The following is a 115,343-nucleotide window of genomic DNA, read 5'->3' on the forward strand; positions in this document are numbered from 1 at the left end:
TCATCAACACCGCAAACCTGCGCAGCTTCGAGGGCATGCCTGCAACGAGTATCCGCTCTTCGATTCCTTTCCTGTCACCTCCATGACCCCTCTAGTATTCGCTTCGTGGTTCAACCGAAAGTTCCATCCTTGGCCCGCACGACGCCTCCCTATGCGCGACCACGTCCGTCAATGCCTTTCTTGTCGGTGAGCCTTCATGCTCGCTGCGACCCGTCGAATGAAGGCTCCTCGGGTCGCCATTATTTTTTGGAAATAAGGTCCTAGACAACACAAGCCCGTCGCCGCTTTTGTCGACCGTACCGGGTCTCGCCCTAAAACCAGTCCCACAAGACCCGTATGAGAGGGTCTCGTGCGAACCGGTCATCGCATTGAATTGTAGCAGGGGCTTTTTTGCAAAAACCCCAACCTATGTTCGCCAACAAGCCACTAAACGCTCGTGGAACTTGCCCGCGCTTGGCGGCCGGTTGGCCACAATCACTTCAAACTTCCTCGTCTTTACTGACGAGAGCCCACGGGGTTTCTTTCTTGGATGAAGGCACGTTGGATTCATTGATCTCAAACACTAGAGAATTCAACCAGTGCAAAAAGAAACTATCGCACTGGCCGTTGCCACGCCGGTCCTCGGTGCCGCTGCTGTTTTTGCCCTACCCACTCGTCACCGGGGGGGGGGTCTTACGGTGTTGGCTTGGACGCCGGCCTACGTTTATAGCTCTTGGCAGGCGACGGGCAAGGACGACTCCAGAACGGCGACCAGACGGCGGCAACTAACACCTTCAGCGGCATCCATCCGCCGTGCTGATGCGGTTCGCGTATTGGCTTCAAGTCAAGGCGAGGAGCCCTCGTCAACGGCCTCAATGGCGGTCGTGGTTGGGTCGGGGCCCTTCGGAATACTCCTCGGGCGGGAATCGACGGCAAACGGTGTGTTATCGTGCCGCCTGTTACCTGGGAGCTTCTTTGATTCCCGTCAGCATTTCGTCGGCCCAAAGGCGACAGAGCGCTGTAGGGGAGGCTGGGGGGGGTTGGGCGCATCGCTGGTCCCGTCAATATGCTCCCGGTCTACAGCCACGGTCAATACCGCCCCTTGTTGGCTGGCCCCCTTCGCGCCGACTGCTTTCCTGACCACTAACGCCGCACAACACCATCAACGCCGTGCAGCTTGCCCGCTGGAATAAACGCTGCCACCTACACCTTACGCCGAACTGGAGCGCTTCCCCCCAAGGCCAACTCCAGTTTTGGTTGTGAACCGCTCCCCGTCAAATGGATAAAATGTTCAACAGCAAGGACAAAACAACACACCACCCGACAAAAAACGGCAATGTTCGCTTTGGGGCAACTATTCCAATGGGCCACTGAACAGCGCCCTGGTCTTGTTACCAACGCATCAGAAAGTCTATGACTATAACGGTTCCTTTTTCCAGCTTTGGTGCGAACTTCTCCGGCACCGGTGACGGAAAAATACATTACGAGGTATACACCGTCGGCTCCTATGCGCCTTTAAGGTCGTCGGTCATGGTTTCGTGGCATGGCAATCAGAATGACAGAACCCGCTCACCAATACCACGCTGGCAATCTCACAACAGCGATCTGACATTTTTGAGCGCAGGTCGTCACCGGTCATGGCCGCGATCAACATCCGTCGATAGAATGTCTCGCTAGGCAATCTGGGCTGGTATATGGGGCCGCGCTCCCCGAAAAATGGGCGCGAAAGCTGTTTAAGGACAACAACAGGCCAATCTGGGCGCGCACCTGGGTTGGACGACAGCCATGTCCAGCGCACCACCCTGTACGCTTTACTTCTGACCTCCACGACACGCAAGCAGCGTCAAGCGCGCCAGTGGCCGGCGTCGGTGTTGTGCGGTGAACTAAGACAACAACACCTTCCTGTCTGGTGTGCGCAGCACCTTGGATTCCACCGGGATCAGCTAGTAAGGTCAGACGGGGCGCTATACTGCGGCCCGTTTTTTTTTTGCGTTCATCACCCATGTGCGGGTAGCCCTGCGTAGGGGCGTATAGAGCCCGCGCCACTGGTATCGCGGCCTCGGGGGGAGGGTCGGGCGGTGGGGGTGTTTTTTCTGCCGTGGGGAGAGGTGGAGCGCGCGACACCCACTCGGCCCACCCACTCCCCCGGGTTGTAATATTCCCAATGGCATCGCCATGCCCGCCCGCAAAGGGGCTGTTGGCAGGAAACACAACAAGTACTCCTTTCGCACCAATCGAACGCTTGTCGCGCTGCCCACCTCCCTAACATTTGCCAACTCTGTCCAGCATTTCTCAGCGCTCCGTCAGTCACAGCAGTCATAGTTCGAGTGCAGCAAAGCGGAACAGTCCAATTGATGAAACACACCGGAGATTACTGATATGCAAAAGAAACTCTCGCGCTGGCCCGTTGCCAGCCGGGCTTCCAGCTGCTTGCGCTTTGCCCAGACCAACGTCCCATCTAACGGCTGTCGGTCTATGCCGGCGGTTACGGTGCTTTACGTTCGGGTATCGCCGTTCCCTGCTGGGGTACGAATCCTTCGCGGCATCGCCCTCGGGAATCGCCGCCTTTCCGCGTCCTCGCTTCAAGGGACGAAGAAGCGCTATGTACGGCTCAAGTGCGTATTCACGCTGGAGTACGGCGCTGAACAAATGCGACGTTAACTACGGCATCTGTAACCACGGCGTCCGACGGTTCTCGTCAACGCCCGTCCGCAGGTTCGTCGTCCTCTCCTGCGACAAGCTCGGTTACCTGCGCCCTTGTGCCGCCAGTACTCGCCTGCTTCACAAAAGCAGACCTTCCCGCAACGACGCTCTCGACCGCAACCGACATGGCCATTACAATCCAGCCTCAAGCGCCCTGTCCGGAATGACGATCACGCCGAACAGCCCGGCCCGCTTCGACAACTCGGTCACTATACCAGCAACAGCTACTCGGGCTTCACCGTTAGCGCCATCTACGGCTTCGGAGAGAGCAATCTCGGCGGCTACAACAACGCCAGCACCTCGGACAACGGCAAGGCTGGCCTCGGCGTCAACTACGCCAACGGCCGGTGAACGTCGACTTGGTCTACCAGTCGCGCACCAATGTCGTCCTGCCAATCCCGCCCCCGCCTCCGGTTGAGGCACCGGGTAGCGGCAAGAGCATAAACGAATGGTACGTTGGCGGTAGCTACGACTTCAAGGTTGTCAAAGCTTTTGCCAGCTATCAGTCACTCGACAACAATGCTGGTTTCCTGGTCAATGGCATCGACGACAGCAAGCTCTGGACCCTCGGCGTAAATGCGCCCGTTGGTCCCGGCACGCTGGCTTTCAGCTACGGCAAACTGTCACTTGACAAGAAGAACGCCCCCGACGGCGATAGCTGGGGCGCAGGCACCATGTACACCTACCCGCTCTCGAAGCGCACCGCGGTGTACGCAGCGTACAGCTACTTTAACAACGACAATCACTCCATTCCCGGGCAGGCGATCATCACCCCGGGCCTGATTGGCGCGCCAGGCGAAAGCAACTACACGGTCGGTGGCGGCCTCGTGCATAGCTTCTGAGTTGCCGTCTCTTGATGGCAGAAAAAACGGGCGCCTGGCGCCCGTTTTTTTTCTCGCCCGCCGGATTCCCGATTATCGCGACGAGCAAAAAAGCCACACCCCGACCGACGGGCGCTTGCTTCCCTTGGCCTGCCCCTGTACAATCCTCGCCTTTCGCTGCAACCAACCGCTTTCATAGGAACGAATATTCATGGCCAATAGCGCACAAGCTCGCAAACGAGCCCGCCAAGGCGTCAAGCAACGCATCCACAACGCCGGCCTGCGCTCGACGCTGCGGACCGCCGTGAAGCGCGTTCAGAAGGCGATCGTGGCAGGCGACAAAGCTGCTGCCCAAAGCATTTTTCAGGAATCAGTCGCGGTGATTGATCGTATCGCCGACAAGAACATCATTCACAAGAACAAGGCCGCTCGCCAGAAGAGCCGCCTCTCGGCCCAGATCAAGGTTCTCGGCGCCTAAGCCCGGACAGGGCTCGATAAGCAGCGACAGCGGCACCTCAGGGTGCCGCTTTTTTTTTCGCCCTGCGACCAACGGTGAGCACTTCGGCACGGCCTGCAGGAGCGCCGAACCGCGCCACGGCAGCCGAGGCAAGACCCTGGTCAGATAGCAGGGTATAATTTCGCTGAAGATCGCATATTAGATCGTGCTAATATGGCTATATTGATGAGGAATGCCATGACAGCGGTGAAGATGGATATGGAACAGGCTCGCTTCAACATGATCGAGCAGCAAATCCGCCCTTGGGAGGTGCTCGATCCGGAAGTGCTGGCGGTTCTTGACGCGGTGAAGCGCGAACAGTTCGTACCGGCCGCCTACCAGATGCTGGCCTTTGCCGACATCGAGCTGCCGATCGGCAATGGCCAGACCATGCTGCAACCCAAGATCGAGGCGCGCATTCTCCAGGAAGTGGCCGTCAAGAACGCCGACATCGTGCTCGAGGTCGGTACCGGCAGCGGCCATATGGCCGCCCTTCTGGCGACCAAGGCCGAGTATGTCTATAGCGTCGAGATCGATCCGCTGCTCGCCGAAACCGCCAGGGCCAACCTGGAGCAGGCGGGAGTGGCCAACGTCAGCGTTGAAACCGGCGACGCGTCCGAGGCGTGGCCGACGCAGGGACCCTACGACGTGATCGTCGTCTCCGGCTCGTTGCCCGAGTTGCCCGAAGCCTTCCTGCAGCAGTTGAAGATCGGTGGCCGTCTGGCAGCGTTCATCGGTGAGCGACCGGTGATGCAGGCCCGCCTGACGACGCGCACCGACGAGAAGGCCTTCAACACGATCAATCTTTTCGAAACCATCGTCGCGCCGCTGCGCACGGCAAAGCCGCGCCAGCGCTTCGTTTTCTGACGCTTCCGAGACCAGATGCAGCAGCTCTCGGCGACCCAGCTGAAGGAATGGTTGACGGCAAGCACCTCGGCGGGCGGCAGTGGCGGGTCGCCAGCACGCCGGCGACCACTGCTGCTCGATGTCCGCGAGCCCTGGGAGTTCGAGCTTTGCCACCTTGCCGACCTCACTCCTCCTGCCCATGCATAGCGTACCGGTCGCGCATTGACGAGCTCGAGCGCGATGCCGACATCGTCGTCATCTGCCATCACGGCTTGCGTAGCCGGCAGGTTGGCGGCCCTTGTCTCGAGCGGCAGGGGCTTCACTTCGATCTACAACCTCAGCGGCGGGTGTCGACGCGTGGGCGAATGACGTCGATCCGGCGATGCACAAATATTGAAAGCGAGTTCGAAAAAACATGTCCGTGAAACCCGGCGCCCGGAAGTTTGGCCCCCAGGAAGTTTGGCCTCCTCCTGGCCGCACTTTTTCTCTGCAGCTCCCGCGTTCGCCGCCGACCTCCTGCAGGTCTATCGTGATGCCCTGACCTACGATGCGCAGTACGCTGCCGCGCGCGCCAGCGCTGCTGCCGGGGCGCGAAAAGGAGCCGCAAGCGCTGGCCGGATTGTTGCCGACGATTGCGGCGACCGGCAACACCCTTCTGGAACGACACCACCTACAAGGTCCAAGGTTAACCACCCTCAGCGACTCGTATCGGAACAAGTACAACAGCAACAGTTACGGGGTCAACCTGACGCAGCCGCTGTTCCGCTGGCAGAATTTCGTTCAATACGACCAGTCGAAGCTGCTGGTCATGCAGAGCGAAGCCACTTTCGCCCAGGCGGGCCAGGATCTGGTCCTGCGTGTCGCGCAGGCCTACTTCGACGTCCCTCTTCGCGGTCGAGAACCTGCGCGCCGTGCAGGCCAATCAAGACAGCGATCGCGCAGCAACTTGCGCAGGCGAAAGAAGAACTTCGAGGTCGGCATCGCACGGTGACCGACACCTACGAATCACAGTCGCGCTACGACTGGCCACCGCGCAGGAGGTTGCTGCCGACAGCGAACTGCGCGGTAAAGCGCTATGCGCTGAGCGTGCTCACCGGCAAGGACGTCGGCGAGCTGAATCGGCTCAAGCCGAAAGCCGTCATGCAGCCGCCACAACCGGCAAAACATGGAACAATGGGTCAGCGCTGCCGAGAACGATAGCTTTGTCGTCCAGGCGCAGCAGGCGGCCAGCGAAGCGGCGGCCAAGGCTGTCGAGGTGAGCAAGGCGGGGCACTACCCGACGCTGGACATGGTCGCCAACGTCAACCAGAACAACGGTCCCGGCCAGTTTGGTGTCGGCTCGATCGACAACACCACCCGCCAGGTGGGTCTGCAGCTCAATATCCCCATATTCAGGGTGGCTCGGTCAACTCGAAGGACCCGCGAAGCGATCGCCAGGCGCGACGCCGAACAGGCTGCGCTCGACAATGCCAGACGCAGCTCGACGCTCAACGCACGTCAATCCTACCTGGGGGTGGTCAACGGCCTCGCCGGCGTCCAGGCGCTGGAAGCCGCGCTGGTTTCCGGCCTCAGCTCGCTGGAATCGAACCGGCTTGGTTACGAGGTCGGCGTACGCATCAACATCGACTGTCCCTCAACGCCGAGAATCAGGTCTATGTCACCCGCCGCGACCTGGCCAAGGCGCGTTTTCGACACCCTGCTCGCCCAGCTCCGCCTGAAAGCCGCCGTCGGCGCGCTCGGCGAAGCCGACCTGGAGAAGATCAACAGCCTTTTCGAGGCCCCGTAAGCGTCTCGATCAGCGCCACGGTACGCGCCGTGGCGCCGCGATGCGCCTGACTGAACGCCGTCGCCGCAGCGCGCATGGTCAGCAGTTCCGCCGGCTGGGCAAACAGTTCGCCGGCCACCAGCGCCGCCTGGCCGGCGTCGACGATTCGCCGCGCAGCGCCACAGGCCACGGCATCGTCACTGGCCTGGGCGAAGTTGAAGCTGTGCGGACCCAAGAGCAGCGGACAGCCACAGGCCGCGGCCTCGATCAGGTTCTGTCCGCCAAACGGCAGCACCGTGCCCCCCATCAAGGCCAGATCCGCCAAGGCGTAGTAGGCGGCCATTTCACCCATGCTGTCGCCCAGCCAGACGCGGGTCTCGCTGCCTGGCAGTTGCGCTGAGCTTCGCTGGCGGAAAGCCAACTTGCGGGCGGCAAGCAGCGCGGCGACCTCGGCAAAACGCTGCGGGTGGCGAGGGACGAGGACCAGCAGGAGGTCGGCAACGCCCACCGCTGCCAGGGCGTCGAGCAGCAGCGCCTCCTCCCCTTCCCGGCTGCTGGCCAACAACCACACCGGCCGCTGGCCAACGGCTTGCCGCCAGTGCGCGCCAAGCTGCAGCTTGTCCGCCGGCGGCGTGACGTCGAATTTCAGATTGCCGCAGACGCTCGGCTGGCGAGCACCCAGGTGCTGCAGGCGTTCGCCGTCGGCCTTCGTTTGCGCGGCGACCGCACTCAGCGACGCCAGCGTCGGTCGGATCAGGCGGCTCAGCCGCTGGTAGCCGCGCAAGGAGCGCGCCGACAGGCGCGCGTTGATCAGCGCCATCGGCACGCGCCGCCGGCGCGCCACGTCGATCAGGTTTGGCCACAGCTCGGTTTCCATCAGCAATCCGACGCGCGGCCGAAAATGATCGAGAAACCGCCCGCAGGCGTCCGGCAAGTCGTACGGCAGGTAGGCCTGTTGCAGCCGCCCGGGATGTGTCGCCAGCAACTCGCTGCCGGTTTCCCGGCCGGTCGGCGTCATATGGGTGAGCAGCAGGTCATGGTCCGGATAGGCAGCCAGCAGCGCGTCGATCAGCGGTGCGGCGGCGCGCGTCTCACCCACCGAAACGGCGTGCAGCCAGAGCAGCGGCCGCTGCCGGGCCGCCAGCGGCGGATAGAAACCATGGCGCTCGCCAAGATGTTGCACATACGCCGGCTGGCGGCGGGCGCGCCAGAGCAGCCGCAGCCAGACCAGCGGCAGCGCCAGGTAGAAGAGCAGCGAATAGGCGAGAAGGGCCAGACGCGCCATCAACGCAGCGCCTGCTCGGCAACCCTCAGCACCTCGCCGGTCGACGGCGGCGCGCCGCTACGACCGAGGTTGCGCACGAAACCGCTGCCGTAGACGCCGGTCAAGGCCGGATCGGTAGCGACGTAGAGGGCAATCACCGGCACGCGCAAGGCAGCCGCAAGGTGCGCCAGGCCGGTATCGACACGATCGTCAGGTCTGCCCGCGCGATCAGGACGGCGACCTGCGGCAGCGACAGGGGTGGCGGCACGATGGCCCCGTCCAGGGCGGCGGCGATACGCTCGGCCCGCTGCCGCTCGAGCGCACTGCCAGCCGGAAGAACCGGCGTCAGCCCACGCTCCAGCAAGGCGCGACCAAGCACGCACCAGTTCGCCTCGTCCCACAGCTTGTCGTCGCGACTGGTCGCCGTCAGCAGGATGACCGACCGACCCCGCGCAGGACCAGCGCCATCGATGGCCGGTGCCGAAATACCGTAGTCGAGCACCAGGTCGACCGGATAGTCGAAAGCCGCGGCGGCCAGCCAGCGGTTGCGTTCGACCGCGTGCACGTTGCGCGGGATGACAAAGGTTTCATCGTAGAAGCGCGCTGCAAGCGGCTCACGCGCCGATTCGGCGGCGTAGCCGTAGCGCCTGCCGCTTGCCTGGCGGGCAATCAGCGCGCTTTTCAGCAAGCCTTGGGTGTCGAGTACGGCGTCGTAAGTCCGGGAAACGATGCGGGCGCGAAAAGCGCGCACTTCGCGCCAGGTCACCAGCCGCGAGAGATTCTTTCGCCAGCGCCTGATGGCCACCGGGATGACCTCGTCGACCGCCGGATGCAGCCGCGCAATGTCGGCGAACGATTCTTCGACGCACCAGTCGATCGACGCTTCGGGGAAGCTATGGCGCAGATCACTGACGACTGGCAAGTTGTGGATTACGTCACCGAGCGACGAGGTTTTTACCAGTAGGATGCGCATCGGTGGGCCAGTTCAGGGGAAAAGGGGCGGCAAGCGGGAAGAGTGCATTATAGAAGATGGCGCGCGCCGCCAGCCGCCTTGCCGGCCGCCCCTGTCGGCCAGCGCTTGCCGGCACTCGCCTACACTCCTCGCCGCCGCCCGCGAGGGGCAAAACGCGGCAGCGCTATAATGCTGCCTCCCAAATCCCTTGGCGGCAAGCCTGCAGCAACTGGAGACGCTGAAAATGAACACCTCTGTGATCCGCCCGGTAATCCTCTGTGGAGGCTCGGGCACCCGTCTGTGGCCGCTGTCACGAACGCACTACCCGAAGCAGTTTCTCCGCCTGGTCGACGACTTCTCGCTGCTGCAGAACACCGTGCGCCGCCTCGACGGTATCGCCGGACTCGGCGGCGCGATTGCCGTCGCCAACGAGAACCATCGCTTCCTGGTCGCCGAGCAGTTCTTCGAGATCGGCCAGAAAGCCGACATTCTCCTCGAACCGGCCACACGCAACACCGCACCGGCAGTCGCCGCGGCCGCGGTGCACGCCATCGGTACCGGCACGCAGCAGGACCCGCCACTGCTCCTGGTGCTGCCCTCGGACCATGTCATCGCCAACGTGGCCGCTTTCCAGGACGCGGTCAGGGCAGCGATTCCACACGCCGACGCCGGCGCCCTGGTCACTTTTGGCGTCGTCCCTGACCGTCCCGAAACAGGTTACGGCTACATCCGTCGCGGCGAGGCCGTGGCCGGCGGTTATGCGCTCGATCGCTTCGTCGAGAAGCCCGACGGCGAAACCGCGCAGCGCTACCTCGATTCCGGCGACTACTTCTGGAACAGCGGCATGTTCCTCTTCCGCGCCGACAGCTACCTCGACGCCCTCGAGCGCTACGCGCCGGAAATCCGCGAGTGTGTCACGGCGGCTGTCGCCAGCGACCGCTGCGACCTCGACTTCGTACGCCTCGATCACGCCGCTTTCGTCGCCAGCCCCTCGAAGTCGATCGACTACGCGGTGATGGAAAAGACCGACCGTGGCGTGGTCATTCCACTCGATGTCGGCTGGAACGACATCGGCGCCTGGGACGCGATGGCGGCGCTGGGCCAGGCCGACGGCAACGGCAACACACAACGCGGTGACGTGCTGAGTATCGACACCCGCAATTCGATTCTCCTCTCCGAAGGGCAATTGCTGGCCACCGTCGGGGTCAGCGAACTGATCGTCGTCGCCACTCCCGACGCCGTACTTGTCGCCGACAAGTCAAAAGCGCAGGAAGTCAAGGCGGTGGTCGAGGAGCTGAAGCGCTCGGCGCGCAGTGAAACCGAACTCAGGCACATCGTTCATCGCCCCTGGGGCAGCTACGAAGGGCTGGCGCATGCGCCGCGCTATCAGGTCAAGCGTATCCTGGTGAAAGCTGGCGCCAGCCTCAGTCTGCAGAAGCATCATCACCGTGCCGAGCACTGGGTGGTCGTCAAGGGAACGGCGCTTATCGTGCGCGGCGACGAAACCCTGTTGCTGTCCGAAAACCAATCGACCTATATCCCGCTCGGCGTCGTCCATCGTCTGGAAAACCCCGGCAAGATCGACCTCGAGATGATCGAGGTCCAGTCCGGCAGCTATCTTGGCGAGGACGATATCGTCCGTCTGCAGGACAGCTACGGTCGCTGACTCGAAAGCGGTAGGCCGCGCGTCCCGGCTGGCGGGCTGTACCCGATGCCTGCGCCTGACTGCGCCGACACCGCTTCTCCCGTTTACCCTCCCTCTGAAAGGACCTGTACATGATTCTGGTCACCGGCGGCGCCGGCTTCATCGGCGCAAACTTCGTCCTCGACTGGCTGGCACAAAGCGACGAGGCGCTGATCAACCTCGACAAGCTCACCTACGCCGGCAATCGCGAGAACCTCGCGACGCTGGCCGGCGACCCGCGGCACATCTTCGTGCACGGTGACATCGGCGACAGCCAGCTCACCGCCAGCCTCCTGGCGCAATACCAGCCGCGCGCGATCGTGAACTTTGCCGCCGAGTCACACGTCGATCGCTCGATCCATGGCCCCGAGGACTTCATCCAGACCAACATCGTCGGCAGCTTCCATCTCCTCGAAGCGACGCGCGCCTATTGGGGCACACTGGCGGACCCGGCCAGGCAGGGCTTCCGCTTCCTGCACGTGTCGACCGACGAAGTGTATGGCTCATTGCGCAGCGACGAAGCGGCTTTCAGCGAGACGCACGCCTACGAGCCGAACAGCCCGTACTCGGCAAGCAAGGCGGCCAGCGACCATCTCGTGCGCGCCTACCACCACACCTACGGGCTGCCGGTGCTGACCACCAACTGCTCGAACAACTACGGTCCCTACCATTTCCCGGAAAAGCTGATCCCGCTGATGATCGTCAACGCCCTCGCCGGAAAAGCCCTGCCGGTCTATGGCGACGGCCAGCAGATCCGCGACTGGCTGTACGTCAAGGATCACTGCACGGCCATCCGCCGCGTGCTCGAAGCCGGTCGCCCGGGCGAAACCTACAACGTCGGCGGCTGGAACGAGCAACCCAACCTCGACATCGTGCACACCGTCTGCCAACTGCTCGACGAACTTCGTCCGCGCGCCGACGGCCAGCCCTATCGCGAGCAGATCACCACCGTCGCCGACCGGCCGGGTCACGACCGCCGCTACGCCATCGACGCGCGCAAGATCGAGAACGAGCTCGGCTGGAAACCGGCAGAAACCTTCGCCACCGGCATTCGCAAGACCGTGCTCTGGTACCTCGAAAACCAGCAATGGGTGCACAACGTACAGTCCGGAAGCTACCGCGACTGGGTCGAAAAGAACTACGGCGAACGCGAGAAATGAGGATCCTGCTCTTCGGCAAGCGCGGACAGGTCGGCTGGGAATTGCAGCGCAGCCTGGCGCCGCTCGGGACTATCGTCGCCCTCGATCGCGAAGGCGATGGTCAGCTGTGCGGCGATTTCACCAAGCTCGACGGCCTGGCGGCCTGCGTGCGCGCAGTCGCTCCCGACGTCATCGTCAATGCGGCCGCGCACACGGCGGTGGACAAGGCCGAAGCGGAACCCGCGCTGGCCAGAACGCTCAACGCGCTGGCGCCCGGCGTGCTGGCCGAGGAAGCCAGCCGCCTCGGCGCCTGGCTGGTGCACTACTCGACCGACTACGTCTTTGACGGCAGCGGCGAGAGGCCCTGGCAGGAAAACGACGCGACCGCCCCACTGAGCGTCTACGGACAAAGCAAACTCGCGGGCGAACAGGCGGTCGCCGCTTGCGACAAACACCTGATCTTTCGCACCAGTTGGGTCTACGCCGCGCGTGGCAACAACTTTGCCCGCACCATGCTGCGCCTGGCCGGCGAGCGCGACCGGCTGCAGGTCATCGCCGACCAGATAGGTGCGCCAACCGGCGCCGAACTGCTCGCCGACGTCACCGCACTGGCGCTGCGCAGCGTTCGGCCACAGCCGCAGCTGGCGGGACTCTATCATCTGGCAGCCGGTGGCGAGACCAGCTGGCACGGCTACGCGCGACACGTCGTCGAGTTCGCCGGCCAGGCCGGCGAGAGCCTCCGCGTCGCCCCGTCGGCCATCGAGGCGGTGCCGAGCAGCGCCTACCCCCTGCCCGCGCCGCGACCGCTGAACTCGCGCCTGGAGACGCGCAAGCTGCAGACGACGTTCGATCTATGCCTGCCCGATTGGCGGGTCGGCGTCGACCGCATGCTGGCCGAAATCCTCGAAAAGTAGGAGCGCATCACCGCCATCGCCCGCGGGCAGACGCGGTGCGGCACCCGATTCGTGGGATGATAGGTCGTCTTGGCACAGTCGGTTGTTGACCTGAAGGGAGTCTGCCTTGCTCTGGTGGCTCGCATACATCGCGCTCGGATTGTTCACCGGCTTCTTCGCCGGCATGCTCGGCATCGGCGGCGGACTGGTGATGGTCCCGACACTGACCATGATGTTCGCCGCGCAGGCTGGATTTCCGGCCAACGAGGTCCTCCATCTGGCGCTCGGCACGTCGATGGCCACGATCCTGTTTACCTCGCTGGCCAGCCTGCGCGCCCACCATCAGCATGGCGCCGTGCTCTGGAAAATCGTCTTCCAGATCACCCCGGGGATTCTGCTCGGCACCCTGCTTGGCACCTTCTTCGCCGGCAGCGTACCGTCGAGGCCGCTGGCCCTCTTCTTCACCGTTTTCGTCTGCCTGGTCGCTGCGCAGATGATCCTCAACCTGAAGCCGAAAGCGGCGCGCGAGCTGCCCGGCTTCGGCGGTGTCTTCGCCGTCGGCAGCGGCATCGGCGCGGTCTCGGCGCTGGTCGCCATCGGCGGCGGATCGCTCACCGTCCCTTTCCTGACCTGGTGCAATGTCCGTGTTCAGCATGCCATCGGGACATCCGCGGCAATCGGCTTTCCGATCGCCTTTGGCGGTTCTCTGGGTTACATTTTCAACGGCTGGGGACAGACCGATCTGCCGCCGTGGAGCCTCGGCTACGTCCACCTGCCGGCTTTCGTCTGGCTGGTGCCGTCGAGCATGCTGATTGCGCCACTCGGCGCGAGACTCGCCCACCGCCTGCCGGTGGCCACCCTGAAGCGTCTTTTCGCCGGCATCCTGATCGTCCTTGCCGGGAAGATGATGTGGGGTCTGTTCGCCTGATGGCGGCGATCAGCGGCCGGTGAATTGCGGCTTGCGCTTTTCCATGAATGCCGCCAGGCCTTCACGATAATCGTCGCTATCGAGAAAAGCGAACGAGGCGCGCAGTTCCTCGTCGCTGAGCGGACCACCCTGCTGCAACCGGCGTAGCCACTGCTTGTGCCAACGGGCAACCAGCGGTGCACCGGCGCAAATTCGACCGGCGCTGGCGTAGGCCTCGTCGACGACGTCGGCATCGGCAACGACGCGGGTGACGAGGCCTTTGCTCAGCGCTTCCGCGGCGCCGAGGATACGCCCTTCGAGCAGGATTTCGAGCAGGCATGCCGGCCCAGCCAGACGAAGAAGACTCGCCATTTCGGCGGGATACATGGAAAAACCGAGCCTGTTGATCGGTGCGCCGAAACGCGACGACTGCGCGCAGATGCGCAGGTCGCACTGCGCGGCAATCTCCAGCCCGCCACCGATACACGCCCCCTGCAGCAACGCGATCGTCGGCTGACGACAGTCGGCCAAAGCCTGCAAGGCGGCTCCCGCTTGCGCGTGGTAGGCCATCGCCCGGTCCACCGTGTCTCGCCGGCTGAGAAACTCTTCGATGTCGCCACCGGCGGCGAAAGCCTGATCACCATCGCCGCGGACGATGACGCAGCGCAGCTGATCGTCGCCCGACAGTTCGGCGACGATCTCGGCCAGGCTCTGCCACATGGCGAAGTCGATGGCGTTGAGCTTGCCCGGATTGGAGAGGGTGACCGTGGCCACATTTTCCGCGCGCGTGCACAGAACACGCCCGCTCATGTCGCCAGTTCTTGAGCGACGTGGCTCCTGGCCAGTGCCTGGCGTCCGGCCAGAATGTGATCGTGCATCGCCGCTTGCGCGCCCGCCGCGTCGCCGGCCTTGATCGCCGCCAGGATGGCCGCGTGTTCGACGAGCGACTGCTGCAGGCGGCCGTCAATGCTCAGTGAAAACAGGCGCGTCAGTTTGAGCACCTTGCGCAGGTCCTGGATCACCTGGCGCAATCTGCGGTTGCCGGACATTTCCTGGATCTGGTAGTGAAACGCCTGATTGGCCTCGAAGAAACGCGCGATCTCGTTGCTCTCGGCGAACTGTTCCAGTTGCCCGTGCAGCGCATCGAGCCTGGCCAGGTCTTCGGGCTGGGCCCGCGTCGTCGCTTCGAGGGCGCAACGCCCTTCGAGCATGGCCATCAAGGGGAAGATGTCATCGAGATCCTGCTCGGAGACCTCGGTAACAAAGCAGCCACGGCGTGGCCGCAGTGTCACCAGGCCTTCGGAGGCCAGCACCTTCAGCGCCTCGCGCAGCGGCGTCCGGCTGATCCCGTAATCGAGCGCCAGCGCCTGCTCGTCGATTCTTGCGCCCGGGAGCAACTCATGCGCAAAGATTCTCTGCCGTAGTCGTTCAGCGACTTCCTGATAGAGGGCAGTCTGGGCGATTTGACTCGGATCCATCGATCTCTTTATTGCCGATTCGTTCAGGGTCTCAGGCGAGACCTTGCTTTCATAATTATGGATACAGTATTATTCGTCGGGCGGGGTGTCAAGCGTTACAGTCATCTGTCCGCCGTTGTGGCTCTCCTGGTCGGTATAATTCCTAGAGTCGTCGGGGGCGAGAGCCCCACCCCATTCCTCTGATTCCGTGAAAGGTTCCGTCATGTCCAACGCGAACAATCCTGCACCCGCTGATTCGTCAAACCTCGATGCCTGGAAAAAGGCAGCCGCCAAAGCGCTGCGCGGTGCCGAGCTTGACACACTGAACTGGGTCACTCCTGAAGGAGTGGTCGTCAAGCCGCTGTATACCAGCAAGGATCTGGAAGGCCTGCCCTACACCGACACGCTGCCCGGCCTCGCCCCCTTCGTTCGCGGCCCGCAGGCCACCATGTATACCGGCCGGCCATGGACCATTCGCCAGTACGCCGGCTTCTCCACCGCTGAAGCGTCGAATGCCTTCTACCGCAAGGCGCTGGCCGGCGGCGGCCAGGGCGTCTCGGTGGCCTTCGACCTGGCCACCCACCGTGGCTACGACTCCGACCATCCGCGCGTCACCGGTGACGTCGGCAAGGCTGGCGTGGCAATCGACTCGGTCGAAGACATGAAGATTCTCTTCGACGGCATCCCGCTCGAGAAGATCTCGGTATCGATGACCATGAACGGTGCCGTCCTGCCGATTCTTGCCGGCTACATCGTCGCCGCCGAAGAACAGGGCGTGCCGCAGGACAAGCTCTCGGGGACCATCCAGAACGACATCCTCAAGGAGTTCATGGTCCGCAACACCTACATTTACCCGCCGCAGCCGTCGATGAAGATCATCTCCGACATCATCGGCTACACCGCACAGCACATGCCGAAGTTCAACTCGATCTCCATTTCGGGTTATCACATGCAGGAAGCCGGTGCGACGCAGGCGCTCGAACTGGCGTTCACCATTGCCGACGGGCGCGACTACGTGCGCACGGCGATCGCTTCCGGCCTGGACGTCGACGCCTTTGCCGGCCGGCTTTCGTTCTTCTTTGCCATCGGCATGAACTTCTACCTGGAAGTGGCCAAGCTGCGCGCCGCGCGCCTGCTGTGGTGGAAAGCCATGCAGGAGTTCGAACCGAAGAATCCCAAGTCGAGCATGTTGCGTACGCACTGCCAGACCTCCGGCTGGTCGCTGACCGAACAGGACCCCTACAACAACGTCGTACGCACGACCATCGAGGCCATGGCCGCCGTTTTTGGCGGCACGCAGTCGCTGCACACCAACGCCCTTGACGAGGCGATCGCCCTGCCCACCGAGTTCTCGTCACGCATTGCCCGCAACACGCAGCTGGTCATCCAGGAAGAGACGCACATCACCAACGTCATCGACCCCTGGGCCGGCTCGTACATGATGGAGAAACTGACCCAGGATCTCGCCGACGAGGCCTGGAAAATCATCGAAGAAGTCGACAGCATGGGCGGCATGACGCACGCCGTCGAATCCGGCTGGGCGAAGATGAAGATCGAGGGCTGCGCAGCCGACAAGCAGGCGCGTATCGACTCCGGCAAGGACGTCATCGTCGGCGTCAACAAGTACAAGCTAGCCAAGCAGGACGACCTCGAAATCCGCGACATCGACAACAACGCCGTCCGCGACTCGCAGATCGCCCGCCTGAAGAGCGTCCGCGCCGGTCGGGATAGCGACAAGGTCAACGCCGCACTTGCCGACCTCACGCGCTGCGCCGAGACCAAGGAAGGCAACCTGCTCGACCTCGCCGTCAAGGCGATGCGCCTGCGCGCTTCGGTCGGCGAGGTTTCCGACGCCCTGGAAAAGATCTACGGGCGTTTCCGTGCCACCCAACAGACCGTTTCCGGAGTCTACGGCGCGGTCGTCGAAGGCATCGCGAGCTGGGAAGCGCTGAAGGCCGAGATCGCCAAGTTCAATGACGACGAAGGCCGGCGGCCGCGCATCATGGTCGCCAAACTCGGTCAGGATGGCCACGACCGAGGCGCCAAGGTGGTGGCTACCGCCTTTGCCGACCTCGGCTTCGACATCGACGTCGGCCCGCTCTTCCAGACCCCGGAAGAAGCGGCGCGGCTGGCCATCGAAAACGACGTGCATGCGGTCGGTGTATCGTCGCTCGCCGCCGGCCACAAGACGCTGTTGCCGGCGCTGGTCAAGGCGCTCAAGGATCAGGGCGCCGACGACATCATCGTCTTCGCCGGCGGGGTGATCCCGGCGCAGGACTATGACTTCCTGTACAAGTCGGGCGCCAAGGCCATCTTCGGACCGGGAACGCGTATCGAAGATTCGGCGATGACCATCCTCAGCGAGATCCGCAAAGCCCGCGCTTCTGCCTGAACCGGCCCACCGACTGCTGTCAGCCATGGATATGACCCACTCTTCAACCGCTGGTATGGCCACGGCTGACCAGCATCTCGTCGACGGCGTCCTAGCGCGCCGTCGGCGAGCGTTGGCGAAAGCCATCACGCTCGTCGAGTCGACGCGCAATGATCATCAGCGTCGTGCCCGACAGGTGCTCACGGCGCTGCTCCCGCATACCGGACGAACCATCCGCGTCGGCATCTCGGGCGCACCGGGCGCCGGCAAGTCCACTTTTATCGAATCGCTCGGCCTGTACCTGATCGACGCCGGCAAGCGCGTCGCCGTGCTCGCCGTCGACCCGTCGTCGTCGGTCTCCGGCGGCTCGATTCTCGGCGACAAGACGCGCATGGAGTTGCTCTGCCAGCGCGACGAAGCGTTCATCCGCCCCAGCCCCTCCTCGGGTTCGCTGGGCGGGGTTGCCGACAAGACGCGCGAAGCGATGCTCCTCTGCGAAGCCGGCGGCTTCGACGTGATCATCGTCGAGACCGTCGGTGTCGGCCAATCCGAAACAACGGTCGCCGGCATGGTCGATGCGTTCGTCCTGCTGCAGCTGCCGAGTCAGGGCGATGACCTGCAGGCAATCAAGAAGGGAATTGTCGAGATTGCCGACCTGATCGTCTTCAACAAGGCCGATATCGACGAACGCGCTGCCGCCGCTGCGCGCAGTCAGATGCGCGCGGCGCTGACCATGCTGCGCAGCGCCAGCCCCAACTGGCGGCCGCCGGTGCTGACCTGCAGCGCGCTGGGCAAGCGCGGCATCGCCGAGTTCTGGGCCGAAATCGAGCGCTACCAGCGCCTGATGAGCGACAGCGGCGAATTCGAACAAAAGCGCCGCCGACAGGCGGTGGACTGGATGTGGAGCCTGATCGATTCCGGTCTGCGCCGCTACTTTCGCTCCCACCCGGCAGTCCGCGCGGCGCTGCCCGATCTTTTGCGCGACGTCGCCGAGGGGCGGACGACGCCCGGTGCGGCAGCGTCACGGCTGCTGACGCAGATGAAGGAATGAATTTTCGAGTCGGATCAGGATAGTCCGACTTGCACGCGTAGTTCTGATGTTTGAGTAGTTCTGATTGACCCGACCGTTAGGGAGTAAACCTTATGCACGACATTATTCGCCAGCTTGCAGAAAAGCGTGCGGCGGCGCGCCTGGGTGGTGGCCAGAAACGCATCGACAGCCAGCACAGCAAGGGCAAGCTGTCCGCCCGCGAGCGCATCGAGCTGTTGCTCGACAGTGGCTCTTTCGAAGAATGGGACATGTTCAAGGAGCACCGATGTCACGACTTCGGCATGGCCGACCAGTCGGTTCCCGGCGACGGTGTAGTGATTGGCTGCGGGACGATCAACGGTCGTCTGATGTTCGTGTTTTCGCAGGACTTCACGGTCTTCGGTGGCTCGCTGTCCGAAGCGCACGCCGAAAAGATCTGCAAGGTGATGGACCACGCGATCAAGGTCGGAGCGCCGGTCATCGGTCTCAACGACTCGGGTGGGGCGCGCATTCAGGAAGGGGTCGCTTCGCTGGCCGGCTACGCCGACGTCTTTCAGCGTAACGTTCTCGCCTCCGGCGTCGTTCCGCAGATTTCCTTGATCATGGGGCCCTGTGCCGGCGGTGCCGTTTATAGCCCGTCGATGACCGACTTCATTTTCATGGTCAAGGACTCGTCGTACATGTTCGTCACCGGCCCCGAAGTGGTCAAGACGGTGACCCATGAGGACGTCACCGCTGAAGAACTGGGCGGCGCCGTCACCCATACCAGCAAGTCCGGCGTCGCCGATCTGGCTTTCGAAAACGACGTCGAAGCGTTGATGATGATGCGCCGCTTCATCAGTTTCCTGCCGTCGAACAACCGCGAGAAGCCGCCGCGCCTGCCCTCGCAGGACTCCGCCGAGCGCCTCGACTACTCGCTCGACACGCTGGTCCCGGACAACACCAACAAGCCGTACAACATCAAGGAACTGATCATCAAGGTCGCTGATGACGGTGACTTCTTCGAGTTGCAGCGTGAGTACGCCAAGAACATCGTCATCGGCTTCGCGCGCATGGACGGCTCGACGGTGGGTATCGTCGCCAACCAGCCACTGATCCTGGCCGGCTGCCTGGACATCAAGAGCTCGATCAAGGCAGCACGCTTCGTGCGCTATTGCGACGCTTTCAACATCCCGGTGGTGACCTTCGTCGACGTCCCCGGCTTCATGCCCGGCACCGCCCAGGAATACGGCGGCATCATCAAGCACGGCGCCAAGCTGCTCTACGCCTACGCCGAGTGCACGGTGCCGAAAATCACCGTGATCACCCGCAAGGCCTACGGCGGCGCCTACGACGTGATGGCTTCCAAGCACCTGCGCGGCGACGTCAACTTCGCCTGGCCGTCGGCCGAGATCGCGGTCATGGGCCCGAAGGGCGCGGTCGAGATCATTTTCCGCGAGGAGAAGAACGACCCCGCCAAGCTGGCCGCGCGCGAAGCCGAATACAAGGAAAAGTTCGCCAACCCCTTCGTCGCCGGAGCGCGCGGCTTCATCGACGACGTGATCATGCCGCACGAAACCCGCAAGCGCATTTGCCGCTCGCTGGCCATGCTGCGCGACAAGAAACTGGAAAACCCGTGGCGCAAGCACGGCAACATTCCGCTTTGATCCACGGGGAGAAATAGAGATGTTCAAGAAAATACTGATCGCCAACCGCGGCGAAATTGCCTGCCGGGTCATGAAGACCGCCAAGCAGATGGGTATCCAGACAGTCGCCGTGTATTCCGAAGCCGACAAGGACTCGATGCACGTGCTGATGGCCGACGAAGCAGTGTGTATCGGCCCGGCGCCTTCCAAGGAGTCGTACCTGGTCATCGACAAGATCATCGACGCCTGCAAGCAGACGGGCGCCGAGGCCGTGCATCCCGGCTATGGCTTCCTCTCCGAGAACGAGGAATTCTCACGCCGCCTCGAAGACAACGGCATCACCTTCATCGGCCCGAAGCACTACTCGGTGGCCGCGATGGGCGACAAGATCGCCTCGAAAAAGCTGGCGCTGGAAGCCAAGGTCAACACCATTCCCGGTCACAATGCGGCCATCGAGGACGCCGCCGAAGCCGTTGGCATCGCCCAGAAGATCGGTTACCCGGTAATGATCAAGGCCTCGGCTGGCGGTGGTGGCAAGGGCCTGCGCGTTGCCTACAACGACAAGGAGGCCTCGGAAGGCTTCGAGGCCTGCCGCAACGAAGCGCGCAACAGCTTCGGCGACGATCGCGTGTTCATCGAGAAGTTTGTCGACGGACCGCACCATATCGAAATCCAGATCATCGCCGACTCTTTCGGCAACACCGTCTACCTGCTCGAACGCGAGTGCTCGATTCAGCGGCGGCACCAGAAAGTCATTGAGGAAGCACCGTCGCCGTTCATCGACGACAGCATCCGCAAGGCCATGGGCGAGCAGGCCGTGGCACTGGCCAAAGCGGTGAACTATCAGAGCGCGGGTACCGTCGAGTTCGTCGTCGGCTCCGACAAGTCGTTCTACTTCCTGGAAATGAACACCCGCCTGCAGGTCGAGCATCCGGTCACCGAAATGATCACCGGTGTCGATCTTGTCGAGTTGATGATCCGCGTTGCCGCCGGCGAGAAGCTGCCTTTCGTGCAGGAAGACATCAAGCCCAACGGCTGGGCGGTCGAGTGCCGGATCAACGCCGAGGACCCCTTCCGCGGCTTCCTGCCATCGATCGGTCGCCTGGTCAAGTATCGGCCGCCGGAGAGCGTCGACGGACAGGTCCGTGTCGATACGGGTGTCTTCGAGGGCGGCGAGATATCGATGTACTACGACTCGATGATCGCCAAGCTGATCTGCCACGGGGCAAGCCGCGAGCAGGCCATCGGGCGCATGCGCGACGCGCTGAACGCCTTCGTGATTCGCGGCATTGGCTCGAACATCCCGTTCCAGGCGGCGCTGATGCAGAATCCGCGTTTTCTTTCGGGGATCTTCACCACCGCGTTCATCAGCGAAGAGTTTCCGAACGGCTTCGTCGCCGCCGACGTGGTGCACGACGATCCGGGCCTGCTCGCCGCCGTCGCCGCCTTCGGCCGTCGCCGCTACATCGACCGGGCAGTTCAGGTCAGCGGCCAGATGCCGGGGCACGAGCGCAAGGTTGGCAGTGGCTGGGTGGTGCAGATGGACGGCAAGGACTACCCGGTGGTGGTCACCTCCATTCCTGGCGGCTACTCGGTGACCTATGGCGCGGATCGCTACGACCTCGTTTCCGACTGGAAATTCGGCGAACTGGTTTTCCGCGGCACCTGTAACGGCACGCCACTGTGCCTGCAACTCGAACGTATCGGCCTGCTCTACCGCGTCGTCCACTTCGGCAAGCAGGTCAAGGCGACGGTGATGACCGCCAATGCCGCCCGCATGCTGGCGCTGATGCCCAAGAAAGTGCCGCCGGATCTCTCCAAGTTCCTGCTCTCACCAATGCCCGGCCTGCTGCGCGAAGTCTCGGTCAAGGCAGGCGAGCAGGTCGCTGCCGGCGAAAAACTCGCTGTCATCGAAGCGATGAAGATGGAGAACGTTCTCAAGGCCGAACGCGATTGCAAGGTCAAGAAGATCGTTGCCACCGCCGGCGAAAGCCTGTCGGTCGATCAGGTGATCATCGAGTTCGAATAGGCTCGTCGTAACACCCCCTGGCTCCCATGGAAGCCCGCCGTCAGGCGGGCTTCCTGCGTCTGGCGCACGTGCTCCTACGGCGCCGACCCCGGAGCGGCGCCCACCTCGCCTGTCCAACGGCTTGTACGGACCGCTGACGCCGTGAAATGCGTGGACAAAGGACGACGACGCGGGCTTGAGCCTGTCGAGAACTTTTACAGCCCACCCTCGTCCGTGCTGTGCTGGTCGTCCGCATCTGACTCCCTTGCAAAGCGTATTCAATCACTTCCCGACCAGCACGCGAACATGGCGCGATTTGTGCTACGTCCTGTTTGCTGCGCGGTCGTCTGCTCGCCTTTGCAGCCCCGCCCGACGATGTTCACATCGCACCGGCTGTTCGCCCCTTGTCAGAATGATTGGAAAAACAATGAGCGTCGCGCGCTTTTTCTTGACCGGATTGTGCGTGGCGTTCGCCAGCGCGCACGCAAGCTCCGTTTCGACCGGCATCACCGGCGGCGGCCAGCCCCTCGACAACACGCAGCCGTCACTGGCGGTCACCCAGGTAATGACCCTCAACGGCCTCTTCCCGCCCCGCGATCCGGGCGGCACTGCCTACGGTGACACGCTCGGATTCGTCTATAACTTTGCCGGCAACTACGCACCTGGCAACAGCGTGGCGACGCAGGGGCAGTCGCTGCTCATCGGTCAGAACAGTGCGCTGTTCAGCCTGCTTGGCACCACCTACGGTGGTAATGGCACGACCAACTTCGTGCTGCCGAATCTGGTCGGTCGAGCCGTTGTCGGAACGGGAACCGGCCCGGGGCTCGGCGCGCAGCCACTCGGTGTCCCCACCGGCTCGGCGACCGTGTCTCTCACCGCCGCGCAGCTACCGGCCCATGACCACACGCTATCGGGCGGTGGGGTCACCGGCGCGATCGGCGGCAACCAGCCGTTCGACAATCTGCAGCCGTCGCTGCCTCTGCACCGCCTGATCGCGTCCACCGGCGCCACACCCGTGCCAGGCGGCAGCGGCGTCGGTGCGGCCTTCGTCGGCCAGGTCGCCACCTTTGCCGGCACATTCACGCCCAGTGGCTGGCTCGAGGCCGACGGCAGCCTGCTTTCGATTGCCGGCAACAGCGCGCTGTTCTCGATCCTGGGGACTACCTACGGCGGCAACGGCAGCACCAACTTCGCATTGCCCGACCTGCGCGGGCGGGTTTCGGTCGGCGCCGACGCTAGTCATCCGCTGGGGACTGCATTCGGGGCCGAGTCGACGACCCTGAGCAGCGCGCAAATGCCGGCACACGATCACACCGTCGCCGGCGATCCGGACACCGGCAGCGCGGGCGCTGGCGCGGCGGTCAATAACGACCAGCCTTCGCTGGCCTTGAACTATCTCATCGCCCTCCAGGGTATCTTTCCAGGCAACGGCGGGAACAACGACTTCGATAGCTTCACCCCGGTGCTGAGTCAGATCGTCGAGTTCGCCGGCGACTTCGCGCCGCGCGGCTGGGCGTTGGCCAACGGCCAACTGCTGCCGATCAACCAGAACCAGGCGCTTTTCTCCCTGCTCGGCACCAACTACGGAGGCAACGGGACAACCAACTTCGCCCTTCCGGACCTGCGCGGACGAACCCTCGTCGGTTCCGGAACTGCTTACTCGGTCGGCCAGACCTTCGGCAGTGACTCGAACACGCTGACCGAGGCCAATCTGCCCGTCCATCAACATAGCCTTTCGCCCGCCACCAACGCCGTTCCGGAACCAGCCAGTCTCGCGCTTCTCAGCCTGAGCCTGGCCGGACTCGGCCTCGGCCGACGCAAGAAGCCGCAGCACGCCTGAGCACCTTTCACCACCTCCGCCCGGCACGCACCACCGGGGAGGCTGCGGCCTGTCCAGACGGGCGCTGCGCCGCTCGCCGAACTTGGGCTTGTGTTCAGCGCGCAATGATCCTGGGCCGCGCTGACCCAAGCTGTCGCAAGCGCGACGCGGCCACGGCGACGCGTCTCAGGCGCGCGTTCGATAGGGCTCCTCGAAGTCCAGGAAGTCGTGCTCGGCGAGCGCGCCCTCGCTCCAGGCAAGCACCCCCGGCAGCACCTGGACACGCTCGACGTAGGCCGCGATGGCGGCCGGAACGGGAACGGCGTAGCTCACCAGGCGCTTGACCACTGGCGCGAAAAAGGCATCAGCGATGGAGAACGCGCCGAACAACATCGGCCCGCCGTGTGCGGTCAGCAACTCGCTCCACATGTGTACCAGCCGATCGACGTCGGCACGCAGCGGCGGATGCTCGCGCAGGGCGCGCTGCCCCACCTCGGGCAGGCTGGCCTCGATATTCATCGGGAAGTGGCTGCGCAAGGCGCCGAAACCGGCGTGCATCTCGGCACAGACACTGCGGGCGCGGGCGCGTGCCTGCCGATCGGCGGGCCATAGCTGCCGATCGGGATACTTCTCGGCGACGTACTCGGCGATCGCCAGCGTGTCCCAGACGGCAAAACCGTCGTCCACCAGCACCGGCACGCGTCCGGCCGGACTGTGACGGGCGAGTTCGGTCTTGAAGCGGGAGTCGGGCGTGAAGGAATCGAAGCGAAGCATCACTTCTTCGAACGGAATCTCCGCCTGGCGCAGCAGCACCCACGGGCGCATCGACCAGGACGAGTAGTTCTTGTTGCCGATAAAGAGCTGCATGGACATGGGTAAGATCCTTTCAATGACGGGACAATCATGAACGGCAGACGACGCCGGGGGCGAAGCGCGCCTTTCTCAGTGATGAAATCCCGACGCCTCGGCGGCGCTCATTGGCGTCGGCAGCCGGTGTTTGCCGAAGTAATCGATGGCCCGCTGGATGTCCTCGACCAGCAGCGTCGCCAGATCGCGGCTGACGCCGTGGCGAACAAGGATGCGCTGGATCACCAGATCCTGACGATTGGCCGGCAGCGCGTACGCGGGCACCTGCCAGCCACGACTGCGCAGGCGATCGGCGAGGTCATAAAGACTGAAGCCCGGATCGACGCCTTCCTTCATCTTCCAGCACAGGGCCGGGATTCCTGCGCCGCGGTCGCCGCCGTAGATGACCTCGAACGGCCCAAGCCTGGCGATCCTGGCCGCCAGATAGGCCGCCGTTTCGTAGCAGGCGTTGTGAACCTTGCCGTAGCCCTCCCGGCCGAGACGGAGAAAATTATAGTACTGGCAAACGACCTGCCCGCCCGGCCGCGAGAAATTCAGGGCGATATCGCGCATGTTGCCACCCAGGTAGTTCACCCAGAAAACCATTTCCTCGGGCAGGTCCGTGGCTTCGCGCCAGATGATCCAGCCGACACCGAGCGGCGACAGACCGAACTTGTGACCCGAGGTGTTGATCGACCTGACGCGGGGAAGGCGGAAGTCCCAGACCAGATCCGGCGCGCAGAAGGGCGCGAGAAAACCACCGCTGGCTGCGTCCACGTGCATGGGGATGTCCAGACCCTGCTCCTTCTCCAGCTCATCGAGCGCGTCGGCAACCGCCTTCACCGGCTCGTACTGGCAGGTAAAGGTCACCCCCAGGGTGGGCACGACGCCGATGGTGTTCTCGTCACAGCGCGCGAGTACTTCGTCGGCAGTCATCAGCAGGCGGTCGCCGTCCAGGGGAATCTCGCGCAGCTCGATGTCCCAGTAGCGAGCGAACTTGTGCCAGCAGATCTGGACCGGACCGGTGATCAGATTCGGCTTGTCGATCGGCTTGCCGGCCGCTCTGCGTTTGGCCTCCCAGCGCCGCTTCATGGCCATTCCGCCAAGCATCGCCGCTTCGCTCGAACCGGTCGTCGAGCAGCCGACGGTGTTCGCCGCCGCCGGCGAGTTCCAGAGGTCGGCGAGCATGTGCACGCAGCGCGCCTCGATTTCGGCGGTCTGCGGATACTCGTCCTTGTCGACCATGTTCTTGTCCATGCACTCGTCCATCAGCTGATGGACTTCGGGCTCTGCCCAGGTCTGGCAGAAGGTCGCCAGATTCTGCCGCGCGTTGCCGTCGAGCATCAGCTCGTCATGGACCACCGAGTAGGCATGGCGGGGATCGTGTTCCACCGCCGGGAAGCGGTATTTCGGCATGCTGACCGACAGGTCGGCCGAGGCGTACACCTCGTCTTCGAGTTTCTCGCGAACGCTTTCTTTCTCGTGTAGGGGCATGCTTTCCTGCCTTTCGCGGTTGGTGAAACGGGTTGTCAAGAGACGAAAAAGCGGTCGTTCTCCGCGGCCATCGCTGGCCAGCGGCAGACAGGGCGTTGCCGCGACCGCCTGCCCGGATTCAGTGCGCCTGGTCCCAGTTCGCGCCGACGCCGACGTCGACCAGCAGCGGCACGCGCAGTTTCGCCCAGTCGGTCATCAACCGCGGCAGCTCGCCGCGCACGCGCGCCAGTTCGCCGTCGGGCACTTCGAGAACCAGCTCGTCATGCACCTGCATCAGCAGGCGCGTGTGCAGCCGCTCGGCGTCGAGCCAGCCCTGGACGACGATCATCGCCGACTTGATCAGATCCGCCGCCGATCCCTGCATGGGGGCGTTGATCGCCGCCCGCTCGGCACCCTGGCGCCGAGCGGCCTGACTGGAACGAATTTCCGGAAGCCACAGCCGGCGCCCGAAAACGGTGTCCACGTAGCCCTGCGTCCTGGCCATCTCGCGCGTTCTCGCCATGTAGCCGGCGACCCCCGGGTAACGCGCGAAATAGCGCTCGATGTACGCTTGCGCGGCGCTGCGTTCGAGGTCCAGCTGGCGCGCCAGTCCGAAGGCGCTCATGCCGTAGATCAGGCCGAAGTTGATGACCTTGGCGACGCGCCGCTGATCGGGGCCGACGTCGCTCGAGGCAACGCCGAAAATCTCGGCGGCGGTTGCCCGGTGCACGTCTTCCCCCTGCGCAAAGGCTTCCAGCAGGCGCGGGTCCTGCGAGAGATGAGCCATGATGCGCAGCTCGATTTGCGAATAGTCCGCCGAGACGATCGAACTGCCCGCCGGGGCAATGAACGCCGCGCGGATACGCCTTCCTTCGGGAGTGCGCACGGGAATGTTCTGCAGGTTGGGATCGCTCGACGCCAGCCGACCGGTGACCGCCACCGCCTGCGCGTAACTGGTATGCACGCGCCCGGTCTGGCCATTGACCATTTTCGGCAACTTGTCGGTATAGGTGCCCTTGAGCTTGGCCAGCTGTCGCGACTCGAGAAGGATCTTGGGCAGCGGATAGTCGAGCGCCAGCTCCGAGAGCACTTCTTCGTCGGTCGACGGCGTTCCCGACGGCGTTTTCTTCTTCACTGGCAGTCCCAGCGTACCGAAGAGGATTTCAGCCAGCTGCTTCGGCGAGTTCACATTGAACGGCTGCCCGGCCGCCGCGTGCGCCTGCGCTTCCAGCTCGAGCAGGCGCCTGCCGATCTCGCCACTCTGCGCGGCGAGCAATTGCGCATCGATCAGCACGCCAGTGCGCTCCATGCGGAACAGGATGTCGCGCACCGGCATTTCGATCGTCGCGTAGACGCGCGCCAGGCCGGCATCGGCGGTGATCTGCGGATGCAGCCGCGCGTGCAGGCGCAGGCACAGATCGGCGTCCTCGGCAGCGTATTCGGCGGCCTGCTCGATGGCCACCTGGGCAAAGCTGATCTGCCTGGCGCCCTTGCCGCACAGCTCCTCGTAGGGAATCGTCGCCAGCCCGAGATGGCGCGTCGCCAGGCGACCGAGGTCGTGGCCGCGGGCGCCGTCCTTGCCCGACTCGAGGACGTAGGATTGCAGCAGCGTATCGTGCGCGACGCCGGCCAGCGCGATGCCGTGGTTGGCCAGGACGTGCTGGTCGTACTTGAGATTCTGGCCGATCTTGGCGTGCGCAGCCGATTCCAGCCACGGCTTCAGGCGCGCCAGGGTCGCCTCGCAGGGCAACTGGTCCGGCCCGCCGGGATAGTGATGGGCAAGCGGCAGGTACGCCGCCTCGCCTTCGGCGACGGCCAGCGAGACGCCGACGATGCGTGCTGCGAAAGGGTCCAGGCTGGTCGTTTCGGTATCCAGGGCGGTCAACGGGCTGGCGCTGATCTTCTCCAGCCAGCGTTCGAAGGCCGCCTCGTCGAGGATCGTTTCGTAGCCTGCACGGTGCGCGTCGTCGGCCAGCAGGTCCGGCTGCGCCGGCGGGGTCAGCGCTGGTGGCGGCGCCCTGCCCGCCGCCGCGCCGCCATCCGGCCCCTCCTGCACCTCACGCAACCAGGAGCGCATTTCGTAGCGGGCAAACAGCTCGGCCAGACGTTCCCGGTCGACCGGGCGTGGCCCGAGGTCGGCCAGCGCCAACGGCAGTTCGAGGTCGCAGCGCACGGTGACCAGGCGCCGCGCCAGCGGCAGGAAGTCGAGCGCGCGGCGCAGGTTCTGGCCGACAACGCCACCGATATCGGCCGCGGCGGCAATGACGCCGTCGAGCGAGCCGTACTGGCCGAGCCACTTGACCGCCGTCTTGGCGCCGACCTTGTCGACGCCGGGAACGTTGTCGACGCTATCGCCGACCAGCGCCAGGTAATCGACGATGCGCTCGGCTGGAACGCCGAACTTGGCGAGCACGCCGGCTTCGTCGAGCACCTCGTTGCTCATCGTGTTGACCAGCTGCACATGCGGACCGACCAGTTGCGCCAGATCCTTGTCGCCGGTCGACACCACCACGGCGACGCCCTGCGCCGCTGCCTGGCGCGCCAGCGTGCCGATCACGTCGTCCGCTTCGACCCCGTCGACGCTCAGTAGCGGCCAACCGAGCGCGGCGATGGCGGTATGCAGGGGCTCGATCTGGCAGACCATGTCGTCGGGCATCGGCGGCCGGTTGGCCTTGTACTGCGGGTACCAGTCGTCGCGGAAGGTCCGCCCCTTGGCGTCGAAGACACAGGCCTTGTAAGCGACGTCCGTTGCCTGGTAGTCGCTTTCCAGTCGGCGCAGCATGTTCAGCACGCCGTGCAGCGCACCGGTCGGCTCGCTGCGCGTCGTGCGCAGGTCGGGCATGGCGTGGAAGGCACGGTAAAGGTAGGACGATCCGTCGACCAGGAGCAGGGTGGGCATCAGCGGCGAGAGAGCGAAACGAACGGGAAGCGAAGCGCAGCGAGTGAAAACCTGCTCGCCGCAGCGCGATGGCTGGGGCAAATCGCTGGCCGGCGATCAAGTGCTGGCAAATCCGCAAGCATTATCGCAGACTTCCGCGCGGCCACCGAGATCAGCGCCGATGACTTGCCAATCTTGTACTGAGCGCGACTTTGGCCGATGATGCTCACCGTTGGCTCAACCACTCGGAAACGTCCCCATGCGCCGCATCCAGACCGCCCTCTTCGTGCTCGTCGTACTGTGCACACCCCTCGTCCTGACGTTCGCCACCCTGCCCGCACTGGCGCAGGACAAAGCCAGCGCGCAGCCCTTGCCGGCAGTCCCGCCACCGCCACCCGAAATGGCGCCACTCGACGCCAGCTTCGAACCTGAGGTGACGATCAAGAAACGCGAAGGCGACACCATCGAGGAACACCGGATCAACGGCAAGCTGTTCAAGATCAAGGTGACCCCCGCACACGGCGTTCCCTACTATCTGATCGACCGCAACGGCGACGGCAACTTCACCCAGACGACGATGGGCTCTCCCGATGTCAGCGTCCCGCAATGGGTGATTGGCACCTTCTGACGCGCGGCTGGTGACCGGCGCCGGCTGGCCCGGCCCTGCCAGCAGCGTCTGCCACCACTTTTTACAGCTCGCGGGAACGCCATGTCGGTATTCACCCAGCTGACGACCGCGCAGGTGGCCGCCTGGCTCGACGCCTACGCCCTGGGAAGCCTTGAAACGCTGACCGGGATCGCCGAAGGCGTGCAGAACTCCAACTTCTTCCTGAGCACCAGCACTGGCGACTACGTGCTGACCATCTTCGAGGAAGTGGCGCCCGACCAGGCCCCGTTCTACATCCAGCTGATGGCCCATCTGACGGCACACGCCATCCCCTGCCCGGCGCCCGTCGCCAACCGCCGTAACGAGTATCTGACCTGGCTCGGCGGCAAGCCGGCCGTCATCGTCAGCCGGCTGGCCGGGCGCTCTGAACGCGCGCCGAACCTCGCGCAATGCGCGGCGGTGGGCGGCATGCTCGCCGCGCTGCACCTCGCCGCGCGCTCGTTCCCGGCGCCGCAACGGCATCACCGCGACACCGACTGGTGCGCACGCGTGGCAAAGGAAATCGCTCCCTGCCTGGCGGCAGACGACGCCCGCCTGCTCGGCGACGAGCTGCGCCATCAACAGGCCGCTCGCCCGGACGAGCTCCCGCACGGGCTGATCCACGCCGATCTTTTTCGCGACAACGTGCTCTTTTTGGGCGATCGCGTCAGCGGCGTGCTCGATTTCTATTTTGCCGGCGTCGACGCTCTGCTCTTCGATCTGGCGGTGACCGTGAACGACTGGTGCGTCACCGCCAAGGCAACGCTCGACGGCCAACGCTGCGCAGCGCTGCTCGGCGCCTACGACGCCCGGCGACCGCTGCTGCCCGCGGAACAGGCGGCATGGCCGACGCTGCTGCGCGCCGCAGCGCTGCGCTTCTGGATTTCGCGACTGTACGATCATCATCTGCCGCGCCCTGGCGACCTGATCGCCCGGCGTGACCCGGACGCCTACCGCGGCATCCTGCAGGCGCGTATTGCCAGCGGCGACAAGGCTCCCTGGCTTGCCTCGCCCGCCCAGGGCGACTAGCATTTGCATCCTTTTCTCGACCCCACGACAAGCATGCAGGCCTTCCCGATACCCGCGCCGCAGTTCAACGGCGCCAGCCGCCGCGTCGGCGCCGGCAGCGCGCTGAACTGGCTGCAGCAAGGCTGGGCCATGTTCATCGCCAGACCCGGAGCGTGGATTGCGATGATGGTCATCGTCATCGTCATTTATATTGGGCTGGCGACCGTCCCCCTGATCGGCCCACTCGCTGCCCACCTCCTGGCGCCGGTCCTCGCTGCCGGCATGCTCATCGCCTGCCAGAAGCTGGCGCATGAGCAAGAGCTGGCCATCAGCGACCTCTTCGCCGGCTTCCAGCAGCACACATCCGCGCTGCTGACGCTGGGCGTGCTGACCATGCTCGCCATGCTGGCGCTGGTGGTGCTGGTAATGCTGCTCGCCGGCAGCGGCATGGCCGGGGCAATGATCATGCACAGCCCACTTGCCGCCGGCATCGCCTTCGGCGGCGTCGCGCTCGCCGGCCTGCTTTGGCTCCTGCTCTCGATACCCATCGTGATGGCCATCTGGTTTGCCCCGGCGCTGGTCGTTTTCAACGCCATGCCGCCGGTCAATGCGCTCAAGGCCAGCTTTAACGCCTGCCTCAAGAACATCCTCGTGTTTCTGGTCTATGCTCCGCTGGTCATGGTCCTCTGCTTTTTCGCCACCCTCCCCGTTGGTCTCGGATTCCTGGTCCTTGGACCGGTCCTGGCCGGCTCCGTGTATGCTTCCTATCGTGACATTTTCCTCTCTGCCTGAACGGGCTGACTACAACATGCAAGCACTGACTCTCAACACCGCGCACGGCTGGCGCTGGCTGACCGAAGGCTTCCGGATTTTCCGGAAGAATCACCTGATGCTGACCTTCCTGGTGGTCAGCTACTGGATGCTGATGGCCATCGTGAATGTCATCCCGATTATCGGCACCATCGCCACCACGCTGTGCATCCCGGCCTTCTCGGTCAGTCTGATGAACGCCTGCCGGAATATCGACAAAGGCGGACCGCTGGGCCCGCAAACGCTGTTCTCGGGGTTTCAGAAGAACCCGCGGGCGCTGATCACCCTGGGCGCCATCTACCTGGCGGCGACGGTCGGCATTCTCGCCATCTCGTCACTAGCCGACGACGGCGCACTGATGCGCCTGATGCTCGCCGGCCACAAGCCCGACGAGGCGGTGCTGGCCAGTGGCCAACTGATGCTGGCACTGCAGGTGGCGCTGATTCTGCTCTGCCCGCTGATCATGGCCTACTGGTATGCGCCGATTCTTGCCAGCTGGCACGGGCTGTCGCCGGGCAAGGCACTGTTCTTCAGTTTCGTCGCCTGCGCCCGCAACTGGCGCGCCTTCCTGGTCTATTCACTGGCCATCGTCGTCGCGGCAACGGTACTCCCAGGGCTGCTGCTCGGCACGCTCGCCGCCCTCCTGCCGGACGGTGCGGCGCTGCTCACGGTCCTGCTGACCGTGGTGTTGATCCTGGTTCTCGCGCCAACGCTATTCGCCAGCTTCTACGTCAGCTACCGGGACGTCTTCGTCAGCAGTGACGCGGTAAGCGATGCCTGACAACCCGCGCGAGCGGCCACTGGGAATATTTGGCGGCACTTTCGACCCGGTCCATTTCGGCCACCTGCGGCTCGCCGAAGAAGCCGCCGACCAGCTCCAGCTGGCCGGCGTGCGCTGGATACCGGCCGGCCAGCCGCTGCTCCGCGAAGCCCCCGAAGTGACGGCCCGGCAGCGCCTGACGATGGTCCGCCTGGCCACCGCCGGGAACCCCAGCTTCGACGTCGACGCGGCCGAAGTCGACGCCGACGGGCCAAGCTACACGGTGCTCACCCTCGAGCGCCTGCGTCAGGCCAGTCAGTTTGGCCGCCAGCGACCCCTGCTCCTGCTGCTCGGCGCGGACGCCTTCGCCGCCCTGCCCAGCTGGTACCGCTGGCAGTCGCTGCTGGAACTGGCGCACATCGGGGTCGCCCATCGCCCAGGCTTTCCGATCGACGCCGCCAGCCTGCCGGCCGCACTGGCCGCCTGCTATCGTGAGCGATTCTGCGCCCAGCCGGCCGATCTGCGTGCAGCGGCCGCCGGCTGCATCGCCACTTTTGCAATGACCCCGCTGGCCATTTCGGCAACGCAGATTCGCCAGCTGCTGGCGCGCGGCAGCAGTCCCCGCTATTTGCTCCCCGACGACGTCATCGCTTACATTCGCAACCAGAACCTTTACCCGGAGTATTGACTCGCCAATGAAACCTGTGCAGCTGGAAAAACTCGTCGTCGACGCGCTCGAAGACATCAAGGGCCGCGACATCGAGGTCATCAACACCACGCAACTGACCTCGCTCTTCGACGCCATCGTCGTCGCCTGCGGCGACTCCAACCGCCAGGTCAAGGCGCTGGCCCGCAACGTCCAGGAAAAAGCCCGCGAGGCCGGTTTTCAGGTCCTCTCCTGCGAAGGCGAAGAAGCCGGCGAATGGGTACTTGTCGACCTCGGCGATATCGTCGTACACGTCATGCAGCCGGCCATTCGCAGCTACTACAAGCTCGAGGAACTGTGGGGTGGCAAAGGCCCGGAACGGGTGCGCCGGGCAACTTCGGGAACGAAAGAGGCGGCTGCAGGCAAGCAATGAAGCTGGCCATCCTCGCCGTCGGCCACAAGCCGCCCGCCTGGGTCGCTCAAGGCTGTGCCGAATACGTCAAGCGCATGCCGCGCGAACTGCCACTGGTGATCGTCGAGATCAAACCCGAAGCGCGCGGCTCGAAAACCCGCGAGCAACTGCTGGCCGCCGAAAAGACCCGCCTGCTGGCGGCGCTGAACGGCTACCAGCGACTGCTCGTCCTTGACGAGCGCGGTGCCGATCTGACCACCGTGCAGCTTGCCGAACGCCTGCAGGGCTGGATGCGCAGCGGCGGCGCGACGGCTTTGGTGATCGGCGGTGCCGACGGCATCGACGCCGAGCTCAAGGAACGGGCCGACGAAACCATCCGCCTGTCGAGTCTGACGCTACCGCACGCACTGGCTCGACTGCTCCTCTGCGAACAGCTCTATCGCGCCATCAGCGTCGTTCGCAATCACCCCTATCACCGGGAGGGCTGATGTCATTCTCTCTACACCACCGCCGCGTTCACCTGGCGTCACGCAGCCCACGCCGACGGGAGCTGCTGGCGCAGATCGGCGTCGGCTTCGACACCATCGCCTTCCGCGACGCACAGCGCGGCGACCCGGAACTCGACGAAACTCCGCTGCCTGGCGAGGAAGCAGCGGCCTACGTCGAACGCGTCGCGCGTAACAAGGCGAGCCTCGGCTGGCGCATCGTCAACTGGCGCGGACTGCTCCTGCAGCCGGTGCTGGCCGCCGACACGAGCATCGAAATGGACGGCGAACTGATCGGCAAGCCGCTTGACGTGGACGACGCGCAACGCATCCTGCGCCGCCTTTCCGGGCGCACCCACCGCGTGCTGACCGCCGTCGCGGTGAGCTTCGACGAGCGTACCGAACTGCTGTGCTCGATCAGCGAGGTGCGTTTTCGTAAACTCGACGACGACGAGATCGCACGCTACGTCGCCAGCGGCGAACCGATGGACAAGGCCGGCGCCTACGGCATCCAGGGGCGGGCGGCGATGTTCATCGAGCATATCGCCGGCAGCTACACGGGCGTGATGGGTCTGCCGCTGTGCGAAACGGCGCAGCTCCTGAAACGCTTCGGCTACCCGCTCTAGCCCCGCCAGAGCGCGGCGCCAAGGCACAGCGAAGAAAGGACACCGCACCAGTGCGCATCCTGCTCGTCGAAGACGACGCCCTGCTCGGCGACGGCATCCGTGCCGGTCTCAAGCTCGCCGACTACGCGGTCGACTGGGTTCACGACGGCGACGCCGCGCGGCTGGCCCTGCTCGACCACGACTATCAGGCCTGCGTTCTCGATCTCGGCCTGCCCAGGCGCGATGGCCTGGCCGTACTCAGGGAACTGCGGGGACGCGGCAGTCAGCTGCCGGTACTGATTCTCACCGCGCGCGACACCAGTGCCGACAAGATCGCCGGCCTGGACGGCGGCGCCGACGACTACCTCACCAAGCCCTTTGACCTTCCCGAACTGCAGGCACGGCTGCGCGCCCTGATTCGCCGTGCGCGCGGCGCGGCGACGCCGACCCTGGCACACGCCGGAGTGCTCCTCGATCCGGCCAGCAAGCGGGTCACCCGGGACGGTCAGCCGATCGCTCTATCGGCCCGCGAGTACGCGCTGCTGTTGGACCTGCTGCGCCACAGGAACCACATCCGCAGTCGCAGCCAGATCGAGGAAAGCCTCTACGCCTGGGGCGAGGAGACCGGCAGCAATACGGTCGAGGTCCATATCCACAATCTGCGCCGCAAACTCGGCGCCGACTTCATCCGCACGGTGCGCGGCATGGGCTACCAACTGAGCGACGAAGCCTGATGGCCAACGAGCGCCGGGAGACCTGCCTGCAGTCGCTGCGCTGGCGCCTGCTCGGCACCGTCGGCTTCGCCGCGCTGCTGGGCCTGGCCATCAGCGGCGTGCTCAGTTACGGACAGGCGCAGCACGAGGCCGAAGAAATGATGGACGGGCATCTGGCGCAATCGGCCAGACTCCTGCTGGCGCTGGTGAGCGACAACGAAGCCCATCTCGCCGAACTGGCGAAGCGCCTGGCGACGGTCAGCAACGAGCACGGCAGTGCCTACGAGCCGCCGCTGGAGTTCCAGATCGGCCGCGCCGACGGCTCGCTGCTGCTGCGCTCGGCGCACGCACCCGACGCACCGCTGTCCGGCACACCCGGCTATAGCGTCATCGAACACGACGGCCTTCCCTGGCGGATGCTGACCCTGGCGGCGAGCGCCGCAGAGTCCTCTGACTACCGCGTTCAGGTCGGGCAGTCGATCGCCCTGCGCGACCGTGCCGCGCTCGAGGTTGCCGGCCAGGCGGTGCTGCCGACCGCGCTGATTTCGCCGCTGCTGCTGCTCCTGCTCTACTTCTCGGTACGACGCGGGCTGAAGCCTCTCGACGAGCTCGCCGCCGACGTTGCCTCGCGCTCGCCGGAAAATCTCCGCCCACTGGCCACGGTCGATGCCCCAATGGAAGCCCAACCACTGCTGCTGGCTCTCAACCGACTCCTGGGCCGGCTGCACGACACGCTGGACAACGAAAGACGCTTTACCGCCGACGCCGCGCACGAGTTGCGGACGCCGCTGGCAGCGGTCAGGATTCAGGCGCAGGTCGCCCAGCTGAGCAGGGACGCCGACGACCGTCAGCACGCCTTGACGCAGATTCTGGCGAGCAGCGACCGCGCCACGCGGGTCCTCGAACAACTCCTTCGCCTGGCCCGGCTCGACCCCCTGGGCGGACTACCCAGCCCACAGGAAATCGACCTCGCCACGCTGGCGCGACAGCTGTTTGCAGAGTGCGGCGAGGGCGCCGGCGCGTCTCCCGCGCGCAGCGTTCGCCTGCAGGCCGACGACTCGCCGATGCTGGTCAGGGGCGACGCCGAGCTGCTGAAAATCGTCCTGCGCAATCTGCTCGATAACGCCTTGCGCTATACGCCGCCGGGCAGCACGATCACCGTCTTCGCCTGCCGCCATGCCGACGCCCTGTCGCTGGGGGTGGCCGACGACGGGCCCGGCGTTGCCGGCGAAGACCTGCCGCGACTGGTCGAACGCTTCTATCGCGGTGGCGATGCGCGCACCGAAGGGAGCGGTCTCGGTCTGGCCATCGTGCAGCGCATTGCCGAACTGCACGACGCGCACGTGCAGCTGGAGAACCTCGCTGCTGGCGGCTTCACCGCTTCCCTGCGCTGGCGGCTGGCAGAGGCGGGCTGAGGGCAGGCTTCGCGGGTCGTCGCTAGCGACCACGCTGGACACGGTCAGCCGAGTTGCGGCGCGAAGTACTGGCTCAGCAGCAGCGCCGCCAGGAGGACGACGATGACCGCCAGCAAGCGGTTCTGCTGCCGCTGCGTGCGCACCAGCTTGGCCAGCTGTGGCGCCACATCTGGCGCCTCGGGCCGCGCCAGTGCCTGATGCACCAGGCGCGGCAGCTGCGGCAGCATGCGCGCCCAGTTGGGCGCTTCCTGCTGCACGCCACGCTGGAAGGCGCGCCGCCCCACCTGTTCGTTCATCCAGCGCTCGAGGAAGGGCTTGGCGGTTTTCCAGAGGTCGAGATTGGGGTCGAGCTGACGACCGAGGCCTTCGATATTGAGCAGGGTTTTCTGCAGCATCACCAGCTGCGGTTGAATCTCGACGTTGAAGCGGCGCGAGGTCTGGAAGAGTCGCAGCAACACGCGGCCGAACGAGATTTCGTGCAGCGGGCGGTCGAAAATCGGTTCGCAGACGGCGCGCACGGCGGCCTCGAACTCGTCGGCGCGGGTATCGGGCGGCGCCCAGCCGGCTTCGATATGCGCCGTCGCGACGCGCTTGTAGTCGCGCTGGAAGAAGGCCAGGAAGTTCTGGGCCAGGTAGTTCTTGTCGGAATCGGTCAGCGTCCCGACGATGCCGAAGTCGAGTGCGATGTACCTGCCGTGGTGCGCCGGGTCGGTGGCGATGAAAATGTTGCCCGGATGCATGTCGGCGTGAAAGAAACCGTCGCGGAAAACCTGCGTGAAGAAAATCTCGACGCCCGCGCGCGACAACGCCGGCAGGTCGATGCCGGCGACGATCAGCGCCCCGGTCTGGCTGATCGGGATGCCGCGCATGCGCTCCATGACCATCACCGTCGTCGTGCACTGATCCCAGTACACCTCGGGGACCTGCAGCAGATGCGAGCCGTGGAAATTGCGCCGCAGCTGCGAGCAGTTGGCCGCTTCACGCATCAGGTCGAGTTCGTCGTAAAGGTACTTGGCGAATTCGGCGACGACTTCGCGCGGCTTCAGCCGCTTGCCGTCCGACCACACGCTTTCGAGCAATCCGGCCAGGGTATCGAGCAGGGCCAGATCGTTGGCGATGACGCTGCGCATTTCCGGCCGGAGGACCTTGACCGCCACCTCGTGGCCCCCGTCTTCGGGGCGCAGGCGCGCGAAGTGCACCTGCGCAATCGACGCACTGGCGACCGGTGTCGAGTCGAACTCGGCAAACACTTCGCTGGCCGGCCGGCCGTAGGCGGCCTCGATCTGCGCCAGCGCCAGCTCGGACGAGAAGGGCGGCACGCGATCCTGCAATTTGGCCAGTTCGTCGGCGATGTCCGGACGCAACAGGTCGCGACGAGTCGACAGGACCTGGCCGAACTTGACGAAAATCGGCCCCAGCGCTTCCAGCGCCAGGCGCAGGCGAACCGCCGACGGCGTATCGAAGCGTCGCCAGAAGTGCAGCGCGCGCGACAGCGCAGCCAGGCGACCACTGGGCTCGTGTTCGAGAATCATCTCGTCGAGGCCGAAGCGGCTGGCAATGCTGAGGATTTTGGCGAGGCGGAAAAGTCGCACGGCGGAGGGGCGCCCGGTGGTCGGCAAAGTAGCGAGTTTACACAGAAACGAGCTGCATCGCGCCGGCTATCGTCGCTGGCTGTGCCTTGGCAACGTATAATCGACGGCTCGATAGAATCGATCACCCGACGCGCCCTGATGAGCCAAGACCTGAAATATCACCTTGCCGAGCTGATGCGTGCCGCGCTGCGCAGCGTTGCACCGGCCGAAGTTGCGAGCAGCGAAATCCACATCGAAAGGCCAAAACAGGCCACGCACGGCGATTTCTCCTGCAACCTGGCCATGCAGTTGGCGCGTTCGCTGAAACGCAATCCACGCCAGCTCGCTGAGCTGCTGCTCGCCGAACTGCCGACGTCGGAGCTGCTCAGCAGCGCCGAAATCGCCGGCGCCGGCTTCATCAACTTTCACCTGCACCCCACTGCCCGCCTCGAAGCGGTACGCAGCGCGCTCGAAGACGGCCCGTCGTACGGCCGCTCGCCGGCCGGTGGCAAGGAGAAAGTGCTGGTCGAATTCGTTTCGGCGAACCCGACCGGGCCGCTGCACGTCGGCCACGGCCGCGGCGCGGCCTACGGTGACAGCCTCGGCAAGCTGCTCGCCTTCGCCGGCTGGGACGTGACCAGCGAATACTACGTCAATGACGCCGGCCGGCAGATGGACATTCTCGCCTTGTCGACCTGGTTGCGCTATCTGGCACTCGCCGGCGAGAAAAGCGACACCGACGAGGCGATCGTTTTCCCGAGCAACGCCTACAAGGGCACCTACGTGACGGAGATGGCCAGGCAGTTGCTGGCGGCCCGCGGCCCGCGCTACCTGCGTCCGGCGGCCAGCGCCATCGCCGGCACTCCCGGCCTGCCCGACGCGGAGCGCACCGACGCCGAAGCGGCGCAGCAGCGCGAGGCGCATCTCGACGCGCTGATCGCCAATGCCAAGCGCCTGCTCGCTGGCGACTGGAAATACGTGCACGACCACGTCCTCACCGAACAGCTCGCCGACTGTCGCAGCGACCTCGAGGAATCCGGCGTGCACTTCGACGTCTGGTTCTCCGAACAATCGCTCTTCGAGACCGGCCTGGTGGCGCGCTGCGTCGAGCAACTCGACAGGGCCGGCCATCTCTACCGCCAAGACGGCGCACGCTGGTTCCGGTCGACCGCTTTCGGCGACGAGAAGGATCGCGTCGTGCAACGCGAGAACGGCCAGTACACGTACTTCGCATCGGATATCGCCTATCACGTCAACAAGTACGAGCGTGGTTTCCAGCGGATCATCAATGTCTGGGGAGCCGACCATCACGGCTACATCCCGCGCGTCAAGGGCGCCATCGCTGCGCTCGGGCTCGACGCACAGCGGCTCGATGTGGCGCTCGTCCAGTTTGCGGTACTCTATCGCTCGGGCCGCAAGGCGCAGATGTCCACCCGTTCCGGCGAGTTCGTGACGCTGCGCACGCTGCGCGAAGATGTCGGCAACGACGCCTGTCGCTTCTTCTACGTCCTGCGCAAGTCTGACCAGCACCTCGATTTCGACCTTGACCTGGCCAAGAGCCATTCGAACGAGAACCCGGTCTACTACATTCAGTACGCACACGCCCGCGTCTGCTCGCTGCTGGCCCTCTGGGGAGGCGATCCGGAAACGCTCGCCGGCGCCGACCTTGGCCACCTGGACGGCCCCCACGAGCTGGCCCTGGCCGCCCGCCTGGGCCAATTCCCGGAGACCGTCGAGACCGCCGCCGGCGAGCTGGCACCGCACCTGATCGCTTTCTATCTCAAGGATCTGGCCGGCGAATTTCACAGCTACTACAACGCCGAGCGAATGCTGGTCGATGAGCCGGCGCTGCGCGATGCGCGCCTCGCGCTGGCGGCTGCAGTCCGCCAGGTGATTCGCAACGGCATGGCGATTCTCGGCGTGAGCTGCCCGGAATCGATGTAATCAGAGAAACAAAGGACTGGCATGAGTCGTGACATGAAACCCCGCAAGACGCCGCCCCACAGGAAGTCGGGAGGCGGCACGCTGCTTGGATTGTTCATTGGCCTGGTCGTTGGCGTCATTGCCGTCGCTGGCGTGGTCTGGTACGTCAACAAGGTGCCACTGCCCTTCACCACCACCGGCCAGCAACCGAAGCTGCCACCGCCGGTCACCGACGCGCCACGCCCGGAACCGACGCCCGATATGCCGGCGCTGGCCCCGGCACCGGTCGCCCTGCCCGGCAAGCCCGGCGACTCGACGGCCCCCGAAAAACCGCGCTTTGACTTCTACAAGATTCTGCCCGGCAACGCCGAAGCGATTCCCGACCCGACGCAGCGCGTTCCCGGTCCGGCTGCCAGCATTCCCGCGACCAGCCCGCCCCTGGACGGAAAACCTCTCGAAATCAAGTCGCTGGACGTCCGGCCGTCGGAAGACAAAAAGGCGGAGGAGAGGAAGGCCGAGGAGCGCAAGGCGGAGGACAAGAAACCCGAGGCGGACCCTTTGCTCAAGAAACCCATCTATCTGCAAGCCGGCTCGTTCCAGAGTGTCGCTGAAGCGGACAACCAGAAGGCGCGGCTGGCGTTAATGGGTGTGGAAGCGCGCATTCAACAAGTCATGCTGCAGGACAAGGTGTGGTACCGCGTTCGCCTGGGGCCGTACCCGCGCATGGACGAAGTGAACATTCTGCGCGGCGAGTTGGCCAGGCAAGGTATCGACGCCCGCGTCGTCAAGAAGGACTGAGCCAAGACCTCTGGCGCGCTGACGCTTCTACACTCTTACCCGCCTACAAGGAGAAACAAACAATGCAAGGACGCATCAGTGGATGGTTTGCCGCGATCACCCTGGCGCTGCTGGCCATGGCCCTGCCCGCCCGCGCCGAACTGGTGGCCGATCGCGATTACGTGGCCATCGTCCCGGCGCAGATCAGCGACAATCCGGCCAAGATCGAAGTGCTCGAGTTCTTCTCCTACGGCTGCCCGCATTGCGCGGACTTCCACCCCTTGGTCAGCAGGTGGGCCGAGGCCTTGCCGAGCGACGTGGTCTTCAAGCGGGTCCCGGTCTCCTTTGGACGCCCGCAGTGGGCCAGCCTGGCCAGGCTCTATTACGCGCTGGAGGCAAGCGGCGAGTTGGCCAAGCTCGACGGTGCCGTATTCCGTGCCCTGCACCAGGAAAACAAGCGCCTCTTTGACGACAAGAGCATCATCGCCTGGGTGACTGCGCAGGGTGTCGATGGCAAGAAGTTCACCGCTGCCTACAACTCGTTCGGGGTTCTCAGCCAGGCCAAGCGTGCCGATCAGATGGCCCAGGCCTACAAGATCCAGGGCGTTCCGGCACTCGCCGTCGCCGGCAGGTATCTCGTTGCCGGCAAGGATCTCAAGGGCTACGGCGACCTGCTGGCATTGACCGACCAGGTGATCGCCAAGGCGCGTGGCGAGCAGCAGAAAAAGTGAGCCATCCGGCGCGATGAGCGCCCTCGGCTCAGCGCCAGCTCCACCGGTCAGCAAGCTGTTCATTACCGGCGCCTCGTCGGGAATCGGCCAGGCACTGGCCGAGTACTACGCCGCGCGGGGCGCGCAGCTCGGCCTTTGCGCGCGCCGCGCGGAAGCCCTTGAGCAGCTGGCCGCACGCTGGCCGGGGCAGGTGCATTGCTACCCGCTTGACGTCACCGACGCGGCTGCCTTGCGCGCCGCCGGCGACGACTTCATGGCCCGTCTCGGCGTTCCCGATATCGTCGTCGCCAACGCCGGCATCTCGATGGGCACGCTCAGCGAACACGCAGAAGACCTGGACGCCATCCGCCGGGTCATGGACACCAACTTTTTCGGCATGGCGGCGACCTTCTCGCCGTTCATCGGCAACATGCGTCGCGCCGGTCGCGGACGGCTGGTCGGTATCGCGTCGGTGGCCGGAATTCGCGGCCTGCCCGGTTCGGAGGCGTACAGCGCGTCGAAAGCGGCGGTGATCACCTATCTCGAAAGCCTGCGTGTCGAACTACGCCCTTCCGGGATCAAGGTGGTGACCCTCTGTCCCGGCTACATCAGGACGCCGATGACCGCAGCCAACCCCTTCCCGATGCCCTTCCTGATGGCCGCCGACGCCGCCGCAGCGCGCTTTGCGCGGGCCATCGACCAGGGCCGCAGCTACGTCGTCGTTCCCTGGCAGATGGGCGTCGTCGCCCGCGTTCTGCGGCTACTGCCGAACGCCGTCTATGATCGGCTGATGGTCGGCGCACCGCGCAAGCCGCGACAGGTCTCTGGCGAATAGGCGGCGACATCCTTGCCCGCCAGTCGACAGGCTGTACTGCCTTGCCCAGCAAGCCCGCGCACAGTATTCTGCACGGCTGATTGCTGCGCCTCGGAAAGCAAACCAGGGAGTGTTGCCCATGCAGATTGCTCAGCTCGTCCTGCGCGATGCGACGAACATCAACGACAAGTTGGCCCCGCTGACGCGCCTGCAGCCCGATCTGCTGCTCGCCTTCGGCGCCAGCCACCTGCTCAGCGCCGTGGCCGCGCCACTGGCGGCGACATTTCCTGCGGCCAGGCGGATCGGCTGCTCGACGGCCGGGGAGATCTCGGCTGACGGAGTCAGCGACGAAAGCTGCGTGCTGACTGCCATACGCTTCGCCAGCACTCAGCTCGTGCAGGCATCGACCCGACTGAGCGGGATGAACGACTCGCTGGCTGCCGGCCGGCGGCTGGCCACACAGCTGCCACCGGAGGGCTTGCGCGCGGTCCTGGTCTTCGCTCAGGGCGTATGCATCAATGGCAGCGCCCTGCTGCTCGGGATTGGCGAAGTCCTGAGCAGCGAGCTGCCGGTTGCCGGTGGCCTGGCCGGCGACGGCGATGCTTTTCGCGAGACCTGGGTGCTCGACGACAGCGGCATCAGTAGCGACGGCGTCGTCGCCCTTGGCTTCTACGGCCCGGCGCTGCGCTTCGCACACGGCTCCTTCGGCGGCTGGTCGCCGTTCGGGCCGGCGCGCAAGGTGACCCGTAGCGCGGATAACCTGCTCCATGAACTCGACGGCGAGCCGGCTCTGGACGTCTACAAGCGCTACCTCGGCGAGCACGCCAGCGGCCTGCCCGCGTCAGGTCTGCTCTTCCCGTTTGCGATGCTCGGCAGCGACCACCGCGAGACCGGTCTCATCCGCACCATCCTCGGCGTCGATGAGCGCGACGGCAGCCTGACGCTGGCCGGCGAGATCGATCCGCATGGCTACCTGAAGCTGATGCACGCCAGCACCGACGCCCTGGTCGGCGGCGCCGAAGCCGCCGCCGAAGCAGTGCAGGCGAGCATCCCCGCGCACGCGCAGGGACTGGCCCTGCTGGTCAGCTGTGTCGGCCGCAAGCTGGTCATGGGCGGACGCGTGGATGAGGAGGTCGAAGCGGTCGGCAATGTGCTCGGCCCGCAGACGCTGCTCGCCGGTTTCTATTCCTACGGCGAAATCGGCCCGCTTGCCCCAAGCGGTGCGTGTCGGCTGCACAATCAGACGATGACCGTCACCTGGATCGGTGAGGACTGACGGCTGCCCGGCCAAGTTTCTCGCCAAGCGCCTGCCCCTCTCCACATCTCCAGCTCCTACCCACTCGCCCCCTGGCATGCACAAACTTCTTAACCGGCAAATACGGCGTGTCCTCGCAGTCGACGGGGAGGGCGCAGCGCCGGTCCTTGACGAACTCCGGCAACTGGCCGCGAGTGGCGCCGTCTCGCCCCAGGCTGCGCTCCTGCTCAACGGGCTGGACAGCTTTCTGGCGCAGGTTGACCGTGCCTACGAGCAGAACGAGCGGGACCTGGCCCTGCGTACGCGCAGCCTCGACCTGAGCTCGAACGAACTGCTGCAGGCGAATGACCGCTTGCGTGACGACCTGGCCAGTCGCTCGCGCGCCATCCACTCCTTGCGCAGCACCGCCGCTGGCCTGCTGCGTGGCGACGACCGCGAACTGCCAGCGCTGGAGGGCGACGATCTTGAATCCCTGTCGACGCTGATGGCTGATCTGGTGCGCCAGCGCAAGCGCATCGAAGCGCAACTCGCCGACAGCGAAAAGCGCTTCCGTTCGGTCGTCGAAAGCCTCAAGGAAGTGATCTTCAGAACCGACGCCGATGGCTTCTGGACCTACCTCAATCCGGCGTGGAGCGAAATCACCGGCTACGCGGTCGACGAAAGCGTCGGCCGCCCATCGCTGGCCAGCGTACCGGTCGAAAACCGCGCCTACGCGACGGCGCGCTTTTCGGCACTGGCGCAGGGGAAAATCGACTTTGTCCGCGAGGAAGCGCGTTACCGGACGCGCCACGGTGACGATCGCTGGCTGGAGGTCTTCGCCCGCGCCGAATTCGACGCCGCCGGCAACTTCACCGGCTGCGCCGGAACGCTCAACGACGTCACCGAAAGACGGCTGGCGCTGGAACAGTTGCAGGAGCAGCTGCACCTGGTGCAGGAACTGTTCGAGGTGGTGCCCTTACCGATCTACCTCACCGACACCGGCGGGCATTATCAGCACCTCAACCGCGCGTTCGCCGAGTTCTTCGGCATTGCGCGCGACGAGTGGACCGGGAGAACCGTGCGCCACCTCCTCCCGGCCGAACTCTCGCAAGCGCACGCGGAAAAGGATCGCCAGCTCCTGCAAGCAGGCGGCCAGCAGGTCTACGAGGCGCAGGTCGAGTTGCCCGATGGCAGCCGGCGCGACACGATCTTCCACCGGGCGACCCTGACCAAGGCCGACGGCAGCATTGCCGGCCTGCTTGGCGCGATCATCGACATCACCGAGCGCAAGGCACAGGAAGCCGCGATATCGAGCGCCGAATCGCGCCTGCGCCAGATCACCAACAGCGTCCCGGCCGTGGTCTTCCAGTGCGAGATTGGTCCGACACGGATTCGCTATACCTTTCTCAGCGAGCGCCTGCACGAAATCCGAGGACTGGAGCGCAGCGCCCTGCTCGCCGATTCGGATCTCGCCACCCGACAGGTCATAGACGCCGACGTGCAACGCGTCGAGCACGGAATCCGTGGCGCGGCGGCGCGCCGTGAAGCCTGGCAGGGCGAGTACCGGATACGCCTGCCCAACGGCGCGCTGCGCTGGATTCGTGGCGAGATCAACCCGGCGCCCGAACCGCCGGCGGCGGACGGAGCGCCGATCTTCACCGGTATCTGGCAGGACGTCAGCCTGCTCAAGGAGAGCGATGCGCGCCTGCGCGAAGTGACCGACAACATCCCGGTGGCCGTCTATCAGTACCAGCGCTCGCGCAGCGCGCACGTCTTCCACTTCTTCAGCCGCGCCATCGAGCAGATCTGCGGCGTCCCGGCCGAAGAAGCGATGGCCAGCGCGGACACCCTGTTTGCGCTGGTGCATGCCGACGACCGGCAACGGGTCGAGACGTCGATGGCCACAACGCCCGCCGGTCAGTCGCGCTGGTCGGTCGACTTTCGCCTCGTTCATCGCCAGCGTGGCGGCAGCGTCTGGGTACACGGCGAAGCGCAGGGAACGCCGACGGCCAGCGGCGGCATGCTGTGGAACGGTTACCTGGCCGATATTTCAGCCGCCAAGAACGCATCCGAGGAGTTGCGCCGCGCCAAGGAAGGCGCGGAAGCCGCCAACCGCGCCAAGTCCGAGTTTCTGGCCAACATGAGCCACGAAATACGAACGCCCATGAACGGCGTCATCGGCATGACCCATCTCCTCCTCGACGGTGAGCTCAGCGATGAACAGCGCACCTGTATGCAGATCGTCAAGGACTCGTCCGACGCGCTGCTGACGATCATCAACGACATCCTCGACTTCTCCAAGATCGAGGCCGGCAAGCTGGTCGCCGAGCACTGCGCCTTCGATCTCTGGCGCAGCGTTGGCGAGGCCCTCAAGTCACTGGCCCTGCGCGCGCACGACAAGGAACTGGCGTTGATCTGCGATATCGCCCCCACGGTGCCGCGACTGGTGCTCGGCGACGCCGGTCGTTTGCGCCAGGTGTTGCTCAATCTGGTCGGCAATGCGATCAAATTCACCCCCCGCGGGGAAGTGCTGCTGCGCCTGGAAAGCGCTGATCGACACGCTGATGGCGAGCTGGATCTGCACTTCGCGGTGGCCGACAGTGGCATCGGTATTCCCGAAGAAAAACTGGCGACGATTTTCGACCCCTTCGCGCAGGCCGACGGGTCGGTCACCCGCAAGTACGGCGGCACCGGTCTCGGACTGAGCATATCGGCGCGCCTGGCCGAGCTTCTCGGCGGGCGCATCTGGGTCGAAAGCCAGGTCGGTCGTGGCAGCACTTTCCATTTCACGATCCGCTGCGGGGTCGACGGGCTCGAGCAGCCACCGCCGCTTCCACAGCTGACCGACAAACGCATTCTGGTCGTCGACCCGCAGCCGCTCAGTCGCGCCGTCGTGACACGCACGCTGCAAGCCGCCGGGGCAGCGGTGAGCGCCGTCGAATCCGGCGCGGCAGCCCTGGCGCGGCTTGCGGCGGCGCCAGACTCGGTCGACCTGGCGCTGCTTGACGCTGACCTTCGCGACGGCGACGCGTACGCGCTCGCCGGACGGCTGCGCGCACTCCCCGGCGGCGAGTCGATGCTCCTGTTGATCGTCTCCGCGGCCCCCTGGCAAGGCGACAGCGAGCGTTGCCGGCGCCTCGGAATCGCCGGCCAGCTGGGCAAACCGCTGACCGGCGACGAGCTCCTGCACGCGGTCGCTCGCGCCTTCGACAAGCGCTCGACGGCGACCGCTGCGCGCCTGGACGAGCAGGCGCTGCCTGCTGCAGGACCGTCGCTGGCCGTTTTGCTCGTCGAAGACAACGCCATCAACCAGCAACTGGCGATCAGGCTGCTCGAACGCCGCGGTCACCGCGTCACACTGGCGGAGGACGGCCAGGCCGCCGTTGATCGGCTGCGTGGCGAAAGCTTCGACGTCGTGCTGATGGACATGATGATGCCGATCATGGGCGGGCTCGAAGCAACGCGCCGGATCCGCGCGGCCGAAATGGCCGCTGGCAAGCGGCGACAGCCGATCGTCGCGATGACCGCCAACGCCATGCACGGTGACCGGGAAAGCTGCCTCGCCGCCGGCATGGACGATTACCTGGCCAAGCCGATCGATGGCCAGCAACTGCAGCAGTTATTGCTCAAGCATGGCGTCGGCAGCGCCGGCGCAGCGGACGGGCAAACCCTCAGCCCGCGCGCGGCGGCGTCCGGCACGACCAGCGCCGAGCAGCAGGCGAGCCGTCCCGGCCGCGCTGCCTTCGACTATGGCGCGGCGCTGGCGACGGCCGACCAGGAGACGGTGGCGCTGATCAGCGACCTGTTTCTCGAACATTCGCAGCGCGATATGGACGCCCTGCGCCACGCGCTCGCCGAAAGCGAGCGCCGCCGGGCGGCGACTGCCGCCGCCACCCTCAAGGGAACGCTGGCGATTTTCGGTGCGCGACCCGCCGTCCAGCTGGCGCAGCGCCTGGAACAACGCAGCCCGTTTGGCGAGCCCCCGGAACTCGACGCACTGGTCGAGCAGCTGGGGGAAGAAATCGAGCGCCTGCGCGCCGCGCTCGGGGCGCCGCCCGGCGCCTGAGCGATGGCGCGGGCCACAGCGTAGCGGACCGCGCCGGGAAGGTCGCCCGCGCGCGAGCGCGAGCCCGCGCCCTCGCTCGGCCCTACCAGTCGATCGCCTGGCCGTCGCGAAAGAAGCCGCCGCTCGGACCGTCGTCGGGCAACAGTGCTGCCCAGACGATGCCCTTGGCCCCTTCATCGACGCTACGCGTCGCGTCCTGGCCACCCATCGCCGTCCGACACCAGCCGGGGCAAACCGAATTGACCTTGATCGGGCTGTTCTCGAGTTCGGCGGCGGTCAGTCGGGTCAAGGCATTGAGCGCCGCCTTCGACATCCGGTAGGCCGGCCAGGAGCCGCCCATGGTGGACAGTTGCCCCATGGTCGACGAGACGTTGACGATGCGCCCCCAGGCATTTTCGCGCATCAGCGGGACAATTGCCTGAATCAGCCGCAGCGGCGCCAGCGCATTGCCGGCGTAGGCGGCGGCAGCCCACTCCGGATCGACGACGAGGACGCTGGCCGCCTGTGGTTGCGCGAAGTCCTTGCGCTCGAGAAACACGCCGGCGTTGTTGACCAGAATATCGGCACGCCCGAACTCGCGGCGCAGGCGTGCCGCGAGGGCCGCGACGGCACCGGCATCGGTCACGTCGGCGGTGTGTGCGAGGACGTCGTGACCACTCGCACACAACTGCCGGGCGGCGTCTTCGATCGCCTCGGCATGGCGACCAACCATCAGCACCTGGCATCCGGCCGCGGCCAGATCGCGCGCCACCGCCAGGCCAAGCCCGCGTGCGGCACCGGTAACGACGGCCAGTTTTTGCGTTAGCATCGGCTCCTCCGCTTCTCTCACCTCAAAACGTTAATCATGCAATGGTCCGACGCGATCGGCAAGCAACACGCTCGCTGCGCGGACACCCCGCGCATCGTCTCACTGGTGCCCAGCCTCACCGAACTGCTGGTCGACCTTGGCCTCGCCGAATACCTCGTCGGCCGAACCGGCTTCTGCATTCATCCGCGGCAGATCGTTCGGCGACTGCCGAAAGTCGGCGGCACCAAGGGCTTCTCGATCGACAAGCTGCGCGCCCTGGCACCGACGCACGTGCTCGTCAATATCGACGAGAACCGCCGCGAGGAAGTCGACGCCCTGCACGCCTTCGTGCCGCAGGTGATCGTCACCCACCCACTGACGGTTCGCGACAATCTCGCTCTCTACGAGTTGCTCGGTGGCATCTTCGGCGGCGATCCGCAAGTCGAGGCGCGAAGCAGAGCGCTGGCGGCCGACTTCGAGCGCGAATGGGCAGCCCTGCGCGCCCAGACCGTGACCCTGCCGCGACAGAGCGTTCTCTACCTGATCTGGCAGCAGCCCTGGCTCAGCGTCGCCCGCGACACCTATATTTCGCGCATGCTGGCCGCCGCCGGCTGGGATAGCCTGCCGGCCGACAGCGCCCTGCGCTATCCGGAAGTCGATCTGCCGGCGCTGGCACGAGAAGCCGACTGGCTGCTGCTGGCCAGCGAACCATACGCGTTTCGCGAACGCCACCTGAGGCAGCTGGCCGAGCAGCTGCCGGGCACACGCGCCACGCTGATCGACGGGGAAATGGTCTCCTGGTATGGCAGCCGGGCGATCCGCGGCCTGGCCTATTTGCGTCACCTGCGTGCCCGCCTGGCGTAATCGCCGCGAAGCTGACCCGCTTTCACCCGAATCTGCCCGAGTTGACCCGAATCAAGGGCCAAAAGCTGGCGCTGACTATACTGGCCAGCTCTCGTCACTGACCCGCTTCGCCGAGGTTTCGCATGTCGCGCACGCAAGTTCCCGAACTGATTTGCCCCGCTGGCAGCCTGCCGGCACTCAAGGCGGCTGTAGACCACGGCGCCGACGCGGTCTACCTCGGCTACCGCGACGACACCAACGCGCGCAACTTCGCCGGCCTCAATTTCGACCACAGGGCGATGGTCGAAGGTATCCGTTACGCCCACTCGCGCCAGCGCAAGGTATTGATGGCCATCAATACCTTCGCCCAGCCCGGACGCTTCGCCGACTGGCAGCGCGCCGTCGATGGCGCGGCCGATCTCGGCGTCGATGCGGTGATCCTCGCCGACGTCGGCCTGCTCGACTACGCCAGCCGCCGCCACCCGGAGTTGCGTCTGCACCTGTCGGTGCAGGGTTCGGCGACGAGCTACGAAGCGGTCAATTTCGCGCAGCGCGAATTCGGCGTCCGCCGCGCCGTGCTGCCGCGCGTGCTGACGCTGGCGCAGGTCGAGACGGTGATCCGCAACACGCCGGTGGACATCGAGGTCTTCGGTTTCGGCAGCCTGTGCGTGATGAACGAGGGCCGTTGCTGGCTGTCCTCGTACGCCACCGGCGAGTCGCCGAATACCGTCGGCGCGTGTTCGCCGGCGAAGTACGTCAAGTGGGAAAAGTCACCCGGCGAAATGAGCACGCGCCTGAACGGCATTCTCATCGACCGCTTCGGCGACGATGAACCGGCCGGTTACCCGACGCTGTGCAAGGGACGCTTCGAGGTCAATGGCGACACCTACTACGCGCTCGAGGAACCGACCAGCCTCAACGTCCTCGAAGTGCTGCCGCAGATTGCCGCCATCGGCGTCGCGGCGATCAAGGTCGAGGGGCGGCAGCGCAGTCCGACCTACGTCGCGCAAGTGACGCGCGCCTTGCGCGCAGCGCTCGACGAGCTGGCCAGGAACCCTGGCAACTTCTCCGTCAAACCCACCTGGCAGGCCGAGCTGGCGCGCGTCGCCGAAGGCAGCCAGGTCACGCTGGGCGCCTACAACCGCCCGTGGCGCTGAGCGCCAGGATGGCCATGAAACTCTCTCTCGGGCCGCTGCTCTACTTCTGGCCAAAGCACGAAGTCTTCGAGTTCTACGCCGAGATGGCGCACAACCCGGCGATCGACATCCTTTACATCGGCGAAGTGGTCTGCTCGCGACGCCAGCAGATTCGTGTCGCCGACTGGCTGGCGCTGGCGCGCGACCTCGCCGACGCGGGCAAGGAAGTCGTCCTTTCCGCGCAGGCGCTGCTCGAATCGGAGGGCGACCTGAAAGCGCTGCGTCGCCTGTGCGCCGAGCTGCGCGAAATCCGCGGCGCTCGCCTCGAAGCCAACGACCTTGGCGCAGTGAATGTCGCCGCCGGCAGCCCTTTCGTCGCCGGACCGCACCTCAACATCTACAACGAAGCGACGCTGACCACCTTCGCCCGCTACGGCATGCAGCGCTGGGTGCCGCCGCTCGAAGGCGACCGCCGGCTGATCGAGACGCTGCACCACAGTCGCCCGGCCGGTGTCGAAACCGAAGTCTTCGCTTTCGGAAAACTGCCGCTGGCGTTTTCCGCGCGCTGCTTCACGGCCCGCTACTACGACCTCAACAAGGACGACTGCCAGTTCAAGTGCCTCGACCATCCCGAGGGGATGACCCTGCGCACGCGCGAAGGACAGCCCTTTCTGGCCATCAACGGCATCCAGACCATGTCCGCACAGACGTACAACCTCTTGCCTCAGGTACCGGAACTGCTCAAGATGGGCGTCGAAGTGCTGCGCATCAGCCCGCAGCCACAAGCCATGGCAGCGATCATCGCTGCTTTCGACGCCGCCCGGAACGGGCAGGCTTCCGCTCCCGATACCAGCGCCTGGGCCAGTGAAGGCCTGGTCAACGGCTACTGGTTTGGCGACGCCGGTATCGCGCAACACCCGCCGGCTGCCGCCGCAATGAAAGGAATTTGTTCATGAGCCAGGGATTTTCGATTCCCCGTTTCAAACTCCCCGCGCTGGTCGCTGCGCTGGGCTCGCGTCTGCCGCAGTGGCCGCACTCGCTGGTTCTGGCGACGGCGCTCAACGTTGCCGCCAGGATCGGCCTGCTGCCGGAAGACAGCCTGGTCCTGCTCGAAGGGCGGACTTTTCTCGTCGAGGTACTCGACGCCGGAGGGCAGGCCAGCTTCACCTATCGCGACGGCCTTTTCCGGCCGTTGTCGACAGTGCCGGAGACACCTGACCTGGCGTTCAGCGCCAACCTCTCGGCCTTCCTGCAGTTGCTCGCCCGCCAGGAGGACCCGGACACGCTGTTCTTCAACCGCGAGCTGGCGATCGTCGGCGACACCGAACTGGGCCTGGTGATCAAGAACATGCTCGACGCCATCGAGCTGCCGCAGCTACCCAGCTTGCCGGCTTTTCGCCCCTAGACCGACGCCCGCGCTCCGCCATGACCGCGGCCGCCAAGGCCAGCACGACGCGCGCTCGGCCACCGCTGCCCGCCGGCCGCATCCTGGTCGAAGGCGTCGCCTGCGCGCTCGGCGCCGGCCTGCTCTGGGGACTGGTCTTCGTCGTCCCGCTGCTGCTGCCCGACTATCCGCCGGCGATGCTCTCTTTCGGCCGCTACCTCGCCTTCGGGGTGATCGCCCTGATGCTGGCGTGCACCGACTGGCCGCGACTGCAGGTCCTGCAGCGCCAGGACTGGCAAATGGCCTGCGAACTGGCGCTGGTCGGCAACATTCTCTACTACCTCTTCCTGTCGGCCGCCATCCAGCTCGCCGACGCCCCCTTGCCGACGATGCTCATCGGCACCCTGCCGATCGTCATCGCCATCGCCGCAAATTTCAGCGCCGAGGCGCTGCCCTGGCGCCGCCTGCTGCCATCGCTGCTGGTCATCGCAGCCGGTATTGCGCTGGTGAACGGCCACGAGATGGCACTGCTCGACGACCGGCGCAGCGCGCAGGATTATTTTCTGGGAACGGTCTTCGCCCTGGCGGCGGTCTTCGCCTGGACCTGGTACCCGCTGCGCAATTCGCGCTGGATGCAGCAACGACCAGCGCTGGCTTCCGGCACCTGGGCCATCGCGCAGGGTCTGGCCACGCTGCCGCTGGCGCTGCTCGGCATGGCCGCTGCCGGACTGTATTTCCGCGCCAACGGCGGCTTCGATTTTCCGCTCGGCGCAGACGCCGGGCGCTACGTCGGGCTGATGCTGGTGCTCGGCTTCTGCGCCTCGTGGCTCGGAACGCTGCTCTGGAATCGGGCCAGCCGCTTGCTGCCCGCCGCCCTCGTCGGCCAGCTGATCGTCTTCGAAACGCTGGCCGCCTTCGCCTATGCGTTCATCCTGCGTGGTGCGCTGCCCGGCAGCACGGCGCTGATCGGCATCGCCCTGCTCGTCGGCGGCGTCATCCTCGGCGTGCGCGCCTTCCGCAGCAACTGATCCCCACGGACAGGCGGCACGGGATGGCGGCACCGCCGCTCGCCGCCCGCGGTCGTCAATCGTCGGCGCCGAGCTCGGGCGGGTCCTTGGCGTCGGGATTGAGCACCCCGAAGTGGGCCGGGAGGCGCACGTAGAAAACCCGGACCTGTGCCTGGCGAATGAGCTCGAACAGGCGCTCGGCCTCTTCCGCGGTGACGACGAACTCGACCTCGATGCTGGTCGTTCCAGCCAGTTCGAAGAAGCTGCCTTCGTGCACGGCATGTGATCGCCCGAAGCCGCCAATCGAGCGGAATGCGGAGCCCCCGCGGACGCCGAGCCGGTTACCCTGGTCGAGCAACCACTCCCAGAGCAGGCGACCGCGGTGCTTGTCGCTTTCGCGCACGTACAACCTCAGGAAATAGCCTTGCATGCCTGCCTCCGTTGCTGGTGCGCTTGCCGGACGGGCAGCGCACCGTTCACCGCGAACCTTGCGCCCAGACGACGGTGGCCATGCCGGCGAAAGTCATCAGCACCGAGCCGACGACATGCGCCGCGGCCGCCGCGAGGGCCCAGGATAGCCTTCCCTGCTGCAGCAACATCGTCAGTTCGGCGGAGAAGGTCGAGAAAGTCGTCAGCCCGCCGCAGAAACCGGTGATGATCAGCAGTCGCCATTCCGGCGAGATCGCCGGGAACGAGGTGAAGAAAGCCACAGCCAGGCCAATCAGGTAGGCGCCGACGAGGTTGGCGACCAGCGTGCCCGGCGGAATCGTCGGAAACAGGCTGTTGAGCCGGATGCCGAACTGCCAGCGCAAAAGCGCGCCAAGCGCGGCACCGATCGAAATGGCGAGAACTGATTTCCACATACCCTGCCCTGAAAACACATGCCCCTTGCGCAGCGAAGGACGAAACCCCATACCTGCCCAGCGCGGCGGATTCAAGCGGGCATCACCCGCGGCAAACGCCCGTGCCACCACCGCGGCAGAACCCCGCGTCCCGCGCGACAAATATAGCACTGTCGTTCGCGCGCTGCCCAGGCATCGGCCCGATCAGGGGAAAGACCCGCCGGCACGCGCGCCACGACGACGGAAAGCGACATGGCACCCTATCGCCGCCGGTTTTTCCCTTTCGCGAGCGGCGGCCGCTGTCGGAATTCCTTACAGCGGCCAGCCAAACGAGGCGCTCGAGACAGTCCAAGCCATTGAAATAAATAGACATGCCGTTCGTGGCGTGAAACTTGCTCAAAGTCCCGTGCGTCGGAGGACCCACCTTCGACGGCAGCGGCTACAGGGTGCTGCTGCAAAGCAACGTCGATCGGGTCAACAACGAGATCTATCTCGCCAATTGCACGTCGTTCGACGACTTGATCAACAACAACGTGGCGTCGACCAGTGCGTACAGCGCGCTCAAGGTCTCGTCTGCTTTTGGCGCCGAAGGCCTGGCCGCCGAGTGGCAGACCGACGCCAATACTGGCCGCCCCGTCGACCCGGGTGATCGTGGGATCCCGGACAGCGGACCGGGCGACGGCGGCGGAACAGCTCACCACAGTCCGCGGGGCCGGCCGCATCCTGACTCGTGTAGTGCTGCAATCTTGATGCGACTTTTGGCGACTGCTGAAAGCAGGGCGAAAACCCTGTGGTGGCTGAAATTCGCAGGGTCCATGGCGGGGCGGCCCTCGTCGCCACCCCTTGCGCTCATGCCCCACACACCGTCATTGCGAGGAGGCGAAGAGCCGACGCGGCAATCCAGAGGTTTTGCGCTTCGCGTCGTCGATGCGGCGGACGATAGTAAGAGGATGGAACTGGATTGCCGCGTCGGCTGCGCCTCCTCGCAATGACGAGCGGGCTGGCGGGCTGGCGTGTGCCGCCTTCCCGACGCGACTTTCAGCCAGCCCGACAGGAGCGCGCAATCCCTGTGGTGGCCGGGAGGTGTACGTACGTTCGCTACTGCGTGCCACACTACACTCGCAGCGCGGCGCCTGCCCTTACTCCTGCCCTTTCTCGCCGGCGCTCAGCCGTGTCAGCCAGACATCGCGCTCGGCGGCACGGCACAGGAACTGCAACAGCTCGAACGCCGCATCGGCGTGACTGCTGGCAGCCGCACTCAAGCCTTCGCCCAGGGCGAAACTTTCGCCGCGCACACAGAGCACGAAGGCCGGCGGCGGCGCTTCGTGATCGATGCGCGGCAGCACCGCCAGCACCGCCTCGGGCGATAGCGCGTGCGTGCTCGGACTGGCGGCGCCGGCGCCAGCGGCGCGTGCCTGGCGAAAGACATAGGGCGCGGCGGTCTGCTCGCCGGCGTCGATGAACAGCACCAGATGCCGGCCAACGAGGTCCAGCGCGTGCTCGATCTGCAGCTGGAAGTCGCCGATCAGTTCGAAGCCGGCGGCCAGTCCCGCGCCGTCCAGCCAGTTCTGCAAGCGCTCGAGAAGGAGCGGCCCGAGCGCGTCGTCGCCGCGGCTGGGATTGCCGCAGGCGAGAACGAGGACCGGGGGCAAGGGCATCGGCGTTCTTTCGTGGACGTCAGGAGGCGCTGCTCAGGCGCCCGAGCAGAGTCCCCGCCGCATCGCGCAGTTCAAGCTGCAGCGGCATCTTGCCGAGCGCGTGCGTGGCGCACGACAGACAGGGGTCGAAGGCGCGGATGGCGACTTCGATATGGTTGAGCAGGCCTTCCGTAAGCTGGCGACCGTTGAGGTAGCGGCGGGCAACGCGGCGGATCGCTTCGTTCATCGGCTGATTGTTGTGGGTCGTCGACACGATCAGGTTGCAGCTGCTCACCAGATCGTCATCGTCGACCTGATAGTGATGGATGAGCGTGCCGCGCGGCGCCTCGATGACGCCGATTCCTTCGCGGCCACGCTCGCCGCGGGTGGTCAGCTCGCTGCCGGAAAGGTCGTCGTCGGGCAACAGCTCGGCGATCGTCTCGGCGGCGTGCAGCAGTTCGATCATCCGTGCCCAGTGGTAGGCCAGGGGTGCGTGGATCGGCTTGCCCTGCCCGTAGTCGATGAATTCGCGGCGTTCGGCTTCGGCGAGCGGCGTCGTGATGCGGTCGCAGTTCTGCACCCGTGCCAGTGGCCCGACCTTGTACCAGCCCTGCTGCGGGCCAAGCGCGGCGAGGAAGGGAAATTTCATGTAGCTCCAGGCCTTGACCTCTTCGCGAATCAGCTGGTGGTAGTTGGCCACGTCAAAGCCGTCAACGAGAATTCCGCCGTCGGCGTCACGAACGCGCAACTGGCCATCGTAGAAGTCGAGTGCGCCGCCGGCGCCGACCAGCGACAGCATGTTCGAGCGAAAAGCGCCAAAAACATCGTACAGCGCCGGGTCGGCGGCATGCAGACGCTTGACCAGCTGCACCGCGTCGCGGCCCCAGCCGACGATCTGGCCGACGTCGGCGAGCAGGCCGTCGCGTTCCTCGCGGCTCAGCGCGCGATTGACGCCGCCCGGGATCGCACCGGTACCATGCACCCGCTTGCCCGCCGTCAGGCGGATCACTTCCTGGCCGAACTTGCGCAGGAGCACGCCCTGCCGGGCGATCTCCGGGTAGGCGGCGGCGACGCCGACGATGTTGCGCCGGCCGGCCTCGCTCTCGAAGCCGAAGAGCAGATCAGGCGACGAGAGGTGGAAGAAATGCAGGGCGTGCGACTGCAGGATCTGCCCATAGTGCATCAGCCGGCGCAGCTTCTCGGCGCTCGCCGTCAGGCGGCCGGCGCCGACGACGTGATCGAGCGCCTTGGCCGCCGCCAGGTGATGCGAGACCGGGCAGATGCCGCACAGGCGCTGCACCATCACCGGCACCTCCCAGTACGGCCGGCCCTGGATGAACTTCTCGAAGCCGCGGAATTCGACGATGTGCAGGCGAACCTGCTGCACCTGGTCGTTCTCGTCGAGCAGCAGGGTCACCTTGCCGTGCCCTTCAACCCGCGATACCGGGTCGATGGCCACGCGACGCAGCGTGCCCGCGTCGGCAGCGGCGGTTTCCAGTTCGAAGCCTTGCCCTTGTTGCATCGCTGCGCTCCTAGTCGAAATGCAGCATCGGATGCCCGAGACGTGGCGTGCGCCCGTCGAGAAGGTCGGTGAGGAACTTCCAGATCGCGTCGCCCGACGGCGGGCAGCCGGGGATGAAGTAGTCGATGCGCACGATCTCGTGGATCGGATGCACCTTGTCGAGCGGCAGCGGCAGTTCCGGGTCATTGGGAATCTGCCCGCTGACGACATCCGCCGCCGTCAGGTAGATTTCCTGCAGGCACTGGCCGAGGTCGAGGTGGTTGCGCTGCGCCGGCAAACCGCCATTGACCGCGCAGGCGCCGACGGCGATCAGCACCTTGCAGTGGCTGCGGAACTCGCGCAGCACATGGACGTTCTCGGCGTTGCAGATGCCGCCCTCGATCAGGCCGATGTCGCAGGGACCGCAGTGCTTGATGTCGGTCAGCGGCGAGCGGTCGAATTCGACGCGTTCGACGAGTTCGAAGAACCGCTCGTCGATGTCCAGGAACGACATGTGACAGCCGAAGCAGCCGGCCAGCGACGCGGTCGCCAGGCGCACTTTCCGGCGCCCTTCGCGGTTCCCTGCGACAGCGTCCATCTCAGCCCTCTCCACAGTCTTCGTACGCTTCGCCGGCGCTGCGCGCCGCCAGGCGTTCGACCTGCATGCCGATCGGTTCGACGTCGTAGCGGCGCTTGCCGATGGGCACCGCGAAGCCCTCGCGCTTCCTGAGAATCACGCCCACCGGGCAGACGTGCGCCGCCTTGTCGGCCCAGGAAAAATCGCTGTCGGCGAGGCGCCCGGACTCGGCATTGACGATCAGGTGCTTGTTGATGCCGCGCCCGGACAGCGAAAAAACGCTCTTGCCGTCGACGTCGCGACTGGCGCGCACGCACAGCTCGCAGAGAATGCAGCGATTGAAGTCGAGCAGCACCTCCGGGTGCGACGCGTCGACCGGCCGGTTGGGGTAGAACTGGTCGAAGTGCGGGCTGAGCATCTCCAGCTCGTAGGCCAGCGCCTGCAGCATGCAGTTGCCGCTCTTCTCGCACGACGGGCAGAAGTGATTGCCTTCGACGAAGAGCATCTGCAACAGCGTCCGGCGCTTGTCGTTGAGGTCCGGCGAGTTGTTCTCGACCTCCATGCCGTCGCGCGCCGGCATCGTGCACGCCGAGACGTAGCGCCCGCTGGCCTTGACCGTGCACAGCTTGCAACTGCCCTGCGGCTTGAACTCGGGATGGTGACAGAGATGCGGGATGAAGATGTCGGCGGCCATCGCCGCGTCCATGATCGTCTGCCCGTCGGCGAAAGGCACCGGCTGGCCGTCAAGGAGGATGCTCGGCTGCGTCATGGGGTCACTCCGGGAAGGCGGGCGGCGAGACCGAAGTGCGCCGCCGGATCGTCGCGACCGGTCATCTGGCGCGCCGCCGCCAGCGCCTGGTCGAGGTCGAAAGCCGGCTCGAAGTCGAGCGAGCACAGCCGCCGCTCGTACGCCGGGCGAAACTTCTGCAGGGTGTCGAAGAGCGGGTTGCACGCCGCCTGGCCGAGGCCGCAGTGGCTGGCCGCGTGCAGCAGGCGGTGGATCTTGAAGACCTGGTTGATCTCGTACTGCGTTCCCAGGCCCTTGGCGATCTTGTCCATGCAGTTGGCGACCAGCGAAGTGCCCACCCGGCACGGGGTACAGAAGCCGCAGCTTTCATGCCTGAAGAAATGCGCGAAGTTGCGCGCCACCTCGAACATGTCGCGATGCGTGCCGAAGACCATGAAGGCGCCCGCCGTCGGCACGTCCTCGAAAGCGATGCTGCGCGAGAATTCGTGCATCGCCAGGCAGATCCCGGAAGGGCCGCTGACCTGCACCGCCTGCGCGTTGCCGGCGCCGCAATCCTGCAGCACCTGGTTGACCGACACGCCGAAGGGATACTCGTAGATTCCCGGTGTCTCGACGTCGCCCGAAATCGACAGCAACTTGGTCCCGGTCGATTGCTTGGTGCCCAGGCCGGCGAACCAGGCGCCGCCCCTGAGCGCGATCAGCGCCGCCTTGCACAGCGTCTCGACGTTGTTCACCACCGTCGGCTGACCGCGATAGCCGGCGGTGACCGGGAAGGGCGGGCGAATGCGTGGAATGCCGCGCTTGCCTTCCAGCGACTCGAGCAACGCCGTTTCCTCGCCGCAGACGTAGGCGCCGGCGCCGACATGGATGTCGATCTCGAAGTCCAGCCCGGCCTGGCCGCACACCGCGCGGCCGAGCAGGCCGCTGCGCCGGCGGCGCTCGAGGTTCTCGCGCAGCGCCGGCAGCAGATAGGCGTACTCGCCACGCAGGTAGAGCAGCCCCTGGCGCGCGCCGATGGTCAAGGCGGCAACGCTCATGCCGTCGAAAACGAGGTCGGCGTAGCTGTTGAGCAGGACGCGATCCTTGAAAGTGCCGGGCTCGCCCTCGTCGGCGTTGCAGACGACGTAGCGCACAGCGGGCCTGCCGTCGGCCTCGGCATGGCACTCGGCACGGCGCGCCGACTCCCATTTGATGGCGGTGGTGAAACCGGCACCGCCACGCCCGCGCAGGTTGGAGAGCTTCATCTCGGCAAGCATCGCTTCGCCGCCACGCGCGATCGCCGCGCGCAGCGCCTCGCCGGCCGGCCAGTCGGCAGCGAGCAGAGTGTCGCGGCGACGGATATTGTCGTCGACGCGGAAGTATTCGGCCGGCCAGTCGGCGAGCGGCACCTGCGCACGAATCAGCTCGCCGATGCGCTCGATGCGCTCGCCCGACAGGCGGGTCAGCGCCTGGCCATTGGCCAGCAGCGCCGGCCCCTGATCGCACATGCCGGTGCACGACGTGGTGTCGACGCTGACCAGCCCGTCTTCGGAGACCTTGCCGCGCTCGACCCACAGCTTGTTGCACAGCCGGTCGAGCAGTTCGCCGCTGCCCAGCATGCGATCGGTGATGTTGTCCGAGAACAGCACCCGGTAGCGACCGGGTGGCGTCAGATGGAAGAACGAGTAGAAACCGGCGACGCCTTCGACCTGCGCCCGCGGCAACCCGAGCGCCCTGGCGATGGCGGTCAGCGCCGCCGCCGGCAGGTAGCCGACGACGTCCTGCGCCTCGCGCAGGATCTGCACCAGCTGGCCCGCTTCACCGCCGTGACGGTCGACGACCGGCCGCAGCAGCTCGTCGAGTCGTCCTGCGTCAAAGCCTTCTTCGCTCACCATCGTCTCCCACTGCGGAGCAGCTGCCCATACCCTGGCAAAGCTTAGGCGCTCTGCCGCCGGCAGGTACTGATGCACGTCAACAAGCGCCACCAGCGCCAGCGGAGAATTCCGGAGATCGCCCTACATTTTCGTGCTGCGTTGCAGCATAATGGTACCTGATCAGCACCACAGGGAGCCCCGCCATGCACTTCGAAACCCCCCTCGAATTTCTCGAAAGTCGAACCTACGACGAAATCAACGTCGGCGACAGTTCGTCGCTGGTCCGTACCTTGCGGCCCGAGGACGTCAAGCTGTTCGCGCTGATGTCGGGCGACATGAACCCGGCGCTGGCCAACGCCGAATTCAGCCACAGCGGCGTTTTCCAGGACTTCATCGCGCACGGCATGTGGTGCGCCTCGCTGCTGTCGACCATGCTCGGCACGCAGTTCCCCGGCCCGGGGACGGTGATGGTCGAGTCGTCGCTCCATTTCGCGCGACCGGTGGCGATCGGCGACACGATCACCGTGACGGTGACCGTCGGCCAGAAGTTCGCCCGCAACCGGCACATCGTGCTCGACTGCAACTGCCATAACCAGGACCATCTGCTGGTCGTCTCGGGGAGCGCCGAGGTGCTGGCGCCGCGCGAGAAAATCATCACCAAGCGCAAGGCGATGCCGGAGATCACCATTTCCGACAAGTACGCGCGCCTGCAGGTGCTGGTGTCGCGCGCCGAGGGACTGGCGCCGATCGACATGGCGGTGGTTCACCCCTGTGACCGCGAGTCGCTCAAGGGCGCGCTGCTGGCCGCCGAAGCCAAGCTCATCGAACCGATCCTGATCGGCCCCGAGCAGCGCATCCGCGCCGTCGCCGAAGAGAATGGCCTGGATCTCAAGGACTACCGCATCGTGAACTGCAAGCACAGTCACGAATCGGCGGCGATGGCGGTGACGCTGATCCGCAGCGGCGACGCCGAAGCGCTGATGAAAGGCAGCCTGCACACCGACGAACTGATGGCCGAAGTGATCTCGAGCAGTTCGGGCCTGCGCACCGGCCGCCGCATCAGTCACGTCTTCCTGATGGACGTGCCGACCTATCCACGTCCGATCATGATCACCGACGCCGCCGTCAACATCGCGCCGACGCTGACCGACAAAGTCGATATCGTGCAGAACGCCATCGATCTCGCGCATATCATCGGCACGCCGGAACCCAAGGTGGCGATTCTCTCGGCGGTGGAAACGGTCAACGCCAAGATCCAGTCCACGCTCGACGCCGCGGCGCTGTGCAAGATGGCCGACCGCGGCCAGATCAAGGGCGGCCTGGTCGACGGACCGCTGGCTTTCGACAACGCCGTGTCGCTGGTCGCCGCCAAGACCAAGGGCATCGTCTCGGCGGTCGCCGGGCGCGCCGACATCCTGGTCGTTCCCGACCTCGAATCGGGCAACATGATCGCCAAGCAGCTCGAATACCTGGCCAACGCGCTGAGTGCCGGGATCATCCTCGGTGCGCGCGTGCCGATCGTCCTCACCAGCCGTGCCGACACCGCCGAAACACGCCTCGCCTCGTGCGTCATCGCCGCCCTCGTCGCGCACGCCACACGCGCCAAACAGGCGGCCGCCTGAGACCGTCGCCGGGGCGAGTGTCGCGCGCCCCGGTCGCTGCAGCACTACACCCGCCGACCCGTCCACCCACCCGTCATTGCGAGGAGGCGTCGGCGACGCGGCAATCCAGTTCCATTCCCTGACTGCCCGTCCGCCACATCAGCCAGGCGAAAAGCAAAACCTCTGGATTGCCGCGTCGGCGACGCCTCCTCGCAATGACGTCGGGAAAAGCCTTGTCGAGAACTCGACACGACTCTGGCGCGTCTTCTCTTCCCTCGCGCCTCTCCCGATCCCGGGCACGGTGCCCTTGTTGCCGACGCCGCCCGCGGCAACCCCGAAAAAAAATTCAACCGCCCCCGGCAGCCGCAAGGCCGTGATTTCACGGCCTTTCCCGGGCCGCGCGAAGGCGCGGCGCGAAAACTACATTTAGTCAAGTTATTGCCTTTGCACACTACATGCAGTAGCTTTACGCCATTGCGCGCTTGACTGCGGGGAAGCAGCAGCTCGCTTCGGCAGACTCGCCCGGCGCGCCTCGTACCGCCAGCACGCTTGGCCAGCAAGACCATCAACCACAGACAACGTCAACACAATAAACATCGGAGGGACTACCCATGAGCCAGCTCGAACACCAGCTACCCCTGTCAGCCGTCGCCGAGGCACCCGCCGTCACGCCACTCGCCGAGCAGGAAATCTCCGTCGAGGTGCTGGTCGAAAAGTACGCCAAGGGCAAGGAAACCTCGGTTCACGACGTGCGCCGCCGCGTCGCCCGCGCACTCGCCGCCAACGAGGACGAAAAGCAGCGCGCGCACTGGGAAGAGCGCTTTCTGTGGGCGCAGGAAACCGGTTTCGTCCCCGCCGGACGCATCAACTCGGCCGCCGGGACGCCGCTCGCGGCGACACTGATCAACTGCTTCGTGCAGCCGATCGGCGATTCGGTGGTCGAGATCGTCGACGGCAAGCCGGGCATCTACAGCGCGCTCGCCGAAGCCGCCGAAACGATGCGCCGCGGCGGCGGCGTCGGTTACGACTTCTCGTCGATCCGCCCGATCGGCGCGCTGGTCAAGGGCACGCAGTCGCGCGCTTCCGGCCCCGTCTCGTACATGCGCGTCTTCGACCGCTCGTGTGAAACCGTCGAATCGGCCGGCGCCCGCCGTGGCGCGCAGATGGGCGTACTGCGCTGCGATCACCCGGACGTCGAAGTCTTCATCCACGCCAAGGACCACGGCGACCTCTCCAACTTCAACGTCTCGATCGCCGTCACCGACGGCTTCATGGAAGCCGTCGAGGCCGACGCCGAAGTCGAGCTCACGCACCGCGCCGAGCCGAACGCGGACATGAAACGTGGCGGCGCCTTCCAGCGTGACGACGGCATCTGGATCTATCGCCGCGTGCGCGCGCGCGACCTGTGGGACCAGGTGATGAAGTCGACCTACGACCATGCCGAACCGGGAATCCTCTTCCTCGACCGCATGAACAAGGACAACAACCTCTACTACTGCGAAGTGATCGAGGCCACCAACCCCTGCGCCGAACAGCCGCTGCCGCCGTACGGCTGCTGCTGCCTGGGGTCGATCAACCTGACCCCCTTCGTCAGGAACGCCTTCAGCCAGCACGCCGAGTTCGACTTCGCCGCTTTCGGCGAAGTGGTCAAGGTGTCCACCCGCATGCTCGACAACGTTCTCGACGTCACCGCCTGGCCGCTCGAACGGCAGCGCGAGGAAGCCAGCAACAAGCGCCGCGTCGGCCTCGGCTTCACCGGCCTCGGCGACGCGCTGTGCATGCTGCGCCTGCGCTACGACCGCCCGGAAGCCACCGCGATGGGCGCGCGCATCTCCGAATACATGCGCGACGCCGCCTACCTGGCGTCGGTCGAACTGGGCAAGGAGCGCGGCGCCTTCCCGCTGTTCAACGCCGAGCTCTACCTCTCCGGCGGCAACTTCGCCTCGCGCCTGCCGAACGAGATCAAGAACCAGATCCGCAAGCACGGCCTGCGCAACTCGCACCTGCTGTCGATCGCCCCCACCGGCACCATCTCGCTGGCCTTCGCCGACAATGCGTCGAACGGCATCGAGCCGCCGTTCTCGTGGACCTACAGCCGCAAGAAGCGCATGGCCGACGGCACGCTCAAGGAATACGCCGTCGAGGACTACGCCTGGCGCCTCTACAAGCACCTCGGCGGCGACGTCGACAAGCTGCCCGACTACTTCGTCACGGCGCTGGAAATCTCGGCCAAGGCGCACAAGGACATGGTCGCCGCCGTCGCGCCGTACATCGACACCTCGATCTCGAAGACGGTCAACGTCCCCGCCGACTACCCCTACGAGGAATTCCAGGACCTCTACATGAGCGCCTGGAAAGCCGGCCTCAAGGGCCTGGCCACCTATCGCCCGAACAGCGTCATGGGCTCGGTGCTCTCGGTCGAGTCAAAGAAGCAGGCCGACGAGAAGAAGCAGCCGCAGGACTTCGTCAGCGGCGACGCCAACCGCCGCCTGTCGATCAAGACGCTGCCGGCGCCGGTGCTCGCCAGCCTGCGCTGGCCGAACCGCCCGAACCTGCCGGAAGGCAACATGGCGTGGACCTACATGATCGAGCACATGCACGGCAAGTTCGCGCTCTTCGTCGGTCACATCGAGCAGGAAGGCCGCAGCTGGCCGTTCGAGGCCTGGGTCAATGGCCCCGAGCAACCGCGCGGCCTCGGCGCCGTCGCCAAGACGCTGTCCATGGACATGCGCGCCAACGACCACGGCTGGCTGGCGCTGAAACTCGAATCGCTGGCCAAGACCCCCGGCGACGAGGGCTTCGACATGGCCTTCCCGCCGCACGGCGAGCGCAAGCGCATGCCCTCGGTGGTCGCCGCCGTCGCGCAGCTGATCCAGTACCGCGTCGAGAAGATCGGCGCCTTCAACCACGAAGGCCCGACGCCGGTGCTCGACGCCATGTTCAGCCTCAAGGAGCCGAAGACCGGCACCGACGGCACCCTCTCGTGGACCGTCGATGTCTTCAATCCGGCCACCGGCGAGGACTTCGTCCTCGGCCTCAAGGAAATCACCCTGCCCGACGGCGTCACCCGCCCCTACTCGGTGTGGCTCGCCGGCAACTACCCGCGCGCCCTCGACGGCCTGACCAAGCTGCTGTCGCTCGACATGCGCGTCCTCGACCCGGCGTGGATCGGCATGAAGCTCAGGAAGCTGCTCGACTACCCCGAGCCCCTCGGCGACTTCATGGCCTTCGTCCCCGGCACCCGCCGCCAGACCAACTACACCTCGACCGTCGCCTATCTGGCGCAGTTGATCATCCACCGCTACGCGATGCTCGGCATCCTCGATGAAAACGGACTGCCGCTGCAACAGATGGGGATTCTCGAAGCGCCGGCGGGCGGAACGGCGGCGAAACTGACCGCCGGGAAGCTTTGTGGGGAATGCGGGAACCGGACGATGATCAGGAAGGATGGGTGTGATTTTTGTACGGCTTGTGGGGCGGTGGGGAGTTGCGGGTGAGGGTTGGAGGCACTTCAAGCCGCCCAGCGGTCACAGAATTTAGCGCGGCAGATCTTCTTTTGAAAGGGAGCACTCTTGCATAAAGACCTTGACAGCACGTGCGTCGCGTTGGAGGCGCTGGGTACGGCTGTGACCACTGCTTGGGGCGCGGACACGACCGTATGCGAAGGCATCGGATGGTTTGCGCCAGCGCTAACCCGACATGACTTGGCGAATCTCGCGTCAGTGTTGGCCAGTGACCTTCGGAGCACAGGCCTCGAAACGCTTGATGGCACAGTGCTCACCCTCGTTCAAGATCTTCCGCGCAGATTGCAGGTGCTACAAAGCACCACTGTCCCTCAGATGTTCGGTGGCAACGGTGGTCAAGCCATACCAGCTTACATCGCAACAATTTCCATTCTTCGAACGACCCTGCTTCCAGCGCTCGGCTGGCAAGCTCTACCCGATCCCAACTCTTTGCCTTCAAGTCTCGCCCGAAGAGCTCGAGCCGCCCAAGCCGAACTAGATCAGCTCACTCCGAACATCGGAAATCTCTCAGAGCAGATCAACCAGATTCAGTCAGCGCACGCGGTGGCCGACAGCCTTCCCATTGATCTGCAGGCCCTCGCAGACGCAAGGGACCGGCTAACCAAAGCGTCTACGGAGTCGGCGATACTTTCTGAAAAGATCAAAGAAGCCCATGAAGCTTCGAGTGTACAGTTAGAAAAAATCCAGAGTGCCAACGACATAGCCGCAAAGCTGGTCCAGCAATGCGAGGCCGCATACCACATCACGACGACCAAAGGCTTGGCAGGTGCTTTCGATCAGCGCGCTGGCCAATTGGCGAGGTCTATGTGGATCTGGGTAGGAGGCCTCGTAATCGCGCTTGGTGTTGGAGCGCTTATTGGCACCCATAGGATCGAAGTTCTTTCTGCCTCACTGCAAGTTCCAAATCCCGACTGGAGCGCAATAGCGACACACGCCGTTCTTTCCCTTCTCAGTGTTGGTGCGCCTTTGTGGTTCGCATGGTTGGCCACCAAGCAAATTGGCCAGCGCTTTCGACTTGCCGAAGACTATGCATTCAAGGCATCCGTCGCCAAGGCGTACGAAGGGTATCGAAAAGAAGCAGCACGTATCGACCCGGCATTCGAGGCCCAGCTACTTGCCTCAGCGTTGACCCGACTAGATGAACCTCCCCTTCGCCTCGTTGAAACAAGTACGCATGGAAGTCCTTGGCATGAGTTGGCGAACTCGGATGCGGTTCGACGTACGTTTGCTGCTGCTCCTGAACTGCAAGAAAAGTTTTCCGCCTCTCTGCGCGAAGCGCTCAATGCTACCGTGAAGGCAGCCAGAAAGAGCGAACGGCCGCCTTTTAAAGCACCCGATCCGACTTCGTAACGCCGGGGTCACCCATTATTAGCCGCCCCTGCATAGGCCCTGGGGTCACCTAGGCCCTGGCAAAAACCCTGGAATCAAGTCTTTCCTTTTGCCTTCGTGATAAAAACCGATTGCACGTACGAGGAAAAAGTAAAGGCCTGACCCCACATTTGTTAGAATCCTTCCCTCTTGAAGAAGATCGTTCTCAATCTGATTCGGCTGGATACTACCGACCAGACGAAAGCCAGCTTGCGCCTGAAGCGCAAGGCAGCCGCCTGGGATGACGACTTCCGGGTAAAGATCATGGGCGTCATCAGACTATCGCAGCCGAGTGCAAAGGCCTTGTGACCTCGATACACACCGTAATCAGTGTCAACTTGTCCATTATGCATCTCATCCTAATCAATGGGGGTAACTATTGATTGACCCAGAGATCGGCTTTACCGCCGACGTCATTCGAGACCCGAGTCGGTTCGTCGGTCGCACCGACCTAATTCGCGACTGTATCTCCGCGATCAACTCATCTACGGGCCTTATCTCGGTGTTTGGGAAGCGCGGAGTAGGCAAGTCCTCTCTGCTGCGCCAACTTCAGCAAATAGCTCTTGGGGAATATGCCTTGGCCAAACGCGCTGGCATTGGGCATTTAATTCCCTCGAAGCCCAGAACCTACCTAACTGTCTATTACACCTGCGACTCATTGATCGGAAACGGCAAGGAGTTGCTGTCAAGACTTTGCAATGATCAAAACGCCGAAGATAGCCTTCTGCGATTAGTTCCAGACGATGGCAAAGAGGTGATTGAGTTTGTCAGGTCCAAGGAAGTGTCGGCCGGAGCGGACCTAAAGGTGGTCAAATGGGGCAGCAAAGGCGTGGAATCGTCGAAGTATGCCAAGGTCGTCCAGAATGACATTGTCCAAACTTTCCGGAACTTCGTCGATTCGATAGTTCTTCACCAAGTGAAGAAGCGAATGAAGCGTGATGCCTTGCTGATCATTCTCGATGAATTTGACGTTATACAAGACAAAGATGGCATTGGCTCCCTGATTAAGTCGCTTACAACGTCCGAGGTCAAGTTTGCAGTCTGCGGGGTTGGCCGCGATCTGTCGGATCTAATCCACGATCATGCTTCAGTCGAGCGTTTGATCGAACAGGGTGTTTTGTCCGTTAGACCAATGCCGCCGGCAGAGTCAGAGGCCATCATCGTCCGCGCCTCTGAACTGTTCAAGGGAGACATTCGCTTCGAACCGGGGATTGGCACGAAGATCGCCGACTTGTGCCAGGGCTATCCGTACTTTGTACAACTCATCGGAAAGCAATGCGTAAACGAGGCGAACGCTGTAAATACAAGGTTGATCGATCACTCCGTGTTCGACAAGGTCGTTGACGACTTGCGCACCGGAAAGGCATTTCCCACGCTTGAGTCCGCATATCAACGTGCTATTGGTAACTCAACAGATCGACAATTGCTGCTCCATTTGCTTGCCGAACAACCGACTGAGCAGTCGCTATTTTCTGACGAGATTGGTCGCATCGTCCTGAAGGCATCACGTCAAGTTGCTGAAGAACTGAATGTACAGTTCGTCGACCAGTTGATGCCGCGTTTAGTTGAGAAGAAATATGGGCCAGTACTGGAGCGGGTGCCCGAGCGGCAAGGAACCTATGAGTTCGTCAACCCGGTTCTCCGCCAGTACATACGGCTTCGGCAATTGTGATAGTAGGGGTCAGTCCCTGGCAGGCCCTGAGGTCAGGTCTTTCCTTTTGCCTTCTTGATAAAACCCAATGACACGTACGAGGCAAAAGTAAAGACCTGACCCCACGTGCCCTCGCAGCGATATTATGCAAGAGAAATTGGCGGCGCTCAAGCGCCTGTTCAATCTATGCAATTATGCTAAGTTGCGAGGATTGGCCGGCTGATGGGTGACCCCTTTTTCTTTTTGGCACGGCGTTGGCTCTTTTAAGGAGGAAATGATGGCTACTAATTTTTACCGTCTTTTGATCGCCCTGATCTTTCCAATCTTCAGCGCATTGGTGCCACTGAACGCGATCGCTGAAACCAACAACAGCAAGATTGGCTTCGTGCTTATGCATGGCAAAGGCGGTACCCCGCTGAACTACATCTCCGACCTGGCCGGTCCGCTGGAACAGCAGGGTTTCCTGGTCGCGAATCTTGAGATGCCATGGTCCGGACGACGTGACTACGATGTCACGGTGCAAGCGGCGGAATCGGAAGTCGAGGCCGCACTGGATGGGCTGCGGAGCAAAGGGGCCCAGAAGGTTTTCGTCGCAGGACACAGCCTAGGTGGGCTGTTCGCCCTCTATTTCGGCAGCCGTCATGCAATCGACGGCGTGATCGCCATCGCGCCCGGCGGCAACGTGGGCGGTACGATATTCCGGGAGAAGCTGGGAAAATCCGTCGAGTTAGCGCGCAAACTCGTCGCCGAAAGCAAAGGCACCGAGAAGACGAGTTTTCTGGATTTCGAGGGTGGCAAGGGTGCCTACCCGGTCATCACCACCCCGGAGGCCTACTTGAGCTGGTTCGATCCGGACGGCGCCATGAACCAGTTGAAGGCACTGCAAAGCATGGGCCCAACCACTCCCGTGTTGTTTATCGTCCCGACGAACGACTATCCTGGCCTGCGCAAAATAAAACAGCAGATGTTTGATGCGCTGCCGAAGAATCCACGCAGCAAGCTGTATGAACCCGAATCGAGCCATTTGAACGCCCCGTCCGCTTCAGTCAAGGAAATCATCGATTGGGCGAGCGCTGTTGCAGATGTGCGGTAAGGGCTAACGAACTGAGTACGGTCACTGTCCGTGATGGTGTTTGGCGGTTTTCTGGTCACGCAGCGTGATGGAGAGCAGGTGACCCCCCTCGGGGAACTTGAACAAACGAACTCTTTGCGCCGAACCCCAGAGTCAGGTCTTTCCTTTTGCCTTCGCGATCGAAACCACGTGCGCTGCAAGCGTCGAGGCCTGACCCCACCTGTGCACGACAACGCCCTCTTGAGCGATAATTAGCGTTCGCTTATGCACGAGGGTGACTTCCGATGTCCGCCGCCATGCCCGCACAGCCCAGCTACCCAAGGTTCTCCGAGATCGTCCGTCACTTCGCTCCCGGCTGGTTCGCTGCAGTCATGGGCAGCGGCGTGCTGGCCATCACTACCTTGACGCTTTCTGCACGTTGGCCGCTGCTCGCGCCACTCGCATGGAGCATTCACTACTTCAACCTGCTGCTGTTCTGCGTGCTGGCTGTGCCTTGGCTGGGCCGCTGGCTGGCGCACCGCGAACTGGCGCTGGCGACCTTGAAGCATCCGGTGCAGGTGAACTTCTATCCCACTTTTTCGATTGCCATGCTGGTCATCGCGGCGCAGTTTCTCGCCTTTGGCGGCCAGGTCGAGCTGGCGCTGCTCTTCTGGTGGCCGGCGATGGTCCTCACCTTCGTCTTCAGCTTTGCCGTGCTCTACGCGATCTTCAGCGGTGAGCACGTCGGACTGGAGCACGTGACGCCAGCCAACTTCATCCCGGCGGTCGGCCTGGTGGTGATCCCGATTGCCGGTGCGCCGCTGCTTGGCCACCTGCAGGGGAGCGCGCGAGAACTGGCGCTGCTGGCCAATGTCGTCGGGCTCGGGGCCGGTTCGCTGATGTACCTGGGTCTGCTGGCCCTGACGCTGCAGCGCAACTATCTGGCCAAGCCGGCCTTCGGCCCCCTGGCGCCGACGGTGTGGACGCATCTCGGGCCGATCGGCGCCGTCCCGCTGAGCCTGCTGAACCTTGCCGCGCAAATGCCGGTGGCGGTGCCAGAAGGCACGCTGCTCTTCGCCAGCCTGCTCCTGTGGGGCTTCGGCGCCTGGTGGGTAGTGATGGCCGCAATGCTCACCGCCGCGGCATGGCGGCGAGGGATGCTGCCTTTCGCGCTTTCCTGGTGGGGCTTCACGTTTCCGCTCGGAGCCTTTGTCTCGGCCAGCTTCCGGCTCGCCCATGACGCCAGCCTGGGGGGAGTCGAACTGTTTGGAATCGGCTGCTGGGGCCTGCTCCTGGCGATCTGGCTGCTGACGTTGCTGCGCACGGCGAGAGGGGTCGCCAGTGGCGCCTTGCTTCGCCCGCAGCCCTGAGCGAGGCCCTGAGGTCAGGTCTTTCCTCTTGCCTTCCTGATAAAACCCGACGGCACGTACAGGACAAGAGTAAAGCCCTGACATACTTGCAACTTCTGCTTTCAACTCTTGGTAATCAACTCCAGCAGTTCCGGGGATGAAAAAACATCCCTGTAGAAGGTCAATTGCTCGCCTTTGAAGTGGCAACCGCCTCGATGACCGCGCCTGACCCAGACGCAGCTTCCTTTGGCAAGGGTTTCGTTGGTATCGTCATCGATGCAGCTCCATTCGAACCATACGAACTCTCCATGGAACATGACAATCGGCCAGGTCATGGTGACGCCCGGCTGGGCGATCAATGCCCACCAATGCTGCTCCCTGACCTTTTGCTCTTCAATGCCGTAGTAGGCGCCATCCTGGCAGAAGTAAACCAGGTCTTGCCGGTATTCACCGATCAGGATGTCACCGCGGCCCTGCCGCAATGCCTCGCAATGCGTCGGCCACCACTGCTTGTTTTCCCGCTCGACCTGGGACATCGTGTAGTCGTCACCAATCACGGGTGGCGACTTTTCCTGCATCCCGTTGATCTTCAGGGAAAGCGCGATAAGCTCGCTTTGCAGCGACTCCGCGACCAGACCCGGTCTTGAATAATCGGCCGCGAGATCCTTGTAGTAGTTCGTCCTTCTTTTCATATTGACTCCGGAGTGTTCTGGAAGGCGGGTGCCTGCATTCGGGCGGTGCCTGCAAGCGTGCGTTCCCGACTTGAGCGAAACGAAACCCCGTTCGTCAGAATGGAACTCGAAACCGAGACGTTTAAGTAAGCCCGGGGGCTTTCTCCTTGCCTACCGCATAAAACCGGGCGGCACGAAGAGGGCAAGAGCAGGGAAACGACCCCTCGCGGAGCCGTGACCACTAAGACGATTGAGCTGCCAGGGCCCGCTTACGGCGGGTAAAACCTATTCCGAGCAGACCGATGCTGACCAGGCTCAGTGCGATCGGTTCTGGAACCGCCTGGCCAACGAGAACTTCGGCACGAACGCTGCCAGAGTTGTCCGAGTTGTTGCTGTCCCAGTAGTAGAGGCTCAGGGTCCCGGCAACGGGTGCGGGGCCGGAGAAGTGGGTGCCAAGAAGAAAATACGTTCCGGCCAGCTCGCCGACCAGGGCGCCAAAGGGCGCGCTGAGCCCGTGCTGAGCCCATTGCACGAAGCTTTGACCAATCTGCGTCCCTACAGCCTCCCCCGAGTCGTCCGAACCCGTGGCAAACAGATCGGCGACCAGCCCGTCGGCATTGGACCAGCGCGGCAAGGCACCGGCGTTCCAGAGGTCGCCAGTGGCTGCTGTCACTGAAAATTGCTGATTGGCGCTCAGGACGATGCCCGTGTTCAGTCCGACGCCTCCGGACGAACTATTCGCCAACGCTGCGACATCGAAAAGGGCGGCGTTGGCAGTGGCTGCACCGCCGAGAGCAAGCGCGGCGATCGCCACGCGGACCATCTTGTTGTTCATCGCCAACTCCTTCAGGAAATAGGGCTCTGGCGCGCTGCGAACGCACCACTTTTTTGGCTCCCTGCAAGCGTCGTAATGATTGTTTGCCGGCGCCTGGAAGACAGGGTTCATTAGAACAGGGGCGCCGCTGCGCTTGCGTGCGATATCGCACGTCTTGCCGGATTGGGCTGGCGAGCTCGACGGCGCTGCTTCCGAGGTCGGCCGCCATGGCTGCCGTGCGTGGGCAGCAGGGGCGCAGGCCATCGCGGTTAGCGCGGAAGTCGGATTGACGCCACTTCCCTTCATCCAGGCCGTAAAGGATCACGCTGGCCGGTTCAGTCTCTTCTCTTGCCATCGCGGCCTGGCCGTGGGCTGGATTCAAGACCCCGCTTCTCGTCGGCCGAACTTGGCGGTTGCTGCCCGCAACCGGCCGCGTTAGACTCCGCCGATCATCACATGGAGCTATGCCGCGATCGGCCACCCTGGCGATCAATCCTGAGCTCGCTGCACGCCGCAAGCGAAGGCTGCCCGCTGGGAAATCTGCGCTCATATCGCCCGATAAATCGGGCTCCTACATCGGCTCGGGGGGTGTTGCACGCAGTGTCGACCTTATGAATTCCAGCCAAGTCGACGATCGTGCGCCGTTTGCAGGTCTGCTCTGCTGCAAGCCTCGTCAGAGATGCCGCAGCGCGACATCAGCCGACGCGTCATTGCGAGGAGGCGCACGGGATTCCCACGTCGGCTGCGCCTCCTCGCAATGACGGTGGGAGCGGGAGGGCGCCGGATTACCCGTTGCCTGCGCGAGTTTTTAAGGTCGCGTCAAGAAAGCCACACTACACTCGCGCGAGGCACCCGGCAGGGGCCCGATTTACCGGGCGATGGAAGACTTGAATATTATCTGGAGTCGCTTTGTTTAAGCTAATTGGCGTCATTGCGGGGTTCTACTTTTTCGGGTTCTTCGGAGCGCTGCTCGGTCTGCTCCTGGGGTCGATCATCGATCGCGCGCGCGCGTACGGTGCGGGCGGTATCAACCCGCTGCAGAATGCGCTTCGGCAAGGCGTTTTCCTCGAGACGATGTTCATCTCGATGGGCAAGCTGGCGAAGGCCGATGGTCAGGTCTCGCAGGCAGAGATCGAGCATGCCGAGCTGTTGATGCAGAAACTGGGCCTGACCGCGGAACACCGCGTGCAGGCGATTGCCCTGTTCAAACGCGGCGCCGACCCGGGTTTCACCCTCGAGGCGACCTACGCCAGGTTCATGTCGGTCTGCGGCCACACCCGGCATCTGAAGCAGGTGTTGCTGGTTTACCTGATCGCCATGGCGACGGCTGACGGCCCTATCAATCCGGCGGAGGAAGGGGTGCTTGCCGACATCGCCAACCGCCTCGGCTTCGATCAGACCGCGTTCAGGCAATTGATCGACATGGTGCTGAACCAAGCCCATTTCGCCGCCGGGCAGCCGAGCACCGAAGCGGCACTCGATGACGCCTACCGGGCGCTGGGGGTGAGCAAAGACAATACCGACCAGGAAATCAAGCGCGCCTATCGCAAGCTGATCAGCCAGTACCATCCGGACAAGCTGATCGGACAAGGCCTGCCGGAGGACATGATCGCGCTGGCGAGCGAAAAGGCCAAGGAGATCCAGCTGGCGCACGACCTGATCGAGCGGCACCGGAAGATCTGAGGCAGGGGATCGCCACGTCGGCTGCGCCACCTCGCAATGACGGCGGCAGGCAGGCTGGACTTGGCCGGGGCCGGGGCCAGGCAGTGCTGGCTCGATTCGTGAAGGGCATGCTGCTCGACAAGGAGAACGCAATGAACAGCGAGACAAGGCCGCGGACCGCCGGAATCAATGCCCGTCCATGGGGCGCGCGGGCGCGCGACTGGGCGGACATTCAGGAAGGAGGGTGCCGCCCGGTGTACCTGGCGGTTTTCGAGCGCGTCGGGCTGCGCTCCGGCGCGGCGTATCTCGACGTGGGATGCGGGGCCGGGATGGCCTCGCAGATCGCCGCCGAACGCGGCGCTCGGGTTTCGGGGCTGGACGCTGCCGACAATCTGCTGGCCATCGCCAGGGAGCGGGTACCGGACGGCGAACTTCACGTCGGCGAGCTGGAAAGCCTGCCCTTCGCCGACCACAGCTTCGACCTGGTCACCGGATTCAATTCGTTTCAGTTCGCCGGAAACCCCGGCGTGGCGCTCGCCGAAGCGCGGCGCGTGGCCAAGCCCGGCGCTTATGTCGTGATCGTGACCTGGGGAAGGCCCGAGGGCATGGAAGCGGCTTCGCTGCTGGCGGCGCTCAGGCCGCTGCTGCCCCCGCCGCCGCCCGGGGCGCCGGGTCCGTTTGCCCTGTCGGACGAAAACGCACTGCGTGCCTTCGCCACCGCCGCGGGCCTCGACACGGCCGAGGTGTTCGACGTTGACTCACCCTGGCAGTATCCCGATCTCGCTATTGCGCTCAGAGGACTGCGCTCTTCGGGCGTTGCGGCGCGAGCCATCGAAACCCACGGCGAGGGCGTCGTCGATGCCGCTCACTCCCGCGCGCTCCAGCCCTTTCGACAAGCGAATGGAAGCTACACGATCGGCGCCAGCTTCCGCTGCCTGCTTGCTCGCGCCTGAGATCTGCCCGGGAAGCTGCCGCCGAGGTCGTTAGCGAATGAAGCGGTGCAGCGGGAGGACCTTCAGGCTGCCCGGAAAACGGCTGATGTAGGCGGCAAGCTCGTCGATGTCCTGCGCCGAGAGGCCTTCTGCCTGGCCGTTCATCAGCGCGTTCTTGCGCGCACCGGACTTGTAATCGGTCATTGCGCGCGCCAGGTAGTCCGGATACTGGCCGGCAAGACGCGGGATGTCTTCCGAAACCGGGGTATTGAAGTCGGCGCCGTGGCAGGCCGCACAAACCTCGGCCTTTTGCGCCGCTGCGCCAGCGCCGGCGTGGGCCGACGAAGCGACGAAGGCCAACAGGGCGATAAGCAAGCTCGCTTTCATGGTCGATCCTTTAGTTCTGCACGCTGGAATAGTAGGCCGCGAGGTCCGCCATGTCCTGCTCGGACAGGCTCGCGGCGATGGCGCGCATCGTCGGATGGCTGCGCGCCCCCGTCTTGTACGCCTGCAAGGCATTGGCGAGGTACACCGCCTGCTGCCCCCCGAGCTTCGGCACCTGATAGACGTGCGGATAAGCCGTCCGGTAACCGGGGACGGCGTGGCAGCCTTCGCACATCGAAGTCTTGGCCTTCGCCGCCTCGGCGTTGCCCGCCGGCGGCTGCGCGAGCGCTGCGCCGGCCAGCGCAAACGCGATCAAACCGAGAATTGTTTTCATCGTTATCTCTCTCAAAAAGGCGGTTTGAAAACCAGGCCCACGAGCCATTCAAGGATGGAAAATTCAGCCCGGCAGTATATGAGTCTCCATCGAGCGGCGTCAATCGTGGATTTGTCCTCGCCATTGGCAAGGTTTTCTCCAACCGGGGACAAGCTTGAGCGTGCCCGGCAGGGCACGCAACCGGGCGGACATCGGGGAGGGAGGCGGCCGCCCGGGGTCGCTGGCCGTTTTCGGGCACGTCGGGCGCGGCTTCGGCGCGGCGTATCCCGACGCTGGATGCGGCGCCGGGATGGGCGCAGGGATTCGTGTTGGCGCTACCTCTTCTGCTCGACGGCTTCGTTCGCCTGTGCGGCAAGCCTGCGGGTAAACGCGTCCTCGATCGAGCGTTGCACGGTGGTGAAGCCGGCCCGCGTGACGATCAGGCCGGTCGGTGCCAGTACCGAGAGCGTGACAGGAGTCCCCGCGACGGCGGCAAGCTCCTTTTCCACCCGGCCGACGACGGCCGGCTGCAGGGGCCGGGCACTGACCACTTCCGCCCGCACTTCCCAGCCGTGCTCACCCTTCGCGGCGTCGATGCTATCGACGAAGGTGTCGGCAAGACGTTCCAGATCGGTTTTGCCGCGCGCTTCCACCTCGCGTTGAACGGCACGCTCGGCTTCCGTCATCGGCGCGAACTGCGCTTCACCAAGCAGCACGCGGCCCTTCGCCGTGATGTCGCTGGTCGTCGTGGCGCGCACCAGCAGGGTGGCCGTCGGGTCACCGATTCGCGCGCGGATCGTTTCTTCGGCCAGCCTGACCTGCGCGGGAACCGGCGGGCGGGCGCCTGAAACGGTCGCCACGATCACCGCGCCCGCCGGCAGGTGAACGAGTTGCACGTCACCTAATTCGAAGGTTTGGCCGTGGCTCACCAGTTCCCGGAGAGTCTGCTCGGCGGCTTCGGTCATGCGCACGTTGGCGGTCACCTTGGCGGCAATGAAATGGCCATTGAGATCGACCGTCGGCAGCAGGTTCGCCGACCCCGCCGCCGCCACGTCATGCGTGATCGCGCACCTGACGAAGAGGTTGATGTCGCGCTGGACCTCGTCGGCGATGGCCTGCTGCATGATCTTGACCGCCTGCGGCGAGAAGGAGCGCGGCGTATTGACCGTGGCCAGGACATTGACCGCGCCGCTGCCGTCCTGGTCGTAGACCACGCGCGCAAGCCGGGCGCCGGGATCATCGGCCAGGGCGGTCTCGATGGTATGGACAATCGCCTGGTTGAGCCGCCAGTCGTCAATGACCACGACCAGTTGATGGGTGAGGATGGCGGCAACGGCGAGCAGCCCGATGCCGGCCGCGGAGAAACGCTTCAGGAAATCCGTTCGCGTGCCCAGCTCGGCGCGGGTGACGAAGCCGGCGACGATGAAGATCGTCGCGGAAACGGCGAGGATGGCGAGGAAGTTGGCAAAGAAGAGCAGGAAGGCACCCCAGGCGCCATCGAAAGCCCCGAACGCCAGCGACAGGCCGCAGGTGGCGAGCGGTGGGGTCAGCGAAGTGGCGATCGCCACGCCCGGCAGCGCGGGACTGGTTCGTTCATCGACCAGCGCCAGGCCGCCGGCCAGGCCCGCCAGGGTGGCCACGAAGAGATCGAGCAGCGACGGTTTGGTGCGCGCCAGCATCTCGGGCGTCACCTCGAGGGCAAACGGCAAGAGGCCCAGGATCACGGCAAAGCCGATGATCAGCAACACGCCACCAAACTCGGAGACCACGGCGTGGCGCAACAGGCGCAGGTCGCCGCGGGACAGCGCTAGTGCAATGCCGAAAATGGGCGCCATCAGCGGCGAGACGAGCATGGCGCCGATGACCACGGCAGCGCTGTTGGCCAGCAGACCGAAGGCGGCGATTCCCGCCGAGGCAAGCAGCAACACGTAGTACAGCGGACGCGGTATCGAGCCGTGGACGATGTCGTCGATCACCTGTGCCTTGCGCAACGGGGACACGGACAGCAGCATCGCCAGCGGCTGATCGAGATTGTGGGCCACCGCTTGCGGGTCGGGACGAACCGGGTCCGCCGCCGTACTCGTGCTGTTCATGGCCAACGGCGCCGGATCAGTAGGGGTTGAAAATCGACGGCGCGAGCGTGGATTTCGAAGGCGCGCTCGACGACGATGCGGCCGCTGGCGACGGCGACTGCTGCGGCTCGACGGCTTGCGCCGCCCGCTCCGGTCCCGGCTCAGGCGGCTCGACGACTGGCGCCGCCGCCGGCACCGCCTCGGCCTCGCGCAGGGGTTCGCGGACCTGTTCCGAAGACTCGTGCGCTGGCAGGCGCCAGATCAGCTTCGCGTTCTCCACCCAGCCTGCTTCGCCCGTCGCTTCGACGCGGACGTGAGCGTAGCCGCGCTGCAAATCGCTCCGAACCAGCTTCGCGTACTGGGGCAGACGGCTGATGAGCGCACCGCCAAGTGTGCGGTAGAGCGGTAGATCGGCCGATCCGGCGTAGTAAACGCCTGTCGTTTGCCCGGCGCCGCCCGCAGCACTCTTGCCCGCGACGGTGTTCTCCAGCGTCGAACAGCCCCCCAGGATGGCGACAAGGGCGGCCGAGCACAGTAGGGAAGTGAGCTGTCTTGAAGTGTCGATCATCCCTGCAGATCTCCGGAAACCACGCTATCGGGGATGTTCGCGAGTGGCAACGGATAGCGGAAGCGTTGCGCGCCGCGAATGATGCCGCCGATCAGGGCAAGCCGCAAGTGGCCAGGGCAACACAAATGGCATTCTTCTTGTCGAAGGGCCACGCGGCAAAGGCGGCGGCGACGGCAAATATCGACCCACGGCAGCGAAAGAACTGCCCCTTCTTCGCGCCAGGAAAGGCCACTGCGGGCAGGCATTCTTACAGCCGGCGGAGGCAATCCCGGCCATCCATTTCGCTGGCCGATCGGCACGCCCGGTCCGCTTCGACGCCTGCCCGCCGGTCGGCGCGCAGAAGACGACATTGGGCCCTGGCGTCGTAGGCAAAATTGTCCATTGACGGCCTCTATCGCGCCACCGATACTTTCGGCCCTGCGGTGGCTCGGCTGTATTCGCCAGCGCAGCAGGACGACGGGACCCGTCCCACCCCAGCGCGTGCACCCTCTGCGCGCTCGGCCCGGGCTTGTCCTCCCGCCCCTTCACGATTACCGGAGATGCCCCGTGATTGGTCATTTCAAGCGTTCGACGCGACGCCTGTTCGCCCTGCTGCTCAGCATTCCTCTGGTGATCCTGGCCGGGGCGCTGCTTTACATGTTCCTGATGACCCATCTGGAGAATTCTCCGCGCGACTTCTGGAGCAGCCTGGAATGGGCTTCCGAAACGCTGACCACCACCGGCTACGGACACGACTCGCACTGGACCCATCCGGCGATGATCCTGTTCGTGATTTTTTTTGAACTGGTCGGCATGTCTTTCTACGTGCTGATTTTCCCGGTCTTCTTTCTGCCCTACTTCGAGGAACGCTTCGAGCAGCGCCTGCCGGGAAATCTGCCCGAGATGAGCGGGCGCGTGCTCATCCACCGCTATGGCCCGGCGGTGGATTCGCTGGTCGAGGAGTTGCGCCGCGTGGGCACGGCCTTCGTCATCCTGGAGCAGGATGAACGCCAGGCCCGCCGCCTTCGCGATCGTGGCTACGACGTGGTGTTCGGCTCCCTCGACGAACAACCCGGGATGCTGGCCGGCGTGGAAACGGCGCAGGCGCTGATCACCAACGCCGACGACCACGCCGACGCAACGTTCATCATGATGGCCCGCGAACGCGGCTTTTCCGGAACGATTCTGGCGCTCGCCGAAGAGCCCCTGCACCGTCCGGCGATGGAAAAGATCGGCGCCACCGCGGTGTTCACACCATCGCACGTGCTGGGTGCGGCCCTGGCGGCCCGCGCCAGCTCGCGCATCAGCCCGAAGGTGGAAGGACTGCAACTGCTCGGCGAAAGGATAGGCATCGCCGACTTCCGCGTGCAGGCTGGCAGCCCGCTGGCCGGGCAGCGGCTCGGCACCCTGCGCATGCGCGCGCGCTACGGGGTAACGGTGATCGGACAATGGAACGGCGGCCGTTTCGCCCCCGCCGAAGGCCCGGACACCCGTATTGCAGCTGGCGCGATCCTGGTTGCCGCCGGGGCGCACGCCAACCTGGCCAGGGTCGAACGTATGGCCACGCCCCTGCGCCGTTACGGCCCGATCGTCGTCGCCGGCTACGGCGCAGTCGGCCGCAAGGTGGTCGAGATGCTGCGCGACGCGGGCGAAACAATCATCGTCATCGACGAGGTCGCCGACCCGGCCGTCGACGTGGTTGGCAATGTCCTCGAACACGCCACCCTGGAACGCGCCGAGGTACGCAAGGCGCGTGCGGTCGTCCTCGCCCTGAGCAACGACAGCGCCGGGGTTTTTGCCACCGCGGTGGTGCGCGATTATGCCCCGGACGTGCGCCTGATCGCGCGCGTGAACCTGGCACCGAACGTCGCCCGCCTCTACCAGGCGGGCGCCGATTTCGCGCTCTCGGTGGGCCAGGTCGCCGGCCAGATTCTCGCCCACCACCTGCTCGGCGAGGACGCCGTCAGCGTCGAACAGCGGCTCAAGCTGGCCCGTGTGGGGCCGGGTGCCTTGGTCGGGGGACACCCCTGGCAGGTGGGTATCCGCGAGAAGACGGCGACGGCGGTGGTGGCGGTGGAACGTGGCACCGAGGTGCTGGTGGAGTTCGACCAGGCGTTCAAGGTGCGCGCGGACGACGTCCTCTTCGTCTGTGGGACGACCGCCAGCCTCGAGAAATACATGCGCGAGTTCGGCGCCACGCCGGCCGAGCGACCCGTGGCGCCGACGACATAGCGGGCCGCCCAAACGCATTCAGCCCGACCAATGGCCGGGCTGAATTTTTTTCTGGTGGCCAAGCGCGGAATCGAACCACGGACACGCGGATTTTCAGTCCGCTGCTCTACCAACTGAGCTACTTGGCCAACGAGTGCGGCAGTATATCGAATCGATTCTCTGTCGTCAAAGCGAACAGGGCAATCGCGTGAATATCACGCCCGACGGACACGGCAGGCGCGGCGGCCAGCGCCGGGCGCGGCGATCGGTTGACCAAAAACGGGGGCGGCTGCCCCCGAAAACTGCGGCTACGCGCAGCGCATCAACTCGCTGCTTTCTTCTTCCTGCACCCGACGAGCAATCCCGCTGCGGCGAGAGCGAACAGCGCCAGGGTCCCCGGTTCAGGGACGCTGCCCGGAGGATCAACGACAATGCTGTCGTTGGCACAGTTCTGCGTCCAGTGAATGTCGAATGGCTCGCCGTTCCAGCGGGCATCCCGCAGCAGCTCCAGAGGGATACTCATCTCGTAGATGTAGTGCGCGTCGCCCTGATTGCTGCCGTAGCCGGTCACCGGAGCCAGGGTGTAGGAAAGCGCGCTCACCATGCCGATCAGGGTGCCGCCGGTCAGATGCGTCGGATGCCTCCGATCGGGGGTGTAGGCTGCGCCGCTGCCCGGATCGGTGTAATTGCCGGCGCTGTCCCAGAGGCCGTAGGCCCAGGTGGGATTCATGTAAACGCCGCCTTCGACACCGAAGGACTCGAAACTGTAGACCCCACCGGCGCTGACGCTGGTGGCATGCTTGATGTTGATGCCCAGCTCAAAGCTGCCGTCGCGTCCGAAATCGATGGCGAAGTCACCGGCGCCGTAGCTGTTGCGGCCGGGTTGGTCCAGGGTGCGCGGATTGTGGCCAGTGACCAGGGCGATGAACAGGGTGTCGCCTTCCTTCTGTGCGTAGAGCGCCTCGGCGTCGTAGGCCTGCCCGCCCCAGCCGGGACCCAGGCGAAAGTTGCCACTGCCGGTCTGATCTTCGATCTTCGCCTGGATACCGATCCCGGGCGTCGGCTCCCAGGTCCAACGATTGATCCCCCAGTCGGAAAGATCGCCGTCAATGGTAATCGCCGCGGCCGACACGCTGCCGAGGAGGCCAAGAAGGGCGATAGTGCGCGAGAGGATTCGCTTCATGGTTTGCCTGTGCTCCAGAGGGTTTTCGAAACGCTGGCGCCGTTGCACCACGTCGAGTGGCAGTGTCCCCCGAGCAGGCAATCGTCGGTTATGAACTAGTGCACAGCGCGGGGCATTCTGCCGCATCGCGGCACGAACTCGCCGCCCCCGACCGGCGAGCTAGTGAGCGCGGTGGCAAGGACCCGCTCTCACCTGCTCATTTCCGCTGCCAGTCGGCTAAAGTGATGGCTCGTCGCCTTTCCGGCGACTTTTCTGGGCCGATGCACGCCACTATGGGAGGGGGGTGATGGGAACCAGAGCACCCGCAATCGTTGAACAGGTCCAGTGAATGAATGCACGTATCCGCTTCGCCATCTCGGTGGTCATCCTCGGTCTGCTGATGACCGGCCCCTTCGTCATCACGGCGCTGCTGATCTGGGCGGGAGCGAAAGCGCCGGAGCGCGCGATGCTCGTCCAGCTGATCGTTCCGCACCTGTCGCTGGGCGCGATGATGACCACTTTCGGCTTCGTCCTCGGCCTGCTGGTGATCCGCTACCTCTTCCGCCAGTATGTGCAGGGCCTGCTCAAGATGGCCGAGAGCCTGCGCCTGATGCTCACCGCCAACCGCAACTTCCGCGTCGTTAGCGAAGGCCCGCCGGAAGTCCGCCAGCTCGCCGCAGCAACCAACGATCTGGCGCAACAGCGCGACGGTCTGCTCGACGACGTCGAAACCCAGATCGCTGCCGCCAAGGCGTCGGTTGAGGAAGAGAAGAATCGCCTCGCAGCGCTGATGTCGGAGCTGGCGCAGGCGGTCGTGGTGTGCAATCTGGACGGCCGTATCCTGCTCTACAACAGCCGCGCCCGGCTGCAGTTCAGGGCGCTGGCGCAAGGCAGCACGGCGCTTGCCGGAGGGGGCGCGCTGATCGGCCTCGGGCGTTCGATCTTCTCGATCCTCGAACGCAACCAGATCGATCACGCACTCGAAGTGGTGCACCAGCGCCTGCAAAAAGGTGCCGGCACATCGATCGCCAACTTCATCACCACCGCCTGCGGAGGCCAGCTGCTGCGCGTGCAGCTGGTCCCGGTGCTGGCGATTGCCGACGACTCGCCGAGCGACGCGATCAGCGGCTACGTGCTCACCGTCGACAACATCACCCGCAGCCTGGAGCAGGAGTCGCGCCGCGATCAGGTCCTGCAATCGCTCACCGACGGCAGCCGCGGCAGCCTGGCCAACATCCGCGTTGCGGTCGGTAACCTGATGGACTACCCGGACATGGAAGCGGCGGTACGCGAGCGCTTCGTCGGCATCGTCAGCGACGAGGTGCTGCGCATGAGCCAGCGCCTCGACCAGACGATGAACGAATTCGCCGATTCATTGAAAACGCGCTGGCCGCTGGAAGACGTGCTGGGGATCGACATCATCGCCGCCGCCCAGCGCCGCATCGAGGAACAACTCGGGCTGCCGAGCAAGACCGAGGAGGTCGACGAGACGCTGTGGCTACGCGCCGAGAGCTTCTCGCTGGTCTTTTCGATCTGTTGCCTGGCCTCCCGCCTGCTCGAGCATTATCAGATCAAGGAGCTGCGCTTCCGGCTGCAGCCTTTCGGCAAGCTGGCCTACCTCGACGTCATCTGGAGTGGACGCACGATGTCGTCGGAAACTTTCTACACCTGGGAAACGGAACCCATGCAGGTCGGCACGCAGAACTCGCCGCTGTCGCTGCGCGATGTCATCGACCGGCACGGTGGCGAAGTATGGTACCAGCGCGACAAAGCCGCGCACTGCGCCTTCTTCCGGCTGGTCCTGCCGGTGGCGATCCCCGAAACGCTGGCGGCAACGGAGAGCATCGACGATCGCCAGGTGCGCCCCGAGTACTACGATTTCGACCTCTTCGATTTCCGCGACCAGAGCATCGACCTCGACCGACCGCTGGCCGACCTCAGCTACACCGTCTTCGATACCGAGACCACCGGCCTCGAACCGGCGGCCGGCGACGAGATCATCCAGATCGGTGCGGTGCGCATCGTCAATGGCCGCATGCTGCGCCAGGAAAACTTCAACGAACTGGTCGACCCGGAGCGCCTGCTGCGCCCCGAAGGAACCCGCATCCACGGCATCACCGACGACATGGTTCGCGGCCAGCCGACCATCGACGCGGTGCTGCCGGCCTTCCACGATTTCTGCAGCGACACCGTTCTCGTCGCGCACAACGCCGCCTTCGACATGCGCTTCCTGCAACTCAAGGAGGAGAGCACCGCTGTGGTTTTCAGCCAGCCCGTCCTCGACACGCTGCTCCTCTCGGCAGTCCTGCACGCCAACCAGGACTCGCACCAACTGGAAAAGATCGCCGAGCGCCTGGGGATCAGCATCGAAGGCCGGCACAACGCGCTCGGCGACGCCATCGCCACCAGCGAGGTCTTCCTGAAGATGCTGCCGCTGCTCGAACAGATGGGCATCATCACCCTGCGCCAGGCGCTGGAGGCGTCCCAGAAGACCTACTTCGCGCGCGTCAAGTACTGAACGCGGGTTGCCGGGAAACCGGCCGTTCAGTGCCCCTCGGCGCGCGCCCTACCGGCGCCTACTCGACGGTCACCGACTTGGCCAGATTGCGCGGCTTGTCGACGTCGGTGCCGCGGACCAGCGCGACGTGATAGGCGAGCAGCTGCAGCGGCACGACGTGCAGCAAGGCGGACAGGGCGCCGTAGTGCTCGGGCAGGTGCAGGACGTGGATGCCGTCCGACTCCTGCATCTCGCTGTCGGCGTCGGCAAAGACGTAGAGTTCGCCGCCACGGGCGCGCACTTCCTGAAGGTTCGACTTCAGTTTCTCGATCAGTGCGTCGTTGGGAGCGACGGCGATCACCGGCATGTCGCGGTCGACCAGCGCCAGCGGGCCGTGCTTGAGTTCGCCGGCCGGGTAGGCCTCGGCGTGGATATACGAGATCTCCTTGAGCTTCAGCGCGCCTTCCATGGCGATGGGGTAGTGACGACCACGACCGAGGAACAGGGCGTGCTGTTTCATCGAGAATTGCTCTGACCACTCGCGAATCTCGGGCTCGATTTCGAGGATCTTGGTCACCGCGATCGGCAGGTGCCGCAAGGCGTTCAGTTCGGCGACCTCGGCCTGCTCGTCGAGCCGACCGCGCAGCTTGGCAAGCACCAGGGTGAGCAGGTAGAGCGCGGCGAGCTGGGTGGTGAACGCCTTGGTCGACGCGACGCCGATTTCCGGACCGGCGCGGGTGATGAAACGCAGGCTGTTCTCGCGCACCAGCGAAGACTCGGGAACGTTGCAGATGCACAGCGTACGCAGCATGCCGAGCGTCTTGGCGTGCTGCAGGGCGGCCAGGGTATCGGCGGTCTCGCCGGATTGCGAAATGGTCACCAGCAGCGTCGCCGGATCGGGCACCGAGTCGCGGTAGCGGTACTCGCTGGCGACTTCGACCGAACACGGGATGCCGGCGATCGATTCCAGCCAGTAGCGGGCGACCAGGCCCGCGTGGTAGCTGGTTCCGCAGGCGATGATCAGCACCTGCCGGACATCCTTGAGGATCTCCTCGCTGGCTGCGCCGAACAGGCCGGGCTGGATGCTGTGCGCGGTACCGAGCATTTCGAGCGTATTGGCCAGAGCTACCGGTTGCTCGAAGATCTCCTTCTGCATGTAATGCCGGTAGTGGCCGAGTTCGACGGCGTCGGCGGAGAGGTGCGACTCGCTCTCGGCGCGTTCGACCGGCGTGCCGTCGATGCGCGTGATGCGGTAGCTGTCGCGCGTCAGTTCGGCGCAATCGCCGTTTTCGAGGTAGACCATGCGCCGCGTGACCTGCAATAGCGCCGAGGCATCCGAGGCGGCGTAACAGCCGTCGTCGGTCAGGCCGAGGAGCAGCGGCGATCCTTCACGGGCAACGACGACGCGGCCGGGATCGGCCTCGCGCAGCACGGCAATGGCGTAGGCGCCGTGCAGCTGCTTGATGGCCTTGCACACGGCGGCGAGGAAATCGGGGGTCGTCTTCAGCTCGTCAGCGATGAGATGGGCGACCACCTCGGTGTCGGTATCGGAGGTGAACTCGTAGCCGGCGGCCTTGAGGCGCGCGCGCAGCGCTTCGTGATTCTCGATGATGCCGTTGTGCACGACGGCCAGCCCTGCGGAGATGTGCGGATGGGCATTGCGCTCGCTGGGGACGCCGTGCGTCGCCCAGCGCGTGTGGGCGATGCCGATGTGGCCGGAAACCTGCGAGCTGTCGGCCTGCGCGGTGAGTTCGGCAACCCGGCCAACGGAGCGCAGGCGTTGCAGGCCGCTGGCGTTGATCAGCGCCAGCCCGGCCGAATCGTAGCCACGGTATTCGAGCTTGCGCAAACCTTCGAGGAGGACGGGGATGATGTTGCGGTCGGCGACCGCGGCAACGATGCCACACATGATCGGCTCACTTCTTCACTTTTTGTGGCCGTTTCCAGCCGCTAATCGAAACCTGCCTGGCACGCGAGATGGTCAGCGTGTCCGGCGGTGCGTCCTTGGTCAGCGTCGTCCCGGCGCCCAGCGTTGCCCCGCGACCGACGGTCACCGGGGCCACCAGCTGGGTGTCGGAACCGATGAAGGCGTCGTCCTCGATGATCGTCTTGAACTTGTTGGCGCCGTCGTAGTTGCAGGTGATCGTTCCGGCGCCGATATTTACCCGACTGCCGATGATCGCGTCGCCGACGTAGGCCAGATGATTGGCCTTGGATTGTGCGGCTACCTTGGTGTTCTTGAGTTCGACGAAGTTGCCGACGTGCACGCCGGCACCCAGCTCGGTCCCCGGGCGCAGGCGTGCGAAAGGCCCGATAACGCCGTCGGGTCCGACGATAGCGTCCTCGATGTGGCTGAAAGCGGCGAGGCGCGAGCCGGCGCCGATGCTGGCGTTCTTGAGGACGCAGCAAGGGCCGATGTCGACCGCTTCCTCGAGAACGACGCGACCCTCGAAAACGCAGTTCACGTCGATGAAGACGTCGCGCCCGCAGAGCAGCTCGCCACGCACGTCGATGCGTGCCGGGTCGGCCAGCCGCACGCCCTGCTCCATCAGGCGCTCGGCGGTCTGCCGCTGCGCGACGCGTTCGAGTTCGGCCAGTTGCACCTTGCTGTTGACGCCGAGCACCTCCCACTCGCCTTGCGGCTGAGTGGTCCGGATCGGCACGCCGTCGGCGACCGCCATGCCGACGATGTCGGTCAGGTAGTACTCCTGCTGCGCGTTGTCGTTCGACAGACGACCGAGCCATTCGGCCAGGCGCGCGGTGGGCAAGGCAATGATGCCGGTGTTGACTTCGCGGATGCTGCGCTCCTCGGCGGTGGCGTCCTTCTGCTCGACGATGCGTACCACCTCGCCGGCGGCGTTGTGCACGATACGCCCGTAGCCGGTGGGGTCGGCCAGTTCGACGGTGAGAATGGCCAGTGCGCCGCGCGCGGCGTGCACCAGTTTCCTGAGCGTTTCGGCCTGAATCAGCGGCACGTCACCGTAGAGCACGAGCGTCGTTTCGGCAGCGCTGAGTTGCGGGACGGCCTGCATGACCGCGTGGCCGGTACCCAGCTGCGGTTCCTGCACGACCCAGTGCAGGTCGGGCGCATCGACACTCGTGCGTACGGCGTCACCACCGTGGCCGTAGACCAGGCAGATGGTCTGTGGAACGAGGCTGCGGGCGGCATCGATGACGTGCGCGACGAGGGCCTTGCCGGCCACCGGATGAAGAACCTTGGGCAGGTTCGAATGCATGCGCTTGCCTTGGCCGGCAGCGAGAATGACGATATTCATTGGCGAAGACCCCTAACAGCCAGTTGGACGGTGCGGTATTGTCGCGCTCCCGCAGCCTTCAGTGGCGGGCATCCGGCGCTCGGCGGCGGGCGCCAAGCGCCCGCGCCAGGTCGATTCCGAAATACCCCTGCCACAAGCCGTATTGTTGCAGCAGCGGGCAAGCGCGACCCGGCACTAAGTCACAGCGCGGAGTTTGCGGCGCTGCCCGGCGTCTCGTCGCCATAGCAGAACACGGACGGCGGCGCCGCTGCCGGACGCTCAGCGGGGCAGATCGGAACGGCCCATCAGGAAAGTATCGACTTCGCGAGCGCACTGGCGGCCTTCGCGGATCGCCCAGACGACCAGCGACTGGCCACGCCGCATGTCGCCGGCGGCGAAGACCTTGGCGACGCTGCTGGCATAGCAGCCACTGCCATCGGTGGTCGCCTTGACGTTGCCGCGGGCGTCGAGTTCCAGCGCCAGCTGTTCGAGCAAGCCATTCTTGATGGGTGAAACGAAACCCATGGCCAGCAACACCAGATCAGCAGGGATCTCCACCTCGCTATCCGGAACCTCGTTCATGCGCCCATTCTGCCAATCGACGCGGACCATCTTCAAAGCCTTTACCTTGCCGTTTTCACCGATGAATTCCTTGGTGGAAACGGCAAAGTCGCGCGCGCAGCCCTCTTCATGCGAAGACGAAGTGCGCAGCTTCAACGGCCAGTACGGCCAGGTCAGACTCTTGTTCTCGCTCTCCGGCGGCTGCGGCATCAATTCGAACTGGGTCACCGACAAGGCTCCGTGCCGGTTACTGGTACCGACGCAGTCGGAACCGGTATCGCCACCGCCGATCACCACCACGTGCTTGCCGGTGGCCTTGATCTGCTCCGGAACCTGATCGCCGGCGTTGACCTTGTTCTGTTGTGGCAGGAAGTCCATGGCGAAGTGCACGCCATCCAGATCGCGGCCCGGCACGGCCAGGTCGCGCGGCGACTCGGCGCCACCGGCAAGAATCAGCGCGTCGAACTCGGCCAGCAGGCGTTCAGCCGGAATCGCCTCGGGCCCACTGCCGCCGATCTCGTGGTTCACGCGAAACTCGACGCCTTCGGCCTCCATCTGCGCGATGCGCCGGTCGATATGCACCTTCTCCATCTTGAAGTCGGGAATGCCGTAGCGCAACAGGCCGCCGAGGCGGTCGCTTTTCTCGAAAACGACGACGCTGTGACCAACCCGCGCCAACTGCTGCGCGGCCGCCAGTCCGGCCGGACCGGAGCCGACGACGGCGACGGTCTTGCCGGTTTTCACCTTTGGCGGCTGCGGCAGAATCCAGCCTTTTTCCCAGCCTTTGTCGACGATCGCATGCTCGATGGACTTGATGCCCACGGGGTCGGTATTGATGTTCAGGGTGCACGCGGCTTCACACGGTGCCGGACAGATGCGGCCGGTAAAATCGGGGAAGTTGTTGGTCGAGTGCAGGACGGCCAGCGCCTGTTCCCAGTGCCCGCGGTACACCAGGTCGTTCCAGTCGGGAATGATGTTGTTGACCGGGCAGCCGGTATTGCAGAATGGAATGCCGCAGTCCATGCAGCGCGCGCCCTGCTGGCTGGCCTGTTCATCGTCGAGAGTGACGATGAACTCGCGGTAATGCTTGAGACGCGATTGGGCGGGCTCACTGACTTCCGCCAGACGCTGATACTCGATGAATCCAGTCGGCTTACCCATGCTTATGCTGCCTCCAGTTGCTTTTGCGCCGCCATCTCGGTGAGTGCCCGGCGATACTCGTGCGGCATGATCTTGACGAAGCTGGCGCGATACTTTGCCCAATTGTCGAGCAGTCGCCGCGCCTGCAGGCTGCCCGTGCAGCGATGATGCTTCTCGATCAGGCCCTTGAGCAGGACTTCGTCGGCAACGCCGAGGTGACGCACGTCGACCTTGCCGTGGCCTTCGAGTTCGTCACCGGCGTCGCTGCCCTGACGGGCAGCGAACTCCTCCTCGACCGGTTCGAGCGATACCTGCGCCATGTTGCAGCGCGACTCGAAGCTGCCGTCCTCGTCGAAGACGTAGGCCACTCCACCGGACATCCCGGCGGCAAAGTTGCGCCCGGTGATCCCGAGCACGACGACCGTTCCACCCGTCATGTACTCGCAGCCATGATCGCCAACGCCCTCGACGACGGTCGTCGCACCCGAATTGCGGACGGCGAAGCGCTCGCCGGCGACGCCGGCAAAAAATGCTTCGCCTTCGGTTGCCCCGTAGAGAACGGTGTTGCCGACGATGATGTTGTGCAGCGCTTCGCCGCGGAAACCGGCATTCGGACGAACGATGATCCGCCCACCGGAAAGACCCTTGCCCACGTAGTCGTTCCCTTCGCCAACCAGGTCGAGCGTCACGCCGCGCGCCAGGAAGGCGCCAAAGCTCTGTCCGGCGGTACCCGTAAGACGAATGTCGATGGTTCCGTCCGGCAAGCCGGCGTGACCATAGCGCTCGGCCAGGCGGCCGGAGAGCATGGCCCCGACGGTGCGGTTGATGTTGCGCACCGGCAGCTCGATGACCACTTTTTCACCGCGTTCGAGAGCCGGTCGAGCAAGCGCGATGAGCTCGTTGTCGAGCGCCCTGGCAAGACCGTGATCCTGTTCCTGCTGGTGGAAAACGGGCGTCTCGCTCGCTGCCGCCGGGCGGGTGAAGATGCGACTGTAGTCGAGTCCCCTGGCTTTCCAGTGGGTGATCCCCTTGTGCATATCGAGCAGGTCACAGCGGCCGATCAGTTCGTTGACCGTGCGCACGCCGATCTGCGCCATCAGCTCGCGCAGTTCCTCGGCGACAAAGAAGAAGTAGTTCACGACGTGCTCGGGCTGGCCCGAGAACTTGCGGCGCAGCAAGGGATCCTGCGTGGCCACGCCCACCGGGCAGGTATTGAGGTGGCACTTGCGCATCATGATGCAGCCTTCGACGACCAGCGGCGCGGTGGCGAAACCGAATTCGTCGGCGCCGAGCAACGCGCCGATGAGCACGTCGCGGCCGGTTTTCATCTGCCCATCGACCTGGACGCGAACGCGGCCACGCAGGCGGTTGAGAACCAGTGTCTGCTGCGTCTCGGCGAGACCGAGTTCCCACGGCGAGCCGGCGTGCTTGATCGACGACTGCGGGCTGGCACCGGTGCCGCCATCGTGGCCGGCGATCACCAGGTGATCGGCCTTGGCCTTGGTGACCCCGGCGGCAACGGTACCGACACCGACTTCGGAGACCAGCTTGACGCTCACCGAGGCCTTCGGGTTGGTGTTCTTGAGGTCGTGGATCAGTTGCGCCAGGTCTTCGATCGAATAGATGTCGTGGTGCGGTGGTGGCGAAATCAGGCCGACGCCGGGCACCGAGTGGCGCAGGAAACCGATGTATTCGGAGACCTTGTGGCCGGGCAACTGACCGCCTTCACCGGGCTTGGCACCCTGCGCCATCTTGATCTGGATCTGGTCGGCGTTGACCAGGTATTCGGCGGTGACGCCGAAACGCCCGGAGGCGACCTGCTTGATCGCCGAGCGCAGGCTGTCGCCGGGTTGCAGCACGTAATCGCGCTCGACGCGCGACGCGCCGATGACACCGGCCAGGGTCTCGCCACCGCTGAGGACCTTGAAACGTGCCGGGTCCTCACCACCTTCGCCGGTGTTCGACTTGCCGCCGAGACGGTTCATGGCAATCGACAGGGTGCTGTGCGCCTCGGTCGAGATCGACCCCAGCGACATGGCGCCGGTGGCGAAACGCTTGACGATCTCTTTCGCCGGCTCGACCTCGTCGAGCGCGATGGCAGGTCCTGCCGCCTTGATCTCGAAGAGGCCACGCAAGGTCATGTGTCGCTGCGTCTGGTCGTTGATCAGAGCCGCGTACTCCTTGTAGGTCTCGGTCTTGCCGGTACGCGTCGCGTGCTGCAGCTTGGCGATCACATCGGGCGTCCACATGTGTTCTTCGCCGCGCACGCGATAGGCGTATTCGCCACCCGCGTCGAGCATCGTCGCCAGTACCGCGTCGTCGCCAAAAGCCTGGCGGTGCAGGCAGATGGCTTCTTCCATGACCTCGAAGACGCCGATTCCCTCGACCTGCGTCGAGGTGCCGGTGAAATACTTGTCGACGAGCGCCTTCTGCAGGCCGACGACTTCGAAGATCTGCGCTCCGGTGTAGGACATGTAGGTCGAAATGCCCATCTTGGACATCACCTTCAGGAGGCCCTTGCCGACCCCCTTGATGAAATGCTTGATCGCCTTGTCGCCCTTCTCGACGTCGCCGCCGACCAGGTGCTGCAGCGTTTCCAGCGCCAGGTAGGGGTGCACCGCTTCGGCACCGTAACCGGCGAGCACCGCAAAGTGGTGCGTCTCCCGCGCGGCGCCGGTTTCGACGACCAGCCCGACGCGCGTGCGCAGACCCTTGGTGACCAGATGCTGATGCACCGCCGAGGTGGCCAGCAAGGCCGGGATGGCGACGTGTTCGGCGTCGAATTTGCGGTCCGAGACGATCAGGATGCTCGAGCCGCGATGGACGTGATCCTCGGCTTCGTGGCACAGCGAGGCGAGCCGCGCTTCGACGCCTTCATTGCCCCAGGCCAGCGGATAGCAGATATCGAGTTCGGCAGAGTGGAACTTGTTGCCGGTGTACGCGGCAATGCGGCGCAACTTGGCCATGTTGTCGAAGTCGAGAACCGGCTGAGCGACTTCCAGGCGGTACGGCGGGTTGATTTCGTTGATTCCGAGCAGGTTCGGCTTGGGGCCGATGAACGAGACCAGCGACATCACCAGCTGTTCGCGGATCGGGTCGATCGGCGGATTGGTGACCTGCGCGAAGAGCTGCCGGAAGTAGTTGAACAACGGCTTGCTGCGGTTCGAGAGGACGGCCAGCGGCGAGTCATTGCCCATCGACCCGGTGGCCTCCTCGCCGGAGTTGGCCATCGGCTCAAGGATGAACTTTACGTCTTCCTGGCTGTAACCGAAAGCCTGCTGGCGGTCGAGCAGCGTCGCCGAGTAGGTGCGTGCCGGCCCCGTGGTCGGCGCGGGCAGATCGTCGAGCTTGATGTTGATGCGGCTGAGCCAGTCCTCGTAGGGCTTGAGGTGCGACAGCGTGTCCTTCAGCTCGCGATCCTCGATGATGCGCCCCTGATCGAGATCGATGAGGAACATCTTGCCCGGCTGCAGGCGCCATTTCTTGACGATCCGCTCTTCGGGGATCGGCAGGACACCGGCTTCGGAGGCCATGACCACCAGATCGTCGTCGGTCACCAGGTAACGCGCCGGACGCAGGCCGTTGCGGTCGAGCGTCGCGCCGATCTGGCGGCCGTCGGTGAAGGCCACCGCCGCCGGACCATCCCAGGGCTCGATCATCGCCGCGTGGTATTTGTAGAAAGCGCTGCGCTTGGGATCCATCAGGGTGTGCGACTCCCATGCTTCGGGAATCATCATCATCATCGCGTGCGCCAGCGAATAGCCGCCCATGACCAGCAGCTCGAGCGAATTGTCGAAGGCTGCGGAATCGGACTGCCCGGGGTAGATCAGCGGCCAGATCTTTTCCAGATCGGCACCCAGCATCGGCGACGAGGTGCCCTTCTCGCGCGCGCGCATCCAGTTGTAGTTGCCGCGCACCGTGTTGATCTCGCCGTTGTGCGCGATCATGCGGTAGGGGTGGGCAAGCTGCCAGGTCGGGAAGGTATTGGTCGAGAAACGCTGGTGAACCAGGGCCAACGCCGAAACGCAGCGCGGATCCTGGAGGTCGGTGTAGTACTCGCCAACCTGCGTCGCCAGCAGCAGGCCTTTATAGACAATGGTCCGCGCCGACATCGACGGCTGGTAGAACTCCTTGCTGTGCTTCAAGCCGAGCGCCAGGATGGCGTTGGCGGCACTGCGGCGAATGGCATAGAGCTTGCGCTCGAGCGCGTCGGTGACCATGATGTCCGGACCACGGCCGATGAAGATCTGGCGAATCACCGGTTCGCGGGCCCGGACCACGGGTGACATCGGCAGATCGTGATCCACCGGCACGTCGCGCCATCCGAGGACGACCTGACCCTCGGTGCGTACCGCGCGCTCGATTTCTTCCTGACAGGCAAGGCGGGACGCCGACTCTTTTGGCAGAAAGACCATGCCGACGCCATAATCACCCGCGGGCGGCAGGCGCACGCCTTTGTGGGCCATTTCCTCGCGAAAGAGCGTGTCAGGAAGCTGAATCAGGATCCCGGCGCCGTCGCCCATCAGGGGATCGGCACCCACTGCGCCACGGTGATCCAGGTTGTCCAGGATCAACAACCCCTGCTCGATGATCGAGTGACTTTTCTGGCCCCGGATGTGCGCTACAAAACCGACGCCACAGGCGTCGTGCTCGTTGGCGGGGTCGTAGAGCCCCTGCCTTTCAGGTATGGTCGAATCGATCACGCTCGAATCCTCATAAAGCAAAGCTGCATGTACCCGGGCGAGTGGCACCGGCAATCCCACAAAAAACGGGCGCGAAGACGGTCAGAAGGCCACTCCGGGCGACCCGCGACTATACCCCTAATGCTGCCCGCGTTCAACATGCTGCGCCGCACCAACGGAGTGCGGCGCAGCCCCGCGGGAGCACCGAAATACAGCGCTGGCGACCACCGCCGGCCTGTGAACGCTGCTCCGCGGCGCCCACAGATCGTTCTGCAAGCAATCTTCACGCCACCTCCACCGCCTATCGCCACGCAAAGCTTGCTGGGTGCGCCTGCCGACTGCCAAGGCAATGACGGCACCCGGCATCGCCACCCATGGCGGCGCAAGCGCGCGGCTACCCGGCTTCGTCGTCAAGCCCGGCTGCCCATATAGAACGGCGTTTTTTCAGGGTGTTCCGCATGCTGAATTCCTTTTTGCGCTTGTGGTAAGCTGCGGGCGCTAGGCGCTTGACGGGGGCGTCTGTGCCGGCCGGCAAGGCCGAAGCCAGGGGGAGGTCGTTCCGCGCCCCGCGGAACGGGAAATTCTTCGACCGTTTTCAGGATAGAGGCTGGCGATTCGCGTTCGTGCGGGAGGCGAACTCCGCAGCTTGCGGATCGTTTTTTTGAACACTGGCACCAACGAGACACGAGATGGAGGACTGAATGCCGTTATTAATCGGAGTTCCGAAAGAGATTGCAGAAGGGGAAAAGCGCGTTGCGACCGTACCAGAGGTCGTCGAGAAGCTGATCAAGCTGGGTTTCGCTGTTCAGGTCGAGGCCGGCGCAGGTGATGCCGCGACGGTGTCCGACGACGCCTATCGCGCCGCTGGCGCGCAAATTATCGAAGACACGGCCACCCTGTGGTCGTCTTCCGACATTATCTTCAAGGTGCGTGGACCGTCGACCGAAGAGGTCGGCTTGCTGCGCGAGGGCGCTACCCTGGTGAGCTTCATCTGGCCAGCGCAAAATCCTGAATTGCTCGAACAGCTTGCCGCGCGCAAGGTGACCGTCCTGGCGATGGACAGCGTGCCGCGCATTTCGCGGGCGCAGAAGCTGGACGCGCTGAGTTCGATGGCCAACATTGCCGGCTATCGGGCGGTGATCGAGGCGGCGCATCAATTCGGTCGTTTCTTCACCGGCCAGATCACTGCTGCAGGCAAGGTGCCCCCGGCCAAGGTTTTCGTGATCGGCGCCGGCGTTGCCGGGCTGGCCGCGATCGGTACGGCATCGGGTCTGGGCGCCATTGTCCGAGCCAACGACACGCGCCCGGAAGTCGGCGACCAGGTGACTTCGATGGGGGGTGAATTCGTCCCCGTCGACTACGTGGAAGAAGGTTCCGGCGTTGGCGGCTACGCCAAGGTGATGAGCGAAGGCTTCCAGAAGGCGCAGCGCGAAGTCTTTGCCAAGCAGGCGAAAGACGTCGACATCATCATCACCACGGCGCTGATCCCCGGCAAGCCGGCACCCAAGCTGATCACCGCCGAAATGGTGCAGTCGATGAAGCCCGGCAGCGTCATCGTCGACATGGCGGCCGAGCAGGGTGGCAACTGCGAGCTGACCGAACCGGGAACGGTAACCGTCAAGCACGGCGTGACGATCATCGGCTACGCCGACCTGCCAAGCCGCCTGTCGAAGCAATCGAGCACGCTGTACGCAACCAACCTCTTTCGCCTGAGTGAGGAACTGTGCAAGAACAAGGACGGCACGATCGACGTCAATATGGACGACGAGGTGATCCGCGGCACGACGGTGGTCAAGGACGGCGCAATCACCTGGCCGCCACCCGCAGCAAAAATTGCCGCCGCGCCGCCCAAGCCAGCGGCAGCCAAACCTGCTGCCGCGGCCTCGAAATCCTCGGGTCACGGCAAACCCGGCGCGCCGTCGTCGGCGACTCGTGCGGCAGTGATTTTCGGCGTTGCGGCGCTGTTCTTCCTGCTCATCGGCGCCGGAGCACCGCCGGCCTTCCTCTCCCACTTCACGGTCTTCGTACTGGCCTGCTTTGTTGGCTACATGGTCGTCTGGAACGTCAAACCGGCGCTGCATACGCCGCTGATGAGCGTCACCAATGCGATCAGCAGCATCATCGCCATCGGCGCATTGGTGCAGATTTCACCACCTATGGATGGAGGCAGTCTCGACCGGCCTGACGGCTGGATTCGACTGCTGGCGTTCGTGGCCATCGCCCTGGCAACGATCAACATGTTTGGTGGCTTCGCTGTAACTCAGCGCATGCTGGCAATGTTTCGCAAATAGGAGTCGATGAATATGTCTTACAGCTTGGCAACCGCCTCCTACATTGGAGCTACGATTCTTTTCATTCTCTGCCTCGGAGGACTCAGCAACCAGGAGACCGCCAGACGCGGCAATCTCTACGGCATGATCGGCATGGCCATTGCCGTCGTGGCAACGATTTTTGGCCCCTACGTTGCCGGCTTCGGCGGCGTGGTGTGGGTCATCTTTGCAATGCTGATCGGCGCCAGCGTGGGCCTTTACGCCGCACGCAAAGTGCAGATGACGCAGATGCCCGAACTGGTCGCCCTGATGCACAGCCTGGTCGGTCTGGCGGCAATGCTGGTTGGCTTCGCCACCTACGTTGATCCGATCGCCGCCTCGCACCTCAGCGGCGCCGAGAAAACGATCCACGAAATCGAGATCTACGTCGGCATCCTGATCGGCGCGGTGACCTTCTCGGGATCGGTGATCGCCTTCGGCAAACTGTCCGGCAAGATTTCCGGCAACCCACTGCTGCTGCCGGGACGCCACTGGATCAATCTCATTGGTCTGCTGGTGGTCATCTTCTTCGGACGGCAGTTCCTGCACGCCGACACAACCGGCGAGGGAATGGCTTACCTGATCGTGATGACCATCATCGCGCTGGCTTTTGGCGTGCACATGGTCATGGCCATTGGCGGCGCCGACATGCCGGTGGTGGTGTCGATGCTCAACAGCTACTCGGGCTGGGCAGCGGCTGCGACCGGCTTCATGCTCTCCAACGACCTGCTGATCGTTACCGGCGCACTGGTTGGTTCGAGCGGCGCAATCCTCTCGTACATCATGTGCGAGGCGATGAATAGGCACTTCGTCAGCGTCATCGCCGGCGGCTTTGGAACCACCAGCGGCGCTGCCGCGGCTGGTGGCGCGCAACCAGCCGGGGAAGTGGTGCCGATCCTGGCGCCGGAGACCGCCGAGCTGCTGCGTGACGCGAAGAACGTGATCATCATCCCCGGCTACGGGATGGCGGTCGCGCAAGCGCAGCACACCGTTTACGAGATCACGCGCTTTCTCCGCGACAAGGGCGTAAACGTGCGCTTCGGCATCCACCCGGTCGCCGGCCGCATGCCTGGTCACATGAATGTGCTGCTCGCCGAAGCCAAGGTTCCCTACGATATCGTCCTCGAAATGGACGAGCTCAACGACGACTTTCCGAAAACCGACGTGGCCATGGTCATCGGCGCCAACGACATCGTCAACCCCGGCGCGCAGGACGACCCGAGCAGTCCGATCGCCGGGATGCCGGTACTCGAGGCGTGGAAAGCAACCACGTCGATTGTGATGAAACGCAGCATGGCCTCCGGCTATGCAGGGGTCGACAATCCACTCTTCTACAAGGAGAACAATCGCATGCTCTTTGGCGATGCGAAGAAGATGCTGGATGAAGTGTTGACGGCGCTGAAGGCCTAAAAGACAGGGCCTTCGTTTCGCACCCGGCACGACCCCACAACGCCCGCCTTCGCGGGCGTTGTGCTTTCTCCGCGCGATCCGCTGCCGCAGGGCACGAGCGGGTTTTCGGATGTCGATCGACATCTGATAGAATCGGCCCAAACAGTCAAGAAGCGCGTCAGCCAGCTTTCCTATCCCAGGGGGTAACATGGAGGTCAAAGAAGTTCTGCAGGTCAAAGATACCGCGCTGTTCGCCGTCAATCCCGACTCGCCTCTCTCTGAGGCGGTGATCATGATGGCGGAAAACGACATCGGCTCGGTCATCGTCATGGAGGGAGGCAAGCTGGCAGGGATGCTGACCTTCCGCGAGGTGATGCTGATCCTCGCCAAGCGCCAGAGCGAACGTCGTGTTGGCCCGACGCCACCGATTGCCGAGATCCTGGTCGTCGAGGCAATGGACACCAATCCGCCCACCGCGACTCTGGAAATGGACGTCGACGAGTTGCGTCGAGTGATGGTCGATACGCACACCCGCTACGTACCGGTCATGGAAGGCGACACGATCATCGGTATCGTCTCGTTTCACGACGTTGCCAAGGCGGTTCTCGAAGAACGCAATATGGAGAACAAGCTCCTCAAGGCCTACATCAAGGATTGGCCATCGCCTTGAGCGGTTGAGCTGGCTGCAGCATTTGACGAGACGACGAAGGCCTTTGCTGCGGACTCGCTGCCGGGCGTCAGCCCTCGCTGACCGCGAACAGGCGCCGATGCTCCTTGATGGCATAACGGTCGGTCATCCCGGCAATATAGTCGGCAACCTGACGCGCCTGATCGCCCTCGCCAGCCGACTGATACTGCGGGGGTAACATGCGCGGGTCGCTGCTGAAGGCGGCAAACAGATCGCTGACGATACGCCGCGCCTTGCTGGCCATTCGCAAGACCTGATAGTGCTGATAGAGCTGCGTGCGCAGGAAGTGCTTCATTTGCCGCTGCGCCTGAAAAGACTCGTCAGAGAAAGCGACCAGGGCCGGCCCTGACCTGGCCTCGGCAAGGTCACGCGGCGCATGTTGGCGGATCCTGGCGGCGGTCGTTTCGATCAGATCGCAAACCTGGGCATTGATCATTCGCCGGATCGTCTCGTGAATCAAACGGCGCCCGCCAACGGCGGCGTGGATCCGCCGGACGTCGGCGACGTGGCGCGCAAAAAGGCGCAGCTCTTCGAGCTGCTCGAGCCTTATCAGCCCCGAACGCAAGCCGTCGTCGACATCGTGGTGGTTGTAGGCGATTTCATCGGCGAGGTTGCAGATCTGCGCTTCCAGCGACGGCTGCCGGCGCACCAGAAAGCGTTCACCGACCTCACCGAGCTGGCGGGCGTTTTCCAGGGAACAATGCTTGACGATTCCTTCGCGCGTCTCGAAGCAGAGGTTGAGTCCGTCGAATGCAGCATAGCGCTCCTCGAGGGAATCAACGATGCGCAGGCTTTGCAGATTGTGTTCGAAGCCGCCGTGATCGCGCATGCACTCGTTCAGCGCCTCCTGCCCGGCGTGGCCAAAGGGCGTATGGCCGAGGTCATGGGCCAGCGAAATGGCTTCGACAAGATCCTCGTTGAGCGCCAGCGAACGTGCGATGGCACGGGCGATCTGGGCGACCTCGAGACTGTGCGTCAAGCGGGTGCGGAAGAGATCGCCTTCGTGATTGACGAAAACCTGCGTCTTGTATTCAAGCCGACGGAAGGCCGTCGAATGTACGATCCGATCTCGGTCGCGCTGAAACTCGCTGCGATGAAGCGGCTCGGTGTCCGGGTAGCGCCGGCCGCGCGTGTTTTCGGCGGATACGGCGTAGGCAACGAGCTCAGGCATGCGGGGACCGCGCCAGGATCGCTGTTCTGACTTCTTCCGGCGCCGCCGCGTCGCTGACCACCGCCCGACCTATTCCTTGCAGGAGCACGAAGCGAAGCTTGCCGTCGCGCACCTTCTTGTCGTGCTGCATCAGCTCCAGGTAGCGCTCGACGTCCAGCGCCGGTCCGGACACCGGCAATCCCGCGCGCTGAAACAGCCGCTCGATCCGGTCAATCTCGGACGAGCCGATCCAGCCCAGTTGCAACGATAGTTGGGCGGCGATCATGGTGCCCGCGGCGACCGCTTCTCCATGCAAGCATTCGCCATACCCCATCCCGGTTTCGATGGCGTGCCCGAAGGTGTGGCCAAGGTTGAGCAAGGCGCGTTCACCGCTCTCGTGCTCGTCGGCAACGACCACTTCCGCCTTGTTGCGGCAGGAACGGGAAATGGCCTCGGCGAGCGCCGCCGGCTCGCGCAGCAGCAGGCGTTCGAGGTGTTCTTCCAGCCATTCGAAAAACGGCAGGTCGCGGATCAGGCCATACTTGATCACTTCGGCCAGCCCGGCGCGCAGCTCACGATCGGGCAGCGTGGTCAGGGTATCGGTATCGGCAAGGACCAGTTTTGGCTGATAGAAGGCACCGATCATGTTCTTGCCGAGCGGGTGGTTGATCGCCGTCTTGCCGCCCACCGACGAATCGACCTGGGCGAGCAAGGTGGTCGGAACCTGGATGAAAGGCATGCCGCGCTGAAAACACGCGGCCGCAAATCCGGTCATGTCGCCGACGACGCCGCCGCCAAGAGCCACGAGGGTCGTTGAGCGCTCACAACGCCGCTGCAGGAGTACATCAAAGATGAGGTTCAGCGTCTGCCAGTCCTTGAATTGTTCGCCGTCGGGCAGGATGATTTCGACGACTTCGATTCCGGCACGGCGCAGCGACTCCGACAGGCGTTCGAGATACAGCGGCGCGACGGTGGTGTTGGTGACCATCGCCACCTTTCGTTGGCGAAGAAACGGCAGCAACAGATCACTCTTGTCGAGCAGTGCGCGCCCGATATGAATCGGATAGGCGCGGTGCCCAAGGGCGACGCTCAGCGTTTCCATGATTTTTCCATTTCCTTGACCAGCAATTGCAGGACCGCTTGCGCACTGATTCGAGATCCGCTGACCACCAGATCGGCGATGCTTCGATAGAGCGGGTCGCGCTGCTCGTGCAGCTCCTTTAGTTTCAATAGGGGGTCGCTGACCTGCAACAGCGGCCGGTTCTTGTCGTGTCGCGTGCGCTCGCAGAGGGTTTGCAGTGGCACGTTGAGGTAGATGACCAGGCCGCTGCCTCGCAAGCTCGCCCGGTTCTCCGGGCGCAGCACGGCACCGCCGCCGGTGGCCACGACGCGGCCGGACAAGGATGCGAGGTCGGCAATGACCTGTGCCTCGCGTTTGCGAAATCCCTGCTCACCTTCGATCTCGAAGATTGTCGGCAGGCTGACGCCGGTACGAGCCTCGATCTCGTGGTCGGAGTCGACAAACTGGTAAGCCAGCCGTTTGGCCAGAACCTTGGCAATCGTCGTTTTTCCGGCCCCCATCAGGCCGACCAGGTAGACGTTGCGTTTCTCGTCCGCGATGTTCACCGGTCCATTCTATCGCAAGCTGAAATAACCGAGGCGGGCCGGAAAAAAGCCGGCTCGACGCCGGCTTTGTGTGCTCGCCAAGCCCCGGTCAGCGTACCGAGAGGTTGTCGGCAACGATCCGCGGCGTGATGAAGACCAGCAGTTCGGTCTTGTCGTCGATGATCTCGCGGTTCTTGAACAGGAAGCCGATGTAGGGAAGGTCGCCAAAGAACGGAATCCGCGTGGTGTTGTTACGGGTTTCCTGCGTGTAGATGCCACCGATGACGACCGTGCCGCCGTTCTCGACCAGAACCTCGGTCTTGACGTGCTTGGTGTCGATGGCCACACCGGCGCCGGTCGACAGACGGGTGTTCGGCGTGTCCTTGTTGACGTCCAGTTTCATGGAAATCTTCCCATCCGGCGTGATCTGGGGCGTTACTTTCAACGCCAGGTTGGCCTTCCGGAACGAGACGCTGGTGGCACCTGAACTGGTTGCCTGCTGATAGGGAATTTCGACGCCCTGCTCGATGATCGCCTCAACCTGGTTGGCAGTCATCACGCGCGGACTGGAGATCACCTTGCCGCGACCGTCGGCTTCGAGCGCCGAAATTTCGGCCGTCAGGAACTGCGTCAGGGCGTTGTTGAAGAGCAGGAAATTCAGCGTACCGGCGTTTCCGGTCCGTGGCGTCGCTGGCAGGTTGACCTGCGTTCCGCCCATGTCAAGCTGACCACTGACGGCTCCCCCTCCGACGCTGACCGCGCCGTCGGGGAAGGTTTGCCGCCAGCCCAGGCGGACGCCGAGGTTCTTCGCAAAACTGTCGCCAGCCTCGACGATCCGCGCTTCGATCATCACCTGCCGAGCGGCGATGTCGACCTTGGCAATCATCGCTCGCACTTCGTCCAGGCGGCTCGGCGTGTCCTTGACGAAGAGAATGTTCGAGCGCTCCTCGACAACGGCGCTGCCACGCTTGGAAAGCACGGTCTGCTTGGGGTCGATGAGCAGTTTCTGCACCGCGTCGGCCTTGATGTAGTTCATCTGGAAGCTCTCGGCCACCAGGGGCTCGAGGTCACCAATCTGTATTCTCGATTCGAAGTCGAGCTTTTCCTTGGTCGCGATCTCCTCGCGCGGCGCAATCAGAATGACGTTGCCATTCTTGCGCATGTCGAGGCCCTTCTGCTGCATGATGATGTCCAGCGCCTGATCCCAGGGAACGTCCTTGAGGATCAAGGTAATCGCACCGCCGACGGAATCGCTGACCACCATGTTCATGCCGGTAAACTCACCGATCACCTGCAGCAGGCGGCGGACATCGACGTTCTGGAAGTTGAGCGACAGCTTTTCGCCCTGATAGCCACCGCGACTCCCCTGCACCAACTTGTTCGGGTTCTCGATGATCGGCTTGACTTCAATGACGAACTGCGTGTCGCTCTGGTAGGCGTTGTGCTCCCAGAGCCCCTGCGGGGTAATCGTCATGCGCGTATTCGGCCCTTTTTGAACCGTATTCACCTTTACCACCGGCGTTGCAAAATCGGTCACATCGAGCTTCTTCTGCAGCGCAGCCGGAACGGTCACGTTGGCGAAATCGACGACCAGATTCGCGCCTTGCTGGCGGATGTCGATACCGGCGTTGGCGTCGCTCAGATCGACGGTAATCCGTCCCTCACCGTCCTTGCCGCGCCGGAAGACGATGTCGCGAACGGTGTTCGCGCTGCTCGACGGGAGCGCTTTGGCGAAATGCTCGACGGCGGTCGCGCCCTGCGTCGTGGCGCTCGGCACCAGAGCGAGCAGCAGGCTATTGCCTTCAATGGTCGCCTCATAGGTCATCGGCTTGTGCAGGTTCAGGACCAGGCGGGTGCGATCCTCGGCCTGGACGATATTGGCGCTCTTCAGATCGCCCTCGTTATACGCTTGACTCGATCTGCCCAGGCCGTTGGTCGTATTCGAAAAATCGAAGGCGATGCGCGCAGGTTTGGCGACACTGAATGCTGGCGGCAATACCTTCAATGGTTCCTTGAAGGTGAGCTTGACGTTGAGCACCGAGCCCTGCTGAATGACATTCATCGACTCGATCGAATTCGAGCCACCGTCCTGCGCGTTGACCATCCCGGAGGTCAACAGCACGGCTCCGACCAGGCCGAGGAGGTATCGTTTGATCTGCTTCATTTACTTCGCTCCCTTTTCCTGCAACAGCAGGCTGCTCGTTCTCTCCACCCAATCACCGGCAGAATCCTGAACAAGCTCTCGCAAAACCACCTCTGATTCGGAAACGTCGACCACCACGCCGAAGTTCTGCCCCATGTAGTTGCCGATCTTGACCTGGTACAAGGCGCTCTCGACCTGAATGATGGCATACGACACCTTCGCCCTGGTCATCACGCCGACATACTTCAGCGATTCCAGAGGGTACAGCTCCAGGGGTTCCTTGGGTCGATCGAGATCAGGCTTGAAGCCACCGCCGCCCTTTCTGGTATCCGACCCCAGCTTGGCTGGCTTGAACGGGTCGATCAGGTCGCCCACGTCGTAGGGCACGGGCTCGTAGGCTTCGACCACCGGCAGCGGCGGTATTTTTCCCTTGGCATCCTGCGCGACCGTGCTCATCCACTCGCGGATATCCTCATGATCGCCGCTGGAGCAGGCGACCAGAAAAGCGCTAGCCAGCAAGGCAAGGAGTTTGCTCATCGCCTGCCACCCTTGGCCGCCGCCTCGGCAGCCCTCCTCTTCGCCGCCAGCTCTTCCGCATCAAGATAGCGGAAGGTCTTGACAACCGCATCGAGCACCAGGCTTCCATCCTTGCGCTGCGGGTTATCTACGATCGAGATATTGTTCAAGGTGACAATTCTGGACAACTTGCCGATATCTCCCGCGAAAGCCCCGAAGTCATGGTAGGTCCCCGTCAGGCGCACGTCGACGGGCAGTTCGGCATAGAAATCCTGCACCTGCTCGCTACCGGGCTTGAAGAGATCGAACTGCAGGCCCCGGCCCATCCCCGCCTGGTTGACTTCGACCAGCAACGCCTCGACTTCGGACTTGTTGGGCAGCTGCTTGAGCAGCGCACCGAAGGAGCGGTCGATTTCATCCAGCTGCTGAACGTAGAGGTCGAGGTTGACGGCCTGCTTCTTCTTGGCCACGAACTGGTCTTTCAGCCTTTGCTCTTCGTGACCCTTGCTCTCCAGCGCGTCGAGCTGGTCAGCCCAGACAAACCACCAGCCAGCCAGCAAGAGGATCACCAACAAACCAACCAGCACGGTCACCCGCGGCGCAACGGGCCACGCCCCGGGATCCTGTGGATCGAGATTCTCGAAGTCTCTGAGCATCTCGCGGAAATCGATAGATGGCAGCTCGGGCTTCTTCATTTCTGCCCCTCCTGGCCCGCAGCAGCCCTCTTCAGGGAGGCGTACATGCTGAATTCGTTGAGGCGACGCTTGTCAACCAGCACCGCCTTGATCTCGATCAAACGAGGTTTCTCAAGCCACGGTGACGCCTCGATGTTGCGCATCAGCGTCGAAACGCGAGCGCTGGACTGCGCGTAGCCAATCAGATGGATGCTCTGTCCGACCTGCTTGAGCGAGCGAACATACACCCCCTCAGGCATCTGCTTGGTGAGTTCGCTGAGCAAGCGCACGGCTTCCGCCCGGTCTCGCTGCAAGGATTCGATGATCCGCTTGCGCGCCATCAGGGCGTCGCTTTGCGCCTTGAGCCGCTTGATTTGATCGATCTGCTTGTCAAGTACGGCGATCTCGGTCTGGAGAAAGGCGTTCTTGGCGTCCTGGGCGGCAATATAGCCGCCAATCACGGAGTAAACGAGAAAGACGATCAGCCCGGAAAGAACGCTGATCAAGCCGAACAGGGCATAGAACTGCTGTCGCCGCGCGCGTCGCTTCTCTTCCCGATGCGGCAGGAGGTTGATGCGGATCATTCGTCGAACCTCCGCAGCGCAAGACCACAGGCAACCATCAAGGACGAGGCATCAGTCAACAGATTCTTGGTGCGCACGCGATCGGAAAGCAGCATATTGGCAAACGGATTGGCAATGATGGTGTTGATCTGCGTGCGCGACGCGACGACTTCGTCGGCTCCGGCGATGACCGCACAGCCGCCGGCCAGAACGATGTGGTTGATCTGGTTGAACTGGGTCGAAGTAAAAAAGAACTGCAGGGCACGCGACAGCTCCAGCGCCATCGACTCAAGAAACGGCCGCAAGAGCTCCGCTTCGTACTGCTCGGGCAAGTTGTTGCGGCGCTTTTCCGCTTCTGCCTCCTCGAAGCTCATGCTGAACAGGCGAGCAATATCCTGCGTCAGCTGGTTTCCGCCAAACGCCTGCTCGCGAACGTAAAGCTGCTGGCCGTTGCGCAGGACGGTCAGGTTCATCACGTTGGCACCGACATCGACCAAGGCGACAATCTGCCCCTGACCACCCTCGGGAAGCTGTTTTTCGATCAGCTCGAACGCCGCCAGTACGGCATAGGACTCGACATCTAGAACCACAGGCTTGAGACCTGCCGCTTCGGCAACGGCGACACGGTCCTCCACCTTTTCCTTGCGCGACGCCGCGATCAGCACCTCGATTTCGTCCGGAGACGATGGCACCGGCCCGACCACCTGAAAATCCAGATTGACCTCTTCGAGCGCAAAGGGGATGTACTGGTTAGCCTCGGACTCGACCAGCACTTCCAGCTCTTCTTCCCTTTGGCCGGCCGCAACGATGATCTTCTTGGTAATGACGTGCGACGCCGGCAAGGCAATGGCAACCTGCTTGGTCACGGTCGCCATCCTCTTCCACGCGCGCCGGACCGACTCGGCCGCAGCCTCCAGGTTGACAATGTTGCCATCCGAGACGACGTCCCTGGGCAAGACCTCAATCGCATAACGCTCGACGCGGTAACCGCCTTTTGCGTCGCTGGCCAGCTCCACCATCTTGACCGACGATGAACTGATATCGAGACCGATCAGGGAGCGCGCCTTGGGATTGAAGATCGAAAGATCAAGCTGCAAATCGCCACCCTCCGACAAAAAACCCTTCAAAAATTTGTAGTTAGCGTATTTATTGATACTTTACTTTAGATGCTAGCAACAAGCTCCCGACGTGTAAAGCAATTTCATGGTTGTTACTGGGGACATCGCTCATTAGGCCAGGAGTGTAGCGTAAACCACTAAAACTATTGGCTTTCCATTGCTTTACCATGACCAGGAGATGGCCAGCGTGAAAGACCCTGGCGCCAGCGGGCAGCAACGTCGAGGGCAGCATCGTCGCTTCCGTCGCTTCGCCGCTCGCCTCCGGACAGCATAGCCGCGCCGATCTTCGCGCCTTTTTCGCGGCCGCGCCAATATAATAGCGGGATCTGCCTTTCATTCCGGACGCCGTGTTGCCTACCGCCCTCCGCTGGATCCTGTACCCGATCGTGTTTGTTGCCGGCCTCGCCGCCATAGCCCTGGCCATGGTGGCTGTGGTTCTCAGCCTGGCCTACCCGAACCTGCCGTCGCTGGAGATCCTTACCGACTACCGGCCCAAAGTGCCGCTGCGGGTGTACACCGCTGACGGCTATCTGATCGGCGAATTCGGTGAGGAACGTCGCGCCGTGGTCAGCATAAATGAGGTTCCGGCGATCATGAAGCAGGCCATCCTGGCCGCCGAAGACGAGCGCTTCTATCAGCACAGCGGCGTGGACACGCTGGGCATCCTGCGCGCACTGCAAGCCAACCTGATGAGTGGCGGCAAGCGCCAGGGCGCTTCGACGATCACCCAGCAAGTGGCCAAGAACTTCTTTCTTTCCTCCGAGAAAACCTACACCCGCAAGCTCTACGAAGCGCTGCTGTCTTTCAAGATCGAACACAACCTGAGCAAGGATCAGATTCTCGAACTCTATATCAACCAGATATTTCTCGGCCAGCGCGCTTACGGATTCGCCGCTGCGGCGCAGACCTATTTCGGCAAACCGCTGGTTGACCTGACCATCGCCGAGGTGGCCATGCTTGCCGGGCTGCCGAAAGCCCCCTCTGCCGACAACCCGGTCGCCAAACCAAAGCGTGCGCGCATTCGTCAGCAATACGTTCTGCGGCGCATGAACGACCTGGGGTTCATCACCGACGAGCAGTACGACGCCGCCCTGGCGCAAGCCCTGGTGATCAAGCGCGACGTCAGCGAGACGCCAATGCACGCCCAGTACGTCACCGAAATGGCGCGCCAGATCGCCGCCGAGCGTTTTCCGGAGGATGTCTACACACGCGGCCTGCGCGTCTACACGACCATTCTCAAGGCCGATCAGGAGGCTGCCTACGACAGCGTGCGGCGAGGCGTCCTCGACTATGACCGCCGACACGGTTACCGGGGTGCCGAGGCCTACGTCGACATCAGCCGGATCAAATCAGAGCAGGACGAAGGTCTCGAAGAACTGCTGCAGGACTTCACCGACGCCGAAGACATGCACCCGGCGATCATCCTGCAAGCCAGCAGCAAGGCGATTCGAGCCTACCGGCGGGGCGGCGAGATCGTCACCCTCAGTGGGGAGGGGCTGAAGTTCGCAGCACGCATGATCGATGACAAGGCTCCGGCCAACAAGCGCCTCAGCAGGGGCGCGGTCATTCGCGTTCAGAGCGACGAGAAAGACAACTGGCGCATCGTTCAGATGCCCGAGGTGGAAGCCGCCTTCCTGGCCGCCGATCCGCGCGACGGCGCCATACGCGCACTGGTTGGCGGCTTTGATTTCAACCGCAGCAAGTTCAATCACACGACGCAGGCATGGCGCCAGCCGGGTTCGAGTTTCAAGCCGTTTATCTATTCGGCAGCGCTAGAAAGGGGCTTCACCCCCGCCTCGGTGATCAGCGACGAACCAATCAGCTTCCCGGCAACGGTCACTGGCAGTCAGGCCTGGGAGCCGAAAAACTACGACGGCAAGTACGAAGGGCCGATGCGCATTCGTCGAGCGCTCGCCAGATCGAAGAACATGGTCTCCATCCGTCTCCTGCAGGCGAGCGGCGTGCGCTTTGTCCAGGACTACGTGACGCGCTTTGGCTTTGACGCCGACAAACACCCGCCCTACCTGACCATGGCACTGGGCGCCGGCGCGGCCACCCCCTGGCAGATGGTCGCCGGCTACGCGATCTTCGCCAACGGCGGCTACCATATTCGGCCGTACATAGTCAGCCAGATACTGGATGACAAGAATCAGCTGCTGGCGCAGGCCGCGCCAACGACTGCCGGCGATGAACGCCTGCGCGCGATCGACCCCCGCAACGCCTTCCTGATGGACAGCCTGCTGCGCGACGTGACCATCTACGGAACCGGGGCGCGTGCTTCGGCGACGCTCAAGCGGCGTGACCTCGCCGGCAAGACGGGAACCACCAACGATCAGGTCGACGCCTGGTTCTGCGGCTACCAGCAAACCGTCGTTGCCTGCGCGTGGATCGGCTTCGACCAACCGAAGAATCTTGGCCGGCGAGAGACCGGCGGCTCGGCAGCGCTGCCGATCTGGATCAGCTACATGGGCAAGGCACTGAAGGATGTCCCCGAGTCGTTTCTGCCCACTCCGGACGGAGTCGTCTCGGTCGCCATTCCCGATGCTGGCAAAGGACCTGCCAGGGAATGGTTCTACAAGGAAAACGCGCCGGCCGAAATCGAGCCTGTGTGGCCCACCGACGACAGCAGCGAAGCCGTCGACTGAGTTCCCTCGACAGCCTGCCAGAGAATGTCAACCGCCAGCAACCCCGCCAAACCAGCCAAACCAGCCACCTCCTCACTGCGCATCTATTTCCGGCTGCTCGGCTATCTGCGGCCGTTTCTCGGCATGTTCGCCATCAGCCTGGTGGGCTACATGATCTTCGCCTCGTCGCAACCGATGATGGCCGGGATTCTGAAGTACCTTGTCGACGAACTGAACGAACCGAGCAGCGTCACGCGACACGCCAATGCCTTCACCGGCGACCTCGACCTGACCTACGGCGTACCGCTGCTGCTGGTCATTGTCGTCACCTGGCAGGGGGTCGGCTCCTTTCTTGGCAACTACTACCTGGCGAGGGTCTCGCTGGGCCTGATCCACGACCTCAGGCGCGCCCTCTTCGACAGCCTGCTACACCTGCCGAATGGCTATTTCGATCAACACAACACCGGTCATCTGATCTCGCGAATCACCTACGACGTAACCATGGTCACCGGCGCGGCGACCGACGCGATCAAGGTCGTCATTCGCGAGGGACTGACGGTCATCTTCCTCTTCGGCTACCTGCTGTGGATGAACTGGCGACTGACGCTGGTGATGGTGGCCATCCTGCCGATCATCGGCGTGATGGTGACCCGGGCCAGCCGCAAGTTTCGCCGGCAAAGCCTCAAGATCCAGGCGACCATGGGCGACCTGACGCATGTCGCCTCGGAAACCATCCAGGGCTACCGCGTGGTACGCAGTTTCGGCGGCGAGAATTACGAGTCGACGCGCTTCCGGGTGGCCAGCGAGGACAACACCGCCAAGCAGTTGCGCATGGTCAGGACGAGCGCGACTTACACCCCGGCGCTGCAGTTGGTCACCTTTTCCGCGATGGCCGTCCTGCTGGTGTTGGTCCTGGCGCTGCGCGGCGACGCCTCGGCGGGCGACCTGGTCGCCTATCTCACCGCCGCCGGGATGTTGCCCAAGCCCATTCGCCAGTTGTCCGAAGTCAGCTCGACGATTCAGAAAGGGCTGGCCGGCGCCGAAAGCATTTTTTCCCAGATCGACCAGGAGCCGGAGCCCGATAACGGACGCATCGAAAAGCAGAGAGTCAGCGGTCGGCTAGAAGTGAAGGACCTGTCCTTCGTCTATCCGGGCAGCACTGCGCGCATTCTCGACCGGATCAGCTTCGCGATCGAACCAGGACAGATGGTCGCCCTTGTCGGGCGCTCGGGTAGCGGCAAGTCGACACTGGCCAATCTCATTCCCCGCTTCTACCATCACGACTCGGGCCAGATTCTCATCGACGGCATCGACGTCGAGGACTTCACGCTGCGCAACCTGCGCCAACATCTCGCCCTGGTCACCCAACAGGTGGTGCTGTTCAACGATACTGTGGCCAGCAACATCGCCTACGGCGACCTTTCCGACTCGCCACGCGAGGCCATCGAAAACGCCGCCGAAGCCGCCTTCGCTCGCGAGTTCATCGACCGTCTGCCTGACGGCTTCGAGACCATGGTCGGGGAAAACGGCGTCATGCTCTCCGGCGGCCAGCGGCAGCGGCTGGCGATCGCCCGAGCCCTGCTCAAGGATGCGCCGATCCTGATCCTCGACGAGGCAACTTCAGCGCTCGACACCGAGTCCGAACGCCATATTCAGAACGCTCTCGACCGGGTGATCGCCGCCCGAACGACGCTGGTCATCGCCCACCGCCTGTCGACGATCGAAAAGGCCGACCTGATTCTGGTCATGGATCAGGGACGCATCGTCGAACGCGGCAATCACGCCGAGCTCCTGGCCAACGACGGCCACTACACACGCCTGCACGCGATGCAATTCAGCGAGCCAGCGGCGGACAACACCCCGGCCGCCGTCGGCTGATCGTCTGCCGCAGGCGACCACCCGGAGCGGATCAGTCGCACAAGCCGTCGCTTCAGCTGCAGGCGCCGGGCAGCTGCTCGTCGAGCCAGCGCTGCAGCGCACAGGCCGACGGCCAGTTGCGCAACAGGCGGGCGCGATCCCGCCGCCACGCGCGCTCGTACGCGGCCACCGACCGATGCTGCACGACGCCGTCGAGATCGATGAGCAGGACGCGCTCGCCGTCCCAGAGCAGATTGGTCGCCTTGAGATCACCATGACTGATCCGATGCCGACGCAATGCTCCGAATAGCTCCCGTATTGCGTTCGCCTCGGCAGGCGGGGGCTCGCAATCCGCTGCCAGATGGTTGAGCAGATTGGGGCCAGGGCAGTACTCGCAGATCAGCCAGGCACGTCGGCGCAGCGGCCCGCAGCGCTCCTCGACCAGCGCCAGCGGCCCGGGCGTCGGGATGCCGAAGAAGAGTAGCCGATGCGCCTCGCGCCACGAATGCCAGGCGCGACTGGGGCGCCACAGGCGGCCGAACGCGTGGCGCAGGTTCTTGAGGTTGTAGCGTTTGATGAGCAGCGTCCGCGCATTCACCACGATGCGCGCCACCGTGGTCGTGCCGCCATCCTTGAATACCTTGCCGCTCGCCACGGCGCTGTCAAGCGAGGCCAGCGAGGCCAGCACGGGAGCCAGTGTTTCAGCCTCCTCGCGGCGCACGGCGCTGAAGCGCGCGCGGGTGTGCTCGACTGCGAACAGCGTGCACTCGCGAACCGTCTTGGCCAGGAAGTCGCCCAGCCGCCAGGCTCTGACGCGTTCGATATTGCGCCGCAAGACCGCCTGCTCGGGCAACAACGGCTGCTCGGCCGTGTAGGCCGGCAGCAAGGCGGCGAGCTGCCCGTCCCACACGGGTGGCAACTGCGCCAGCAGAACCGCCAGGTTGGCGCCGGCGTCCGCCGGCGGCAGGGGCTGTCCCCGGCTGATGACGCGCACCGCGTCGCCGTCGACGACCAGCATCCTGCCCTGATGACGCAGGAAATTTCCGAGGTGCAGGTCGTCCTGCACCAGGCCGGCGGCGTGCAGACGGCCAAGCATGCCCAGCGCCGGCGCCAGGACAGCCAGCGCTTCAGCGTCCCCAGCTGCTCGTTCCGAGACTCCCGCCCAGGCTTCGGCAAGGCTCTGCGCGGGTTCGAGAAAAACCGTCAGCAAAGCGTAGCCGCCAGCGGCCATGGCCGTCGCGACGACCAGTTCAGGGGTCGACACCTCCGCCTGCCGAAGCGCATCGAGACCGCCACGTTCGTGCCGCCAGTGTTTTTCGCAGCGCCGCCCGACGAACAGTTTGGCGAGCACCCGCCGGCCATCGAGTTCCGCTTCGCCGACCAGCCGCTTGCCGGGAAGGACGCGCAACAGCCGGCGCATGATCAAGGGGCGGCCATCGGCCAGGGTCACGCAAAACGGCAGTGGCGGCTGGCGACCGGCGGCGCGCAGCGTTGCCGCATCGCTCACCACGGGCAAGCCGGTTTCCGACGCGGTCGCGCGCCGCGGCACCGCCGCGCCGCGCCTAGTCTCGGCCATCGAAGAAGCCGACGATCTTGGCGATTCGCTGCCGATCGCCATTGTCCACGCGCGAGTTTTGCGTGTAGTCAAGATAGAAACGCAAACGCTGACTGCGCGAAAGTGTCTTGCTCGCCAGTTTGTCGAGGCAGGCAAGATCCTTGACGATCCGGTAGTCGAGAATCGTGCCGCGATAGTAGCTGCCACTCGGGCAATCGATCAGATAAACGGTCGGCGACGGTCCGCCATCGACCAGCAGGTTGCGCCACTTCAGATCGTTGTGCGCGAAACCGGCGTCGTGCAGAGTCCGCGTGAGCCTGGCGATCTGTCGCGAGACCTGGGTCAGCCAGGCACGATCGGCCAGACGCGGATCGTCGCTGTGCGCCAGGTAGGCGAGGTCCATGGTATCCGGGATTTCCTCGGTGACCAGCGCGCCGCGAAGGAAGCCGCCAAACGCCGTTCCAGGCCGTAGGCAACCAGGGTTGCGGTCGGAATGCCCCAGGCCCGAAAGGCCAGCAGGTTCCGCCATTCGGCACGCACCCGCGGCGGCCCCAGCCAGCGCCGCAGACCGAACCAGCGACGGCGCAGGTTCTTGCCGTTGCCACTGTAGCGTTTGACGTAGTAGCGCTTGCCGCCGACGCCGACACGCAGCACTCGACTCAGCGAGTCCTGGGCCATCGTCTCGCCATCCAGCGCAAAGACCTTGTCGATGTCGCCAAAGCGCTCGCCCGGCTTCGCACTGCTGCGGCGAGACACAGTGGGATAACTTAATAATCCAACACAACACGGACAGCTGTGTGCTCGATTCCCGCCAGCCCACATTACGTCGGAAACGAGCGGCACTGCGAGCGGGCGTCTTTCCCTCTTGCCCTCCAGGTGGCGAGCAATGGCGCGTCATTCGCGCAGAATCTGCGCAAGGGGCGGCAATAAGCCCAGAAAGCGCAGCAGGTCACGTTGTCAGCCGATATCGAGGCGCCGAAAAATAGAGTGCCGCCATTGTGGGTGCTGTCTTTGATGGTCTCCGCGGCCGCGGCAACTGCCCTCGTCGCGTGCGACAACCGTGCAGATCGTCATAGACAGCCTGAACGTTCGGCGTCCTGTGCGTGGTCGTGTGCAGAAGAAATGACATGAGATACAAACTCCGCGGTGGTCTCCTTCTTTTTCACTCTTCACCATTACTTCCGTCCTACTGCTTTTGTTCCCCCCTGCCGTCGACGCGGCCATGTCACGCGCGTTCTCATGCCAACGCCGAGGGCTGAACGATATGCCAAGAAGCGCCGCAAAAGGTCCTTCGAGGGCTGACCGCGGGCGCCAAGTTTCCGCGGTGTGTGGAAACAGTGCATGCACGCCCGGGGTTGCGGCCGCGCATCCGAAGGCGACGGCACGCCATGCTGTCGACGCACCGAGTTCGCCCAGCCGGATGCCCGCCACTCGTTCGAAGCAGGCCGAGTACCGGCAGGCTCAGCGAAATCAGGTTTCTTCGACGATTTCGGGCCACCCAGCTCCACGATGGATCTTACGAAGTATCCCCCCGCCTATTTCTGTGCGCAGGGTGCGGCGGCCCCTCGAGTTCGCGGAAGACCTCCTCCGCGAGGCCATCGAGGCGGCGAGGCATCCTGCCCCGACCACAGCGAGCGAAAGGGTCTCGTCAAGGCAGCGAGCACGCCGCCGCTGCAGTCCGAGCCTTCATGACTCAACTCGGCCGCCCTGCCTGGGTCCTTGGCCGTTGCTGTAGATTTCCTGCCCTGCCTCGTCAACTCCCATGTTACCCTGCCGTCCATGCCATGCCGATCGTGCCGGCTCGTCGCTCAGCATCTGCGCCATCACAGCGGGTCGGAGAGAGCGCCTGTTTGAACGGCTCCGAAACGACCAGCCCGCGTTGGGCATCACTCGACGAATGCGGCGTAGCCGCAAACGCGGGTGGTGAGCTCACCGCGCATGCCGGTCGTACCATCGCCTCGACACTCCCGGTATGCCAAGTGATACTTCTTCGTTGTAGCAACCGAATGATAGCGGGTCCGGCCGACCCCGAGAGAAATCGCGGGATGTCGCTGCGTACCGCCAGGTACTTACCCCAGCTCGGCCCCGCACTCCGAGTGCCCGCGCCTGGGCATGAAAAGCTTCGCCTCGTCGTCGCGTGGCGAACAGCGTGGCAACGGCTGGCTTGAACGCTGCCGCTCACGCGGCGAGAGCCTTCTAGGCGTGCGACTGGGCAGTACCTTGGGTCCGCTGAGCCCGCCCGATCACTGCCGCACCACGCAGCAGGTCAATGCTTCTGCCGCAGCGACTCGGTGCGCCGAAAGCGGCGCGGATCTCGGCGGCGATTGGGGGGGGGGGGCCGGCGCCGGCGATCGAGCGCGATCCCCGCGGCAGAAGATGGAAGCGCTCGGGGCGTGGCTTAGTACTTCCTCGAACAACGGCCTTGGCCAGCGTGCGAGATGACGGGACATCTGGTAAAGCACGCCGTTGACGCCGGCGAAAACGGGCGCGTCTCGTTGATTCCGCGAAATGGCGGTAGCGGTTCTCCCGTCCTCCTATAGAGCGTCACCGCGCAACGTACGCGCTTTTTCCGTCAAGCACACGCTGTCGTGTAGCCCTCGCGTGAAATGACGTTCCAGTCCAGATCTTGTTGAAACCAACCGACCCGAGCGGCCGCTCTCGGCCAGATAGTGTCATCCCACCCGCCACTGAATGTTCGCGCATAACGTCGGTTGATTGGTCAGCGGGCCTTTTGACGGGCACCAGGAGACACTGTCGAACCCCCGGAATAATCGCGCTGCCGCGCCATTCCTCGCTTGGTAGTAGTACCCTGATGGCGTGACACTGGCTGCTGCAAGCCGCGATTAGGGGCTGCGCAGCGGGAGGTGCAATACGCGACAAATCCGCTGCGGCGCAGGACGCCGTAAGGGCGAAGTACTTGTGTACAAACGAAGCGATCTTGCGTCAGGGAAATCCCCTTCGCCGGAACGCACGGCATGCCGCCCATCCAGGCCGAATCATCACCGCGGCGCCCTCGACTGGGCGCTCTGCTCCGCACGCTTCTGCGCGAGGGGCGAAGGCAAAGCAATCGAGCTGTCTGCACCGCCAGCCGCAGTGTAGCGCTTGTAGCCCCCAGAGGGTACTGCTGTGTGCACTGGCGACCCAGCACTTCGAGTCTGTACTGGTTGGAATCCGCATGCGTGGCGTCGCTTCTCTCAGCGGCATACGCGCAACTTCGTCTCGGTCGAGTCCCATGCAGAGCAATGGTAGCCTTCTCCCGCGGTCATAGGCGCTCCGGCCTCCCACAGACCATGAAATCACACTCAGCCCCAGGCTCGACCATTCCGGCGCGCGGGCGTCATGGTTAGGCGGGTCGTGCCGGAAAATTCCAGCCAAGCGCCCTTCGCCGCCCGCGGGCGTGCCGGGTCTGCGGCCAGGTCAGGCCCATCGCTTTCACCGCTCTTCAACGCCTTGGAGCAGGCCTGAACGCCCACGGAAGATCCGGCCCGCCGCCAGGTGCAATTGCGCGCGGTCATCGCTGCCCGCGCTGCCGATCCGTTTGCAACCAGGCTGCTTGTCCGCCCGATAGACTCAACGGCTACATCGGCGCATGCGGCTGCCACGGTCACTGTGCGGTGACCATCCGACATCCCAGATCAGCGCGTCCAGGTAAGATATCCCCTTGCCCGTAACGCTAGGCCAGGCTTACGTACCATTCCCGTCCAGAGACCGAGTCGCGTACACGCTGGCGTTCTCGCGAAGCGCCAGCCCCATGCTACTGGCCGTTCGAGCTTCCCCTAAAAATCTCTGGTGCAGTATCATAAATCCATCTGTGGGCTGCGAGCGTCATCATCACGGAGA

92 protein-coding genes, 1 tRNA gene and 1 pseudogene are annotated in these 115,343 nt (G+C 64.2%); 54 read left to right on the forward strand and 40 right to left on the reverse strand.

Going from position 1 to position 115,343, the window contains the following annotated elements; genetic code table 11:
* Window positions 1-2,736: 2,736 nt before the first annotated feature.
* From QZ634_RS15700 to QZ634_RS15730, 7 genes are all read left to right on the forward strand, one after another.
* Window positions 2,737-3,033, forward strand: a complete 297-nt coding sequence (locus QZ634_RS15700) for a hypothetical protein (protein WP_291989975.1) — start codon at window positions 2,737-2,739, stop codon at window positions 3,031-3,033.
* Window positions 3,030-3,524, forward strand: a complete 495-nt coding sequence (locus tag QZ634_RS15705; RefSeq protein WP_291989976.1) for a porin — start codon at window positions 3,030-3,032, stop codon at window positions 3,522-3,524. The genes QZ634_RS15700 and QZ634_RS15705 overlap by 4 nt, the downstream gene beginning before the upstream one ends.
* A gap of 190 nt (window positions 3,525-3,714) precedes the next feature.
* Complete coding sequence (rpsT, locus tag QZ634_RS15710) at window positions 3,715-3,981, forward strand: 30S ribosomal protein S20 (protein WP_043566151.1); 267 nt, start codon at window positions 3,715-3,717, stop codon at window positions 3,979-3,981.
* Between the two features lie 231 nt (window positions 3,982-4,212).
* On the forward strand, window positions 4,213-4,866 hold the full coding sequence (locus QZ634_RS15715; RefSeq protein WP_291990140.1) for a protein-L-isoaspartate O-methyltransferase: 654 nt from the start codon (window positions 4,213-4,215) through the stop codon (window positions 4,864-4,866).
* 15 nt (window positions 4,867-4,881) lie between these two features.
* Window positions 4,882-5,052 carry a hypothetical protein gene (locus QZ634_RS15720; protein WP_291989977.1) on the forward strand — a complete coding sequence of 57 codons (171 nt, stop codon included), beginning with the start codon at window positions 4,882-4,884 and terminating at the stop codon, window positions 5,050-5,052.
* 340 nt (window positions 5,053-5,392) lie between these two features.
* Window positions 5,393-5,836, forward strand: a complete 444-nt coding sequence (locus QZ634_RS15725; RefSeq protein WP_291989979.1) for a TolC family protein — start codon at window positions 5,393-5,395, stop codon at window positions 5,834-5,836.
* A 174-nt stretch (window positions 5,837-6,010) separates the two neighbouring features.
* Window positions 6,011-6,631: a TolC family protein gene (locus tag QZ634_RS15730; protein WP_291989981.1), complete on the forward strand. Its 621-nt coding sequence runs from the start codon at window positions 6,011-6,013 to the stop codon at window positions 6,629-6,631.
* Here the strand turns inward: QZ634_RS15730 and waaA are convergent.
* Genes waaA through waaC form a run of 3 tightly spaced genes read right to left on the reverse strand, consistent with a single transcriptional unit; the run spans window position 6,606 to window position 8,847 of the window.
* The gene (waaA, locus tag QZ634_RS15735; RefSeq protein ID WP_291989983.1) at window positions 6,606-7,895 is read right to left on the reverse strand and encodes a lipid IV(A) 3-deoxy-D-manno-octulosonic acid transferase; all 1,290 of its coding nucleotides are present in this window, start codon (window positions 7,893-7,895) and stop codon (window positions 6,606-6,608) included. The two genes, QZ634_RS15730 and waaA, sit on opposite strands and share 26 nt — an antisense overlap.
* Complete coding sequence (locus tag QZ634_RS15740) at window positions 7,895-8,038, reverse strand: hypothetical protein (protein ID WP_291989986.1); 144 nt, start codon at window positions 8,036-8,038, stop codon at window positions 7,895-7,897. The genes waaA and QZ634_RS15740 overlap by 1 nt, the downstream gene beginning before the upstream one ends.
* Window positions 8,029-8,847 carry a lipopolysaccharide heptosyltransferase I gene (waaC, locus tag QZ634_RS15745; protein ID WP_291989988.1) on the reverse strand — a complete coding sequence of 273 codons (819 nt, stop codon included), beginning with the start codon at window positions 8,845-8,847 and terminating at the stop codon, window positions 8,029-8,031. Before waaC ends, QZ634_RS15740 begins: the two co-directional genes overlap by 10 nt.
* Window positions 8,848-9,070: 223 nt before the next feature.
* Between waaC and QZ634_RS15750 the strand changes: the two genes are divergently transcribed.
* The 4 genes from QZ634_RS15750 (at window position 9,071) to QZ634_RS15765 (ending at window position 13,470) form a co-directional block, all read left to right on the forward strand.
* Window positions 9,071-10,492: a mannose-1-phosphate guanylyltransferase/mannose-6-phosphate isomerase gene (locus QZ634_RS15750; RefSeq protein WP_291989990.1), complete on the forward strand. Its 1,422-nt coding sequence runs from the start codon at window positions 9,071-9,073 to the stop codon at window positions 10,490-10,492.
* A gap of 110 nt (window positions 10,493-10,602) precedes the next feature.
* Window positions 10,603-11,670: a dTDP-glucose 4,6-dehydratase gene (gene rfbB, locus QZ634_RS15755; protein WP_291989992.1), complete on the forward strand. Its 1,068-nt coding sequence runs from the start codon at window positions 10,603-10,605 to the stop codon at window positions 11,668-11,670.
* Window positions 11,667-12,563 carry a dTDP-4-dehydrorhamnose reductase gene (gene rfbD, locus QZ634_RS15760; RefSeq protein WP_291989995.1) on the forward strand — a complete coding sequence of 299 codons (897 nt, stop codon included), beginning with the start codon at window positions 11,667-11,669 and terminating at the stop codon, window positions 12,561-12,563. Before rfbB ends, rfbD begins: the two co-directional genes overlap by 4 nt.
* A gap of 106 nt (window positions 12,564-12,669) precedes the next feature.
* Window positions 12,670-13,470: a sulfite exporter TauE/SafE family protein gene (locus QZ634_RS15765; protein ID WP_291989997.1), complete on the forward strand. Its 801-nt coding sequence runs from the start codon at window positions 12,670-12,672 to the stop codon at window positions 13,468-13,470.
* Between the two features lie 9 nt (window positions 13,471-13,479).
* Here the strand turns inward: QZ634_RS15765 and QZ634_RS15770 are convergent, their stop codons facing one another.
* The gene (locus QZ634_RS15770; RefSeq protein ID WP_291989999.1) at window positions 13,480-14,259 is read right to left on the reverse strand and encodes an enoyl-CoA hydratase-related protein; all 780 of its coding nucleotides are present in this window, start codon (window positions 14,257-14,259) and stop codon (window positions 13,480-13,482) included.
* Window positions 14,256-14,927: a GntR family transcriptional regulator gene (locus QZ634_RS15775; protein WP_043566177.1), complete on the reverse strand. Its 672-nt coding sequence runs from the start codon at window positions 14,925-14,927 to the stop codon at window positions 14,256-14,258. Before QZ634_RS15775 ends, QZ634_RS15770 begins: the two co-directional genes overlap by 4 nt.
* A gap of 202 nt (window positions 14,928-15,129) precedes the next feature.
* Between QZ634_RS15775 and scpA the strand changes: the two genes are divergently transcribed.
* The 5 genes from scpA to QZ634_RS15800 all read left to right on the forward strand — a co-directional run bounded on the left by scpA (window position 15,130) and on the right by QZ634_RS15800 (window position 23,780).
* Complete coding sequence (gene scpA / locus QZ634_RS15780; RefSeq protein ID WP_291990001.1) at window positions 15,130-17,298, forward strand: methylmalonyl-CoA mutase; 2,169 nt, start codon at window positions 15,130-15,132, stop codon at window positions 17,296-17,298.
* Window positions 17,299-17,329: 31 nt separating this feature from the next.
* Window positions 17,330-18,328, forward strand: coding sequence for a methylmalonyl Co-A mutase-associated GTPase MeaB (gene meaB, locus QZ634_RS15785; RefSeq protein ID WP_291990003.1), 999 nt, complete (start codon window positions 17,330-17,332; stop codon window positions 18,326-18,328).
* 92 nt (window positions 18,329-18,420) lie between these two features.
* Window positions 18,421-19,953: an acyl-CoA carboxylase subunit beta gene (locus QZ634_RS15790; protein ID WP_291990005.1), complete on the forward strand. Its 1,533-nt coding sequence runs from the start codon at window positions 18,421-18,423 to the stop codon at window positions 19,951-19,953.
* 19 nt (window positions 19,954-19,972) lie between these two features.
* Complete coding sequence (gene accC, locus QZ634_RS15795) at window positions 19,973-21,961, forward strand: acetyl-CoA carboxylase biotin carboxylase subunit (RefSeq protein WP_291990007.1); 1,989 nt, start codon at window positions 19,973-19,975, stop codon at window positions 21,959-21,961.
* A 406-nt stretch (window positions 21,962-22,367) separates the two neighbouring features.
* Window positions 22,368-23,780: a tail fiber protein gene (locus tag QZ634_RS15800; RefSeq protein WP_291990009.1), complete on the forward strand. Its 1,413-nt coding sequence runs from the start codon at window positions 22,368-22,370 to the stop codon at window positions 23,778-23,780.
* Between the two features lie 165 nt (window positions 23,781-23,945).
* Here QZ634_RS15800 and QZ634_RS15805 read toward each other — a convergent pair whose 3' ends face one another.
* From QZ634_RS15805 to polA, 3 genes are all read right to left on the reverse strand, one after another.
* Window positions 23,946-24,626 carry a glutathione S-transferase family protein gene (locus QZ634_RS15805; protein ID WP_291990142.1) on the reverse strand — a complete coding sequence of 227 codons (681 nt, stop codon included), beginning with the start codon at window positions 24,624-24,626 and terminating at the stop codon, window positions 23,946-23,948.
* Between the two features lie 75 nt (window positions 24,627-24,701).
* On the reverse strand, window positions 24,702-26,099 hold the full coding sequence (locus QZ634_RS15810) for a glutamate decarboxylase (RefSeq protein ID WP_291990011.1): 1,398 nt from the start codon (window positions 26,097-26,099) through the stop codon (window positions 24,702-24,704).
* 118 nt (window positions 26,100-26,217) lie between these two features.
* The gene (gene polA / locus QZ634_RS15815) at window positions 26,218-28,977 is read right to left on the reverse strand and encodes a DNA polymerase I (RefSeq protein WP_291990012.1); all 2,760 of its coding nucleotides are present in this window, start codon (window positions 28,975-28,977) and stop codon (window positions 26,218-26,220) included.
* A gap of 238 nt (window positions 28,978-29,215) precedes the next feature.
* Here polA and QZ634_RS15820 point away from each other — a divergent pair, with 238 nt between their 5' ends.
* The 10 genes from QZ634_RS15820 to QZ634_RS15865 all read left to right on the forward strand — a co-directional run bounded on the left by QZ634_RS15820 (window position 29,216) and on the right by QZ634_RS15865 (window position 36,456).
* Entirely contained in the window at window positions 29,216-29,584 is a 369-nt protein-coding gene (locus tag QZ634_RS15820) for a DUF2782 domain-containing protein (protein WP_291990014.1), read from the forward strand.
* Between the two features lie 81 nt (window positions 29,585-29,665).
* Entirely contained in the window at window positions 29,666-30,631 is a 966-nt protein-coding gene (locus QZ634_RS15825; RefSeq protein WP_291990016.1) for a homoserine kinase, read from the forward strand.
* Between the two features lie 3 nt (window positions 30,632-30,634).
* Window positions 30,635-31,402, forward strand: coding sequence for a BPSS1780 family membrane protein (locus QZ634_RS15830; protein WP_291990018.1), 768 nt, complete (start codon window positions 30,635-30,637; stop codon window positions 31,400-31,402).
* A gap of 16 nt (window positions 31,403-31,418) precedes the next feature.
* Window positions 31,419-32,201, forward strand: a complete 783-nt coding sequence (locus QZ634_RS15835) for a BPSS1780 family membrane protein (RefSeq protein ID WP_291990020.1) — start codon at window positions 31,419-31,421, stop codon at window positions 32,199-32,201.
* Complete coding sequence (gene nadD / locus QZ634_RS15840; protein ID WP_291990022.1) at window positions 32,194-32,868, forward strand: nicotinate-nucleotide adenylyltransferase; 675 nt, start codon at window positions 32,194-32,196, stop codon at window positions 32,866-32,868. Before QZ634_RS15835 ends, nadD begins: the two co-directional genes overlap by 8 nt.
* A gap of 7 nt (window positions 32,869-32,875) precedes the next feature.
* On the forward strand, window positions 32,876-33,259 hold the full coding sequence (gene rsfS / locus QZ634_RS15845) for a ribosome silencing factor (RefSeq protein WP_291990024.1): 384 nt from the start codon (window positions 32,876-32,878) through the stop codon (window positions 33,257-33,259).
* A complete protein-coding gene (gene rlmH, locus QZ634_RS15850; protein ID WP_291990026.1) occupies window positions 33,256-33,726 on the forward strand; it encodes a 23S rRNA (pseudouridine(1915)-N(3))-methyltransferase RlmH in 471 nt (156 codons plus the stop codon). Before rsfS ends, rlmH begins: the two co-directional genes overlap by 4 nt.
* Window positions 33,726-34,349: a Maf family protein gene (locus QZ634_RS15855; RefSeq protein ID WP_291990028.1), complete on the forward strand. Its 624-nt coding sequence runs from the start codon at window positions 33,726-33,728 to the stop codon at window positions 34,347-34,349. Before rlmH ends, QZ634_RS15855 begins: the two co-directional genes overlap by 1 nt.
* A gap of 50 nt (window positions 34,350-34,399) precedes the next feature.
* A complete protein-coding gene (locus tag QZ634_RS15860) occupies window positions 34,400-35,062 on the forward strand; it encodes a response regulator (RefSeq protein ID WP_291990030.1) in 663 nt (220 codons plus the stop codon).
* On the forward strand, window positions 35,062-36,456 hold the full coding sequence (locus tag QZ634_RS15865; protein WP_291990032.1) for an ATP-binding protein: 1,395 nt from the start codon (window positions 35,062-35,064) through the stop codon (window positions 36,454-36,456). Before QZ634_RS15860 ends, QZ634_RS15865 begins: the two co-directional genes overlap by 1 nt.
* Before the next feature lie 44 nt (window positions 36,457-36,500).
* Here the strand turns inward: QZ634_RS15865 and ubiB are convergent, their stop codons facing one another.
* Window positions 36,501-38,048 carry a ubiquinone biosynthesis regulatory protein kinase UbiB gene (gene ubiB / locus QZ634_RS15870; RefSeq protein WP_291990034.1) on the reverse strand — a complete coding sequence of 516 codons (1,548 nt, stop codon included), beginning with the start codon at window positions 38,046-38,048 and terminating at the stop codon, window positions 36,501-36,503.
* A 138-nt stretch (window positions 38,049-38,186) separates the two neighbouring features.
* Here ubiB and QZ634_RS15875 point away from each other — a divergent pair, with 138 nt between their 5' ends.
* The 6 genes from QZ634_RS15875 to QZ634_RS15900 all read left to right on the forward strand — a co-directional run bounded on the left by QZ634_RS15875 (window position 38,187) and on the right by QZ634_RS15900 (window position 47,551).
* A complete protein-coding gene (locus QZ634_RS15875; protein ID WP_291990036.1) occupies window positions 38,187-39,971 on the forward strand; it encodes an arginine--tRNA ligase in 1,785 nt (594 codons plus the stop codon).
* Between the two features lie 33 nt (window positions 39,972-40,004).
* Entirely contained in the window at window positions 40,005-40,748 is a 744-nt protein-coding gene (locus QZ634_RS15880; RefSeq protein WP_291990039.1) for an SPOR domain-containing protein, read from the forward strand.
* A gap of 62 nt (window positions 40,749-40,810) precedes the next feature.
* Window positions 40,811-41,458, forward strand: coding sequence for a thiol:disulfide interchange protein DsbA/DsbL (locus QZ634_RS15885; protein ID WP_043566232.1), 648 nt, complete (start codon window positions 40,811-40,813; stop codon window positions 41,456-41,458).
* A 13-nt stretch (window positions 41,459-41,471) separates the two neighbouring features.
* Window positions 41,472-42,272: an SDR family oxidoreductase gene (locus QZ634_RS15890; RefSeq protein ID WP_291868734.1), complete on the forward strand. Its 801-nt coding sequence runs from the start codon at window positions 41,472-41,474 to the stop codon at window positions 42,270-42,272.
* Window positions 42,273-42,390: 118 nt separating this feature from the next.
* Complete coding sequence (locus tag QZ634_RS15895) at window positions 42,391-43,527, forward strand: FIST N-terminal domain-containing protein (RefSeq protein WP_291868737.1); 1,137 nt, start codon at window positions 42,391-42,393, stop codon at window positions 43,525-43,527.
* A 76-nt stretch (window positions 43,528-43,603) separates the two neighbouring features.
* Window positions 43,604-47,551: a PAS domain S-box protein gene (locus QZ634_RS15900; RefSeq protein WP_291990041.1), complete on the forward strand. Its 3,948-nt coding sequence runs from the start codon at window positions 43,604-43,606 to the stop codon at window positions 47,549-47,551.
* An 82-nt stretch (window positions 47,552-47,633) separates the two neighbouring features.
* On the opposite strand, the gene QZ634_RS15905 is transcribed toward QZ634_RS15900, so the two are convergent.
* The gene (locus QZ634_RS15905; protein ID WP_291990043.1) at window positions 47,634-48,359 is read right to left on the reverse strand and encodes an SDR family NAD(P)-dependent oxidoreductase; all 726 of its coding nucleotides are present in this window, start codon (window positions 48,357-48,359) and stop codon (window positions 47,634-47,636) included.
* 36 nt (window positions 48,360-48,395) lie between these two features.
* On the opposite strand from QZ634_RS15905, the gene QZ634_RS15910 reads away from it, so the two are divergent.
* From QZ634_RS15910 to QZ634_RS15930, 5 genes are all read left to right on the forward strand, one after another.
* Window positions 48,396-49,202: a helical backbone metal receptor gene (locus QZ634_RS15910; RefSeq protein ID WP_291990045.1), complete on the forward strand. Its 807-nt coding sequence runs from the start codon at window positions 48,396-48,398 to the stop codon at window positions 49,200-49,202.
* 122 nt (window positions 49,203-49,324) lie between these two features.
* Window positions 49,325-50,338, forward strand: a complete 1,014-nt coding sequence (locus tag QZ634_RS15915; RefSeq protein WP_291990047.1) for a peptidase U32 family protein — start codon at window positions 49,325-49,327, stop codon at window positions 50,336-50,338.
* A 14-nt stretch (window positions 50,339-50,352) separates the two neighbouring features.
* Window positions 50,353-51,273, forward strand: a complete 921-nt coding sequence (locus tag QZ634_RS15920) for a U32 family peptidase (RefSeq protein ID WP_291990049.1) — start codon at window positions 50,353-50,355, stop codon at window positions 51,271-51,273.
* Window positions 51,270-51,722: an SCP2 sterol-binding domain-containing protein gene (locus QZ634_RS15925; RefSeq protein ID WP_291990051.1), complete on the forward strand. Its 453-nt coding sequence runs from the start codon at window positions 51,270-51,272 to the stop codon at window positions 51,720-51,722. Before QZ634_RS15920 ends, QZ634_RS15925 begins: the two co-directional genes overlap by 4 nt.
* A gap of 20 nt (window positions 51,723-51,742) precedes the next feature.
* Window positions 51,743-52,729, forward strand: a complete 987-nt coding sequence (locus QZ634_RS15930) for a DMT family transporter (RefSeq protein ID WP_291990052.1) — start codon at window positions 51,743-51,745, stop codon at window positions 52,727-52,729.
* A gap of 55 nt (window positions 52,730-52,784) precedes the next feature.
* Here QZ634_RS15930 and QZ634_RS15935 read toward each other — a convergent pair whose 3' ends face one another.
* Window positions 52,785-53,138, reverse strand: coding sequence for a DUF190 domain-containing protein (locus QZ634_RS15935; RefSeq protein WP_291990054.1), 354 nt, complete (start codon window positions 53,136-53,138; stop codon window positions 52,785-52,787).
* A gap of 46 nt (window positions 53,139-53,184) precedes the next feature.
* Window positions 53,185-53,571: a fluoride efflux transporter CrcB gene (crcB, locus tag QZ634_RS15940; protein WP_291990056.1), complete on the reverse strand. Its 387-nt coding sequence runs from the start codon at window positions 53,569-53,571 to the stop codon at window positions 53,185-53,187.
* Window positions 53,572-53,942: 371 nt separating this feature from the next.
* Here crcB and QZ634_RS15945 point away from each other — a divergent pair, with 371 nt between their 5' ends.
* Entirely contained in the window at window positions 53,943-54,542 is a 600-nt protein-coding gene (locus tag QZ634_RS15945) for a hypothetical protein (protein ID WP_291990058.1), read from the forward strand.
* Between the two features lie 147 nt (window positions 54,543-54,689).
* On the opposite strand, the gene QZ634_RS15950 is transcribed toward QZ634_RS15945, so the two are convergent.
* The 5 genes from QZ634_RS15950 to QZ634_RS15970 are packed head-to-tail and all read right to left on the reverse strand — an operon-like array spanning window position 54,690 to window position 59,887.
* Entirely contained in the window at window positions 54,690-55,208 is a 519-nt protein-coding gene (locus tag QZ634_RS15950; protein WP_291990059.1) for a hydrogenase maturation protease, read from the reverse strand.
* Window positions 55,209-55,227: 19 nt separating this feature from the next.
* Window positions 55,228-56,709 carry a Ni/Fe hydrogenase subunit alpha gene (locus tag QZ634_RS15955; RefSeq protein WP_291990061.1) on the reverse strand — a complete coding sequence of 494 codons (1,482 nt, stop codon included), beginning with the start codon at window positions 56,707-56,709 and terminating at the stop codon, window positions 55,228-55,230.
* 10 nt (window positions 56,710-56,719) lie between these two features.
* Window positions 56,720-57,286, reverse strand: a complete 567-nt coding sequence (locus QZ634_RS15960) for an NADP oxidoreductase (protein WP_291990063.1) — start codon at window positions 57,284-57,286, stop codon at window positions 56,720-56,722.
* A gap of 1 nt (window position 57,287) precedes the next feature.
* Window positions 57,288-58,034, reverse strand: a complete 747-nt coding sequence (locus QZ634_RS15965; RefSeq protein ID WP_291990064.1) for a 2Fe-2S iron-sulfur cluster-binding protein — start codon at window positions 58,032-58,034, stop codon at window positions 57,288-57,290.
* Complete coding sequence (locus QZ634_RS15970) at window positions 58,031-59,887, reverse strand: NAD(P)H-dependent oxidoreductase subunit E (protein ID WP_291990144.1); 1,857 nt, start codon at window positions 59,885-59,887, stop codon at window positions 58,031-58,033. The genes QZ634_RS15965 and QZ634_RS15970 overlap by 4 nt, the downstream gene beginning before the upstream one ends.
* Before the next feature lie 182 nt (window positions 59,888-60,069).
* Between QZ634_RS15970 and QZ634_RS15975 the strand changes: the two genes are divergently transcribed.
* From QZ634_RS15975 to QZ634_RS16005, 7 genes are all read left to right on the forward strand, one after another.
* Window positions 60,070-61,488 (forward strand): bifunctional enoyl-CoA hydratase/phosphate acetyltransferase, encoded by a 1,419-nt coding sequence (locus tag QZ634_RS15975; RefSeq protein ID WP_291990066.1) that lies wholly within the window; start codon window positions 60,070-60,072, stop codon window positions 61,486-61,488.
* Between the two features lie 590 nt (window positions 61,489-62,078).
* Window positions 62,079-64,964 carry an adenosylcobalamin-dependent ribonucleoside-diphosphate reductase gene (locus QZ634_RS15980; protein WP_291990068.1) on the forward strand — a complete coding sequence of 962 codons (2,886 nt, stop codon included), beginning with the start codon at window positions 62,079-62,081 and terminating at the stop codon, window positions 64,962-64,964.
* 276 nt (window positions 64,965-65,240) lie between these two features.
* Entirely contained in the window at window positions 65,241-66,341 is a 1,101-nt protein-coding gene (locus QZ634_RS15985; protein WP_291990070.1) for a hypothetical protein, read from the forward strand.
* A gap of 168 nt (window positions 66,342-66,509) precedes the next feature.
* Window positions 66,510-66,668: a hypothetical protein gene (locus QZ634_RS15990; RefSeq protein ID WP_291990072.1), complete on the forward strand. Its 159-nt coding sequence runs from the start codon at window positions 66,510-66,512 to the stop codon at window positions 66,666-66,668.
* A gap of 70 nt (window positions 66,669-66,738) precedes the next feature.
* The gene (locus tag QZ634_RS15995; protein ID WP_291990074.1) at window positions 66,739-68,031 is read left to right on the forward strand and encodes an AAA family ATPase; all 1,293 of its coding nucleotides are present in this window, start codon (window positions 66,739-66,741) and stop codon (window positions 68,029-68,031) included.
* A gap of 253 nt (window positions 68,032-68,284) precedes the next feature.
* Complete coding sequence (locus tag QZ634_RS16000; RefSeq protein ID WP_291990076.1) at window positions 68,285-69,103, forward strand: alpha/beta hydrolase; 819 nt, start codon at window positions 68,285-68,287, stop codon at window positions 69,101-69,103.
* 263 nt (window positions 69,104-69,366) lie between these two features.
* Window positions 69,367-70,431: a C4-dicarboxylate ABC transporter gene (locus tag QZ634_RS16005; protein ID WP_291990078.1), complete on the forward strand. Its 1,065-nt coding sequence runs from the start codon at window positions 69,367-69,369 to the stop codon at window positions 70,429-70,431.
* Between the two features lie 101 nt (window positions 70,432-70,532).
* On the opposite strand, the gene QZ634_RS16010 is transcribed toward QZ634_RS16005, so the two are convergent.
* Together QZ634_RS16010 and QZ634_RS16015 are read right to left on the reverse strand one after the other, a co-directional pair.
* On the reverse strand, window positions 70,533-71,102 hold the full coding sequence (locus QZ634_RS16010; RefSeq protein WP_291990080.1) for a hypothetical protein: 570 nt from the start codon (window positions 71,100-71,102) through the stop codon (window positions 70,533-70,535).
* A 220-nt stretch (window positions 71,103-71,322) separates the two neighbouring features.
* Window positions 71,323-71,916, reverse strand: a complete 594-nt coding sequence (locus QZ634_RS16015) for a PEP-CTERM sorting domain-containing protein (RefSeq protein WP_291990082.1) — start codon at window positions 71,914-71,916, stop codon at window positions 71,323-71,325.
* Window positions 71,917-72,804: 888 nt separating this feature from the next.
* Here QZ634_RS16015 and djlA point away from each other — a divergent pair.
* Together djlA and QZ634_RS16025 are read left to right on the forward strand one after the other, a co-directional pair.
* The gene (gene djlA, locus QZ634_RS16020; protein ID WP_291990084.1) at window positions 72,805-73,578 is read left to right on the forward strand and encodes a co-chaperone DjlA; all 774 of its coding nucleotides are present in this window, start codon (window positions 72,805-72,807) and stop codon (window positions 73,576-73,578) included.
* 131 nt (window positions 73,579-73,709) lie between these two features.
* Window positions 73,710-74,510, forward strand: coding sequence for a class I SAM-dependent methyltransferase (locus tag QZ634_RS16025; protein ID WP_291990086.1), 801 nt, complete (start codon window positions 73,710-73,712; stop codon window positions 74,508-74,510).
* A gap of 30 nt (window positions 74,511-74,540) precedes the next feature.
* Here the strand turns inward: QZ634_RS16025 and QZ634_RS16030 are convergent, their stop codons facing one another.
* From QZ634_RS16030 to QZ634_RS16050, 5 genes are all read right to left on the reverse strand, one after another.
* Complete coding sequence (locus QZ634_RS16030) at window positions 74,541-74,876, reverse strand: cytochrome c (RefSeq protein WP_291990088.1); 336 nt, start codon at window positions 74,874-74,876, stop codon at window positions 74,541-74,543.
* A 10-nt stretch (window positions 74,877-74,886) separates the two neighbouring features.
* The gene (locus tag QZ634_RS16035) at window positions 74,887-75,207 is read right to left on the reverse strand and encodes a c-type cytochrome (protein WP_291990090.1); all 321 of its coding nucleotides are present in this window, start codon (window positions 75,205-75,207) and stop codon (window positions 74,887-74,889) included.
* Window positions 75,208-75,521: 314 nt separating this feature from the next.
* Window positions 75,522-77,279: a DUF389 domain-containing protein gene (locus QZ634_RS16040; RefSeq protein WP_291990091.1), complete on the reverse strand. Its 1,758-nt coding sequence runs from the start codon at window positions 77,277-77,279 to the stop codon at window positions 75,522-75,524.
* A gap of 16 nt (window positions 77,280-77,295) precedes the next feature.
* Window positions 77,296-77,826 (reverse strand): hypothetical protein, encoded by a 531-nt coding sequence (locus QZ634_RS16045; RefSeq protein ID WP_291990094.1) that lies wholly within the window; start codon window positions 77,824-77,826, stop codon window positions 77,296-77,298.
* Window positions 77,823-78,071, reverse strand: coding sequence for a hypothetical protein (locus tag QZ634_RS16050; protein ID WP_291990096.1), 249 nt, complete (start codon window positions 78,069-78,071; stop codon window positions 77,823-77,825). Before QZ634_RS16050 ends, QZ634_RS16045 begins: the two co-directional genes overlap by 4 nt.
* Before the next feature lie 301 nt (window positions 78,072-78,372).
* Between QZ634_RS16050 and QZ634_RS16055 the strand changes: the two genes are divergently transcribed.
* Entirely contained in the window at window positions 78,373-80,037 is a 1,665-nt protein-coding gene (locus QZ634_RS16055) for an NAD-binding protein (protein WP_291990098.1), read from the forward strand.
* A gap of 52 nt (window positions 80,038-80,089) precedes the next feature.
* Here QZ634_RS16055 and QZ634_RS16060 read toward each other — a convergent pair.
* Window positions 80,090-80,165, reverse strand: a tRNA-Phe gene (locus QZ634_RS16060).
* A 173-nt stretch (window positions 80,166-80,338) separates the two neighbouring features.
* On the reverse strand, window positions 80,339-81,199 hold the full coding sequence (locus QZ634_RS16065; protein ID WP_291990100.1) for a PEP-CTERM sorting domain-containing protein: 861 nt from the start codon (window positions 81,197-81,199) through the stop codon (window positions 80,339-80,341).
* Window positions 81,200-81,527: 328 nt separating this feature from the next.
* Here QZ634_RS16065 and QZ634_RS16070 point away from each other — a divergent pair, with 328 nt between their 5' ends.
* A complete protein-coding gene (locus tag QZ634_RS16070; protein WP_291990102.1) occupies window positions 81,528-83,696 on the forward strand; it encodes an exonuclease domain-containing protein in 2,169 nt (722 codons plus the stop codon).
* A gap of 58 nt (window positions 83,697-83,754) precedes the next feature.
* On the opposite strand, the gene glmS is transcribed toward QZ634_RS16070, so the two are convergent.
* The 4 genes from glmS to QZ634_RS16090 all read right to left on the reverse strand — a co-directional run bounded on the left by glmS (window position 83,755) and on the right by QZ634_RS16090 (window position 93,318).
* Window positions 83,755-85,584, reverse strand: a complete 1,830-nt coding sequence (glmS, locus tag QZ634_RS16075; RefSeq protein ID WP_291990104.1) for a glutamine--fructose-6-phosphate transaminase (isomerizing) — start codon at window positions 85,582-85,584, stop codon at window positions 83,755-83,757.
* 7 nt (window positions 85,585-85,591) lie between these two features.
* A complete protein-coding gene (gene glmU / locus QZ634_RS16080; RefSeq protein WP_291990106.1) occupies window positions 85,592-86,950 on the reverse strand; it encodes a bifunctional UDP-N-acetylglucosamine diphosphorylase/glucosamine-1-phosphate N-acetyltransferase GlmU in 1,359 nt (452 codons plus the stop codon).
* A gap of 258 nt (window positions 86,951-87,208) precedes the next feature.
* On the reverse strand, window positions 87,209-88,651 hold the full coding sequence (locus QZ634_RS16085) for a glutamate synthase subunit beta (protein ID WP_291990108.1): 1,443 nt from the start codon (window positions 88,649-88,651) through the stop codon (window positions 87,209-87,211).
* 2 nt (window positions 88,652-88,653) lie between these two features.
* Window positions 88,654-93,318, reverse strand: a complete 4,665-nt coding sequence (locus QZ634_RS16090; protein WP_291990146.1) for a glutamate synthase-related protein — start codon at window positions 93,316-93,318, stop codon at window positions 88,654-88,656.
* A 695-nt stretch (window positions 93,319-94,013) separates the two neighbouring features.
* Here QZ634_RS16090 and QZ634_RS16095 point away from each other — a divergent pair.
* The 3 genes from QZ634_RS16095 (at window position 94,014) to QZ634_RS16105 (ending at window position 97,680) form a co-directional block, all read left to right on the forward strand.
* Window positions 94,014-95,603, forward strand: a complete 1,590-nt coding sequence (locus QZ634_RS16095; RefSeq protein WP_291990110.1) for a Re/Si-specific NAD(P)(+) transhydrogenase subunit alpha — start codon at window positions 94,014-94,016, stop codon at window positions 95,601-95,603.
* A 12-nt stretch (window positions 95,604-95,615) separates the two neighbouring features.
* The gene (gene pntB, locus QZ634_RS16100; RefSeq protein ID WP_291990112.1) at window positions 95,616-97,031 is read left to right on the forward strand and encodes a Re/Si-specific NAD(P)(+) transhydrogenase subunit beta; all 1,416 of its coding nucleotides are present in this window, start codon (window positions 95,616-95,618) and stop codon (window positions 97,029-97,031) included.
* Window positions 97,032-97,218: 187 nt separating this feature from the next.
* Complete coding sequence (locus QZ634_RS16105; protein ID WP_291990114.1) at window positions 97,219-97,680, forward strand: CBS domain-containing protein; 462 nt, start codon at window positions 97,219-97,221, stop codon at window positions 97,678-97,680.
* Between the two features lie 67 nt (window positions 97,681-97,747).
* On the opposite strand, the gene QZ634_RS16110 is transcribed toward QZ634_RS16105, so the two are convergent.
* From QZ634_RS16110 to QZ634_RS16145, 8 genes are all read right to left on the reverse strand, one after another.
* Window positions 97,748-98,869: a deoxyguanosinetriphosphate triphosphohydrolase gene (locus QZ634_RS16110; RefSeq protein ID WP_291990116.1), complete on the reverse strand. Its 1,122-nt coding sequence runs from the start codon at window positions 98,867-98,869 to the stop codon at window positions 97,748-97,750.
* Complete coding sequence (gene aroB, locus QZ634_RS16115; RefSeq protein ID WP_291990118.1) at window positions 98,862-99,950, reverse strand: 3-dehydroquinate synthase; 1,089 nt, start codon at window positions 99,948-99,950, stop codon at window positions 98,862-98,864. The genes QZ634_RS16110 and aroB overlap by 8 nt, the downstream gene beginning before the upstream one ends.
* Window positions 99,938-100,474 carry a shikimate kinase gene (locus QZ634_RS16120; RefSeq protein WP_291990120.1) on the reverse strand — a complete coding sequence of 179 codons (537 nt, stop codon included), beginning with the start codon at window positions 100,472-100,474 and terminating at the stop codon, window positions 99,938-99,940. The genes aroB and QZ634_RS16120 overlap by 13 nt, the downstream gene beginning before the upstream one ends.
* An 88-nt stretch (window positions 100,475-100,562) precedes the next feature.
* A complete protein-coding gene (pilQ, locus tag QZ634_RS16125; protein ID WP_291990122.1) occupies window positions 100,563-102,617 on the reverse strand; it encodes a type IV pilus secretin family protein in 2,055 nt (684 codons plus the stop codon).
* Window positions 102,618-103,133, reverse strand: a complete 516-nt coding sequence (locus tag QZ634_RS16130; RefSeq protein ID WP_291990125.1) for a pilus assembly protein PilP — start codon at window positions 103,131-103,133, stop codon at window positions 102,618-102,620.
* Entirely contained in the window at window positions 103,130-103,807 is a 678-nt protein-coding gene (locus tag QZ634_RS16135) for a type 4a pilus biogenesis protein PilO (protein ID WP_291990126.1), read from the reverse strand. Before QZ634_RS16135 ends, QZ634_RS16130 begins: the two co-directional genes overlap by 4 nt.
* Complete coding sequence (locus tag QZ634_RS16140) at window positions 103,804-104,370, reverse strand: PilN domain-containing protein (protein WP_291990128.1); 567 nt, start codon at window positions 104,368-104,370, stop codon at window positions 103,804-103,806. Before QZ634_RS16140 ends, QZ634_RS16135 begins: the two co-directional genes overlap by 4 nt.
* Window positions 104,367-105,446, reverse strand: coding sequence for a pilus assembly protein PilM (locus QZ634_RS16145; protein WP_291990131.1), 1,080 nt, complete (start codon window positions 105,444-105,446; stop codon window positions 104,367-104,369). Before QZ634_RS16145 ends, QZ634_RS16140 begins: the two co-directional genes overlap by 4 nt.
* Window positions 105,447-105,817: 371 nt before the next feature.
* On the opposite strand from QZ634_RS16145, the gene QZ634_RS16150 reads away from it, so the two are divergent.
* Window positions 105,818-108,112 (forward strand): penicillin-binding protein 1A, encoded by a 2,295-nt coding sequence (locus QZ634_RS16150; RefSeq protein ID WP_291990133.1) that lies wholly within the window; start codon window positions 105,818-105,820, stop codon window positions 108,110-108,112.
* A 24-nt stretch (window positions 108,113-108,136) separates the two neighbouring features.
* Window positions 108,137-109,969 carry a lipid A export permease/ATP-binding protein MsbA gene (msbA, locus tag QZ634_RS16155; protein ID WP_291990135.1) on the forward strand — a complete coding sequence of 611 codons (1,833 nt, stop codon included), beginning with the start codon at window positions 108,137-108,139 and terminating at the stop codon, window positions 109,967-109,969.
* A 52-nt stretch (window positions 109,970-110,021) separates the two neighbouring features.
* On the opposite strand, the gene QZ634_RS16160 is transcribed toward msbA, so the two are convergent.
* Both QZ634_RS16160 and QZ634_RS16165 read right to left on the reverse strand, forming a co-directional pair.
* Window positions 110,022-111,524: a lipopolysaccharide kinase InaA family protein gene (locus tag QZ634_RS16160; RefSeq protein ID WP_291990137.1), complete on the reverse strand. Its 1,503-nt coding sequence runs from the start codon at window positions 111,522-111,524 to the stop codon at window positions 110,022-110,024.
* A pseudogene (locus QZ634_RS16165) lies at window positions 111,511-112,325 on the reverse strand (lipopolysaccharide kinase InaA family protein). The gene QZ634_RS16160 and the pseudogene QZ634_RS16165 overlap by 14 nt, the downstream one beginning before the upstream one ends.
* Window positions 112,326-115,343: the final 3,018 nt, after the last annotated feature.

Source organism: Candidatus Accumulibacter sp. ACC007, from assembly GCF_907163205.1.
Classification (GTDB): Bacteria; Pseudomonadota; Gammaproteobacteria; order Burkholderiales; family Rhodocyclaceae; genus Accumulibacter; species Accumulibacter regalis.

Coding starts and splice junctions, on each gene's coding strand:
- rpsT (WP_043566151.1), top strand. CDS start 3,715: ATGGCCAATAGCGCACAAGCTCGCAAACGAGCCCGCCAAGGCGTCAAG.
- QZ634_RS15715 (WP_291990140.1), top strand. CDS start 4,213: ATGGATATGGAACAGGCTCGCTTCAACATGATCGAGCAGCAAATCCGC.
- QZ634_RS15720 (WP_291989977.1), top strand. CDS start 4,882: ATGCAGCAGCTCTCGGCGACCCAGCTGAAGGAATGGTTGACGGCAAGC.
- QZ634_RS15725 (WP_291989979.1), top strand. CDS start 5,393: ATGCGCAGTACGCTGCCGCGCGCGCCAGCGCTGCTGCCGGGGCGCGAA.
- QZ634_RS15730 (WP_291989981.1), top strand. CDS start 6,011: ATGGAACAATGGGTCAGCGCTGCCGAGAACGATAGCTTTGTCGTCCAG.
- waaA (WP_291989983.1), bottom strand. CDS start 7,895: ATGGCGCGTCTGGCCCTTCTCGCCTATTCGCTGCTCTTCTACCTGGCG.
- waaC (WP_291989988.1), bottom strand. CDS start 8,847: ATGCGCATCCTACTGGTAAAAACCTCGTCGCTCGGTGACGTAATCCAC.
- QZ634_RS15750 (WP_291989990.1), top strand. CDS start 9,071: ATGAACACCTCTGTGATCCGCCCGGTAATCCTCTGTGGAGGCTCGGGC.
- rfbB (WP_291989992.1), top strand. CDS start 10,603: ATGATTCTGGTCACCGGCGGCGCCGGCTTCATCGGCGCAAACTTCGTC.
- rfbD (WP_291989995.1), top strand. CDS start 11,667: ATGAGGATCCTGCTCTTCGGCAAGCGCGGACAGGTCGGCTGGGAATTG.
- QZ634_RS15770 (WP_291989999.1), bottom strand. CDS start 14,259: ATGAGCGGGCGTGTTCTGTGCACGCGCGCGGAAAATGTGGCCACGGTC.
- QZ634_RS15775 (WP_043566177.1), bottom strand. CDS start 14,927: ATGGATCCGAGTCAAATCGCCCAGACTGCCCTCTATCAGGAAGTCGCT.
- scpA (WP_291990001.1), top strand. CDS start 15,130: ATGTCCAACGCGAACAATCCTGCACCCGCTGATTCGTCAAACCTCGAT.
- meaB (WP_291990003.1), top strand. CDS start 17,330: ATGACCCACTCTTCAACCGCTGGTATGGCCACGGCTGACCAGCATCTC.
- QZ634_RS15790 (WP_291990005.1), top strand. CDS start 18,421: ATGCACGACATTATTCGCCAGCTTGCAGAAAAGCGTGCGGCGGCGCGC.
- accC (WP_291990007.1), top strand. CDS start 19,973: ATGTTCAAGAAAATACTGATCGCCAACCGCGGCGAAATTGCCTGCCGG.
- QZ634_RS15800 (WP_291990009.1), top strand. CDS start 22,368: ATGAGCGTCGCGCGCTTTTTCTTGACCGGATTGTGCGTGGCGTTCGCC.
- QZ634_RS15805 (WP_291990142.1), bottom strand. CDS start 24,626: ATGCAGCTCTTTATCGGCAACAAGAACTACTCGTCCTGGTCGATGCGC.
- QZ634_RS15810 (WP_291990011.1), bottom strand. CDS start 26,099: ATGCCCCTACACGAGAAAGAAAGCGTTCGCGAGAAACTCGAAGACGAG.
- polA (WP_291990012.1), bottom strand. CDS start 28,977: ATGCCCACCCTGCTCCTGGTCGACGGATCGTCCTACCTTTACCGTGCC.
- QZ634_RS15820 (WP_291990014.1), top strand. CDS start 29,216: ATGCGCCGCATCCAGACCGCCCTCTTCGTGCTCGTCGTACTGTGCACA.
- QZ634_RS15825 (WP_291990016.1), top strand. CDS start 29,666: ATGTCGGTATTCACCCAGCTGACGACCGCGCAGGTGGCCGCCTGGCTC.
- QZ634_RS15835 (WP_291990020.1), top strand. CDS start 31,419: ATGCAAGCACTGACTCTCAACACCGCGCACGGCTGGCGCTGGCTGACC.
- nadD (WP_291990022.1), top strand. CDS start 32,194: ATGCCTGACAACCCGCGCGAGCGGCCACTGGGAATATTTGGCGGCACT.
- rsfS (WP_291990024.1), top strand. CDS start 32,876: ATGAAACCTGTGCAGCTGGAAAAACTCGTCGTCGACGCGCTCGAAGAC.
- rlmH (WP_291990026.1), top strand. CDS start 33,256: ATGAAGCTGGCCATCCTCGCCGTCGGCCACAAGCCGCCCGCCTGGGTC.
- QZ634_RS15855 (WP_291990028.1), top strand. CDS start 33,726: ATGTCATTCTCTCTACACCACCGCCGCGTTCACCTGGCGTCACGCAGC.
- QZ634_RS15865 (WP_291990032.1), top strand. CDS start 35,062: ATGGCCAACGAGCGCCGGGAGACCTGCCTGCAGTCGCTGCGCTGGCGC.
- QZ634_RS15875 (WP_291990036.1), top strand. CDS start 38,187: ATGAGCCAAGACCTGAAATATCACCTTGCCGAGCTGATGCGTGCCGCG.
- QZ634_RS15880 (WP_291990039.1), top strand. CDS start 40,005: ATGAAACCCCGCAAGACGCCGCCCCACAGGAAGTCGGGAGGCGGCACG.
- QZ634_RS15885 (WP_043566232.1), top strand. CDS start 40,811: ATGCAAGGACGCATCAGTGGATGGTTTGCCGCGATCACCCTGGCGCTG.
- QZ634_RS15890 (WP_291868734.1), top strand. CDS start 41,472: ATGAGCGCCCTCGGCTCAGCGCCAGCTCCACCGGTCAGCAAGCTGTTC.
- QZ634_RS15895 (WP_291868737.1), top strand. CDS start 42,391: ATGCAGATTGCTCAGCTCGTCCTGCGCGATGCGACGAACATCAACGAC.
- QZ634_RS15900 (WP_291990041.1), top strand. CDS start 43,604: ATGCACAAACTTCTTAACCGGCAAATACGGCGTGTCCTCGCAGTCGAC.
- QZ634_RS15905 (WP_291990043.1), bottom strand. CDS start 48,359: ATGCTAACGCAAAAACTGGCCGTCGTTACCGGTGCCGCACGCGGGCTT.
- QZ634_RS15910 (WP_291990045.1), top strand. CDS start 48,396: ATGCAATGGTCCGACGCGATCGGCAAGCAACACGCTCGCTGCGCGGAC.
- QZ634_RS15915 (WP_291990047.1), top strand. CDS start 49,325: ATGTCGCGCACGCAAGTTCCCGAACTGATTTGCCCCGCTGGCAGCCTG.
- QZ634_RS15920 (WP_291990049.1), top strand. CDS start 50,353: ATGAAACTCTCTCTCGGGCCGCTGCTCTACTTCTGGCCAAAGCACGAA.
- QZ634_RS15925 (WP_291990051.1), top strand. CDS start 51,270: ATGAGCCAGGGATTTTCGATTCCCCGTTTCAAACTCCCCGCGCTGGTC.
- QZ634_RS15930 (WP_291990052.1), top strand. CDS start 51,743: ATGACCGCGGCCGCCAAGGCCAGCACGACGCGCGCTCGGCCACCGCTG.
- QZ634_RS15935 (WP_291990054.1), bottom strand. CDS start 53,138: ATGCAAGGCTATTTCCTGAGGTTGTACGTGCGCGAAAGCGACAAGCAC.
- crcB (WP_291990056.1), bottom strand. CDS start 53,571: ATGTGGAAATCAGTTCTCGCCATTTCGATCGGTGCCGCGCTTGGCGCG.
- QZ634_RS15950 (WP_291990059.1), bottom strand. CDS start 55,208: ATGCCCTTGCCCCCGGTCCTCGTTCTCGCCTGCGGCAATCCCAGCCGC.
- QZ634_RS15955 (WP_291990061.1), bottom strand. CDS start 56,709: ATGCAACAAGGGCAAGGCTTCGAACTGGAAACCGCCGCTGCCGACGCG.
- QZ634_RS15960 (WP_291990063.1), bottom strand. CDS start 57,286: ATGGACGCTGTCGCAGGGAACCGCGAAGGGCGCCGGAAAGTGCGCCTG.
- QZ634_RS15965 (WP_291990064.1), bottom strand. CDS start 58,034: ATGACGCAGCCGAGCATCCTCCTTGACGGCCAGCCGGTGCCTTTCGCC.
- QZ634_RS15970 (WP_291990144.1), bottom strand. CDS start 59,887: ATGGTGAGCGAAGAAGGCTTTGACGCAGGACGACTCGACGAGCTGCTG.
- QZ634_RS15975 (WP_291990066.1), top strand. CDS start 60,070: ATGCACTTCGAAACCCCCCTCGAATTTCTCGAAAGTCGAACCTACGAC.
- QZ634_RS15980 (WP_291990068.1), top strand. CDS start 62,079: ATGAGCCAGCTCGAACACCAGCTACCCCTGTCAGCCGTCGCCGAGGCA.
- QZ634_RS16000 (WP_291990076.1), top strand. CDS start 68,285: ATGATGGCTACTAATTTTTACCGTCTTTTGATCGCCCTGATCTTTCCA.
- QZ634_RS16005 (WP_291990078.1), top strand. CDS start 69,367: ATGTCCGCCGCCATGCCCGCACAGCCCAGCTACCCAAGGTTCTCCGAG.
- QZ634_RS16010 (WP_291990080.1), bottom strand. CDS start 71,102: ATGAAAAGAAGGACGAACTACTACAAGGATCTCGCGGCCGATTATTCA.
- QZ634_RS16015 (WP_291990082.1), bottom strand. CDS start 71,916: ATGAACAACAAGATGGTCCGCGTGGCGATCGCCGCGCTTGCTCTCGGC.
- QZ634_RS16025 (WP_291990086.1), top strand. CDS start 73,710: ATGAACAGCGAGACAAGGCCGCGGACCGCCGGAATCAATGCCCGTCCA.
- QZ634_RS16030 (WP_291990088.1), bottom strand. CDS start 74,876: ATGAAAGCGAGCTTGCTTATCGCCCTGTTGGCCTTCGTCGCTTCGTCG.
- QZ634_RS16035 (WP_291990090.1), bottom strand. CDS start 75,207: ATGAAAACAATTCTCGGTTTGATCGCGTTTGCGCTGGCCGGCGCAGCG.
- QZ634_RS16040 (WP_291990091.1), bottom strand. CDS start 77,279: ATGAACAGCACGAGTACGGCGGCGGACCCGGTTCGTCCCGACCCGCAA.
- QZ634_RS16045 (WP_291990094.1), bottom strand. CDS start 77,826: ATGATCGACACTTCAAGACAGCTCACTTCCCTACTGTGCTCGGCCGCC.
- QZ634_RS16050 (WP_291990096.1), bottom strand. CDS start 78,071: ATGCCTGCCCGCAGTGGCCTTTCCTGGCGCGAAGAAGGGGCAGTTCTT.
- QZ634_RS16065 (WP_291990100.1), bottom strand. CDS start 81,199: ATGAAGCGAATCCTCTCGCGCACTATCGCCCTTCTTGGCCTCCTCGGC.
- QZ634_RS16070 (WP_291990102.1), top strand. CDS start 81,528: ATGAATGCACGTATCCGCTTCGCCATCTCGGTGGTCATCCTCGGTCTG.
- glmS (WP_291990104.1), bottom strand. CDS start 85,584: ATGTGTGGCATCGTTGCCGCGGTCGCCGACCGCAACATCATCCCCGTC.
- glmU (WP_291990106.1), bottom strand. CDS start 86,950: ATGAATATCGTCATTCTCGCTGCCGGCCAAGGCAAGCGCATGCATTCG.
- QZ634_RS16085 (WP_291990108.1), bottom strand. CDS start 88,651: ATGGGTAAGCCGACTGGATTCATCGAGTATCAGCGTCTGGCGGAAGTC.
- QZ634_RS16095 (WP_291990110.1), top strand. CDS start 94,014: ATGCCGTTATTAATCGGAGTTCCGAAAGAGATTGCAGAAGGGGAAAAG.
- pntB (WP_291990112.1), top strand. CDS start 95,616: ATGTCTTACAGCTTGGCAACCGCCTCCTACATTGGAGCTACGATTCTT.
- QZ634_RS16105 (WP_291990114.1), top strand. CDS start 97,219: ATGGAGGTCAAAGAAGTTCTGCAGGTCAAAGATACCGCGCTGTTCGCC.
- QZ634_RS16110 (WP_291990116.1), bottom strand. CDS start 98,869: ATGCCTGAGCTCGTTGCCTACGCCGTATCCGCCGAAAACACGCGCGGC.
- aroB (WP_291990118.1), bottom strand. CDS start 99,950: ATGGAAACGCTGAGCGTCGCCCTTGGGCACCGCGCCTATCCGATTCAT.
- pilQ (WP_291990122.1), bottom strand. CDS start 102,617: ATGAAGCAGATCAAACGATACCTCCTCGGCCTGGTCGGAGCCGTGCTG.
- QZ634_RS16130 (WP_291990125.1), bottom strand. CDS start 103,133: ATGAGCAAACTCCTTGCCTTGCTGGCTAGCGCTTTTCTGGTCGCCTGC.
- QZ634_RS16135 (WP_291990126.1), bottom strand. CDS start 103,807: ATGAAGAAGCCCGAGCTGCCATCTATCGATTTCCGCGAGATGCTCAGA.
- QZ634_RS16140 (WP_291990128.1), bottom strand. CDS start 104,370: ATGATCCGCATCAACCTCCTGCCGCATCGGGAAGAGAAGCGACGCGCG.
- msbA (WP_291990135.1), top strand. CDS start 108,137: ATGTCAACCGCCAGCAACCCCGCCAAACCAGCCAAACCAGCCACCTCC.
- QZ634_RS16160 (WP_291990137.1), bottom strand. CDS start 111,524: ATGGCCGAGACTAGGCGCGGCGCGGCGGTGCCGCGGCGCGCGACCGCG.